Source organism: Pseudomonas sp. EL_65y_Pfl2_R96 (assembly GCF_963970905.1).
Lineage (GTDB): Bacteria > Pseudomonadota > Gammaproteobacteria > Pseudomonadales > Pseudomonadaceae > Aquipseudomonas.
The window spans coordinates 54,945-138,427 of the sequence record NZ_CAXAQH010000014.1 but is presented as its reverse complement, the minus strand read 5'-3'; the positions used below and the strand labels follow the sequence as shown (position 1 = coordinate 138,427).

Here is an 83,483-nt window from a genome sequence, read left to right as displayed (position 1 = left end):
GATGAACTGAAGCGTAACCGCTGCCGAAAACTGCGTAACTCATTGTTTACCAAGGAGTTTTCCGTTTCGACTGCGCCGGAAGTGGGGCGAATTATAGACGTCCAGAATCTGCCGTCAACCGTTAATTACGCTTTTCTATCAGGATGTTCAAAATCCCTGCTTATATATAGACGCGCCCGCAACGAATGCGCAGTATATTGCCCAACACGTAAAACAATACTCTCGCCTCCTACTTCGGACGATGCCACGCAATGAATGACCACCCCCGCAGCCTCGCCTCGACTCTGTTCTCGGTTGGCCTGCTCTTAATAGCCATGGCATCGATCCAGTCCGGAGCCTCTCTGGCCAAAAGCATGTTCCCGGTTATCGGTGCTCAAGGGACAACCACCCTGCGGCTGATCTTCGCCAGCGTGATCATGCTGCTGCTATTGCGACCATGGCGAGCGAAGCTCACCGCAAAATCCCTGCGCACCGTTATCGTCTACGGGATGGCGCTGGGCGGCATGAACTTCCTCTTCTATATGTCCTTGCGCACTGTCCCTCTGGGTATTGCGGTAGCCCTGGAGTTCACCGGCCCATTGGCGGTCGCTATTTATGCCTCACGCCGGGCGATCGACTTTCTGTGGATCGCTCTGGCGGCCGTGGGTTTACTGCTGTTGATTCCGACTGGCGCCACGAGTGCAGGTATTGATCTGGTTGGCGCAGGTTATGCCCTTGGCGCTGGTGCCTGCTGGGCGCTGTACATTCTGTTCGGCCAGAAGGCCGGTGCCGACAATGGCGTGCAAACCGCCGCATTGGGCGTGATGATTGCCGCACTGTTCGTAGCCCCCATCGGCATCGTCCATGCTGGCGCTGCGCTGCTGACACCCTCGTTGATTCCCATAGCCATCGGGGTCGCCATTCTGTCCACCGCCCTGCCCTACACCCTGGAAATGGTCGCCCTCACACGGATGCCCGCCCGGACCTTCGGCACATTGATGAGCATCGAGCCTGCGTTCGGCGCATTGTCCGGTCTGTTGTTCCTCCATGAATACCTCTCCCTGTCACAGTGGATGGCTATCCTGTGCATCATTCTGGCTTCCGTCGGCGCGACCATGACCATGGGGAGTGCCGCCAAACCTGCGGTCGCAGCGGATTGAAACGAGATTTGACGAAGGTCTGGTATTTGCCGCTCAATTAGGCCATGTTTAGGCCACGTAACTCAGTGTCAGACATGGATTTTTTCAGATAGGGATATCAGAACGCTTCAAGCAAAAGCGAATGCAGGCAGACCCGGGCGCAAGATCCGGGGCCTCTATAAGGACAGCAATGAAACGAATTTTGATACTGATCGCCGTACTGGCCGTTGCGGGCTGCGCGGCGACCTCGAAAACCCAGATCAAACACGGTAAGAAAGGGCTGCATATCAACTGTTCTGGGCTGTCGTCCTCGTGGGACAAGTGCTACAGCAGCGCCGCCAACTCGTGCGCACCCAAAGGTTACAAGGTGATCGCCAAGTCAGGGGACGCCGTGGAAGAACCCGGTGATTATCCGTTCGGCCTCAACCCGGCCGGTTATACCAGCCGCAGCATGATCGTCATTTGCAAGTAACCTTCCCCCTTCTATCGGGTTTGCGTAGCCCGATAGGCGCTTCGCCTGGATGCTGCTAACGTTCGTCAGTCAATGACCGTTCAGCAAAGGGCGACATCCATGACCACCGCTATCAATAACAAGAAAATCGTTCTGGTCGTCGGTGCAGGCGATGCCACCGGCGGCGCCATTGCCAAACGTTTTGCCCAGGAAGGTTTCGTCGCCTGCGTCACGCGTCGCAGCGCAGACAAACTCCAGCCATTGTAGATGCCATCACGGCGAGTGGCGGCGAGGCTCACGGCTTTGCCTGCGATGCGCACAAGGAAGAGGACGTGATTGCGCTCATCGAGCAGATCGAAACCGAGATCGGCCCCATCGAGGCGTTCGTCTTCAATATCGGCGCCAATGTCCCGTGCAGCATTCTCGAAGAAACCGCCCGCAAGTATTTCAAGATCTGGGAAATGGCCTGTTTCTCAGGGCTTCTCAACGCTCGTGAAGTAGCCAGGCGCATGGTCACCCGTCAACGGGGCACGATTCTGTTCACCGGGGCCACTGCCGGCTTGCGCGGCGCTGCAGGTTTCGCAGCCTTCGCCGGCGCCAAGCACGGGATTCGCGCCCTGGCCCAAAGCATGGCCCGCGAATTGGGGCCGATGAACATCCATGTCGCCCATGTCGTAGTCGATGGCGCCATCGACACCGACTTTATTCGCGACAGTTTTCCAGAAAAGTACGCGACCATAGATCAGGACGGCATCCTCACTCCCGAACACATCGCCGACAACTATTGGTACCTGCACAGCCAGCCACGGGACGCCTGGACCTTCGAACTGGATCTACGCCCCTGGAATGAACACTGGTAAGCCCTTCCCCACAACCATAAGAAGAGCGCATCGACCATGAGCAAAACCGTGGAGTTCTTTTTCGACCTTGGCAGCCCCGCCACCTACCTGGCTTATACCCAACTGCCGAAGATCTGCGAGCAGACCGATAGTCGGCTGATCTACAAACCGATGCTACTGGGCGGCGTCTTCAAAGCCACCGGCAATGCTTCCCCCGTGACCATACCGGCCAAGGGTCGCTACATGTTTCAGGACCTGGACCGCTATGCCAAACGCTACGGTGTGTCGCTGAAGTTCAACCCGCACTTCCCCATCAATACCCTGATGCTGATGCGCGCCGTCACGGGCATGCAACTGCGTCATCCCGAGCGCTTTCAGGCGTTTATCGATTGCCTGTTTCACGCCCTGTGGGTGGAAGGACGCAGCCTCGATGACCCAGCGACCGTTGCCGCCGTGCTGACGCAAAACGGTTTCGATCCGAATGAGGTGCTGGCGCTGACCGCCGATGAGGACGTCAAAGCCACGCTCAAGGAAAATACCGAGAACGCGGTACAACGCGGTGTATTTGGCGCGCCGAGCATGTTTGTCGGTGGTCAGATGTTCTTCGGTCAGGATCGGCTGGACTTCGTCCTTGAAGCCCTGCGTGCGCAATAGCTGGAGATGAGCCAGACGCCGGAAACAGCGCCTGGACTCAAGCCGCTCAAATAGCCGCAGTCCGGGCGTCCAACCACTCAAGGGCCGCGCCATCGAGCAACGGACTCAAACGCTCGCGCACCTCGGCGTGATAGGCGTTGAACCACTGTTTTTCGTCTTCGGTCAGCAGCGACGGTTCCAGGCAGCGGGTGTCGATCGGGCACAAAGTCAGGGTTTCGAATTTCAGGAATTCACCGAATTCGCTCTTGCCCGCTTCGCGGTTCAATACCAGGTTCTCAATTCGCACACCCCAGCGGCCCGGACGGTAAGTGCCCGGTTCGATGGACGTGATCATGCCCGGCTGCATCGCGGTTTGCGGTGCCGCAGCAGCCTGGTAGGCGATGACTTGCGGGCCTTCGTGAACGTTGAGGAAATAGCCGACGCCGTGACCGGTGCCATGACCGTAGTCGACGCTTTCGGCCCAGATCGGCGCGCGGGCAATAGAATCCAGCAACGGCGACAGAATGCCTTTCGGGAATTGCGCACGAGAGAGTGCAATCACGCCTTTGAGCACCCGAGTGCAATCGCGCTTCTGCTCGTCAGTCGGCGTACCCACCGGCACCATTCGCGTGATGTCGGTGGTGCCGCCCAGGTATTGGCCGCCGGAGTCGATCAGCAACAGACCGTCACCCTCGATCACCGTGTGTTCTTCTTCGGTGGCGTGGTAGTGCGGCATCGCACCGTTGGCGTTGAAGGCGGCAATGGTGTTGAAACTCAGCGACACATAATCCGGGCGGCGCATGCGGGCTGCGGTCAGCTGTTCGTCGATGGTCAGTTCGGTAACGCGCTCACGCCCCAATGCTGCGTCCAGCCAAGCGAAGAATTCGCACAGTGCGGCACCATCCTGCTCCATGGCCCGGCGAATGTGCTCGGCATCGGCCAGGCTCTTCTTCGACTTGGCCAGGGTGGTCGGGTTCAAGCCTTCGAGCAGTTTCACACCACTGTTCAGGTTATCCAGCAAACCGGCCGTGACCCGCGCCGGATCGACTTGCAGGCTCGCGCCACTCGGCACGGCGCGCAAGGCGGCGGCGACTTCGCTGTAATCGCGCAGGGTCACGCCGTCCTGTTCGAGAATGACGCGCAGCTCGGCGCTCACTTTGCTCAGGGCCACGAACAAGGTGGCCTGCTGCTGACTGATCAGGGCGAAGGACACGAACACCGGGTTGAACGACACATCGCCGCCGCGCAGGTTGAACAGCCAGGCGATGTCATCGAGGGTGGCAATGAAATGCCAGTCGGCACCGCGCTCTTTCAACACGTCTCGCAACTGGGTGATTTTTTCGCCACGGCTGACGGTCGCCTGAGGCGGTAAATGTTGATAGATCGGCTCGTTCGGCAGGCTCGGACGATCACTCCAGACTTCGCTCAGCACGTCGATGTCAGTGCGCAGGCATGCACCACGTTCTTCAAGTTTGCTGCTCAGGGTACGCGCCGCGGCCACGGCCATCACTGCGCCATCGACTGCAACGACACCGCCCTCAGGGGTTTGCTCGGCCAGCCAATCGAGCGGGCCGGGTTGGCCCGGTTGCAGCTTGACCAGTTCGATGCCGCTGCCCTTGAGTTCCTTGCTCGCTTGTTCCCAATAGCGGCTGTCGGCCCAGACGCCGGCAAAGTCCGGCGTGACAATCAGGGTGCCGACCGAGCCATGGAAACCCGACAGCCACTGGCGCCCTTGCCAATAGCCCGGCAGGTATTCCGACAGGTGCGGGTCGGCCGACGGCACCAATAGAGCATGAATGCCCTCCCGGCTCATCACCGCGCGGGTTTGCGCCAGGCGCCGGGGCACCGACCCATTGGTCAAAGGCTGCGTACTCATCGTGTCTCCTGCTAACCACTTCATCATTATTGTTCGGTGCCGATCAGAGTCGACGCTTAAGGACCCGTCGCCCAGAATGCCGGAGCACTGGCGGCTGCCGCTTTAATCAGTTGTGCCGCCTGGTCGATATCCTGCTCGGTGGTGAAACGCCCCAGGCTCAAACGAATGGTGCGACCGGCCGAGCGGGCGTTATGCCCCAACGCCAGCAGCACATGGGATGGCGCATTGCTGGCGGAGTTGCAGGCCGACGTCGCGGAAAACGCAATCGAAGCGCTCAACGCCGCGAAATTGAACTCACCTTCGTTGAAGGTCAGGCTCAGAGTATGGGGAATGCGCTGGGTCGGGCTGCCATTAAGGCGAACGCCGGGAATGCTCAACAGTTGCTCCAGCAGGCGTTCGCGCAGGCGGACGATGGTGGCTTTTTCCTCATCGAACGACGCGGCCACCAACGCGAAGGCCACGCCCATGGCCGCGATCTGGTGCGTCGCCAGGGTGCCGGAACGCAACCCGCCCTCGTGACCGCCACCGTGGATCTGCGCCTGCAAACGTTGTTGCGCACGAGGCCCGACATACAACGCGCCAACGCCTTTGGGACCGTAGACCTTGTGTGCCGAGAACGACATCAAATCCACCGGCCACCGGGCCAGATCGATTGCCACTTTGCCCGCGCCCTGCGCCGCATCGACGTGGAACAACGCATCACGATCACGCACCACCTGGCCGATGGCCGGGATGTCGTTGACGGTGCCCAGTTCGTTGTTGACCAGCATCAGCGACACCAGAAAGGTGTCCTCACGCATCGCTTCGCTGACCGCTTGCGGGGTAATCAGGCCTTCGGCATCGGGCACCAGATACGTCACGGCTATGCCCGCGTCCTGCAACTGTTTTGCCGTGTCGAGAATGGCCTTGTGTTCGATCTGGCTGGTGATGATGTGGCCGCCGGACACACCGCGGGCCTGGGCCACGCCCTTAAGGGCAAGGTTGTTGGATTCGGTGGCACCGGAGGTCCAGACGATCTGCTCCGCCTGGGCGCCCACCAGTTCGGCGACCTGGCGCCGTGCCTGCTCGACCGATTGCCGGGCCTGATGGCCGAAGGCGTGGGAGCTGGACGCTGGATTACCGAAGTTACCCGCGAACCCCAGACACTCGACCATGACCTTGATGACCCGCTCATCCACCGGCGTGGTGGCGGCGTAGTCGAAATACAACGGACGTTTATTCATAAAAGACTCGCAGAGCGTGTTCCAGGATCAGAAGGCTCGTTACTGGAAATGTCAAAGCGCCGCCTCATGAGCGACGCCGAACTTTCAGAACGACAGCAATACCTGATCGGAGGCCGTTAAAGAAGAACAACTTCATTTAAAAGTGCGTTGGAACGCTCCTGCAGTCGAGCTTAACAGGCATCGGGCAACCGGTTGAAGCAATGCATCAGCTAAAACTTTCGAGCAACAACGGACACAACGAAGCCACCAGCAGCAAGGCCATGCCCCAATTGAACAGCCGCAACCAGCGGCGATCGCGCAGCACATTGCGCAACAACGTGCCGCAACCGGCCCATACACCGACGCTTGGCAGGTTGATCAGAGCAAAGACCGCGGCAATCACAATCACATTGGTGAAATAGCCCTGCATCGGCGTGTAGGTGCTGATGGCACCGATGGCCATGATCCAGGCCTTGGGATTGACCCATTGAAACGCAGCCGCGCCCAAATAGCTGATCGGCTTGCCCTCGCCCTGTTCACCCTCGGCTACCGGCCCGGAGTGAGCAATCTTCCAGGCCAGATACAGCAAATACGCCGCGCCGACATAGCGCAACACGGTGTAAAGCACTGGATAGGTTTGAAACACCGCGCCCAGGCCGAAGCCGACGGCGACCACCAGCACGAAGAAGCCGCAGGTGATGCCCAGCATATGGGGAATGGTGCGGTTAAAGCCGAAATTCACGCCCGAGGCCAGCAGCAGGGTGTTGTTGGGGCCGGGGGTGATCGAGGTGACAAGGGCAAACAGGGCAAAGCCCAGCAGCAGATCGAGCGAGAGTGTCATGGAGGCAGTCCATCAGGGCCAGTCAGGTGTTGACCCTATCGCACGCCTTGAGGGAAACCCACGGACAGTTGCGTGAAAGTTCGAGCGGTACAGTCGCTGCTCAGCTTGGGCGAGCATGCAGCTGTACTGCGCGTTCGGCGTTCATCTCCCCTTGTTTGTCGAAACTGAACGATTTTGCCGGCTGGCCGAGCAATTCGGCTTTCTTCGCGTGGTACTCGTCAAAGGACAAGCCGCGACGATTCAGGGCCTCCAGCGCCAGCTCCCGGGTTTCTTCAGCGGTGTAGGGCCGCAGTTCCGGTGAGACATGGCTGGCACATCCGGCCAGAACGGAAACGGCGAGTAACAAGAAAGTGGCGAGTAGAGGCTTCATTTCGGGCGTCCGGATATCTGGTTCGGGGCAATGAACACAGGCAACCCGCGTGCCCTGAAGGGCAGAAATCAATGCTCTCGATAGTGGGTATCGGATCAAAGGATCGCAGCCTTCGGCAGCTCCTACGGCAATTCGCATATACCCAAATGACCTATAAATATTAATTTAATGTCTTTTACGGAATAACAGAGAGTCTCTATAAACAACTCCATCGCTTCGCACACTGTTGCCTACGCAACTGTTTGCCTGGCAACAGGCAATCAACAAACACCCCGTCAAATCGAACAGCGCCTGCCAACAAACGCGCTGAAAGCCACGTAAACCGGGGCTCCGAAGGATTGGTACAGCTCTTGCTCAACGCTGGTGACTACTCACTGCTCGCTGAGCAACTGTTGAAAAAGGAACTGATCATGTCGCGTCCATTGAAAGTCGTTGCCCTCTCCGGCGGTACCTGGCGTCCGTCCCGCACTTTGGTGCTGACCCAGGCGCTGTTGGCCGAGCTGGCCGGGCAGTTGCCGATCGAAAGCAAGCTGATCGAACTGGGCGATATCGCCCGACCACTGGGCGCGGCGTTGTCCCGGCAGGAACTGAGCGTCGACATCGAGGACGAGTTGCAAGCCATCGAAAGCGCCGACCTGCTGATCGTCGCCGCGCCGGTTTATCGCGGTTCCTACCCGGGCCTGCTCAAGCATCTGTTTGACCTGATCGACCTCAACGCGCTGATCGACACCCCGGTGCTGCTGGCCGCCACCGGTGGCAGCGAACGTCACGCGCTGGTGCTCGATCATCAGTTGCGGCCGCTGTTCAGCTTCTTCCAGGCCCTGACCCTGCCGATTGGCGTGTACGCCACCGAAGCCGACTTCTCCAATTACCAAATAACCAGTGAGCCCTTGAAGGCCCGCATTCGTCTTGCTGCAGAACGCGCGGCGCCGTTGTTCGGCGTACACCCAAAAAATCTGCTGAAAATCGCCTAAGGATCTCTTCATGGATGTTTTCTGGTTTCTGCCGACCCACGGCGACGGCCATTACCTGGGCACCACTCAAGGCGCGCGCCCGGTGACGCTCAACTACCTGAAACAAGTCGCTCAGGCCGCCGACAGTCTCGGCTACCACGGTGTGCTGATTCCCACCGGACGCTCCTGCGAGGACTCGTGGGTGATCGCCTCGGCCCTGGTGCCGCTGACCGAACGCCTGCGGTATCTGGTCGCGATCCGTCCGGGGATCATCTCGCCGACGGTCTCGGCGCGGATGGCCGCGACCCTGGATCGCCTGTCCAACGGCCGCTTGCTGATCAATGTGGTGACCGGCGGCGATCCGGATGAAAACCGTGGCGACGGCAGTTTTCTCGATCACAGCGAACGCTACGAAGTCACCGACGAATTCCTGAAGATCTGGCGTCGCGTGCTGCAAGGCGAAGCGGTGGATTTCGAAGGCAAACACCTGCGGGTGCAGAATGCCAAGGCCCTGTATCCACCGGTGCAGAAACCTTATCCGCCGCTGTATTTCGGTGGTTCGTCCGAGGCGGCTCATGACCTGGCTGCCGAACAGGTCGACGTCTACCTGACGTGGGGCGAACCACCCGCCGCCGTGGCTGAAAAGCTCGCCGACGTGCGTGAGCGCGCGGCGCGCAACGGTCGTACGGTGAAGTTCGGGATTCGCTTGCACGTGATCGTCCGCGAAACCGCCGAAGAGGCCTGGAAAGCCGCCGGTAAACTCATCGAGCACATCAGCGACGAGACCATCGCGGCGGCGCAGAACTCGTTCTCGCGCTTCGACTCCGAAGGCCAGCGGCGCATGGCCGCGCTGCATGACGGCCGTCGCGACAACCTGGAAATCGCCCCCAACCTCTGGGCCGGCGTCGGTCTGGTGCGTGGCGGTGCCGGGACGGCATTGGTGGGCGATCCGCAGCAAGTCGCCACACGGATCAAGGAATACGCGGACCTGGGGATCGACAGTTTCATCTTCTCCGGCTACCCGCATCTTGAAGAGGCTTATCGCTTTGCCGAACTGGTGTTTCCGCTGCTGCCCGAGCCGTATGCCAGCCTGGCCGGACGAGGCGTCACCAACCTTACCGGGCCGTTTGGCGAAATGATCGCCAATGATGTGCTGCCCGCCAAAGCCACGGCCCGCTCCCACAGGGGATTGCGCCGAACTCCATGAGGAACCCCGTGTGACTGCCAAGCCGCTGAGCGCCCTGTTGCCCCCTTTGCAGACCGCCCGCCAACTGGCCGGCGAGTTTGCCCTGACTGCTGTCGAGCGCGATGAACGCGGCGGAACGCCAAAAGCCGAACGCGACGCCTTGCGCCACAGCGGCCTGCTCGCATTAAGCATTCCCACCCAATACGGCGGCCTTGGCGCCAGCTGGAGCGAAACCCTGACCATCGTGCGCGAGTTCGCCAAGGTCGACAGTTCGATCGCCCATGTCTTCGGTTTTCATCACCTGATGCTCGCCACCGTGCGCCTGTTCGCCCGGCCCGAGCAGTGGCAGCCGTGGTTTGAACAGACGGCGCGCAAGAACTGGTTCTGGGGCAACGCGCTTAACCCGCTGGATACCCGCACCGTGGTAAAAAATCTCGGTGGCTGGCGCGAGTTTTCCGGCAAGAAAAGTTTCTGCTCCGGCGCCAGCGACTCGGAAATGCTGATCGCCTCGGCCGTCGACGAGAGTGCCGGCGGCAAGCTGTTGATCGCCGCGATTCCCAGCGGGCGCAGCGGCATCACGCTGCACAACGACTGGAGCAACATGGGTCAGCGTCAGACCGACAGCGGCAGCGCCACGTTCGAACGGGTGCGGGTCGAAGAGTCGGAACTGCTGCTCGACCCCGGCCCGTTGAGCACGCCGTTTGCCTGCTTGCGCCCATTGATCGCCCAGCTCACGTTCACCCATATGTTCCTCGGCATCGCCGAAGGTGCCTTTGAAGAAGCGCGGCAATACACCCTCACCGAAACCCGTCCGTGGCACAAATCCAGCGCTCCGGATGTGCGTCAGGATCCTTATGTGCTCGGCCATTACGGCGAGCTCTGGGTGGCTCTGGAAGGCGTTCGGCTGCTGGTGGCACGGGCCGCCGAATTGCTCGACAAGGCCTGGGCCAAGGGCCCGAACCTCAGCGCCGAGGAGCGCGGACATCTGGCCACCGCCATCGCCACCGCCAAGGTTGCCGCCACGCGTAATGGCCTGGAGCTGTGCAGCCGTTTGTTCGAAGTGACCGGCGCCCGCTCGACGCATACCTCACTGCGACTGGACCGTCACTGGCGCAACCTGCGCACGCAAACCCTGCACGATCCGCTGGATTACAAACTCCATGAACTGGGTGACTGGGCACTGAACCAGTCCCTGCCGACGCCGACCTTCTATTCATAGCTTTCAACTCATGGAGCCTGCCCCATGCAACTGCTGACCTTACCGCCCTCGCCCGCCCTGGCCACCTCGATCCGCGCCACGGCGCAGGTGTTCGAAGACCCGAAATCCCAAGCCCTGCTCGCGCACTTGCAGCAGGTCGCGCCAAGTGAAGCCAGCGTGCTGATCATCGGCGAAACCGGCACCGGCAAGGAGCTGGTGGCGCGGCATATCCACAACCTCAGCGCCCGCCGCAACCGGCCGTTCGTGGCGGTGAACTGCGGCGCGTTCTCCGAATCGCTGGTGGAGGCGGAGCTGTTCGGCCATGAGAAAGGCGCCTTCACCGGGGCATTGAGCGCCAAGGCCGGCTGGTTCGAAGAGGCCGATGGCGGCACTTTGTTCCTCGACGAAATCGGCGATCTGCCGATGGCGATTCAAGTGAAGTTGCTGCGGGTGCTACAGGAGCGCGAAGTGGTGCGACTGGGTTCGCGCAAGAGCATTCCCATCGATGTGCGGGTACTGGCGGCGACCAATGTGCAACTGGAAAAAGCCATCAACGCCGGGCACTTTCGCGAAGATCTGTATTACCGCCTCGACGTGGTCAGTCTGGAACTGAGCCCGTTGCGCGAGCGCCCCGGCGACATCCTGCCGCTGACCCGGCATTTCATCGAAGCCTACAGCCAGCGCCTGGGTTACGGCAGCATCACCATCAGCAAGGAAGCCGAACACAAACTGCGCAGTTACAGCTGGCCGGGCAACATCCGCGAACTGGAAAACGTCATTCATCACACCCTGCTGATCTGCCGCAACGGTGTGATCGAGCGCGATGACCTGCGCCTGTCGAACATGCGCATCGAACGTCAGGACGACCACCACGCCAGCGTCGACGACTCACCGGAAGCCTTGCTCGATCGGGCCTTTCAAAAGCTCTTCGAGGAACAGGCCGGCGCGCTGCACGAGAAAGTCGAAGATGCGTTGTTACGGGCGGCCTATCGCTTCAGCCACTACAACCAGGTGCACACCGCTGCCCTGCTGGGGTTGAGCCGCAATGTGACCCGCACACGGCTGATCAAGATCGGCGAACTGGCGGTGAACAAACGCCGCCCCACGGAAAACCTGCAGGGCGAGCGTTTGATGCAGTTGTCGATCTAGCCGATCAGCGTGCAGTGCAAGCGGGCTTGCTCGCGAAGGCGTCCTGTCAGCCAATGAGGTTTCAGAATCCCGGCGCTTTGTAGCGCTACTGCTCGTCGGGCACTCGGTTGCGGTGAAGGGGTTGACCTATAGTTGTTCGACCGGAAATCGGCGAAGGAACACCTTAATTCCACAACAATAAAGGGAGAACCGTCATGAACGTCAAACCCATTCCAGAGGGTTATCACAGCATCACCCCTTACCTGGGCATTCAGAAAGCTGCCGAAGCCATCGACTTCTACAAAAAGGCCTTTGGCGCCACCGAAGTCATGCGCCTGGCCATGCCCGATGGTGGCATCGGGCATGCCGAACTGCGCATCGGCGACTGCCCGATCATGCTGGGCACACCGTGCGATCAGGGGCCATTGAGCAACCCGGACACATCGCCGTCCGTGGGGCTGCATTTGTATGTGAACGATGTGGACAAGTCCTATAAACAGGCAATCGATGCCGGTGCCACGGTGGTGTCCGAGGTCAAGGATCAGTTTTACGGCGACCGTTCGGGGACCTTGAAGGATCCCTATGGGCATTTGTGGTTTCTGGCTACGCGCAAGGAGGATTTGACTCAGGAGCAGATCGAACAGCGGGCCAAGGAGATGTTTAAACAGGGTTAAGTTTTTCAGTGAGTGTTCGGGCTTGCTCGCGAAGGAGCCATCCCATTCAACATCAATGTTGACTGTCAGACCGCTTTCGCAAACAAGCCTCCTCCCACGCCAGGCAGAAACACGAAACATTTACTTTCATATCCCCTTTCGGGATTTTCGATGCTCATACGTCTTATTTAGATGCAGTCGGTCGCGTAGGCAAAAGCCACGATCGGACTTTTCGTGGACCGCAACGCTGGGAAGCCCACAGCAGCGGTCCTCTCATCGAAACAAGACCTTTAATCATGTCGAAGAAATCCCGCTCAAAACTCTGGTTTCTGGTCCATAGCTGGCTGGCGCTGCCCATCTGGTTTTTTGTATTGATCGTCTGTGTGACCGGCACCCTGGCGGTGGTCAGTCAGGAAATCGTCTGGCTGGCCAACCCGCAAATGCGCGCCAGCCCGCCTTCGGACGACGCGCCGCTGCTCAGCTATGACCAGATCATCGCCGCCATCAAAAAGGCCGAACCCCAAACGCTGGTCGAGCGTATCAACCGCCCCGACGAGTCGCATTTCGCCCTGGACGTGAAGGTCAGTTACCCGGACGGGCGCTCGGTGACGGTCTATGTGAACCCCTACAGCGGGGTGATTCAGGGCACTGCTCCCCAATTCAACTTTCAGGCCTTTACTCGCGCACTGCATGGCTGGTGGCTGGTGCCGTTCACCAACGGCTACAGCTGGGGCTGGTATCTGGTGTCGTTCCTCGGGCTGCCGATGCTGGCTTCGCTGGTGACCGGGCTTGTGGTCTACAAACGGTTCTGGAAAGGCTTCTTGCGACCGACCCTGCGCATTCGTCATGGCGCACGGATTTTCTGGGGCGACTTTCACCGGCTCAGCGGCATCTGGTCGATCTGGTTCATTGCGGTGATTTCCGTCACCAGCACCTGGTTCATGATTGAGGCGATCCTGTTCGATAACCATATTTCGATTTCTACCGCACCGGTCGCGCCCGTCGTCCCGCGTGAGAGCGTGCCGCTCACCGTCGATGGTGCACCGGCGCCGATGATCAGCCTGGAAAGCGCGATCCGCGAGGCCAAGGAACGCATTCCCGGTCTGGAAGACAGCTCTGTCAGCCTCCCCGCCAATGCCTATAGCCACCTTTCGGTGAGCGGACGCAGCGGGTACCCGTTGATCTACCAGAGCGCCGAGGTCAACCCGTACACCGGTGACATCTCCGCCACGCGCCTGCTGTCGGACCGTTCGGGTCTGGAGCTGGTGACCGAATCCATGCGCCCACTGCACACCGGCGATTTCGGCGGCATCTGGATCAAACTGATCTGGTTCTTCTTCGGCTTGATCCTGAGCATGATGGTCCTCAGCGGCCTGCTGATCTGGACCAAACGCACCGCCCTGGCCACGGCCAATGCCCTCAAGCGCAGCAACAAGCGTCCACGGATTGCGGTGGCCAGTCAGCCGGCCATGGGCCGCGAAGTCACGGAGGTCAGCCGATGAGCCAGGTCGCAGCAGAAAAACCGCGCTCGCCGCTAAGCCGTTTCTGGCACACCTGGCGCTTCCACATCAATGTGCTGCTGTTGCTGGTGCCGCTGGGGTTCATGCCCAAATACTTCGCCGACGCGGCACTGCTTCGCGGTGACACCGGCCTGGGTGAGCGGGACATCGGTGAGGTTCAGGTCGGCCCCTGGAGCCTGCGCCTGGCCGAGTTGCGCAGCGAAGCCCCCGTATCCGACGGCCCGGCCGGCTACCTGAAGTCCTTCAATGCGGCGCTCTGCGACAGTTGTCGCGATCAGGTCAAGGCGACCTACCTGCGCATTGGCAAACCGCGCAGCTTGCGCGCCGCCGGGGTGATTTTCTTCGGCACACCGTACCGCATGGGCGCCGCGCTGCCGGTAGCCGAAAAGACCAAAAACGACGCTGAGCTGTGGATCACCATGGAAGGCTGGGACGGCGCCATGCACCAAGCGTCCATCCCCCTGAGCCAGGCATCCCCGGCCACCGTCGCGTGGTTGAACACACAAGGTGGCAAACCATGACCAACGCTTTTCGCCTCGTTTTACTGGTGCTCGGCGCCGCCTTCAGCACCAGCGTTCTGGCCCATAACCCGATGTGCGAATGCAAGGCCATCGACGCCGAGCAGATCCGTTGCACTGGCGGTTTCTCCGACGGCAGCGGCGCGCCGGGCGTGACCCTGGATGTGATCGGCTACGACGAAACCATTCTGGTGCCGGGCAAACTCGGTGCCGATTCGACCCTGACGTTCAAGAAACCCGGCGCCGAGTTCTATGTGCTGTTCGACGCCGGTCCCGGCCACGTCGTCGAGATCGACCAAGCCGACATCGAGGCGCCCTGAGCATGACGACACCAACCACCCAAGTTGTTCGCCCGGCCGGTGCCGGCCATGAAACCCTCTACGTAATGCTGTTGTGCCTGATGATCCTGGCGGTTGCCGGCTCGGTGGTCGCCTGGCGCGGCGAGTCCCGGGAGGTGAGCAGCGTTGGCAGCCATCAACTGGATGCCCGTCGCGACCTGAGCGCATCCGAGCAAGGCATCTACGCCGACCTGCGGGTTACGCTGGATGAAATCCATCTGTTGCGTCAGGAACAGCAGGCGCTGCCCAGACCCGCCACGCTCGCCGATGAAGGTTTCGCGCCGTTTGCCCAGGATGCCAGCTCTGTCAGCCGTGGCGGTCATGCCTGGCAGTTACTGGACGCCAAGGCTTACTTCGGCCAAAGCCAGACTCCAACCGTGGCCGGCTCGTTTTTGTTGCGTTTGACCGCTGACGACGATGCTCCAGACGTCTGGCTCAATCGCGGCAAAGCCCTCACTACCCCGACTGATCTGACTGACGCCGCGCTCGAAAGCGCCGGCTGGCAGCAGATCGTCGCGCAATTCGATGCCGGCGTTACCCGCCAGCATCGGCATTGAACCCCCGCCTTCACCCGAGAGAAGACCGCTTCCCCATGCCTAGTTCATCTCAACGTCCTTTTTTGCACCTGCTGCTGGTCGGCCTGTTTGCCTGTTTGCTGACACCACAGGCCAGTGCCGATGAAGCCAAGCGCCTGCGCATCGGCATCACCCTGCACCCTTATTACAGCTACGTAGCCAACATCGTCGGCGACAAGGCCGAGGTGGTGCCGCTGATTCAGGCCGGTTTCAACCCGCATGCCTACGAGCCGCGAGCCGAGGACATCAAACGCATCAGCGGGCTGGACGTGATCGTGCTCAATGGCGTGGGGCATGACGACTTCGCCGACCGCATGATCGCCGCCAGCGAAACCCCGAACATCAAGGTCATCGAAGCCAACGAAAACGTGCCCTTGCTCGCCGCCACCGGCGTCGCTGCCCGGGGTGCCGGCAAGGTCGTCAATCCGCACACGTTCCTGTCGATCAGCGCCTCGATTGCCCAGGTCAACAACATCGCCCGGGAACTGGGCAAGCTCGACCCGGCCAATGCCAAAACCTACACCCAGAACGCCCGCGCCTATGGCAAACGCCTGCGGCAGATGCGCGCCGACGCCCTGGCCAAACTGACCCAGGCGCCGAACGCCGAGCTGCGCGTGGCCACGGTCCATGCCGCCTACGACTATTTGCTGCGCGAGTTCGGCCTGGAAGTGACCGCCGTGGTCGAGCCGGCCCACGGTATCGAACCGAGCCCCAGCCAGCTGAAAAAGACCATCGATCAACTGCGGGAACTGGACGTGAAAGTGATCTTCTCGGAGATGGATTTCCCGTCCACTTACGTCGAGACCATCCAGCGTGAATCCGGGGTGAAGCTGTATCCGCTGTCGCACATTTCCTATGGCGAGTACACCGCCGACAAGTACGAAAAGGAAATGACCGGCAACCTCAACACCGTGGTTCGGGCGATTCAGGAGTCAGGCGCATGACGGCTAAAGAGACCATCACTGAATCCCCTGTGGGAGCGAGCCTGCTCGCGAAAGCGTCCAGTCAGTCAACATCATCGTTAAATGACACACCGCATTCGCGAGCAGGCTCGCTCCCACAGGTTTCGGGGCCGACGCTGGATTTCGCCGAGGTCAGCCTGACGCTGGGCCGCACGACCATCCTCGACAAGGTAACCTTTCAGGTCCGGCCCGGCAGCGTGCATGCCCTGGTCGGCCCCAACGGTGGCGGCAAGAGTTCGCTGATCAAGACCCTGCTCGGGCAAATGCCGCATCAGGGTCGCCTGAGCCTGCGATGGCCCGGTGAACCGGGGACCATCGGCTACGTGCCCCAGGCGCTGGAGTTCGATCGAGGTTTGCCGATGACCGTCGATGATTTCATGGCCGCCATGTGTCAGCGGCGTCCGGCATTCCTCGGGTTGAGCAAGCATTACGCGACGGCCATCGGCGAGGCGCTGGAACGGGTCGGCATGCAGGACAAGCGCAAGCGGCGCATGGGTGCGTTGTCTGGCGGTGAGCGCCAGCGGGTTTTGTTGGCCCAAGGATTGATTCCGGCGCCACAGTTGCTGGTGCTCGACGAACCGATGTCGGCCCTCGATGAGGCCGGCATTCAAGTGTTCGAACGGCTGCTGGACGACTGGCGCCAGAGCGGCATCACCGTGCTGTGGATCGAGCATGATCTGGAAGCGGTCGGGCGTCTGGCGGACCGGGTCACCGGGCTCAATCGCCGGGTGCTGTTCGATGCCACGCCGAAACAGGCGCTGACCCCGGAGCGCCTGCTGACCTTGTTCTCGACCCATCCCCGGAGTGCTGCCTGATGAGTTACGAAGCCTTTCGTTTGATGGTCCAGAGTTGGGCCTCGTCGGGTTATCTGCCGGAAGCGCTGGCCTATGGATTTGTGGTCAACGCCCTGCTCGCCGGGTTGCTGATCGGCCCGGTGCTGGGCGGTTTGGGCACGCTGGTGGTGGTCAAGCGTTTCGCGTTTTTCTCCGAAGCGGTGGGTCACGCGGCGCTGACCGGCGTGGCCATCGGCATTCTGCTCGGCGAGCCCTACACCGGGCCTTATGGCAGCCTGTTCGGTTACTGCCTGCTGTTCGGCATCTTGCTCAACTATTTACGCAACCGCACAGGGCTGGCGCCGGATACGTTGATCGGCGTGTTCCTTTCCGTGTCGTTGGCCTTGGGCGCCAGCCTGTTGTTGATTCTGGCGGGCAAGATCAACGTGCACATTCTGGAAAACGTGCTGTTCGGTTCGGTGCTGACGGTCAACGGCAATGATCTGCTGGTGCTGGCCATCGTCGGCTCGCTGGTGATGGCATTGGCCCTGCCGCTGTACAACCGCATCATGCTCGCCAGCTTCAACCCACAACTGGCGGCGGTACGCGGTGTGGCGGTGAAGACCCTGGATTACCTGTTCGTGATCCTGGTGACCCTGATCACCGTGGCGGCGGTGAAAGTCATCGGCGCGATTCTGGTCGGCGCCCTGTTGGTGATTCCAGCGGCAGCCGCGCGTTTGCTCAGCCAGTCACTGAAGGGGTTCTTCTGGTGTTCGGTGCTGATCGCCACGGTGAGCACGCTGTGTGGAATTCTCGCGCCGATTGTCTTTGACCTGCCTATCCCGTCCGGTGCCGCGATCATTCTGGTGGCCGGTATCGCCTTCGCCCTGGCCGCCATCGCTCGCGGCATCGTCCCAAGTCTGAAAGGGAACCTCGGATAAATGTCTTTTTCTCTGCGTCAACTGACCCTGGCACTGACCTTCACATTGCCCCTGTGCGGTCTGGCCAATACTTGCTTTGCGGCGGACAGCGCCAAACCGTTGCGCGTACTGGCGTCCTTGCCGATCACCTATGGTCTGGGCGAAGTGTTGCTCAAAGGTACCGAGGTCAAACTGGAACGGGCCGCGCCGGACAATCTGCCGGGCAGCCGGCAGACCGCCTATTTCACTGGCCGTGGCGCTCCGGCGCTGGCCAAACTGGCGACCGACGCCGATGCAGTGATTGGCCTGCGCTCGCTGTGGGCGGATGACCCGCTGTACCCGATATCCCGGCGCAGCAATATCCGTATCGTCGAAGTCGACGCCGCCCGTCCGGTGGACGGCGCCCTGCCCGGCATCGCCGTGCAGCCCGGCAGCAAGGTCGATGGTTTGAACAGCCAGCCGTGGCTTTCCAGCAACAACATGGGGCGAATGGCGGATGTCATGGCGGCGGACCTGGTGCGCCTGGCGCCAGCGGCCAAACCGACGATCGACGCCAACCTGGCAGCGCTCAAACAGCGCCTGCTCAAGCTCAGCGCCGACAGTGAGTCACGGCTGGCCAATGCCGACAACCTGAGTGTGATGAGCCTGAGCGATCATTTCGGCTACCTGATCGGCGGCCTCAACCTGGAGCTGATCGGCCTCGACGCACGGCCGGATGCCGAGTGGACACCCGAAGCCCTGAAGCAATTGGGTGCGATGCTCAAGGACCATGACGTGGCGGTAGTGTTGCATCATCGACAGCCGTCGGATGCGGTGAAAGCGGTGATCTCGCTGGCTGGCAGTCGGTTGGTGGTGTTGAGTGTGGATGCGGCGGACCCGGTGGCCGAATTGGAAGGGAATGTGGATCAGGTGATCAAGGGGTTGAGCGGCGCGTAACGTCAGTTGGACCGCGTTATCGTTCATCGCGGGCAAGCCCGCTCCCACAGGGATTTGTGGTGTTCACTCTATTTATGCAACAACACCAATCCACTGTGGGAGCGGGCTTGCCCGCGATGACGGTCTGACAGGCGACATAAACCTCCAGACCTGAAAAAGCCCGCTGACCGTCACCGGTTCAGCGGGCTTTTCGTTCCCACGCTCTGCGTGGGAATGCAGCCAGAGACGCTCCGCGTCTCACTTGACAGCTCAGTGAGCCACGGCCGCCTGCTCTTCCATTTTCTGGCGCAGGCTCAGCGGACGCATGTCGGTCCAGACTTCTTCGATGTAGGCCAGGCATTCCTTTTTCAGGCCGCTCTTGCCTACGGTACGCCAGCCTTGCGGCACGGCCTTATAGTCGGGCCAGATCGAGTATTGCTCTTCGTGGTTGACCACGACCTGAAAGAGGATGTCCTCGCGGTCGAATACTGACGTCATGCTGTCTCTCCATCGCTGTAGGGGTGGGCTGCACGACGTGTGCAGCCGTTATATAGAAGGAACGTTCGAGGCGCCGAAAAATTTAGAGGCTGGCAGTGGCGGCGGCCATGGCCCTGCCGAAAATCTCGGCCACGCGATCGATTTCTGCGGCCGTGATCACCAGCGGCGGCAGGAAACGCACGACACCGCCATGACGCCCGCCCAGTTCGAGGATCAACCCACGCTTGAGGCACTCGCGTTGCACCAGCGGCGCCAGGCGAGCGAATATCGGTGGATGGCCTTGTGCATCCGGCGCACCAGTCGGGTCGACCAGTTCAACGCCCAGCATCAAGCCGCGTCCGCGAATGTCGCCCAGTTGCGGGAAGTCCCGTTGCAGGATGCGCAAGTGCTCACCCAAGCGCTCGCCCATGGCAGCAGCGTGCTCACAAACCTTGTGCTCGGTCAGGTAGCGCATCACCGCAGAGCCTGCGGCCATGGCCATTTGATTACCACGGAAGGTCCCGGCATGGGCACCTGGCAGCCAGGTGTCGAGCCAGTCGCGATAGACCACCACTGCCAGTGGCAGGCTGCCGCCGATGGCCTTGGACATGACCACCACGTCCGGAGTGATCCCGGCGTGCTCGAAGGCGAACATCTTGCCGGTACGGCCAAAACCGCTCTGGATTTCATCGACGATCAGCGCTACGCCGGCCTTCTCGGTGATACGCCGCAAACCACGCAACCAGTGAAGATCGGCTGGAATCACCCCGCCCTCGCCCTGCACCGCTTCGACGATCACGGCAGCGGGCAGTTGCACGCCGGCCTCTGGATCGCTCAGCAGGTTTTCCAGGTAATTCAGGTTGACCTGCACCCCCTGCGCGCCGCCGAGCCCGAACGGGCAACGATAATCGTAGGGATACGGCATGAATTGCACGCCACTGCTGAGCAAGGCACCCAACGGCTTTTTCGGCCCCAGACTGCCCATCAGGCTCAGCGCGCCCTGGCTCATGCCGTGGTAACCGCCCTGGAACGACAGCACGGTGCTGCGCCCGGTGGCGGTACGCACCAGTTTCAGCGCGGCTTCCACGGCGTCGGTGCCGGTCGGGCCACAGAACTGGATCTTCGCTTCAGCGGCCAATGCCGGCGGCAACAGACCGAACAGGTCCTGAACAAACTGATCCTTCACCGGCGTGGTCAGGTCGAGTGTGTGCAGCGGCAGTTCATCGGTCAGCACTTGCTGGATCGCTTCGATCACCACCGGATGGTTGTGCCCCAGGGCCAGAGTCCCCGCACCGGCCAGGCAATCGATGAAACTGCGGCCTTCGACATCCTCGACATAAATGCCCTTGGCGCGCTTGAGTGCCAGGGGAATACGCCTCGGGTAGCTGCGGGCGTTCGATTCCTGCTGGCTCTGACGGGCCAGCAATGGCGATTCGATAAACTGATAAAGCGTCTCGGCAGGCGTCGGGACGATCCGGGCCGGCTGATCTTCGATAAGGCTGGTAGCGACTGACATCTCTCGACCCCTCAATACGCTGCTGATAGTGACCAAAACTGCACACCGGGCAGGTGCGCGTTCCGGTCACGGGGCGCACTTGCAGGTTTTCCTGTTCTGGAAACGCATCAGGACCGCAGGGATTTAGGCCCTCGCCCCGCTTTCTATGAAGGTGACGACAGCGCCTTATGCATGGGAATGGCGTGGAGTCCCGCCACGGTGAAGGTTTCAGCACAAGCCCGATAACCCAGACGGTGGTAAAACGCCTCACCGGTCCGGGTGCTGTTGAGCCGCGCCTGAGGTAAACCGCGTGCGATCAACCAAGCCTCGAGATCGAGCACCAGCGCTTGCCCGGCGCCTCGTCGAAACCATTCCGGCTGCACGTAACAAAACGCGACCTTGCCGCTGATCGCCGCCATGGCGACGCCGATCGGTTTGTCCTGCAACAGGGCGATGTTCAGGTACAACCGCGGGTCAGCCAGCCAGGGCTGTATGTGTTCGATGGTTTTGTCGTGGGTCCAGGTGGCGACGGTTCGCGGATCGTTGCGGTGGTCGAGCGCGCAGCCGACGCGAATGGAGCGCTCGACGATCCGGCTGATGATGCCGGCGTCGGCAGACGTTGCCTTGCTGATGTGTATCGATGCATCCATGGCGCTGTTACCTCAATCCATTGAGTCAAAGCTGCCAGGGACGATAACGCTGTGGGGGGCCGGGTGGCTAATGGAGAGCCGTTACATTTGGTGTGCGACGCAGAACAAATGTGGGAGCAACTGTCTTGGTTTATCTGGGACACCGAGTCGCCACTATCGCGAGCAGGCTCGCTCCCACAGTGGTTTTGTGTTGATCACGGAACCTATGGCTACCCCGATCAAAATATGGGAGCGAGCCTGCTCGCGATGGTGGCGACACATTCAACAATGATGTGACTGACAGCCCGCTCCCAAACCATCACACCGGTTGCAACGGCATCGTCAATTCAACCCGCAAACCATCCGGCCGGCTGTCGAAATGCAGGGTGCAGCCGCAGCGCTGGACGATGGCCTGGACAATCGCCAGGCCGAGACCGCAACCGGTGCTCTGGCCGTTGCGCCAGAAGCGTTGGGTCAGGTATTGCAAGTCGTCTTCGGCAATCCCCGGACCGTGGTCGCGGACCAAAAAGCGCACGCGATTGTCGGTGGTTTCCAGGCTCAGCTCCACCGCCCCATCGCCTGGGGTATGACGCAGGGCGTTGTCGAGCAAGTTGCGCAACGCTGCAATCGACAACACCGAGGGCATATGCAGTGGCGCATCGGAGACTGTGGCCGGCAACTGAAACCTGATCCGCCGACGATCACCGCTGGCCGCATCCTGAATCGCCAGTTTCGCCACCTGTTCGGCGCTGCATTGCACACCATCATCGAACGACAGACTGCCCTCGACGCGTGCCAGCAGCAGCAATTGTTCAAGGGTGCGGTGCAGACGGTCGGCGCCCTCTTCGGCCCGGGCCAGGGACTGATCCCGAGCGCTGCCTTCGGTCATGCGCGCCACTTGCAGATGGGTTTTGATGGCAGTCAATGGGCTGCGCAACTCGTGCGCGGCATCACCGGTCAGGCGCCGTTCGCGTTCGATGGTCTTGCCAATGCGCAGGAACAGCTGATTCTGGGTTTCCAGCAGCGGTTGCAATTCGCTGGGCAGCGGCTGGATCTGCAACGGTTCCAGAGAATCGGCGCTGCGGCGCATCAACGCATCGCGCATACGATTGAGCGGTGCCAGCCCCTGGCCGATGCCGAGCCACAACAGGCACAGGCAACCGAGCAGCGCCACGCCGACCGGCACCGAAGCCGCCAGCAGGATAGACATGTTCAGCGCTTCGCGCTCGATCTGCCGGTCGGCGGTGGTAATACGCACATCGCCCCGCGCCAGGGTGAAGCTGCGCCACGAGGCGCCGTCGATCATCTGATCGCGGAAGCCCATTTTCTCGGCTTCCAGTGCTTGCTCGGGATTGCTGTGACTGCGAGCCAGAATCTCGCCGCGCAACGAGCTGACCTGACAGGCCATGCCGCCAGGGATGTTCAATTGTTCGGCGCTGAAATCGGTACCCTCGCCCTTGCTTGGCAACGCCGGCAATTGCTCCATCAGGCCGGCGACCATCCGCGCCGAGGCCACCAGCCGCTGGTCGAGGGAAAACATCATCTGGTTACGCAGATCACTGAGCATCCAGGCGGCGGCCAGGGCCCAGATCAGCGCAAACGCGGCGCCGAGGGTCAGGCTCAGGCGCAAACGCAGGCTCATCACTTCGATTGCTCTCCGCCATCGGCCGGCCCCAGGCGGTAACCCAGGCCGCGTACGGTTTCGACGATGCCGTTGCCGAGTTTACGCCGCAGGTGATGGATATGGACGTTAAGGGCATTGCTTTCCAGTTCGTCGTTGAAACCGTAGACGCTGTCTTTCAGTTGCTCGGTGGACAGTACCCGGCCACGGTTATGCAGCAAGGCTTGCAACAACGATTGCTCACGGCGCGACAAATCCACCGATTGGCCGCCGAGCAGGGTTTCGCGGCTGCTCGGGTCGTAGGTCAAACGACCGTGCTCGATCAGGTTGACACTGCGCCCCGCCACTCGTCGCAGCAAGGTGTGCAGGCGCGCGGCAAGTTCGCGCAGGTCGAACGGTTTGAGCAGGTAGTCGTCGGCGCCGGCTTGCAGGCCGTCGACCCGGTCGGTGACCGAGTCACGGGCCGTCAGAATCAGCACGGGGATCTCCAGACCCTGATGGCGCAACTGCTGCAACAGCTTGAGGCCGTCTTCATCGGGCAAGCCAAGATCCAGCACCATCACGTCGAACTCCGCGACCTTGAGCATCGCCCGCGCAGCGGACGCCGTGGCTACGTGCTCCACGGTCAAGCCTTGGGCCGTGAGACCGGCAACGATGCCGCTGGCAATCAGCTCATCGTCTTCGCAAACCAGTACGTGCATGGTGAGCCCCGTAGAAAAAAGGTGATTAAGCCGTTAGCCGATTAAGCGGACATTATGCCGCAAGCGCCATTGCCACAAGGCAGGGCACGGTTAATCATCGGTTAATCGCCGCTGCCCATTGTGCATCTCACTTGCACAGGGATAAGGCTTACCCATGCGTCGACTGTTTTTATTCTTTGTTCTGTTGATCTCGGGTGTAGCCCAGGCAGGAACGAATCCGTTCGAGACCCAACCCGATTTTCTCCCGGTGGAAAAAGCGTTCATCTTCACCTCCGAGCGCCTTGAGTCCGGCGAAACCCAGCTCTATTGGCAGATTGCCGACGGTTATTACCTGTATCAGCGACGCCTGAAATTCGATGACTTATCCTCTGAGCACATACCTGCATTGCCCGAAGGCGAGTCCCACAGCGATGAGTTTTTCGGCGAACAACAGGTCTATCGCCAGGGCCTGGAGCTGAAGATCCCGGCCGGTGCCGCCGGGCAGATCAAAGTGGGCTTCCAGGGCTGCGCCGATGCCGGTTTGTGTTATCCGCCGCAGACTCAAGTGGTCGACCTTGGCGCCAGTAACGTCCTGGCCGCGTTCAATGAACAAGCACCTGATCAGTCCCTGGCCAGTGACCTGCAACAACGGGCGCTGGGCTGGAGCCTGCTGGTGTTCTTCGGCCTGGGGCTGCTGCTGGCGTTCACCCCTTGCTCGCTGCCAATGTTGCCGATTCTGGCGGGTTTGATTGTCGGCAGTGGCGCCACGCCCAAACGCGGCTTTGCCCTGGCCAGCAGTTACGTGATCTGCATGGCGCTGGTGTATGCGGCGATGGGTGTGCTGGCTGCCCTGCTTGGCGCAAACCTTCAGGCACTGCTGCAGAATCCATGGCTGTTGGGCAGTTTTGCGGCGGTGTTCGTGCTGCTGGCCTTGCCGATGTTCGGGTTCTTCGAGCTTCAATTGCCGGTGGCCGTGCGAGATCGGCTGGAACACGTTTCGCGCAACCAACGCGGTGGCAACCTGATCGGCGCCGGTGTGCTGGGAGCCTTGTCCGGCCTGTTGGTGGGACCGTGCATGACCGCTCCATTGGCGGGTGCCCTGCTCTATATCGCCCAGAGCGGCAATGCACTGCACGGCGCGCTGATTCTGTTTGCCATGGGCATCGGCATCGGTGTACCGCTGTTGTTGCTGGTCACCGTCGGTAATCGCTTCCTGCCCAAACCTGGCGCGTGGATGAACCTGCTCAAGGGCGTGTTCGGTTTCCTGTTCCTCGCCACCGCGTTGCTGTTGCTGCGCCCGGTTCTGGATGAATCGCTCTGGCTCGGCTTATGCGGTGCCTTGCTGCTGATCGCCGCCTGCAGTGCCTGGAAGCAGTCGCAAGGTTTTGGCCGAGTTGCCCACCTGTTCGGCGCCAGTTCGCTGCTGTTGGGTCTGTGGGGCAGCCTGTTGGTGATCGGTGCGGCGGGGGGCAGTGACAATTCCTATCAGCCGTTGCAGGTGTACAGCGCCGGCCGTACCAGCGGCGCCGCACCGAATGCCCATGATGCATTCACCACGGTCAAGGATCCCGTCGCCCTGCAACGCGAACTCGACACGGCCCGCGCCCAGGGCCAATGGGTGCTGCTCGATTACTACGCCGACTGGTGTGTGTCGTGCAAAGTCATGGAAAAACAGGTCTTCGGCAAACCCCAAGTGCTGGAAGCGCTCAGCGATGTGCGCTTGCTACGGCTGGACGTCACCGCCGACAATGCCGCCAGCCGTGAACTGCTCGGCCGTTATAAAGTGCCGGGGCCGCCAAGCCTGTTGTGGATCGGCACCGACGGCATCGAGCGCCGCAGCCAGCGCATCACCGGTGAGGTCGATGCCGGCACTTTCCTGCAACGCTGGACCACCACCCGAGACGCTCGTTAATGCTGACCTTTACCCTCGGCACCTTTGCCATCGCGCTTAATCATCTGCTGCTGATCAGTGCCCTGGCGCTGGCGACTTTTGTCGGCTGGCGGGTGGCCAAGCGTGGCGGCGAGAACCCGGAGTCGGTGCTGTTCAGCCTGTTCCTGCTGGGTATGCTGGCAGCCCGAGTCGGTTTCGTGATCGCCTACTGGGCGCACTATCGCAACGATCCGTGGCAGATCATCGACGTGCGCGACGGGGGGTTCCTTGCCTGGCCGGGGGTGGTCGTGCTGTTGCTCGCCGCGTTGTATCGAGGCTGGCGTCGCCCGGGCCTGCGTCGGCCGTTGGGCTTTGGCGTGGGCAGCGGTCTGGCATTCTGGCTGCTGGCGACCTTCTCCCTGAGCATTTACGAACAAGGCACGCGCCTGCCGCAGATCACCCTGCGTAATGCCGCCGGCCAAACCGTGCAGCTCAGCGACTACCAGGGCGGTCCGCTGGTCATCAACCTTTGGGCCACCTGGTGCCCGCCGTGCCGCCGGGAAATGCCAGTGCTGGAAAACGCCCAGCAACAACGCCCGGACCTGACCTTCCTGTTCGTCAACCAGAGCGAAAGCATGCAGAGCGTCGCCACCTTCCTCGAAACCCAAGGCCTGAGCCTGACTAACGTGCTGTTCGATGGCAGCGGTCGATTGAGTCAGGCCGTGGGTTCCATGGCATTGCCGACTACGCTGTTCTATAACCCTGACGGGTACTTGTTGGGCAGCCATCTGGGCGAACTCTCTGAAGCGAGCCTGGCCCGCGCCCTGGAACACTTCGACACCCCGAACCCGGCCACCTCGGCCACGCCTTCAAGGAAATTGCCATGCTCCGCCTCCGCCACCTGCTGACACTTACCTTGGGTGCTGCCCTGCTGCACCTGCCGTCGGTACAGGCCGAAGAACTGCCTGAAGCAATCAAGAAGATCGAAGCCAAGGGCGCGAAAATCGTCGGCACCTTCGATGCGCCTGATGGTTTGCGCGGTTATGCGGCGCAGTACCAGAACCGTGGCATGGCGCTGTACCTGACCCCGGACGGCAAACATGTGCTGCTCGGCAATCTGTACGACGCCGATGGCAATGACCTGAGCAGCGCGCCTCTGCAGAAACTGGTGTACGCACCGATGGCCAAGGAAGTCTGGGGCAAGATGGAAGCGAGCAACTGGATCGCTGACGGCAACAAGGATGCACCGCGAATCGTCTATCTGTTCAGCGACCCGAATTGCCCGTACTGCAACATGTTCTGGGAACAGGCGCGGCCGTGGGTCAAGGCCGGCAAGGTGCAGTTGCGGCACATCATGGTCGGCATCATTCGCGAAGACAGCCCGGGCAAATCCGCCGCGCTGCTGGCCGCCAAGGACCCGCAAAAAGCCCTGGCAGACCACGAGAAATCCGGCAAGGAAAGTTCGCTCAAGGCGTTGAAAGACGTGCCACCTGCCATTCAGGCAAAACTGGCGGCGAACATGCAGTTGATGGAAGACCTGGAACTGGCCGCCACCCCGGCGATTTTCTACATGGACGACAAGGGCCAGCTGCAACAACAGCAAGGCGCGCCGTCGCCGGACAAGTTGATGAAGATTCTGGGGCCGAAGTAAGTAGTTTGGCCGTCGGATTTGTGGTGACAGCAGTAACGCCATCGCGGGCAAGCCCGCTCCCACCGGGTTATACGACCTCCTGTGGGAGCGGGCTTGCCCGCGATGGCGTCTGTATGACCGACTAATTTCTCTGGGCTAGAAATGCCAGCAAAGCCTCAGTCACAAACTGCGGATTCTCCAGATTGGAGATATGCCCCGCCTCCGGCACCAGCACATACGGACAACCGATCAACTCGGCCATCTCTTTGGTTTCCGACGGCGGCCGCGGTTTGTCCTGATCGCCGCACATCAACAGCGTGGTTTCAGGGTTCAGTTCACCCAGGCGCGGCAACAGATCATCACGACCAAAGGTAATCCGCCCCATCGGCACGATGCTTTCACGTAAGCGGTCGGCCGGCAGCGCAGCCAGTTTGGCGCGGAAATCCTGATACAGCGCCGATTGCGGATCAATGCCCGGACGGAAGAAGATCGGCACCACAATATCGAGCAGCTGCGGCGAGATCACACCGCTGTCTTCGATCTGCTTGAACAGCGAGAAATAGTATTGGCGGGTCGGTTCCGGTTCGACACCGACGTAGGTGTCCATCAGCACCAGACCGTTGAGCCGCTTCGGCGCCGACAGCGCCAGTCGAACACCCCACATGGCACCGACCGAAAGACCGACCAGCGTGACCTTGTGGATGTCCAGATGATCGAGCAATGCCAGAGCCTGGCGTGCTACGTCATCCAGTGACTCTGTGCATTCGGGCATCCGCCCGGATTCGCCATGGCCCCACAGGTCCAGGGCGATGACCCGATAGTGCCGCGACAGGGCCTTGATTTGCGGCGCCCACATGGCCTGGTCCCACAGGTAGCTGCCGGCCAGCAGAACCGCCGGGCCTGTGCCTTGATCTACGTAGTGAAGCGCTTGTCCATCAACCGTTACGAAGGGCATCGACTGTCTCCTTGGTGAAATAAGATCCATTAAAGAAGCACGGGAAGACTGAGCCGGTGGGGACTGGCAGTCAACCGGATTGAAGATCAAAAGATCGCAGGCTTCGCCAGCTCCTACAGGGTCTCGGCGTACACCTGTAGGAGCTGCCGCAGGCTGCGATCTTTTGACTTTAAAGCCCCTCCAGCTCCGCCATCAGGTCATTCAACCGATCCACCTTCTCTTCGGTGATGTCGCTCGCCGCCAACCCGTCGATGTACTCGGCCAACTCCGCGACCGTGCTGCACTCGAACATCGCCCGCAGCGGCACGTTGCGTTGCAGGGCTTTTTGCACCCGCGAGGCGATCTGGGTGGCCAGCAGAGAATGCCCGCCGAGCTCGAAGAAGTTATCGCGAACGCCGACCTTCTCGACCTTCAACACTTCAGCCCAGATATCCGCCAGGGTCTGTTCCAGCTCATTGCGCGGCGCCTGATAGTCCTGGCTCTGCAACTGGCCGATCTCCAGTGCTGGCAGGGTTTTTCGATCGAGTTTGCCGTTGGCGTTGAGCGGCATTTTGTCGAGCCACAACCAGTGCAGCGGCACCATGTACTCCGGCAGCTCGGCGCGCAGGCGCTGCTTGATGCGCTCCAGTCGTTCATTCGGGTTCAGCGGCGAATCCGCCGCGACCAGATAGCCGACCAAATGCTTGCCGTTGATGCCTTCTTGCACACCGACCGCTGCATCGCGAACTTCCGGCTGCTCGTGCAAACGCGCCTCGATTTCACCCAGTTCGATGCGGTAACCGCGAATCTTCACCTGATGGTCGATGCGTCCGACGTACTCCAGCACACCATCACTGCGACGACGCGCCAGGTCGCCGGTGCGATACAGGCGATCCCCTGGCGCGCCGAACGGGTTCGGCACAAACACCTGCGCAGTGCGCAACGGTTCGCTCACATAGCCGCGACCCACGCCGGTACCGGCCACGCACAACTCACCCACCGCCCCCAACGGCACCAGCTCCAGCGCGCCATCGAGCAGGTACAAACGGTTGTTGTCGGTCGGCGTGCCAATCGGCAGATAACTGCCACGGGTCGAAGCCAGGTCGATCCGGAAGAACGCCACATCGTCCGAGCATTCCGCCGGGCCATAAGCGTTCACCAAGCCGATGTCCGGGTAACGCAGCAACCATTGATGCGCCAGTTCCGGCGGCATCGCTTCACCGGTCGGCAGCATCCAGCGCAAGCCATCGAGGCTCATGCGGTCCTGGGCGAGCATGCCCTGAATCAGCGACGGCACGCTTTCCAGCACCGTGATGCCCTGGTTCTGGACGTGAGCCAGCAAGCCTTGCGGATCGTGGGCGATGCTGTTCGGCACAATGTCCACCCGAGCACCGAACAACGGCGCCGCGAGGAACTGCCAGACCGAAATGTCGAAGCTTTGCGAAGCGGTCTGGGCGATCACATCGGCGCCGCTCAATTTCAGGTACGGCACCTTGCTCAACTGGTTGTTGAGCATGCCACGCTGCTCGACCATCACGCCCTTCGGCAGGCCGGTGGAACCCGATGTATAGATCACATAGGCGAGGTTGTCCGGGCCGCTGTAAATGCCTGGATTGGCCACCGAAACTTCGCTCGCCTGCACGTCTTCCCAGACCAGCAATCGAGGTCGGTGGGCACAACCGAACTCTTCCAGCAGTGCGACGGCTTGTTCACGACACGCCTGAGTGCAGACCAGCAACGGTGTGCGGCTCAGGTCGATGATCCGGCTCAGACGCTGACTCGGCAGGCCCGGGTCCAGCGGCAAGTAACCGGCACCGGCCTTGAAGCTGCCAATGATCATGCCCAGCAGATCGAGGTTACGCTCGGCGAGCAGCGCCACCGGTTGATCCAGTCCGACTCCGGTGGCAATCAGCGCATAGCCTAGGCGGTTGCTGCGCTGGTTCAGCTCAACATAACTGTGTTGCTGATCCAGGCAACTGGCGGCAATCCGCTGTGGATGCTCGGCGACTTGCGCTTCGAACAGTTCGACGTAGCTCTGCTCCAGCGGGTACTCGTATTCACTCTGGTTGCAGCCATGGATCAGGAAGTCCTGTTCCTCGGTGCCCAGCAGCGGCAGGTCGGCCATGTCGCCATGGAAGCCTTCGACCAGTGCCAGCAACAGTCGCTTGAACTCACCGAGCATGCGCTCGACCGTGGATTCGTCGAAATAGCGTTGGTCGTAGGACAGGTGCAAACCCAGGTCATCCCCCGGATAGCAGACCGCCGTCAACGGGAAGTTGGTGTGAGTGCGGCCCGAATCCGAGGTGGCGTTGAGACTTTGCGCACGGTCCAGCACCGAAACTTCCACCGGCGCGTTTTCGAACACGAACAAGCTGTCGAACAGCGGCTGGCCTTTAGGCAACTCGCTGTTTTCCTGAATGCCCACCAACGGCAAGTATTCGTACTCGCGCAGCTGCATGTTGCTGTCGAGCAAACCGCTGAGCCACTGACGAACGCTGCAACGCTGATCGTCTTCGGGCATTTTCACCCGCAGGGCGATGCTGTTGATGAACAGCCCGACGGTGCGCTGCATCTGCGGCATCTCCACCGGACGCCCGGCCACCGTGACGCCGAACAGCACGTCGCGATCGCCGCTCAAACGGCGCAGCACCAGCGCCCACGCTGCCTGGGCGAAGGTGTTGATGGTCAGTTGATGGGCCTGCGCCAGTTCGCGCAGTTGCGCGCCATCGCGAGAATCGAGCCTTGTGTAGCGGTCGCCGACGATCATGCCGCCGCTGTCGCCGGCATGTTCACGCAGGAACGGCCGGTCGCTCGGAATCGGCGTGGTGCGCTCGAAACCTTGCAGGTTCTGCCGCCACCACTGCCGCGCTTCGGCCAGGCTCTGACGTTGCAGCCAGCCGATGTAATCGCGATAGCGTGGCGGCACCGCCAGCTGCGCTTCCCGGCCTTCGCCGAGGGCGGTGTAGATTTCGAAGAAGTCGTTCATCAGCAGCGAACGGCACCAGGCATCGATGAGGATATGGTGGTTGCTCATCACGAACCAGTAACGCGCCGCGCCCACGCGAATCAAGCGCAGGTGGAACGGTGCCTGATTGAGCAGATCGAACCCGGCCTCACGTTCGCTTTTCAGCAGCGATTGCAGTTTCGGCTCTTGCTCGGTTTCGGCAACCGCGCTCCAGTCCAGGTACTCGATCGGCGTGCTGCCCGGCTTGTGGATCACTTGCAGCATGTCTTCGCCGACGTTCCAGCAGAACGAGGCGCGCAAGGCTTCGTGTCGGGCGATCACCGCTTGCCAGGCCTGGGCGAAACGTTGCGGGTCGAGCTCGCTGTTGATGCGGTAGCGGTCCTGCATGTAGTAGAGGCCGGTGCCCGGTTCGAGCAAGGTGTGCAGCAGCATGCCTTCCTGCATCGGGGTCAGCGGGTAGACGTCTTCGATCATTGCCGCCGGCACTGGCAGTGCGTCGAGTTGCGGCTGAGTCAGTCTGGCCAGCGGGAAGTCCGACGGCGTCAGGCCGCCCGCGTTGTCGCTCAGGCAGTGCTGGATCAGGCTTTGCAACTCGCCCAGGTACGCCTCCGCCAGGTCGGTGATGGTTTGCAGATCGTGGCGTTCGGTGCTGAAGGTCCAGCGCAGCACCAACTCACCGCCGTATACCTGACTGTCGACGCTCAGTTCGTTGGGCAGCGGCGCATGCGGATCATGAGCCGCGCCGACCGGCTCATCGAGCGGACGGAACAACGCATCGCTGCCCAAGGTCTGGTCGAACTGGCCAAGGTAGTTGAAGGTGATCGGCGCCACCGGCAGCGCGGCCATGGTCTGCCGGCACACACCGTCGGCCAGGTAACGCAGTACGCCATACCCCAGGCCTTTATGCGGTACCGCCCGCAGTTGCTCCTTGATCGCCTTGATCGACGCGCCCTGTTCATTCATAGGTGTGAGGCGTAGCGGATAAGCGCTGGTGAACCAGCCGACGGTGCGGGTCAGGTCGATCTCGTCGAACAGGGTTTCGCGACCGTGGCCTTCGAGTTGAATCAACGCCGATTCACGACCGTTCCAGCGGCACAACACGCGGGCCAACGCGGTCAGCAGCAAATCGTTGACCTGGGTGCGATAGGCCGTTGGCGCCTGTTGCAGCAGTTGGCGAGTGCGCTCGCTGTCGAGGCGCACGCTGACGGTTTGTGCGTGGCGATTCTGCTGGCCGCCCTGAGGACGATCACACGGCAATTCAGCACTTGGGCCGGCCAGTTGCATCTGCCACCAGCTCAATTCTTCCCGCAGTGATTCGCTGCCGGCGTAAGCCTGCAACCGTGCGGCCCAGTCCTTGAAGGCACTGGTTTTCGCCGGCAGTTTTACTGACTGCTCTGCGTCCAGTTGACGATAAACCGTTTGCAGATCGTCCAGCAGCACCCGCCACGACACCCCGTCCACCACCAGGTGGTGAATAGCAATGAACAGCCGTTGTTGCCCCTCGGGATCATCGACCAGCAGCGCCCGCATCAGCGGCCCTTGCTCAAGGTCGAGGCCGCGCTGGGTATCGGCGAACAGTGCCGCGCCTTTGTCCAGGGTCGGCACGTGCACCTGCCACAGCACGGCAGCGTCGCAAACCCCTTGGTGCTCGGCCTGCCAATGGCCGGCGACTTCGGTAAAGCGCAAACGCAAGGCGTCGTGCTGTTCGATCACCGCCAGCAACGCCTGCTCCAGGCGATGCGGGTCCAGCGCCTCGGTCGGTTCCAGCAGTAATGCCTGGTTCCAGTGTTGACGCTGTGGAATATCGGTATCGAAGAACCAGTGCTGAATCGGCGTCAAACGCGACTCACCGCTCAGCAGACCTTGCTCGGCGGTGACCTGCCCGGTACGGGTCGCGACGGCGGCGAGGGTTTGTACAGTCTGGTGCTGGAACAGATCACGCGGGCTGAAGTGGATGCCCTGCTGCCGCGCACGGCTGACCACCTGGATCGACAGGATCGAATCGCCACCCAGTTCGAAGAAGTTGTCATTGAGGCCGACCTGCTGGACGTTCAGCACTTCGCACCAGATGCCGGCCAGGGTCAACTCAAGTTCGTTGCTCGGCGCCACGTACTGCTGACGGTTCAACTCCGGGTCCGGGGCCGGCAGCGCGCGGCGGTCGAGCTTGCCGTTGGCGGTCAGCGGCATGCTGGCCAGCAGGATCAGGTGGGTGGGCACCATGTAGTCCGGCAGCTGGGCCTTCAAGTGCGTCTTGAGCGCCTCGCGCAGTGCGGTTTGTTGCGCCTCGTCCTGCTCGGCCACGTCAGCGACCAGATAGCCAACCAGTTGTTTGCCGCTCGGTGCATCGAGCGCCAGAACGACAGCTTCACGGATCGATTCATGTTCCAGCAGACGGGTTTCGATTTCGCCCAGCTCGATACGGAAACCACGGATCTTCACTTGATGGTCGATGCGGCCGAGGTACTCGACCAGACCATCGGCACGCTGACGGACAAGGTCGCCGGTGCGGTACAAACGTCCGCCATTGGCGGCGAACGGATCAGCGACAAACCGTTCGGCGGTCATGCCCGGACGCTGGTGATAACCCTGCGCCAGACCGGCGCCGCCGACATACAACTCGCCCGTCGCGCCTTGCGGCACCAATGCCAGATCGGCGTCGAGAATGTACGCAACGCGAGCGCCAATCACGCTGCCGATCGGCACGCTGCCCAGCCCTTCTTCCAATTGCTCGGGTGCCAGGCTGGCGAGCGGCATGACCACGGTTTCGGTCGGGCCGTAAGCGTTGAAAAACAGGCTCGGCTTGAACGCCGCGCGAATCCGCTGCAAGTGTTCGCCGGTCAGGGCCTCGCCACCGGTGATACACATGCGTACCGGCAGGGTTTCGCCTTGAGTCGCCAGCCATTGCGCCAACTGGCTGCCGTAGCTTGGGGTGAAACCAAGAATGTTGATGTGGTGGCGACGAATCAGCCCGCAGATTTCTTGCGCATCCCACTGACCTTGCGCACGCAGGACAACCTGCGCACCACTCAGCAACGGCACCAGCAGACGCTCGGTCGCGGCATCGAAGTTGATCGAATAGAAGTGCAGCTCACAGTCATCCGGGCGCATACCGAAGCGCTCGATCACGGCGCGGCAATGCATGGCGATTTCACCGTGGGACACCACCACGCCTTTCGGTTTGCCGGTGGAGCCCGAGGTGTAAATCAGGTATGCCTGATGTTGCGGCAAGCTGATAAACGGCAGTTCGCTGGCCGGGTAATTGGCCAGGTCCGCGGCGTCGTCTTCCAGGCACCAGCGGCCAACAGTGGCCGGCAATTCACCGAGCGCCGCGAACATCGCCGCATCGCTGAGCAGCAAACCGATGCCGCTGTCTTCGATCATGTAGTGCAGACGATCCAGCGGGTATTCCGGGTCCAGCGGTACATAGGCGCCACCCGCCTTGAGGATCGCCAGCAAGCCGATGACCATTTCCAGCGAACGCTCCAGTGCCAGGCCGACCCGCACCTGCGGCCCGACACCCCGCTCGCGGAGCATCCAGGCCAGACGATTGGCGCGGCTGTCGAGCTCGGCGTAGCTCAAGGTTTGCCCGGCGAACGTCAAGGCCGGCGCATCCTTGCGCACCAGCGCCTGTTCGGCGAACAGATGATGGATGCATTGATCGAGGCGATGCTCGCCCGGCTCGATGCCGAGGCTGTCGAGCAGGTTTTGCTGTTCGCTGGCTTCCAGCAACGGCAGTTCACTCAAGCGCTGCTGCGGATCGGCCAGCAATGCTTCCAGCAGATTGCGCCAGTGCCCGGCCATGCGCGCAATGCGCGGCTCGTCGAACAAATCGGTGCTGTAGGTCAGGCAGCAACCCAGGCGATGGTCGAGGTCGGTGACTTCCAGATTGAGGTCGAACTTGGTCGCTCGCGCATCGTTGGCCAGGTACTCGACAGTCATCCCGGCCAGGGTGCGGCTCTGCTGGAATTCCCAGCGCTGCACGTTGCACATCACCTGGAACAGCGGGTTGTACGCCGCGCTGCGGGTTGGTTGCAAGGCTTCCACCAGATGATCGAACGGCAGGTCCTGATGGGACTGGCCTTCGATCACGGTGTGGCGAACCTGCTCGAACAACTCGCCGACGGACATCTGCCCGTCGAGCTGGCAACGCAGCACTTGAGTGTTGAGGAATGCGCCGATCAGCCCTTCGCTTTCCGGGCGAATGCGGTTGGCCACCGGCGCACCGATGCGCAGATCGGTCTGGCCGCTGTAACGGTAAAGCAGCACCGCCAGGGCGGTGGTCATGGTCATGAACAGGGTCAGACCGTTGTCTGCGTTGAAGGCACGAACTCGCGCCGCAAGGTCATCGCTCAGATCGAAGCGGAACAGCTCGCCCTGATGGCTTTGCACCGGCGGGCGCGGACGATCGGCCGGCAATTCCAGCAGCGGATGTTCGCGGCCCAGTTGCGTGGTCCAGTAATCGAGCTGGCGCTGACGTTCGCCGGATTCCAGCCACTGGCGCTGCCACACGCTGTAATCCAGGTACTGCACCGGCAGCGGTTGCAGCGGTGATTCGCGGTCATCGACGAACGCTTCGTAGAGCGCGCTCAACTCCCGGGCGAAGATGTCCATCGCCCAGCCTTCGGTGACGATGTGGTGCAAGGTCAGCACCAGGTAATGCTCCTGCTCGGCGGTCTTGACCAGGCAGGCGCGCAGCAACGGTCCGGTTTCCAGGTTAAAAGGCGTGTGCGCCTCGCTGTCGGCCAATTGCTGAACCCGTTGCTCGCCGGTGTCGACCGCCAACGCGGAAAAATCCTTCCAGTCCATGCGCAGGCCGGTGTCCGGGTGAACCTGTTGCCGGGCCACGCCGTCGACGCTCGGGAACGTCGTACGCAGGGTTTCGTGACGCATGATCAGCGCTTGCAGCGCCGCTTCGAAACGCCCGACATCCAATACGCCGCGCAACCGCGCCATGCCGCCGACGTTGTAGGCCGGGCTGTCCGGTTCCATCTGCCAGAGGAACCACATGCGTTGCTGGGAATAGGACAACGGCACCGGTTGGCTGCGGTCGACTTTCTCGATCGGTGGCTGCTTATTGGTTTTGCCGCTGGCCTGGATCAAGCGAACCTGTTCGGCAAACGCGCCCAGCTCACTGTTCTCGAACAGCGCCCGCAACGGCAACTCGACGTCGCAGGCCTGACGGGTGCGGGAGATGATTTGAGTGGCCAACAGCGAGTGGCCGCCGAGGGCGAAGAAGTCGTCGCGCAAACCGACCTGTGTTTGGCCCAGCACTTCACCCCAGATGCCGGCGATTTGTTGCTCCAGGGCAGTGACCGGTTCGACGTGTTCGCGGACTTGCCACTGGGGTTCCGGCAAGGCGCGACGGTCGAGTTTGCCGCTCGGGCTCAGGGGCATTTCGTCCAGACGCATGAGTTGCGCCGGGACCATGTATTCCGGCAACTCGGCGGCCAGCGCTGCTTTCAGACGTACGCTTTGGGTGTCGACGTCTTCAGTGGAGTCAGTGGCGGTGTAGTAACCGATCAGCTGACCGCCGGCCGCCGTTTCGCGCACCAGCACCACCGTTTGGGCGACGCCGGGCTGCGCCAACAACCGCGCTTCGATTTCTTCCGGCTCGACACGAAAACCACGCAATTTGACCTGCTGATCGAGACGACCGAGGTATTCGATCACGCCATCGGCGGCCCAGCGCGCACGGTCGCCGGTGCGGTACAGACGCGCGCCCTGCTCGCCCAGCGGATCGACCACAAAACGTTCGGCGGTCAGCCCCGGACGGCCCAGATAGCCCCGAGCCAGACCGACACCGCTGATGCACAGTTCACCCGGCACACCGGCCGGTACAGGATTGAGGTCACTGTCGAGCACGCGGCACAGCACGTTGCCCAATGGCCGGCCAATCGGCGAGCGTTCGCCATCAGCCGTTGTGCAATGCCAATGGGTGACGTTGATCGCGGTTTCGGTCGGGCCGTAGCGGTTGTGCAATTGCACCGCCGGCAGTTGCGCCAGCACGCGGTTGCGCAGTTCGGCGGGCAAGGCTTCGCCGCCACAGAACACCCGGCGCAGGCTGGTGCATTCGGCGGTCAGCGGTTCGTCGATGAACAATGCAAGCAGCGGCGGCACAAAGTGCAGCGTGGTCACGCCGTACTGCTGAACCAGTTGTGCAATGCGATGCGGATCGCGGTGCTCACCAGGACCGGCGATCAGCAAGCGGGCACCGGTGATCAACGGCCAGAAACACTCCCACACCGACACGTCGAAACTGATCGGCGCCTTTTGCATCAGCACATCGGTTTCGTTCAGGCGATAGGTGTTCTGCATCCATTGCAGACGTTCAGCGAGCGCCGTGTGAGTGTTGCCCACGCCCTTCGGCTGACCGGTGGAACCGGAGGTGTAAATCACGTAGGCCAGGTTGTCGCCATGCAGATGCAGGCCTGGCGCATGGCTTGGCCAGTTCTCCAGATGCAGGGCATCCATGGCGATCACGCTGACGCCATCGGTGGCCGGCAAGCGCTCGAGCAATTCGGTTTGAGTCAGCAGCAACTCGACGCCACTGTCGCTGAGCATGTAGGCCAGGCGCTCGGCCGGGTAATCCGGGTCCAGGGGCACATAAGCGCCGCCGGCCTTGATGATCGCCAGCAAGCCAATCAACAACTGCGGCGAACGCTCGGCGGCGATGGCCACGCACACGTCCGGGCCGACGCCTTTGTCGCGCAGGTAATGCGCCAGGCGGTTGGCCTGGGCGTGCAGTTCGGCGAAGTCCAGGCTACCGCCGTCCCACAGCAGCGCGGTACGCTCCGGGGTTTGGCGTACTTGTTCGTTGAGCAACTCCGGCAACCACTGCTGCGCCGGGTTGCAGGGAGCAACGCTCCAGTCATTTTGCTGATCGTGTTCGGCGGTGGTCAGCAGTTGCAGGTCGCCGATCGCTTGTTGCGGACGTTCGCAGACAGCTCGCAGCAGGTTGGCGAAATGCCCGGCCAGACGCTCTATAGTCGCCGCGTCAAACAACTCGCTGGCGTAGTCGAAAGACAGGCTCAGACGACCATTACGGTCTTCTTCGCTGTGCAGTTGCAGGTCGAACTTGGCTTCGCGGCTGTGCCACGGCAGCTCTTCGGCGAGCAGCCCCGGCAAACGACGCAGGGCGCTGAGATCCCGTTGCTGATGGTTGAACATGACTTGGAACAAGCCTTGTTCGCGGGCCTGCGGGAAGGCTTCGAGCAGTTGCTCGAACGGCAGGTCCTGATGCGCTTGCGCCCCCAAGGCTGCTTGACGGGTTTGCGCCAGCAACGCCATGAACGGCAGTCGTGAATCCACCTCGGCACGCAGCACCTGGGTGTTGATGAAGAAGCCGATCAGCCCCTGGGTTTCCAGGCGCGGACGGTTGGCATTCGGCACGCCGATGCGAATGTCCCGTTGGCCGCTGTAGCGATATAGCAAGCTCTGGAATGCCGCGAGCAGCAGCATGAACGGCGTCGACTCATGGGCCTGGGCGGTGTGGCGAATGGCATCGCTCAGGCTCGCGTCCAAACGCAACGTGTGGCGGGCGGCGCTGTGCGTGTGTTGTGCCCAGCGCGGATGGTCGGTGGCCAGGCTCAGGGTCGGATGATCAACGCCCAGCTGCTGTTTCCAGTAAGCGAGTTGACGCTCGCCCTCCCCTTGCGCCAGCCACTGGCGCTGCCAACTGCCGTAGTCGGCGTATTGCGTCGGCAAGGCGGGAAGGCTGGCGGTCTGGCCTTGAGAGGCGGCCGCATACAACCGTGAGAATTCGTCGATCAGCACGTTCATCGACCAGCCGTCGGCGATGATGTGGTGCATGGTCACCAGCAGTTGATGGTCGTCATCGTCGAGGCGTACCAGGGTCACCCACAGCAGCGGACCTTTCTCCAGATCGAACCGGGTGCGGGCTTCGTCCTCGCGGATGTGCTGCGCGCGGGCTTCACGCTCGATGGCTGGCAGGTCGCTGATGTCGATCACTTGCAGGTTGAATTCGCCGACAGCAATGACCTGTTGCAGGGCCACACCGTCCCGTTCGAAAAACCGTGTGCGCAGGGATTCGTGACGTCCGATCAGTTGCTGGAAACTGGCGCGCAAGGCGTCTTCGTCCAGTTCGCCGCGCAGGCGCAGGGCACCGGGAATGTTGTAGGCACTGCTCTGCGGGTCGAGTTGCCAGGTGATCCACAGACGGTTTTGCGCCAGGGATTGCGGCATGGCTTCGCTGCGCGACAGCGTGGTGATCGCGCCTTGGGCCAGGCCGCCATCCTGTTGTTGCCGGGCGACTGCGGCGGCGAATGCGCCAAGGGTCGGCGCTTCGAACAACAGGCGCAGATTCAGCTCCAGAGCCAATTCTTCACGCAGACGCGCGACCACTTGAGTGGCGGCGATGGAGTTGCCGCCGAGCAGGAAGAAATGGTCATCGGCACTGACCTGTTTGATGCTGAGCTGTTCGCACCAGATTTTACCGATCAAGGCTTGCAGCTCAGAGCCCGACTCAGTTTCAGACGTGCTGGCGATCTCTGCGGGCGGAAATAGTGCAAAGCTGTCGAGGCTGCCTTCGGTCAGGCGATGGCGGCAGGCCGAGCGTTGCAACTTGCCGCTGGACGTCTTGGGCAGCGCCCCCGGATTGAGCAACACCACCACGCTCGGCGCTTCCTGATACGCCTCGGCCACCGCCTGGCGGATGGCTTTGATCAGCGCCTCGGGTGGCAGGATTTTCTGCACGCTGCGGCTGATTTCCGCAGCGATGCCGATGCCTTCCTGCCCCTCGATGTTGACTGCGAACGCCGCCACGCGACCTTTGCGCACCACCTCCACTTCACGCTCGATGGTCTGCTCGATGTCCTGCGGATAGAGGTTGTGACCGCGCACGATCAGCATGTCTTTCAGGCGCCCGGTGATGAACAATTCACCGTCGCGCAAGAAGCCCAGGTCGCCGGTGCGCAGCCAGGTACGGCCGGCGTGCTGGACGAAGGTCCTGGCCGTGGCTTCGGGGTTGCGCCAGTAGCCATGGGCAATGCTCGGCCCGGCGGCCCAGACTTCACCGACCGCATTGTCGGCGAGTTCTTCGAGCGACACGGAATCGACAATCAACACCGCGTGATCCGGCTGGCTGATGCCGCAACTCATAATCGAGCTGCCATCACCCGGTTCGGCACGGTTTTGCGCCAAGGCCTGATCATCCACGCGCAACACTGGAATGCCTTGGCCACGCGGGCTACCGGCAACGAACAGTGTGGCTTCCGCCAAGCCGTACGAGGCCATGAAGCTGTCCGGCGTAAAGCCGCAAGTCGCGAACTTCTCGGCAAAACGCTCCAGGCTGTCGAGGCGAATCGGTTCGGAACCGGAATACGCCACGCGCCAGCCACTCAGGTCGAGGCGTTCCAGGGCTGATTCGCTGACCCGTTCGCTGCACAACCGATAGGCGAAGTCCGGCCCGCCGCTGATGGTGCCGCCGTATTCGCTGATCGCTTCCAGCCAGCGCAACGGGCGACCGAGGAAGTACGCCGGCGACATCAACACACACGGCACACCGCTGAAAATCGGCTGCAACAGGCCGCCGATCAGCCCCATGTCGTGGTACAGCGGCAGCCAGCTGACGATCACATCGTCAGGGTTGAGGTCGATGCCAAAGCCGTGACGAATCAATAGTTCGTTGGCCACCAGGTTGCCATGGCTGACTTGCACACCTTTGGGTAACGCGGTGGAGCCGGAGGTGTATTGCAGGAAAGCGATGTGCTCGCCTTGCAGGTCCGGCGCAACCCAGCGTTCGGCCAGGGCGTTGTCGAGGGTGTCGACACACAGCAGCGGCGGCGCCCCGTTGATTTGCAGCAGGGCGTCGCGCTGGTCCGCGCGGGTCAACAGCAAGCGCGGCTCGGCATCGCTAATGATCGACAACAGACGTTCCTGGTGATGACGACGGGTCGACTCCGGCGGATAGGCCGGCACCGCGATCACCCCCGCGTACAGGCAACCGAAAAACGCCGCGACGTAATCCGGGCCGCTGGGAAACAGCAGCACCGCGCGATCGCCGAATGACGCCTCAGCCTGCAACGCGCCGGCAATGGTTCGCGCCCGTTGATCCAGCTCACGATAACTGAGCACCACAGCCTGATCCTGGGTTTCGGCGAGAAAACGCAAGGCCACCCGGTCCGGCGTCAGGGCCGCGCGGCGCTGAAGGGCTTGGACCAGTGTGCTGGGGAGTTCGAACGCGTCGGTCATGAGGTTTCCTGCCTGAATTCGGCTTGCAAGTGGAATCGGTTTTCGTACGTCACGCCCGTTCACGGGCATGCAGGACGCGGTCTTCGCCGACCGCGCAAGGCATTGGGAATGCTGTTTTGGCCTGGGCTTGCGCCCGCAGCCAGTCACCAATGAGAACGGATGAGGTCTTGAAATAATTAGTCGCCGGGCTTGAGCGCCAGCAGGCTTGCGGTTAGCGGATGAGTCAACGTGTCACGGTTCTCACTCCACACCTTGGTGGAGCATTAATTCTCTTTCTCAATTGACAATCATTATCATTAAGAATAATTTGTCGCTCGATATGTAGGACGGCCCCCGACTCCCCTGTCGTCCCACTAACCTATTTGCAGCAAGGTGATTTCCAATGACGGAACAAGTATCCACAAGCAGGTGCGATTCACCGCTACTTCAGGCCTTCGTCGACAACCGACTGATTCTGGTCAAGATTGCTGCCCGTATTACCGGCTGCCGATCCCGTGCCGAAGACGTGGTGCAAGATGCGTTCTTCCGGCTGCAATCGGCGCCGCAGATCACGTCATCCATCAAGGCACAGCTCAGCTACCTGTTCCAGATCGTGCGCAACCTGGCCATCGACCACTACCGCAAGCAGGCGCTGGAACAGAAGTATTCCGGCCCGGAAGAGGAAGGTCTGAACGTGGTGATTCAGGGCGCTTCACCGGAAACCTCACATATCAATTTCTCGACTTTGGAAAACATTGCCGATGCACTGACGGAGCTGCCCAGCCGCACCCGTTACGCCTTCGAGATGTACCGCCTGCACGGCGTGCCGCAAAAAGACATCGCCAAGGAACTCGGCGTCTCGCCAACCCTGGTGAACTTCATGATTCGTGATGCGCTGGTGCATTGCCGCAAGGTGTCGGGCAATCGTGCGGATACCTTTGCGCGCCGTTAATATCTGAAATCTCGGAGCCCCCATCGCGAGCAGGCTCGCTCCCACATTCGATCTTTGGTGTTCACAAATTGCGTGTTCACAGGAGATTCAATGTGGGAGCGAGCCTGCTCGCGATGGCTGACTCAAGACCAAAGCAAGCCTTGAGCCTTACGCATCAAGCCAACGAACACCGATCAAAAAACCGCTCACGCCCCAGCATCATCAGCGCCGCGCGTTTGTGCGGGAAGTCGAACTCTTTTTCGCAGTGGAAACACTGATTGTGCATATGCCCGATCATCTTCGCGTTGTTGGCGCGAGGCTCGGCAACCACCCGCTGTGTGCGTGGATCATCCAGAAACAGGTAATGCACCAACGCCGATAACCAGCTGGCCACCTTGTGTGGGCCGCGGTGATGCTCTTCGCCAACGAGCATGTGAATTCCGCGGTCGTAATCGCCGGCGTCATAGAACGGCGCAATGCGATCTTCCTTGGCCCAATAGGCTTCAAAGTAAGCAAATGGCTGATCATCGAAGCAACCGATCAGCGTCAAGGTATGCGGGTCGGCTTCAAGCTTGCTCAGGTATTCCCGATGCTGCTCGAGACTGCCCTCCTCCTGCCAGAAACTCGCAACCCGCGGGCTGTTCTGCCAGCGGTTGAAACGCGCCAGGTCATGCTCGATCTCTACCGTGCGCAGGGAGACCCAAGCACCGAGCCGCGCATCGAAGCGTCGATAGACCTCACCACGGGGTTTCACCGCACGCAATGGATGGCGCTTGCCGCCACTGATGACCATTTGCTGTGGATAACTGCCGGTCCGCGACTCACCCAGCCAAGGCTGAGGCAGTTGCCAGAACAGCGTGCGCTCGCAGTGATATTGACCGGTGACGTCGGCGGGGATCAGCAACCCGCTGAGCAAGGCTTCGGAGGGCGCGTCATCGAGGTGCCAGGTCAGACGCAGACACTGCGCATCACGGGCAAACAGCCAATAACAGGCCGCCCAGAACGCCTGACCGACAGGACGGCCGAAGCGCTCTTCCAGACGCAGATGCAACTCGGGCTCGCGGGTCAGCCGCAGTTCGATCAACGGTTGCCCTTCCAGACTAAGGCTCAGGCGGCTTGCGGTTTCATCGGCTACAAGACGGTTGCCTGATGGCAAGGCCAGGGCAGTCAGGTCATTCAGATTGGACATGGGTCGGGCTCACGGTAATCGTCGACAGTTCAACGATGTGACGTGAGCCGGGGCGGAAAATTTAAGCGCCGTCGCCAAATACGCGACCCATGGCACGCTTCAGTGCTTGCCCACCGGCACCAGGGCAATTTTATAAGGATCGAAAATCTTCAGCATCTGGCCGTTGTTTCGCAGGCCTTGCAGCAACTTGCCGAATGCTTCGCCTGTAATCGGCGCCTGCGGGCGAATCAGCGCGTAGTGGTGATAGACCTGATCGATGCGTTGCGACACCAGCAACTGCTCGCCGACTTTCTCGTTGCGCAGCAGGTAATCGCTCAGGTAGGAGCGCGTTACCAAGGCAATGTCCGCTCGTGCGCGTAACACCATCAGCAGGTTGCTGTCGTGGGAATAGGTCAGCGTGGCGTTGTAGGTGTCGGCCAGATACTTGGGATCGGCGTTGAAATTGGCAAACTCGTAGTGATAGCCGCTGTACAGCGCCAGGCGCTTGCCCGTCAGGTCCTTGAAGTAATTCTCATCGCGGTCGGGTTTCTTCTGCGCGACAAAGATTTCTGCATCTTCCAGGCCCATATCGACGTCGGTATGCGCAATGTCCTTCCAGCCCCAGTCCGGGTTCTCGAAAATCGCCATATCGACCCGGCCTTCCTTGAAGTCGTTGAAACGCCTGGGAATGGAGGTGGGCACCAGCACAAACTGATAATCGGTTTGCAACTGATTCAGCGCTTCCACCAGCTGTGGCAGCAGACCGGTGTCGGCACCGGACTCCGGGCGCACGGTATAGGGTGGAAAATGGGCGGCACCGACCCGCACCAGTTGCGCGGCCTGAGACGGTAACACCCAGCACACCGCAAGCGCCGCCAGCAAAAGCCGCGACGCCACTCGAATTGGCGAAGACATCAAACAGCCACTCCCCGAAAAAAAAGCTCATCAATGCATTCAAGCTAGGCGGTTTCGCCGACTTAGCCAGTTTCTTACCCAGATAGACGGTTCACTGCCGTTCTTCAAGTACCAGAATCAACGCCTCATCGGCCAATTGATCGAGGCTCATGCTGCCATCGGCACGAAACCAGGTAGTGGTCCAGGACAACGCGCCCGTCAGGAAACGGCGGGTGATGAACACATCGCCACGGATAAAACCGGCGTCCCTGGCTTCACCCAGCACCTGCAGCCAGATGGCTTCATAAATATCGCGCAGCGCCAGAACCTGCGCCTGGCCTTCCTCGGACAGCGAACGCCACTCATACACCAGCACCGCCATCGCCTCGCCACTGCCGCCCATGATCGACTGCAATTCGCAACGAATCAGCGCCAGCACCCGCTCGCGCACGCTGCCGGCCTCGGCCAGGGCTGCGCGCATCAACGCGGTGTTGTAGCGAATGGTCTCCTCCATCACTGCCCGCAGGATCTCGTCCTTGCTTTTGAAGTGATGAAAAATACTGCCTGACTGAATGCCCACCGCACTGGCCAGATCACGCACGGTGGTACGTTCATAACCTTTGTTGCGAAACAGGTGAGCGGCCACTTGCAGCAGTTTGCCGCGAGCGCTGTCCGGGTCGGTCAATTGGCCGCTGTCGACCAATTCGCGCATCACCCTCAGGGCTTTTTGCTCGTCCACCCGTTCTCTCCTACAGTCGATCAATCAGTTGCGCCGCTGCCCGCTAAAACAGTGGGGTTGCGCGAGCAATTTAAGCTGGCGAGGGCGACCAAGCAAGCGCTTGGGCAGAAGATAGTTCAGTCGTTTACAAACCAAGCGCTTGCTTGGTAGCCTCTAAACACTTCTGTCGCAGGTGCCATGGAGTTGACTGTGTCTAAAACAATCCGCATCGGTTGCGCCAGCGCATTCTGGGGCGACACCTCGACCGCCGCCGCGCAACTGGTGGAAGGCGGGCGGCTGGACTATCTGGTGTTCGATTATCTGGCCGAAATCACCCTGTCGATCATGGCCGGGGCGCGGATGAAAGATCCCGCAACCGGCTACGCCAGCGACTTCATCGAAGTCCTCAGCCCCCTCCTCAATCAGCTCGCGGAACAGAAGATCCGCGTCATCAGCAACGCCGGCGGCGTCAATCCACAGGCTTGCGCTGCTGCTTTGCAAGCGGCCTGCGATAAGGCCGGGGTAGCGCTGAAGATCGCCGTGCTGTCGGGTGACGACCTTCAACCCCGGTTCAAACACCTGAGCAGCCTTGGCCTGCATGAGATGTTCAGTGGCGCGCCCCTGCCGCCGATGTGCGTGTCGACCAACGCCTACCTCGGCGCGCCGGGCATCGTCGAAGCCCTGCGCCTGGGCGCCGACATCGTGATTACCGGGCGCGTGGTCGACAGCGCCGTGGTCAGCGCCGCGCTGGTGCATGAGTTTGGCTGGTCGTGGCACGACTACGACAAACTCGCCCAAGCCGCATTGGCCGGGCACCTCATCGAATGTGGCGCCCAGTGCACCGGCGGCAATTTCACCGATTGGCGCGAGGTGCCCGACTATGAACACATCGGTTTTCCGATCGTCGAAGTCGGTGCCGACGGCCAATTTATCGTCAGTAAACCCGACGGCTCCGGCGGCTTGGTCACGCCCCTGACGGTGGGCGAGCAGATGCTCTATGAAATCGGCGACCCGCAGGCCTATCTGTTGCCCGACGTGGTATGCGACTTCAGTCAGGTCAAACTCGTGCAACAAGGCAAGAACGCGGTGCAGGTGCATGGCGCAACAGGCTTGCCGCCGACCGCCCAGTACAAGGTCAGCGCCACGTATCCGGACGGTTTCCGCTGCACCGCCAGTTGCCTGATCGCCGGGATCGATGCGGTGGCCAAGGCCCGACGAGTCAGCCAGGCGATCATCAACAAGACCTCGGAAATCTTCAGCCAGCGCGGCTGGGCGCCCTACAGCGAAGTGAACATCGAACTGCTGGGCAGCGAGGCCACTTACGGCCCCCACGGCCAGCGCCAGGACAGCCGTGAAGTGGTGATCAAACTCGCCGTGCGCCATGCGAGCAAACAGGCCTTGATTCTGTTCTCCCGGGAAATCGCCCAGGCTGCCACCGGCATGGCACCGGGGCTGACCGGAATCGTCGGCGGACGGCCGACGGTGTACCCGTTGATCCGGCTGTTTTCGTTCCTGATCGATAAAACCGCCTGCACCCTGGAAATCGACCTCGCCGGTAAGCGCCATCCGTGCCCCCTGCCCGCCCTTGATGCGCTCAATAGCGCTGACCTGCCCCTACCCTTCGATCCGCCCAAAACCACAGAACGCGCCGACGCCAGCGTGGCCCTGATCAAACTCGCCGTGGCGCGCTCCGGCGACAAGGGTAATCACAGCAATATCGGCGTCATGGCCCGCCACCCCGACTACCTGCCGTGGATCGCCGAAGCGCTGACACCCGAGGTGATGGTCGACTGGATGAGCCATGTCCTCGACCCGATCCACGGGCGTGTCGAACGCTGGTATTTACCCGGCACTCAGAGCTTTAATTTTCTTCTGGAGAACGCACTCGGCGGCGGTGGCGTGGCCAGCCTGCGGATCGATCCACAAGGCAAGGCATTCGCCCAACAACTGCTGGAGATCCAGATTCCGGTGCCGCAGCGCATCGCCGATCAACTAGAGGACCGTCGCCATGGCTTATGACTCGATTTTCAAACCCGACCTGTTCGCCGGCCAAAACATCATCGTTACCGGTGGCGGCAGCGGCATCGGTCGTTGCACCGCCCATGAGCTAGCGGCCCTCGGCGCACACGTGCTGCTGGTGGGGCGCAATGCCGAGAAACTGAAAAAGGTCGCTGCTGAAATCACCGAAGACGGCGGTAAAGCCAGTTGGCAGGTCTGCGATATCCGCGATGAAGACGCCGTCACGCGACTGGTCAGCGAGCTGATCCGCAAACACGGGCCGATCCATGGGCTGGTCAACAATGCCGGCGGGCAGTACCCCTCGCCGCTGGCGTCGATCAATCAGAAAGGTTTCGAAACCATATTGCGCACCAACCTGGTGGGCGGTTTTCTGATGGCCAGGGAGGTGTTCAATCAGTCCATGAGCAAGCACGGTGGTGCCATCGTCAACATGCTCGCCGACATGTGGGGCGGCATGCCCGGCATGGGTCACTCGGGCGCGGCACGCTCGGGCATGGACAACTTCACCAAGACTGCCGCGTTCGAATTGGGGCTATGCCGGCGTGCGGGTCAACGCCGTCGCGCCGGGCTGGGTCGCCTCCAGCGGCATGGACACCTACGAAGGCGCGTTCCGGGCCGTGATCCCGACCTTGTGCGAACACGTACCGCTCAAACGCATCGGCACCGAATCGGAAATCAGCGCGGCGATTGTTTTCCTGCTCAGCCCGGCAGCGGGGTTTGTCAGCGGCAGTACATTGCGCATCGACGGTGCCGCCAGCCTCGGCGGGCGGGCCTGGCCGATGCACAAGGCGCAGAACAGTCACTCGTACAACGGCTTTCACCGCGCCTATCTACCCGAGGTACTCCGACCTGACGTGCTCAAACCAGACGTCTCCGAACCAGACGAGCTCAAGGACAAGGAATAACCCATGCCGGTGATCCAGTCCCAAGTCGACCCGTTCAGCGAACCGTTCGCCCGCAACCGAGCGGCCATGCTGGCCGGCATCGAGCAGGTCCGCCAGCTTGAGAAAAATCTGCTGAATAAAGCCGCCGAAGCCAAGCCCAGATTCGACAAGCGCGGGCAACTGCTGCCTCGTGAACGCCTTAATCTATTGCTCGATCCCGGCGCGCCATTCCTCGAACTGGCCAGCCTGGCCGGCTACAAGCTTCACGATGACAAGGACGGCAGCTCGGCGGGCGGCGGTTTGATCGCCGGGATCGGTTACGTGTCCGGCGCACGGGTGCTAGTGGTGGCGAACAACAGCGCGATCAAGGGTGGAACCATTTCCCCCAGCGGTTTGAAAAAGTCTCTGCGCCTGCAACAGATCGCCATGGAAAACAAATTACCGGTAATCACCCTCGCGGAAAGCGGAGGTGCCAACCTCAATTACGCGGCGGAGATTTTCGTCGAAGGCGCGCGCAGCTTTGCCAATCAGGCGCGGATGTCGGCCATGGGCTTGCCGCAAATCACCGTGGTCCATGGCTCGGCCACGGCGGGAGGTGCTTATCAGCCGGGGTTGTCGGATTACGTGGTGGTGGTGCGCGGCAAGGCCAAGCTGTTTCTCGCCGGGCCGCCGCTGCTCAAGGCTGCCACCGGTGAAGTCGCCACCGACGAAGAACTGGGCGGCGCCGAAATGCACGCGCAAACCGCCGGCACCGCCGAATACCTGGCCGAGAACGATGCCGACGGCGTGCGCCAGGTGCGCGAGATCATGAGCCTGCTACCGTGGAACGATCAGTTGCCACGGTTACCCGAACGTCGGTGGGAAGAACCGCTCTTCCCCATCGACGAACTGCTGGGTCTGATCCCGGATGACCCGAAAAAGCCTTACGACGTGCGCGAAATAATCGCCCGGATTGCCGACGCGTCGAACTTCCTCGAATTCAAGGGCGAGTTCGACCAGCAAACAATCTGCGGGCATTTGCAGATTCAGGGTCGAGCCTGCGGTTTCATCGGCAACAACGGCCCCATCACGCCCAAAGGCGCGAGCAAGGCCGCGCAGTTCATTCAGCTCTGCGACCAGAGCCAGACGCCGCTGCTGTTTTTCCACAACACCACCGGCTTCATGGTTGGCACCGAGTCGGAACAGCAAGGCGTGATCAAGCACGGCGCGAAAATGATTCAAGCGGTGGCCAATGCCCGAGTGCCCAAACTGACGATCGTCGTCGGCGGTTCCTACGGTGCCGGCAACTACGCGATGTGCGGCCGCGGCCTCGACCCACGCTTCATCTTCGCCTGGCCCAACAGCCGCACCGCGGTGATGGGCGGTGCCCAGGCCGGCAAAGTGCTGCGGATCGTCACCGAAGCCAAACAGCTGAAGGACGGGTTGGTGCCCGACCCGAAAATGCTCGACATGCTGGAACAGGTCACTGCGCAGAAACTCGACAGCCAGTCCACCGCGCTGTATGGCAGCGCCAATCTGTGGGACGACGGGCTGATCGATCCGCGGGATACCCGCACGCTGCTCGGGTACTTGCTGGACATCTGCCACGAGGCCGAGGTTCGTGGACTGCAACCCAACAGTTTTGGTGTAGCCCGCTTCTAAGGGCGATCAGGAGAACAATAAAAATGATCTTCACCCAGGAACACGAAGCACTGCGCCGCACCGTCCGCCAATTCGTCGATCACGAGATCAATCCTCACGTCGATGAATGGGAAAAGGCCGGGCGTTTTCCGATCCATGAGATCTTCCGCAAGGCCGGTGAGCTCGGTCTGCTGGGAATTTCCAAACCGGAAAGATTTGGCGGCATGGGGCTCGATTACAGCTATTCGATTGTGGCGGCCGAGGAGTTCGGCACCATTCATTGTGGCGGCATTCCGATGTCCATCGGCGTGCAGACCGACATGTGCACCCCGGCGCTGGCACGTTTTGGCTCCGATGAACTGCGCGAAGAATTCCTCCGCCCCGCGATCACCGGCGAGCAGGTCGGCTGCATTGGCGTCTCCGAAGTCGGTGCCGGCTCCGACGTGGCAGGTTTGAAAACCACCGCCCGCAAGGACGGCAATGACTACGTGATCAACGGCAGCAAGATGTGGATCACCAATTCGCCGAGCGCCGATTTCATCTGTCTGCTGGCCAACACCTCGGACGACAAACCGCACATCAACAAGTCGCTGATCATGGTGCCGATGAACAGCCCCGGCATCAGCCTCAGTTCACACCTGGACAAGCTCGGCATGCGCAGTTCGGAAACCGCCCAGGTGTTTTTCGACAACGTGCGCGTGCCGCAACGCAACCGCATCGGCCATGAAGGCGCGGGGTTCATGATGCAGATGCTGCAGTTCCAGGAAGAACGGCTGTTCGGCGCGGCGAACATGATCAAAGGCCTGGAGTACTGCGTCGACAGCACCATCGAGTACTGCAAGGAGCGCAAAACCTTCGGCAATGCGCTGATCGACAACCAGGTCATCCACTTTCGCCTGGCCGAACTGCAAACCGAAATCGAATGCCTGCGGGCACTGGTCTATCAGGCCACCGAGCAATACATCACGGGCCAGGACGTTACCCGCCTGGCGTCCATGGCCAAACTCAAGGCCGGGCGACTGGGCCGGGAGGTCAGCGACAGTTGCCTGCAATATTGGGGCGGCATGGGCTTCATGTGGGACAACCCGGTGGCCCGGGCTTACCGCGACGTGCGGTTGGTATCGATCGGCGGCGGTGCCGACGAAATCATGCTGGGGATCATCTGCAAACTCATGGGCATCCTGCCGGGGAAAAAGAAATGAGCACCCTCCCCGCTTGTCAGACCCTGTTGCTCGAGCTGCATAACAGTGTCCTGCACATCACCCTCAATCGTCCCGACAGCCGTAATGCCATGAGCTTGCAGATGGTCGCTGAACTGCGGGCGGTGCTGGCGGCGGTGCGGGATGACCGGCAGGTTCGCGCGCTGGTGATCGGCGGTGCTGGCGGGCATTTTTGTGCCGGTGCCGACATCAAGGACATGGCCAACGCCCGCGCTCAAGGCAAGACGGCCTACCGCGAATTGAATCGCGTGTTTGGCGCCTTGCTGGAAGAAACCCAGCACGCGCCGCAAGTGGTCATCACCGTGCTGCAAGGCGCGGTGCTTGGCGGCGGCTTCGGTCTGGCCTGCGTCAGCGATATCGCGATGGCCGATCATCAGGCGCAATTCGGCCTGCCGGAAACCAGCCTCGGCCTGTTGCCCGCGCAGATTGCGCCGTTCGTGGTGCAGCGCATCGGTCTGACCCAGGCCCGTCGACTGGCCCTGACGGCGGCGCGTTTCGATGGCACCCAGGCGCGGCGCATGGGGCTGGTGCATTTTGTCGAGCATGACCCGCAAGCCTTGGCCGAGCGCCTCGATGAAGTGCTGGCCCATGTGTTGTGTTGCGCGCCGGGGGCGAATGCGGCGACCAAAAAACTCTTGCTGGCAAGTGCCGGACAACCCTCCGATGGCCTGCTGGATCAGGCGGCCGAGTGGTTCAGCGAAGCGCTGACCGGGGCCGAAGGCATCGAGGGGACCATGGCCTTTGTGCAAAAGCGTAAACCGGGTTGGGCGCCTTAAAAGCATCGCGAGCAGGCTCGCTCCCACAGGGGAATGCATTTCAAATGTGGGAGCGAGCCTGCTCGCGATGGGGCCATCACATTCATAGCAATACAAAGGGAATATCCCATGCCCGCCTTCAGCAAAATCCTGATCGCCAACCGCGGTGAAATCGCCTGTCGCGTCCAGCGCACCGCGCAAAACCTGGGCTACCGCACCGTCGCGGTGTTCAGCGATGCCGACGCCGATGCGCTGCACGTGCAGATGGCCGACGAAGCCGTGAACATCGGCCCGGCGCCGGTGCAGCAGTCTTATCTGAACATCCCGGCCATCATCGACGCCGCCCGGCGCACCGGTGCCGATGCGATCCACCCCGGTTATGGCTTCCTCTCGGAAAACGCCGGTTTCGCCCTCGCCTGCCAACAGGCCGGTATCATCTTCATCGGTCCCAGCCCCGAAGCCATTGAGCTGATGGGCAGCAAGCGCCTGTCGAAACTCGCCATGATCAAAGCGGACGTGCCCTGCATAAAAGGCTATCAGGGCAGCAAACAGGACGACTCGACCCTGAGCCGCGAAGCCGAACGCATCGGCTACCCGCTGATGATCAAGGCCAGCGCCGGCGGTGGCGGTCGCGGCATGCGCCTGGTGCACAGCGCTGCCGAGTTGCTGGAGCAGATCCGCACCGCGCGCTCCGAAGCCCTGCACGGGTTTGGCAGCGACGAATTGATCCTCGAACAAGCGTTGATCGATCCGCGTCACGTCGAGGTTCAGGTGTTTGGCGACCAGCACGGCAACCTGATCTACCTCGGCGAGCGCGATTGTTCGATCCAGCGCCGCCACCAGAAAATCATCGAAGAAGCCCCCTGCCCGGTAATGACCACCGAGTTGCGCCAGGCCATGGGCGAAGCGGCGCTCAAGGCGGGTCGTGCGGTGAATTACGTGGGGGCTGGCACTGTGGAGTTCCTGCTCGACGCTCGCGGGCAGTTCTACTTCCTGGAGATGAACACTCGGTTGCAAGTGGAACACCCGGTGACCGAGCTGATCACCGGCCTCGATCTGGTGGCCTGGCAGTTACACATCGCCGAAGGGCAACCGCTGCCGCTGCGACAGGAACAGGTGCAGCTCAACGGGCACGCCATGGAGGTGCGCCTGTATGCCGAAGATCCGGTCCAGGGATTTGTGCCGCAAACCGGGCGAATCGTGGCCTGGGAACCTGCGTTGCAGTCCGGCACGCGGATCGATCATGGCCTGATCGAGGGTCAGTCTGTCAGCCCGTTCTATGACCCGATGCTGGGCAAGCTCATCGCCCACGGCGCCACCCGTGAAGAAGCCCGGCGCAAATTACTGCGGGCGGTGCAGGACAGCGTACTGCTGGGCGTGCAGAGCAATCAGCGCTTGCTCGCCAGTCTGCTGGAGCATCCGCAGTTCATCAGCGGCGAGTTCAGCACCGGGTTCATCCCCACGTACTTCGCCGACCATCCCTGCCTGCACCCCCATGTGCCAAGCGCCGAGGAACTGGCCATCGCGGCGACGCTGTTTTATCAAGCTTCAGCCCAGGCTCACCGTGCCCCGCTGGCCGGTTGGCGCAATAACGCCAGCGTACCTTTGCACTACCGAATCGGCCTGGAGGATCAGGATTGGCCGGTAGAACTGCACGCGGAACCTGGCGAGCCCTTCCGTGTCCAGGTTGGCGCCCGTGCCCTTGAGCTGAAGATCATCGGGTGCGACGGACGCTGGGCCACCCTGGAAATCGACGGCATCCGCCAACGCCATGCCTACCGCCTCGAAGCCGGGCAACTCTGGTTGCTCACGCGCCCCGGCAGCCTGCGGCTGGTCGATCGGACCCAGGCGCTGGTCAGCGGCCAGGTCAGTGTCAGTTCCGGCACGCTCAAGGCGCCGATGGACGGGGCGATTATCGATGTATTGGTCAATGAGGGCAGCCCGGTCAGCAAAGGTCAGCTGCTGGTGGTGCTTGAAGCGATGAAAATGGAGCATCCGCTCAAATCGGGTATCGACGGGGTGCTCAAACGCTTGCAGGTCAGGGTCGGCGATCAGGTGAAAAATCGTCAGATTTTGTTGGAGGTCGAATAAGCCGCTAGGCGGATCCGCCGGGTTTGGCTACCCTCAAGCCCTATCAGGACGCGGATACCAGGAACCCTGCGATGCCTCACTGGTTGGTCATTGATCTGGAAGCCACCACCGATGAGGGCGGCTGGCCAGTAACGGAAATGGAAATCATCGAAATCGGCGCCACCCTCGTGGACCGCAAGGGCCGGGAACTGGATCACTTCCAGGGCTTCGTGCGCCCGTTGCGTCGTCCGTTGCTGACGCCGTTTTGCCGGGAACTGACCCACATCACCCAGGCCAACGTCGATGCCGCACAGCCGCTCACCGACGTCTGGCCGTTGTTCGAATGCTGGCTCGGCCAACATCACGCGCGCCTGGAAGGCTGGGCCAGTTGGGGCGATTACGACCGCAAACAACTGCTTCAGGACTGGCAGCGCCTGCAACTCGACAGCGCCCTGAGCCGGGTGCCGCACATGAACCTCAAGCAACGCTTCGCCAAGGCCCGTCGCCTGGAGCGCCCGCTGGGGCTTAATGGAGCCCTGCAACTGGCGGGCCTGCAATTCAATGGTCAACAGCATCGGGCTCTTGAGGACGCGCGCAATACGGCGCGCTTGTTACCTCTGATTTTCCCGGCTATTCCTTGAGTGCAGGAGGTGACGCCTATCGACACCTTGTGCATACTGGCCGGCCCTTTTTAACCATTTTTAGCCCTTTTCGAGGAATCGCCCATGTTTAAAGTCAACGAGTACTTCGACGGCACCGTCAAGTCGATCGCCTTTGGTACCGCTGAAGGTCCGGCGACCATCGGCGTCATGGCACCGGGCGAATACGAATTCGGCACCAGCCAGCGTGAAATCATGCACGTGGTGTCCGGCGCCCTGACTGTCAAACTGCCTGAGAGCAGCGACTGGGAAACTTTCGCCGCCGGCAGCCAGTTCAACGTGCCCGCCAACAGCAAGTTCCAGCTGAAAGTAGCCGTCGACACCGCTTACCTGTGCGAATACCGCGGCTAAAATCCTGGGTTTTCACAGCGACAAAAAATGCCCGTGTCCTTGGACACGGGCATTTTTCATTTTGAAGGGCTTTTATTCGAGGATCGTCACCGGCATGCCGACTTCGAGCCGGCCATTGCCATCATTGACCAGATTCTGACCAAACATCGCGCCGTCTTCCTGGGCCCGGTATTTCTGTAAGGTCGCCAGCGGTTCACGGTCGTCACTGCGTTCACCGGTCTGCGGGTCGATAGTGGTCAGAATGCAGCGTGAGCAGGACTTGACCACGCGAAACTCGACTTCACCAATACGGATGCGCTTCCAGCTATCTTCGGCATATGCCTCGCTGCCCTCGATCACCAGATTGGGCCGAAAACGCAACATCTCCAGCGGCCGCCCGACCTTGCTCGACAAGTCTTCCAGCGACGCCTGACCAATCAGCAACAACGGAAAGCCGTCGGCAAAAGCCACCTGATCATCGTCCTTGCCATAGCCGGCCTGAGTGGTCCGAGCGCGATCAATCGGCACTTGCACCAGACGCGTCGGCTTGCCGACGAACTCACTGACCCAGGCAGCGGCAGCAAAGCCGGCATCAGGAACGCGCAAGGTGTCGCGCCAGATGGTCACACCGCGCAGCTCTGCGTCGCCAGCAGGCAACGCAATATCGATCGGTGAATGGCCCGGGGCACTGAGGGTCAAGCCGCCATCGGCATTCCATAACGCCGACAGCTGACTCATTTTCGCGACCGCGCGCTGGGTCAGAAAGCGCCCGCTGGCCTCGTCCACCAACATCCAGCGTCGATCGCCGTCCAGTCCCAGTTTGTCCAGGCTGACCTGATTGAGGGTCTCGCCCTTGCCGGATTTCAACGGAAAACGATAAAGCGCGCTCAGACGCATGGCCAGCTCCCTGATGTGTAAAGAACGCCACCCTATACGAGCTTGATTACCGAATCAAAGGGCCCGTGTCGAGGGCTTGCCCCCGTTGGGCTGCGCAGCAGCCCCAAACCCTGCCACCGCGCTCTTCCAGATCGCTATCAGGCAGGCACTTCGTCGAGCATCAGGCGCTGACGCACCACGTCGACGAGTTTGTCGGGCTGGAACTTGGAAAGGAAGTTGTCGCAGCCGACCTTCTTGACCATCGAGTCGTTGAAGCTACCCGACAGCGAGGTGTGCAGGACCACATAAAGGCCGCGCAAACGGGGGTCGTTACGGATTTCGGTGGTCAGGCGGTAGCCGTCCATCTCCGGCATTTCCGCATCGGTGAAAATCATCAGCAGCTTGTCGGTCATGTTCACGCCGGTATCAGCCCAGGCCTTGAGCATGTTCAGAGCCTTCAAGCCATCGCTGGCGATGTGCATCTTCACGCCCAACTGCCCCAGGGTGTCGCGCAATTGCGACAGGGCGACGTTCGAGTCATCCACCAACAGCACTTCACGACCACGAGCGCGCTCCAGAACCGGATCGTCGAGTTTGTCGCGCGATACCTTGGCGTTGTACGGAACGATTTCGGCCAGGACTTTTTCGACATCGATGATTTCCACCAACTGATCGTCGACCTTGCTGATGGCGGTCAGGTAATGCTGGCGGCCGGCGCTGGTCGGCGGCGGCAGAATGGCTTCCCAGTTCATGTTGACGATGCGGTCCACGCCACCGACCAGGAACGCCTGCACCGAGCGATTGTACTCGGTGACGATGATCGTACTGGTAGGGCTCGGCACCAGCGGACGCATGCCGATGGCCTGGGACAGGTCGATCACTGGCAGCGTCTGGCCACGCAGGTTGACCACACCGCAGACAAAGGGATGGCGCTGCGGCATCAGGGTCAGCTTCGGCAGCTGCAGTACTTCCTGGACCTTGAAGACGTTGATCGCGAACAATTGCCGTCCGGCCAGCCGGAACATGAGAATTTCCAGGCGATTCTCACCCACCAGTTGCGTGCGTTGGTCTACCGTGTCGAGAATGCCGGCCATTAATGACTCCTGGGCTTGTTCTGATGAATTCACTAAAGGGAGTTATCGGCTGTTCTTGCCGGATCTTGACCCCCAGACAAAATGCCACGATCAAGCATTGATGTCACATTAACATCATGCTTTACTGGCTTCGTGATTACATCTGCTTCATCCCCGGCGACGCGACCTAGGTCTGCACGTTAGGTTCCCCTGCGTAAGGGATTCCCCTATGCACAATCAGGCCCAACCTGATATTCGCAATATCCAATAGCCATTAATGTGACGCCATTCTCATTGCATGAACGGAGTCAGGCTTTTGTGTGCGATCGAAGGTCAGTGGCCATCCACCCTCTCAAGTTCCCCAGCCAATGCCCAAGCCTGCCGGAGCGTGATCTCACGAAGGCTTTGCAGCACCGGACACGTAACGTTTTCGTCGACACACACGACATTCCCTCATCTGACATGACGTTGTGGAGATAAGCATGCCGATTGACCCTAAAGAGTGGGCTGAGCAATTTCCAGAGTTTCTCGTCGAGGCTGAAACACTCCTGGCCAAATCCGAGGAATGCCTGAGTCATTTGCAGTTGATCAGCAATGACAAGGACGCTATCGATTGCATGCTCAGCAGCCTTCTCAAACTGGCCAGCAAGGCCGAGGCACTGGCACTGGCAGCGGTTTCGGAATTCTCGCTGCATATTCATGGATTGCTGAGCCACGCCCAGAACCAGATGGACCTGCACGATGAGGCCCTGGATGCGCTCAAGGATTGCTTCACATTAATGGCCTGGCAACTCGAACTCATCGACCAAACTACCGGCCAACTCAGCCTTGATGACAGTGAACAGACCTCCCTGATTGAAGCGTTTGCATTTCAAGTGGGACAAAGCCAGTTTCAGCCGCTCTGCCACTTCAAGCCGTTCAGGCTCGTTTCGTTCTCGGAACGGCAAGCTTAAACTCACCAGCTCGCGGGTATTTTTATTACCATAATGCCGCCCTTTAACTTGAGGGTGTTCAGGCCGCCATTGAATATTTCATCCCTGTCGACGGCTGCTCGAAACAAATAGTTACCCCAGCCTCGACTTCAGATAGTGCCTGTCAATAAAAACAAAACACCTGGCACACTCGATATCTTTCGAAGGTAAGAAACAAAAGTCTTTCCATTATGGAACCACCGTCCAAAAACGTTATTTCCCGACTGTGCAGACCTATATACCGAACGCGACCAACGGTATCTTAAGTGGTATTATGCCGCCCATTCATTGACGTCAATTAATGGCAGACTGGCTCCAGACGAAAACAGCCCGATAACGTTGAAGGCTGTATTTCGAGCACTGCTTCGCGGCCATTGAAGGCGACTCATACAACAGATTTCCACACAGAGACCCGTCAGCCCTTATGGCCGGTCTGCCCGCAGCGAACATCCATTGGCTCCATCCGCTATGTACGCCAGCCTCAAGTCAATCACACTGTGGCCACCCTCCCGGAAAAACGCGCGCCGGTTCACGCTTTTAGTGTGTACCTGCTCGGCGCTTGGCAGCCTGCTGGTCTACAGCTTGTCCATTCCTCTACCGGTGAGTCTGCTGGTGCTCAATTGTGCGGCACTGGCCTGCGTCTGGGTAAGGCATCGCCTCTCGCGCAAATCGATAAAGTTTCAGCCTCAAGAACTCGCTGACCGTCTGCTGGAAGTTCAGGAAAACGAACGCCACCGGCTCAGTCGGGAACTGCATGATGACATCGGCCAGTTGCTGACCGCCGCAAAACTTCAAAGCGAATGGCTCAAACGTCGATTGCCCGAAGAACTACAGGATCAGTGTTCGGTACTCTGCGATACGCTGGACGAAACCCTGACCAAGGTTCGTGATGTGTCGGCCATCCTGAATCCACGGCAGCTGACCAGTCTCGGGCTGGAAGCCAGTCTGCGCGCGCATTTACTCAGGACCCTGGCCAATACGTCATTGCACTGGAGCCTGGAATGCCATCAACGCTTGACAGGCATACCAGAGGAAATGGCGGTGGCAGCCTTTCGAATCACTCAAGAAGCGGTTACCAATATACTGCGCCATGCCGAAGCCAGAAATCTGTTGGTCCGCCTGCAACGCCTGCCCCAGGGCCTGGCACTGTTGATCAGCGACGATGGCCTGGGTTTCGCGCCAGCGGCAGACCCCGGTCGTGAGGGGCAACGCGGAATGGCCGGGATGTCAGAACGGATCGATCAGTTAGGCGGCACACTGACCGTGACCAGCGAGCTGGGCAAAGGCACTCAAATCGAAGCACTCTTCCCCTGGGCGCCCCGTTCGCTTGAACGGGCCAGTACCAATAAGGTTATGCATTGACTTGTAACTTACTTCTGGTGGACGACCACTCACTTATCAGGGCTGGCGTACGCGCTCTGGTGCTGGATATTCCCGGCTATGCGGTCATCGGCGAGGCCAATGACGGCTCGCAGTTAGTCGAGATGGTCGAGCAACTGTCCCCAGATATCATCCTGCTGGATATTTCCATGAAGGAAACTGGCGGCCTTGAAGCCTTGCAGCGGCTCAAACGAGTACGCCCGCAGTGCAAAGTGCTCATCCTGTCGATGCACACCGACCCTGCGCTGATCATGCAGGCATTGGAATCAGGGGCTCATGGCTACCTGCTCAAAGACACCACGGCCACCGAGCTCGAACATGCCCTGGAAGCCTTGCGCAACAACGAACGCTACCTGAGCCCGGCCATCGCCCACACTGTCATCAACCAGGCGCTGACCCGAACCCAGAAAAATCAGGTGCCAACCCAGGACTCGCACAACCTGACGGCACGTCAGCTGGAAATCCTGCGACTGATTGTTCGCGGAAAATCCACCCGGGAAATCGCCAATGGCCTGGGCCTGAGCATCAAGACTGTTGAAACCCACCGTTCGCAGATCATGAAGCGCTTGCAGATCTACGATGTGGCCGGCCTGGTGTTGTTCGCCGTGCGTGAGCAGATCATCAGTCTCGACGACTAGCCGTTTGCGAAGTGCTCAGCAGTGGCGAGTTCTCTGGCAAATGCACACGCAATGCCGCCGCACGCGCAGAGAAGCGCAGGCTATCGCCCTCCAGGGGCTCGCCATCAAGGTTGATATAGAGGCCCTCCGAGACTTTGATCTCGACCCATGGCAAACGGGCTCTCACAAACATGTTGTCGATTCCGAAGCCATCGGTCAGCAGATCTTTCAAAGTACCGACCACTTCCTGGGGGGCGGGCAAAATACTGATATCCAGCAGACCATCGTCAGCCAGTGCCTGCGGGCACAACACATGACCACCGCCAGCCTGTCGACCGTTACCGATGCCCAATGCCAACAGCTCGCCGCGCCAGTGAAAATCCGGTCCCTGCAGCTCGCCCCAGGCAGCATGCAACTCACTGAAACGCGACAAACCCGTGAATAGATAAGCCGCACCCCCAAGGATTCTTTTCAGATCCTCGGAAGTGTTGGCCGTGACCTGACTGCCAAAACCGCCCGTGGCCATGTTCAGGAAAACCTGCCCACCGACCTCCCCCAGATCAATGAGTTGCGGGGCAGTCTCCAACAGTTCCAGCGCCTGAGCGGGCTCCAGTGGCACACCGGCGGCGCGAGCAAAATCGTTGGCGGTGCCCAAAGGTAGAAGCACCAGACTGGCCTGCGTCGGGTGCGCCGCCATGGCTTCGGCGATATCACGCAAGGTGCCGTCACCGCCACCGGCAATCAGCTGCGTATAGCCTGCCGTCAGCGCTTCTTCCACCAGCCGCTGTGCGTCACCTGCCTCCCAGGTCAGTCGAACAGCCAGTTCCCAGCCCTGCTGACGCTTGCCTTCAACGGCTGCACGGACCTGCTCATTGAGTGCCTGCTTGCCATGCAGAATCAACAGCGCCTTGCGCTCGCTCATTTTTGCCACTCCCCTATCTGGAATCCGTATGCGATATGTTGACCTCACAGCCCTTCATAAAAGTCGCAAGGATTTCAATTATTTCCGGGGGAAGGAAACTTGAGTCCTACAGGGCGGTATTTTTTCTTACAAAACATGAGGAATCGGCTCAATTGACCCACCAAGGCGATTGGTACACCGTTGTGTCAGCGGTTATCAGTCATCACCAAGGAATTACACAAGGACGTGCAAACAATGAATGGAAAACCCTTAAGGGCCTCGGAAAGCGCAAGTAACAACGGCATCGGCCACTTGAATGGTTTTAACGCAAGGAGCCATTCACTCCATGCAAAGCCATGACATCAGACTACCGGTCACTCCGGTCGCGCCGTTCACAGACAATCGCGCCAATCATCAGGCTGAACTCAAAAACAGCGCAAAGCCCACCGGAGAAGTCGATATGGAACCTCGCATCATTGAACTGGAGACACACCTCAAATACATCCGAAGAGACATGGATGAAGTCCGCGGAGACGTCAAAGCCATCAAACACAGGCTCGCCTATTCAGCTGGCGGAACAGCCGTTGTCCTGGGACTTTTGGCCTGGGTCGCCAACAGTCGCTTCGACCAGGTGGTGACACTTCTGGCTCATTAAGGAGTAGCGATGCACGCAAGCCCCCCTCGATCAACCGGACTTGCGTGGCAAAACCAAGGCAGGTATCAGCTCAAGACTTCGCTCAGCGGGATGAAGTTCACCCAATCGCCCTCGATCAGCGTACGGCCCTCCAGCACTTCAACCAGACCGTCAGCCCAGGCAGCACTACGCAGTACGCCAGAGCTCTGATTCTTGTAGATGATTGCCCGGCCATTCTCCAGACGTCCGCGCAAATACTCACGTCGGTTACCAGCCTTTGGCCAGACAAAACCCGCAGGTACCTGAAACTTCAGAGGCTCAACCTCTTTTACGCCTTGGCGACGCAAGAGGTAGGGCCTTGCCAACAGAGCAAAAGTCACCAGGGTCGACGCCGGATTGCCGGGCAAACCAATCACAGGCACGCCGCGAAAATGCCCGAACGTCAGCGGTTTGCCTGGTTTGATGGCCAGCTTCCACAGGGTCAGCTCGCCCTCTTCCCGCAATGCAATGCCCAGAAAGTCGGCTTCTCCCACCGATACCCCCCCTGTCGAGAGAATCAGGTCGACTTCCTTCAGCTCACCAAGGCGGGCACGAGTGGTCGCCAAATCATCGGGAAGAATGCCAGCATCGATCACCTCACAGCCCAAGCGCTGCAACCAGTTGCAGAGCAACACTCGATTGCTGTTGTAGATCTGTCCTGGCCCAAGGGCCTGACCCGGCTCAACCAATTCATCCCCGGTAGACAGGACTGCAACACGAACCTTGCGAACCACGTCCAGTTCAGCGCACCCCAGTGATGCCGCCAGCCCCTGTTCGATGGGCCCCAGGCGCGTTCCTGCGGGCAAGATCAGCTCACCGACGGTAGTTTCCTGACCTTGTGGGCGGATGTTCTGCCCTGGGGTCATGGTTTCGGTGAAACGTACCCGCTCATCCGCCTGAACCTCGGCGTTCTCCTGCATCTCGACACAGTCGGCACCCGCGGGCACAGGCGCGCCGGTGAAAATCCGCGCACAGGTACCCGGCTTCAAGGGCTCCGGAGCCTGGCCTGCAAAAATCTTCTGACTGACCACCAACGGCTCTTCTGTCCAGTCAGCCAGGCGCAAGGCATAACCGTCCATGGCACTGTTGGGCCAGGGTGGTAAATCAAGTGTCGAGACCAGATCAGCGGCCAGTACGCGCCCCTGAATCCGTGCCAACGGCAAGCGTTCGTGCTCGCGCACCCTCGATGCATCGGCCAACTCCAGCAAACGCGCCAGTGCCACCTCGACAGCCATCAGACTGCCCGTCTTGCCTGGCTTACCCGCGGGATTCACAGGGTGCCGCCTGTTTCAGATGGGCCACGAAATTGCACGGACGGTGCCGGGAATCCAGTTGCTCGGCGAGAATGCCATCCCAGCCGGTACGCACAGCATTGGTCGAGCCCGGCAAGCAGCAAACCAGCGTGCCATTGGCCAGACCAGCCAAAGCCCGGGACTGAACCGTCGAGGTGCCGATATCCGCCACCGATATCTGCCGAAACAACTCACCAAAACCATCGACCTGCTTATCCAGCAGGCAACTCACGGCTTCGGGCGTGCTGTCGCGACCGGTGAACCCGGTACCACCGGTGATCAACACCACTTGCACGACCTCATCGGCAATCCAGTTGGCGACTTGCGCGCGAATTTTGTAGAGGTCATCTTTGAGCAGTACCCGGGCCGCCAGGTAATGACCGGCAGCGCTCAAGCGGTCGACGAAGACCTGGCCTGAGGTATCGGTTTCCAGGGTACGGGTATCGCTGACCGTCAGCACCGCAATGTTGAGCGGTGCGAAAGGTACATCAGCCTTGGCTTTCATAGGCTCGTCCAGTTGTAGGAGAAACAGCCCGGTGTTATATCACAGCACCTCATTTTTTCGCCGCCCCCATGGAGAAGTGCGATGACCTCGAATACACCTCTACCGCCTTGTTCCATTCTGCTCCTGGCCGGCGGGCGAGGCCAACGCATGGGCGGTCAGGACAAGGGTTTGCTGGAATGGCACGGCGAGCCGCTGATTGCACATTTGCACCTCAAGACGCGCTCGCTGAGTGATGACCTGATCATCTCCTGCAACAGAAACCTGGAGAAATATGCGCTTTATGCGGATCAGTTGGTCCATGACGACGAAGGCGATTTTCCCGGGCCATTGGCGGGTATTCGCGCAGGTCTGAAGGCTGCCCGCCACACTCACCTGCTGGTACTGCCCTGCGATGTGCCACGCATCGATGCCGCACTGCTCCAGAGCATGCGTGAAACCGCCGCGCAGCATCCGGACAAACCACTGATGCTGCGCCATGGCGAACACTGGGAACCCTTGCTGTGCATAATTCCCGTCGCTCTTTCAGCGGCTTTCGAGACCGCCTGGAGCGAAGGCGAGCGCAGCCCGGGCCGCCTTATGCGCAAATTGGGCGCCACAGCCCTGCTGTGCCCCGACAATGACCCACGCCTGGCCAACCTCAACACGCCGGAACTGTTAAGCACACACCGCACTGTGTCAGACTGACACTCGAAGGAACTTGCGCGCGTTGTATACGTCTCAAGCTCGGTAACCAAAAGAATTTCCATTCGGAGACACACCCATGACCCAACGGACCCTCGCCACTTTCATGCTTGCACTGGGCCTTGCAACCCTCGCCGGTTGCGCATCGCCTGCAGTGATCACCTTGAATGACGGTCGAGAAATCCAGGCCGTCGACGCGCCGAAGTACGATAAAGAGTCGGGCTTTTACGAGTTCGAACAGCTGGATGGCAAACACACCCGCGTCAATAAGGATCAGGTTCGTACCGTTAAAGAGTTGTAATCTTTGCGACGACAACCGGATACCGGATACAGAAAAGCCCGCTTATAAAAGCGGGCTTTTTCGTGGCTGAAGAAAAGCAGGATCGCCAGCTCCTGTGATCACCACTGCAAGGTGATGGTGCTCTCGAATTCTCTTTCCTGCCCAGTGACCGGATCGACAAATCGCAATCCCTGAGCCAGCAGCTTCAAGGGGTTGGCATAGTCGTCTGCTACATCCTTGAGCACTTGCGGATAGAACGGGTCATTGCAGATGCCGGCACCCAGGGCAGCCATGTGCACTCGCAACTGATGTTTCTTGCCCGTCACCGGGTAAAGCGCATAACGCCAGAGCTCACCGTTTTTTTCCCTGACCTCGACGGCAGTCTCGGTATTGCTCGCTCCCGGACCTTCCTGCATGCGAAAGAACGGCTCGCCATCGATGAGTCGACTTTTATGGACCAATGGAAAGGAAAGTTCAGGCAACGCCCGGGCAATTGCTTCGTAGCGTTTTTCAATCTGCCGTGTAGGGAACAATGACTGATACGCCGAACGACTCTGGGGGTTGGCTGAAAACAGCACCAGCCCCGCCGTATGCCGGTCAATGCGATGCAAAGGCACCAGATGCGGGTTATCCAGACGACGGATCAGTCGTCGCAGCAATGTCTGCTCCACGTATTCCCCTGCCGGAGTCACCGGCAGAAAGTGCGGCTTGTCCGCCACCACCAGATGCTCATCGGCGTAGAGAATCGACTCCACCACCGGGATCGGTTTTTCGTCCGGTACCTCACGGAAATAATGAATCCGCAGACCTTCCTTGTAAGCCAGGTCCAGACCGATCGGCAAACCTTGCCCATCGAGGACGCGGCCGCGAGCGATTCTGTCCAGCCATTGTTCACGACCGATGGCGCTGAAATGTTCGCACAGGCAATCGAATACGGTCTGCCACGGACCGGGTGGCAGATAGAGCGTACTGGCCTGGTTGTGCGCAGCCGAAAAAGATGAAGTGGACATACGAAAAGCTCTAACCCTCAATGCAGGGCGGCATTATCCAACAGTGGCCGGAACGAACCTAGAAGAGAATCTTCAGGCCGGTATCGACTGCGTCCGGGCAGCCGCTTCGGTGAACTCCTTGAGCCAGCGCAGCACATCGACCGCTTCCCAGCGCCCCGGATCATAAAGCGCATACAGCAACCCCTGATAGCCCACGACATCCAGTTGTCGGTGATAACCCGCACGCTGGAACAAGGCTTCGATTTCGGCGAAACAGGTATTGAAATGCAGTTTGTTGAAGGGCGTTTTTCCTTCCGTGACCAGACCATCCAGACGTAATTCGAGGACAGCCTCGCGTACCACGTCCGCCGACATCCGGTTCACGCTGTTCTTCAATTGTTCGACATTGACCAAGGTTCATCCCTCTGACTTCCGGGATCGGCTGCCAAACCCGAAACAGAGAAAAGCATGGCAGGCAATCCGAGCTACTGTATGAACATACAGTAACCGAATAACCAACCTTTCGCCAATGGATGAAACAAGACCGCGACGGGTGGGGCATCGCCAGCAGCGTCAGGGTTAGCGCAGGAACGCCACCACCTGGTCGGCATCGAACGGCCAGCCCAACTCAGCGCCGGTATCGACCCGCCGTAACACCGGAATACGCAGACTGTAAGCTTCGAACCACGTTTCGTCGCCAGCGATATCCACCAGCTCCACCAGCAAACCGTTTTCGACAAAGGGCATCAGAAGTGCTTCGGCGACTTCACAAAGATGGCAACCAAGGGTGCCGAACAGACGACATTCAGGAAGCATGACGACAAGACCAAACGAAGTAAGCGCTCATTCTAGGCCCGCGATCAAAAGCCGTCGAGTCGATGGCCCAAGTGTCTGAGCAATGGCTGATTTCAAGAGATTTTGGCAAACTCCTGACGCACATCATTCACCTCGACTGTCATTTACACGATGCTCGCGTCTTTTTTGCCTCTACGCTTGAGTGGCCAGAACCCTCACCGGAGTTTTTTGTGTTTGCCAACCTGTTGATCATCCTCGCCTCCTCCCTGGTAGTGATTGCACTGTTCCAGCGCCTGCGATTGCCACCGGTGTTGGGCTATCTGTGCGTGGGACTGATGATCGGGCCGACAGCCTTCAACTGGGTAAATGAAAGCGAAGAGTTGCCCGACCTGGCCGAATTGGGCGTGGTGTTCTTGCTGTTCTCCCTGGGGCTTGAGTTTTCCCTGTCGAAAATGCTCGCACTGCGCCAGGTGGTATTTGGCCTGGGCAGCCTGCAAGTGCTGGGTTCCGGGATCGTGCTGGGGGCTTTGCTGATGCTGTTCGGCATGCCCACCACGCCGGCCCTGTTACTCGGCGCCGGTCTGGCGCTGTCGTCTACCGCCATTGTCAGCAAGGAGTTGAGCAGCCTGGGCGAGATTTTCAGCCGTCACGGCCAGAATGCCATTGCCGTGCTGTTGTTCCAGGACGTGGTCGCGGTGCTGCTGTTGACCCTGGTTCCGGTGTTCGCCGGCAGCAGCGACCAGGCCTGGTATTGGGCTCTGCCATTGACGCTGGGCAAGACGATAGTGCTATTCGCCGGTCTGCTGCTGGTCAGTCGCTGGTGCCTGCCACGGCTGTTCCATGAAGTCGCCGCGGCCCGGTCCGCGGAATTGTTCGTGCTGTTGGCGCTGGTGATCGTTCTGCTGACAGCCTGGCTGACTCACCTGCTCGGCCTCTCCCCTGCCCTGGGCGCCTTTCTCGCCGGCATGCTGCTGGGGGAAAGCCACTATCGGCATCAGATCGAGGCGGACATCCGTCCGTTCCGCGACATCCTGCTCGGGGTATTCTTCGTCAGTATCGGCATGCTGATCGACTTGCAGTTGTTTGCCAGCCACGGCCTGCTGATTCTCGGTCTGACGCTGGGGTTGCTGCTGATCAAAGGCACCCTGGTCGCGCTGCTGGTCAAATGGCGCGGCAGCGATCTCGAAACCGCCTGGCGCAGCGGCCTGGCATTGGCTCAGGGCGGCGAATTCTGCTTTGCCCTGATGGCGCAGATGCAGCAGAACAAACTGATGCCCGCCGACCTCGGCGGCCTGCTACTGGCCGCCACTTTCTGCTCGATGCTGATAACGCCTTTACTCCTGCGCGCCGCTCCCTACGTCGCCGCCCGCCTGCACCGCAAGCCCAACGAAGAAGCCGAACTCGAAGAAGTCAGCGCGCTCAACGCCGGCTTGCACAATCACGTAGTGATCTGTGGTTACGGTCGCGTAGGTCAGTCCATCGGGCGCTTCCTGCGTCATGTCCATCAACCTTACATTGCGCTGGACACCGACCCGGTGCGGGTTCAGGAAGCTGCCGTCAATGAAAGCGGTGTTCATTACGGCGACTCACGCCGCGGCGAATTGCTGATCGCAATAGGGTTGGAGCGCGCCAGATTGCTGGTGGTCGCCGTGGACAAGACGGACATTGCCCTGCTGATACTCAAGGAAGCACGCCGGTTCAACCCGACCGTGCCGATCCTGGTGCGCACCCGGGACGACAGTCAGTTGGCCGAGTTGAAGGCGGCCGGCGCCAGCGAAGTCGTGCCCGAGTTGCTGGAGTCGAGCCTGATGCTCGCCTCCCATGCGCTGATCATGCTGGGCATACCCGGCCAGCAGGTGCAAGACCGGGTCGATCAGGTACGGCATGACCGCTATCGCCTGCTGCACGGTTTTTACCCCGGCGCCGACGATGAAGAACGGTGACTCAATCCTGACTCACGGCACCGATCTTGTGCACCGACAAGTCCGCGCCGTAGTACTCCTCTTCCTGGCTCAGGCGCAGACCATGGAGCGCCTTGATCGCGCCGTATACCGCGAAGCCGCCGGCCAGCGCCACGACTACCCCCAAAGAGGTGCCGATCAACTGGCTGGTCAGGCTCACGCCCCCCAAACCACCCAAAGCGGTTTGACCGAAAATGCCGCAAGCGATCCCGCCCCAGACGCCACACAGACCATGCAAAGGCCAGACACCCAGCACATCGTCGATATGCCATTTGCCTTGAGCCGCGGTAAAACACCAGACAAACAGTGCCCCGGCGATGGCACCGGTCACCAACGCGCCCACCGGGTGCATCAGATCGGAGCCGGCGCAGATCGCCACCAACCCGGCCAACGGGCCGTTATGCAGGAAGCCCGGGTCATTACGCCCGACGATGAGAGCCGCCACCGTGCCGCCGACCATGGCCATCAACGAATTCACCGCCACCAGCCCGCTGACCCCTTGCAGGGTCTGGGCGCTCATTACGTTGAAGCCGAACCAGCCGACGATCAGGATCCACGACCCCAACGCCAGAAAGGGAATGCTCGACGGTGCGAATGCCACCAGTCGTCCGTCGCGATAACGACCTTGCCTCGGCCCGAGCAACAGCACCGCCGCGAGTGCCAGCCAGCCACCCATGGCGTGAACCACCACGGAGCCGGCGAAGTCATGGAAACTGGCGCCGAAGCGCTCCAGCAACCAGGCTTGCAGACCGAAGTTGCCGTTCCAGACCACGCCTTCGAAGAAGGGATAGATGAACGCCACGATCAGCGCCGTCGCACACAACTGCGGGACAAACCGGGCGCGCTCGGCGATGCCTCCGGAAATGATCGCCGGTATCGCCGCCGCAAAAGTCAGCAGAAAGAAGAACTTCACCAGCCCATAGCCATGGTCGGCAGTGATCACCGCCGCCGGTTGCATGAAACTGACCCCGTAGGAAATCCAATAGCCTATAAAGAAGTAGGCCAGGGTCGAAATGGCGAAGTCGCTGAGGATCTTCGACAAGGCGTTGACCTGGTTCTTTTGTCGAACCGTACCGACCTCGAGAAAAGCGAAACCGGCGTGCATGGCCAGAACCATGACCGCGCCGATAAGGACGAACAACGTGTTGGAGCTATGGACCAGACTGTCCACAGCACTTTGCAGATTTTCCATGGATTGGCAGACCTGAAGGCTGAAAAAAGCACCAAAGCAGTTCGCACAAATGGCCGACGCACCAAGTTGCAGCTCAACCAGATCGCAGTGCTGATCCGAATGAACCGCTTTGGCGCACAAGACCGCCGCCTCTGCGCGAGTTTTGATTGTTTGAGTTAGGGTTTTCCTGAAATCATGCCCGGCAACAGCGCAACGGCGCCGGCTGACGCACCACGACGTAGCAAAAGATGTACCAGTCATTTGTACTGAACCTTCGCGCAAGGCTCATACTCGAACGCTTCAGAAGCCACTTACGGAGATCACCAATGGCACGCATCAAGGCAAAGACTGCTCAAGAAATTCTGATGGAAGATTTTCAGACACTGGTCAACGACACCGAGCGGTTGCTGGAACACACCGCCTCACTGGCCGGTGATCAGGCCGATGAGCTGCGTGAGCAGATCCGCGACAGCCTGTTGCGTGCCAGGGAAACCCTGAAGCTGACCGAAGACTCCCTGCGCGAGCGCGGCAAAGCGGCTGTCACCGCCACGGAAGATTATGTCCAGGCCAACCCATGGCAATCGGTCGGAATCGCGGCCGGCGTGGGTTTCCTGATTGGTCTGCTGGCCACTCGGCGCTGATATGGCGATCGATGAATCCGGCTCGTCCGCGACGGGCACCCGCTCTTCATCGCGGCGTCTGGGTGCCGCGTTTCTTGGATTGCTGCACAGCCATGTCGAACTGTTCGGCATCGAACTGCAGGAGCAGAAAGCACGCACCGTAAGCCTGTTGCTGTTTGCAGGCCTGACGCTGGTCTTTACCTTGTTGTTGCTGGTGGGCTTGTCAACGCTGGTGTTGATCCTGTTTTGGGACACCTATCGCCTGGCAGCAATTATCGGGCTCTGTGTGTTCTATACCCTCGCAGCGTTGTTCTGTGCGATGCGTTTGAGAGCAGCGATTTTCGATGAGTCCTCGCCCTTCCATGGCACCCTGGAAGAGTTGGCCAATGATCGGGAGCGCCTGTTGCCATGAGCCTGCCAGAACTCCCCCGCAACAGTTCACGCACGGAAATGCGCAAGGCGCTGATCCGCCTGCGCATGGAAATGCATCGCCAGGAAATTCGCCACGAATCCCAACAACTGCTGCAGCCCCTGCAACGGGTGCGTGACATGACGCAGAACCTGCAAGACGGCTTCGGCATCAAACACGCTCCGCTCTGGGGCATCGCGGCCGTAATCGGGTTGGGCTTTCTGACCGGCAAGGGTGCCAAGGGCGGCGGTATCGGCAGCCTGACTCGGCTGGTTCGCCTGGGCGCCACGCTGGGGCCTCTGATCAAGCTGATCATGCAGAGTTCTTCGCGCAAAGACTAAATCAGCCCTGTCTGGCTGCATTCTTGCAATACCACCGGGATTAACCTCTTTATCGAGAGGTTGATCCTGCGTGCCTACCGGGTGACCAGGTTTATCCAGAATAAGACCTTACTAAGGAGGCCTCGTGATCGACGGGCAACCGCTCGCCTGCTTTCAGCCGTTCATCGATACCGCCACAGGCCGAATCGCTGGCGTCGAAGCGTTGGGTCGACTGCGTCAGGCCGACGGTCAACTGACCTCGGTGGGGCCGCTGTTCGCTGACCCGCGAACTCCCGCCATCGCCCTGCGTCGTCTCGATCGCCAGATACGCGATAACGCCCTGAGCCGTCTGCATGAAGCGCCCTCGGACTGGTTTCTGAGCCTGAACATCTCCCCGCGCTGGATCAGCCGCTTGCGCCGGGACCAGGCACTGCCGAGCCTCAAGCAACTGAGCAGGCATGGCGTCGACGTGCAGCGAATCGTCTTCGAGATCACCGAACTGGGCGGCGACAGCCAGCGGCTGGCCGAAGTCGTGGCCCGCTATCGCCAAGCCGGGGCGCGGATCGCCATCGATGATTTCGGCGCAGGTTACTCTCAGCTCGATCGCGTACTGGCTCTGCAACCGGACATCCTCAAGCTCGACATGCGGCTGTTCCAGGCCGCCGCGTTGGGCGGTCCCAGCAGCGAGGTGGTGAAGGCGCTGGCGCAAATGGCGGAAAAAACCGGTTGCTGGATCATCGCCGAAGGCGTGGAAACCGAAGCTCAACTGAATTTTGCCCTGGAGTGTGGTTCACGCTACGTACAGGGTTTTCTGTTCGCCCGGGCGCAAGCGGACTTCTTCGCCACAGACGCCTTTGTCGAGCGCTTCGCGCAACTGCGCCAACGTTATGTTCAGCAAAAACTGGCTGAGCGCGCTCGCCTGATGATCATGCGCCAGCAACTCAGTGAACTGATGGCCATCCTGCAAGCCTGGGCTCAGGCCAGCGCGCCCCTCAGTGCCTTGCCGCAACTGGAGGCGTTTCCCTGGCTGTTGCGATTTTATCAATGCGACCGCCACGGCACGCAGTTGACCCCCAACCTGGAATGGCGCAACAACGGCTGGGAAGCCGATAGCCGCTACCTGGGCCATAACTGGTCGTGGCGCCCGTATTTTTATCACTTGCTGGCCGAGGGTTGGGATGAGCGTCGCCTGACGCTTTCCAACACCTACCGCGACGCCACCAGCAATCAGTACTGCCTCACTGCTGGGCAGTTTTTCGATAACGGCGAACGGCTGCTGCTCATCGATATCGACGCCGCAGGGCTCTAGGGGGGCGTTGCCTCGGTGTGGAAACTAATTGAGAACGCCCCCCTGGTTCTCCTTGCAGGTACTGGCGCGAACCGGGAAGCTAGAAGATCAGTCACCTGACGGAGAAACCAGCCTTGGATTGGCACACCCTGCTTACCCGCGAACGCCTCGGAAAACCTGTGCACAGCCCGCAAGAGCTCGGCCGCAGTCCTTTCCATAAAGACCACGACCGGATCATTTTCTCGGGCGCGTTTCGCCGTCTCGGGCGCAAGACCCAGGTCCATCCGGTCTCCAGCAACGATCACATCCACACGCGCCTGACCCACTCGCTGGAAGTCAGCTGCGTCGGTCGTTCGCTGGGTATGCGCGTCGGTGAAACCATCCGCGGCGCCCTGCCCGACTGGTGCGAGCCGAGCGACCTGGGGATGGTGGTGCAATCGGCTTGCCTGGCCCACGACATCGGCAATCCACCCTTCGGCCACTCCGGCGAAGACGCTATCCGCCATTGGTTCCAGCAGGCCGCAGGCCGTGGCTGGCTAGACGCAATGAGCGAAGCCGAACGCAATGACTTCCTGAATTTCGAAGGTAATGCCCAAGGTTTCCGGGTGCTCACCCAGCTTGAATACCATCAGTTCGAAGGGGGTACCCGGCTGACCTACGCCACCCTGGGCACCTACCTGAAATACCCGTGGACTGCTCGGCACGCCGACTCACTGGGGTACAAGAAGCACAAGTTCGGCTGTTATCAGAGCGAATTGCCGCTGCTGGAACAGATCGCTCAAAAACTCGGCCTGCCCCAACTGGAGGAACAGCGCTGGGCGCGCCATCCGCTGGTGTATCTGATGGAGGCCGCCGACGACATCTGCTACGCGCTGATCGATCTGGAAGACGGCCTGGAGATGGAGTTGCTGGAGTACGCCGAAGTCGAGTCCCTGCTGCTGGATCTGGTGGGTGACGATCTCCCGGAAACCTATCGCCAGCTCGGTCCAAAGGATTCGCGTCGGCGCAAACTGGCGATCCTGCGAGGCAAAGCCATCGAACACCTGACCAACGCAGCGGCCCGAGCCTTCGTCGAGCAACAGGATGCGCTGCTGGCCGGCACGCTGCCGGGCGACCTTGTGGAACACATGCATGGCCCCGCCAAACGCTGCGTCTTGAATGCCAAGGACATGGCGCGCAAAAAAATCTTCCAGGACAAACGCAAGACGCTCCACGAAATCGGCGCCTACACCACCCTGGAAATCCTGCTCAACGCCTTTTGCGGTGCAGCACTTGAGCAGCACAACGGTCGTACGCCATCCTTCAAGAACCGCCGCATACTCGACCTGCTGGGCAACAATGCGCCCGATCCCCATGGCCCTTTACATACCTCGTTCTTACGCATGATTGATTTCATCGCCGGCATGACCGACAGCTATGCCAGTGAAATGGCGCTGGAAATGACCGGTCGTTCAAGCCACGGATAACAGTGCATCGATCAGCCGCGTCAGCGACGTCTGAACGGCTGATCGAATGTCTCGACATTCATCTGTATTTCAACATCGACAGAATCGCCCTACACCTTGTGCAGAGCTGACTGATCGATTGTTCGGCCGTCTCGCGAAACAATTGCACACCCACTGCTCGACAGATGAAGCATGAAAACTCCTACGTTCAAACACGATTGGCACATATTGCTGGTGGAAGATCATCCATTTCAGCTGAGAGCGACTCAATACCTGCTCGAGAGTTACGGCTTCACCCAACTGACCACCACTGACAGTGCCGAAGGCGCCTTGCAACAAATGCTCAAGGCTGCGCAGCCGTTCGATATTCTTCTGTGCGACCAATGCCTGCCCGACCTTCCAGGCCTTGACTTGATCGAGTTCGCCAGTCACCGGGGAATGATCAGACAGGCCATACTTTTGAGCAGCCTGACATCCGTTGAGCTGGACAAACTTAAAACCATGGCCAACGAACATGGATTGCCCTTGCTGGGTTACTTGATCAAGCCATTGAAACAATCAGACTTTAGAAACTTGTTGACCTTGGCCTCATGATAAAAACACCAAAACTCACACACACTAAAACCATGACCAGCATACAGATTAAAACTTATAGCCCAACGCTTCCTGCCTCTTGACTGCCTCTAGCAAACTTTCACCCTTCCTCATGCAAAACCTAGTTGACACGTAGCCCCATTCTTCTTCGGATGTAGGATTTTTCCTATATTGCTGCTACAGGCCTGTCAGCTCATGCGGCCCCTCAACTACTGAGCTAAGGTGCGCGCTTTATTTGTGCACGTATGGGATTTGATTATGAACTCCGTTTTTATTGTCGACGATCACCCTGTCATCCGCCTTGCCGTTCGAATGCTGCTGGAACATGAAGGTTACAAAGTCGTGGGCGAAACTGACAATGGCGTCGATGCCATGCAGATGGTGCGCGAATGCATGCCCGACCTGATCATCCTCGACATCAGTATCCCCAAACTGGATGGGCTGGAAGTGCTCTCCCGTTTCAACGCAATGAGTACACCATTAAAAACACTGATATTAACCGCACAATGCCCAAAACTTTTCGGTATTCGCTGCATGCAATCCGGTGCGTCGGGGTATGTATGCAAACAGGAAGAACTCAGTGAACTGGTGAGTGCGATCAAAGCGGTCTTATCAGGTTACAACTATTTCCCCAGCCAGGCCTTGAACCCTGTTCGTAGTGACGACGCAAGGTGGGCTGACCTGGAACTATTCAAATCCGTTAACGATCGAGAGCTGATGGTATTACAACTTTTTGCCCAAGGTCGTACCAACAAGGAAATTGCCAAGGGCATGTTTCTCAGCAACAAGACTGTCAGCACCTATAAAAAACGACTCATGCAGAAACTCAAAGCCAAATCCCTGGTTGAACTCATCGACATGGCAAAACGTAACGCGTTAGTGTGAGAAACAGGATGCCCAGTCGTTTGAAGGATTATCTAAAACTCACGGTCGCGGGTTTATGCCTGAGCACCTCGGTGCTCGCGGCGCAGACGACCAGCGAAAACTACACCTTGCTCAGTCGCTCAACGGCCGGGCACATGGAAGTCCAACTGGATATTTCACAACGACAATGGGTTAAAGACAAACGTGAATTGATCCTGGGTACGTCGGCCCCGGATTATCCTCCTTTCGACCTGACCCTCAGTGGCCAAGACTACGAAGGTTTCACCGCCGATTACGCAGGCATCCTCGGCAACGTTACGGGGTTGCCCATTAAAGTTCAGCGCTTCGCGTCCCGAGGGGCCGCGATCGAGGCGCTGGAAAAAGGCCAGGTCGACATGCTCGGCACCGCCAATGGGTTCGAGGCCGACAATGCCGACATTGCGCTGTCCATACCTTATGCGGCGGATCAACCCGTACTGGTGACACGAGAAGGAGAAACCAGGTCGCTGACCGATGGTCTTGCCGGCCTGCGGCTTAGCATGGTGTATCACTACCTGCCTCTGGATGAGGTCAGGGCGCTGTATCCGAAGGCAATCATCACGTCCTACCCGTCCTACCAGAATGCAATCAACGCGGTTGCCTTCGACCAGGCCGACGTTTTTCTCGGTGACACCATTTCCACCCATTACATGATCAACAAGGGGTATCTGAACAACATCCGCATGGCCAACTTCGGTAAACACGAAGCCCATGGCTTCAGCTTTGCCGTGCAAAAGGACAACCCGGATCTGCTCGGGATCATCAACGCGGTACTCAAGGCCATCCCCACCAGCGAGCGAGAAAACATCGCCAAACGCTGGAGTGCCGGCAGCGACATTCTTCTCACCGATCACAAACTGCAACTCAGCCACCGCGAAGAACGCTGGCTGGCGCAACATCCGGTCGTGCGGGTGGTGGTCAATGAAGCGTTTGCGCCCCTGACGTTTTTCGACAGTGACGGCAACTTTCGGGGTGTCACGGCCGACCTGCTCGAGCTGATCAGGTTGCGTACCGGTTTACGCTTCGAGATCCAGCGCAGCCGAAGCGATGACGAGATGATCGAGCAGATCGGCAACCATCAGGCCGACCTGATCGCCGCCCTGCTCCCCAGCGCACAGCGTGAAACGATGTTGAACTTCAGCCGCCCTTATCTGGAAAACTCCTTTGTCCTGCTGACACGCAAAGCGGCCGACAGCCCGACAAACCTCACGCAACTACAAGACAAACGTCTGGCCATTGCCCAGGGCAATCCACTGGTGGATTACCTGCGCAGCGAGTTTCCGCGAATCCACCTGATTGAAACCCCGGACACGTTCAGTGCCGTGGAGTTGCTCGTCGAAGGACAGGCAGAAGGTGCGGTGAACTCACTGGTGATCGCCAACTACTTCATCTCATCGCGAATCTTCGAGCAGGCACTTCAGATCAGCACCACCATCGGCACCCAACAGGCGGCGTTTTCCCTGGCTACCGGGCGCGACGCCAAAGAACTGAATGCCATCCTCGACAAGGCACTGCTGAGCATCGCACCGGAAGAGCTGGGCATCATCAACAACCGCTGGCGTGGTTATTCGGCGGCCTCGCAAAGTACCTGGCGCAACTATCACCGAGTGTTCTATCAGATCGTTACCGGTGCCGGCGTGTTATTGCTGATATCCGTTGCCTGGAACGCCTGTATGAGACGCCAGATAAAACAGCGGCAGGCGGCGAAAGAGCGTGCCGATGAAGCCAACCGAGCCAAGAGTACCTTTCTGGCGACCATGAGTCATGAGATCCGCACGCCGATGAATGCAATCATCGGCATGCTCGAACTGACACTCAAACGGATTGATCATAGCCATGCGGATCGACCGGCCATCGAGGTCGCGTACAACTCGGCGAAAGATCTGCTGGAGCTGATCGGGGACATTCTCGACATTGCGCGTATCGAATCCGGGCGTCTGAGCCTGAGCCCGGAACGCGTCAATCTGGCTGAAAGCGTAGCCTCGGTGGTGCGGATCTTCGACGGACTGGCCCGGCAGAAAAATCTCGAACTGCGACTGGAATTCAACCCAGCCAAACCGGCGACCGATGTCCTGTTGGACCCGATGCGCTTCAAGCAGGTGCTGTCCAACCTGGTCAGCAATGCCATCAAGTTTACGCAACAGGGTCAGGTCAGGATCAGCGTCGAGCTGCAACCGACCGACGAGCCCGACCGGGTTCTGTTGCAGTTGCAGGTTGAGGACAGTGGCGCGGGGATCGGCGAGCAGGATCAACAACGGCTGTTCGAGCCTTTCGCTCAGGCCGAAAACGCCGGACAGTTACCCAGAGGCGGTACGGGGTTGGGCCTGGTGATCAGCCGTAATCTGTGCGAAATGATGGGCGGTAGCCTGCAATTGAGCAGCCAGCCGGGAGTCGGCACGCAGGTCCGGGTTTCGCTGAATCTGGCAACCCTGCCACCTGAACGGATGCCGGAAATTGCCGAGCCGCACATTCACCCCAGCACTGCCCCCTTGAACGTTCTGGTGGTCGATGATCACCCGGCCAATCGCTTGCTCATGTGCCAGCAACTGGAATTTCTGGGGCATCGGTTCAACGTCGCAGCGGATGGTCAGGCGGGGCTCGAGGCATGGAAGGCTCAGCCATTCGACCTGGTGATTGCCGATTGCAACATGCCGATCATGAATGGATATGACATGGCCCGTGCCATTCGCCAACACGAACAGCACATGCAGCGCCCTCCCTGTACCGTTCTGGGTTTTACCGCCAACGCGCAGCCAGAGGAAAAACAACGCTGCAAACAAGCCGGGATGGACGATTGCCTGTTCAAACCCCTCAGCCTGACAACCTTGAACCAATGGATCGAAGGCATTGCGCCGACGGTCCGCAACCCGGCCTTCAGTCTGGAAGGGCTGCACCTGTTGACCGGAGGCAACCCGACACTGAACCGACGATTGTTGACCGAGCTGCTGAGCAGCAACCGCCTGGACCGGCAAACTCTGCTGGCGTTGTCCCAATCAAAGGACCGGCAGTCACTCCTGGACATCGCCCACAAAATCAAAGGTGCAGCCAGAATCGTCCAGGCCTCCCGACTGATCGACAGCTGCGAGGCACTCGAAAAGGCTTGCAATAACAGGCTCCACTACGACGAAGTGGCCGATTGCAGCAAGTCCATGGTGCGTGCCATGCTCGAACTGGAGCAAGCATTGCACCAACAGATGGGGCACCACGACAAAAGCACAATGACAGAGCGTTAACTATGCTTGAAGGCTGAGCAGTGTGTTCATCATCATGGAGAAAGCTGCAATGCCCAACCCACTGCGCCCGGATCAACGCCGGTTTCCCCTGCACATCCATATCAGTGTGATGTTCACCTTCCTGTTGTTGCTGACCGGGGTGGTGTTGGGCATTTTCAATTATCGGCAAACCACCCAGATCATTCTTTCCAGCAGCGAAAAGCTCTTCAACCGCATCGAGCAGGATGTCCGTCTGGACCTGCATCGCACCTATGAGCCAATTCGTCATCTGCTGAGCTTGCTGGCGGACAATCCGGCGACCCAGGCGCCCGACCTTGAGCAGCGCCTGGTGTTGCTCAAGCCCTTCAGCCAATCGCTCCAGGACAACCCCGATCTGGCCTCGCTGTACCTGGGCTACGGCAATGGTGACTTTTTCATGGTGCGTCCCCTGCGCACCGACGCCCTGAAAACGCAAGTCAAGGCACCGGACACCGCGGCGTATCAGGTATGGAGCATCGAGCACCCAAGCAGCGGTCAGGCCCACTCCCAATCATTGTTTTTCGATCAGAACCTGGCCCTCATCAGCCGCCAGGACAACCCCGACGAAACCTACGATCCCCGTAGCCGCGCCTGGTTCTCCAGCGCCCGCGGCGAGCGTGATCAGATCACCACCGAACCCTATCTTTTTTTCTCCACCCACAACGTCGGCACCACTCTGGCCCGGCGCAGTGGCGAGCATGCAGTGATGGGGGCCGACCTTACGCTGGCTGAACTGTCGGCGACCTTGGCCAAACATGTGGTGACCCCCAGTACCGAAATTGTTCTGTTCGACGCCGAGGGAGATGCCATTGCCTACCCCGACAGCAGCAAACTGATCGTCGACGACCAGACTGCCCGGCTGATCAAAGCCGCTGACCTGAGCCCCAGCCTCGCGGCCCTGCTCAGCAGCCCCCCCGAGGTCAATCGCCTGAACGCCGTGAGTCGTCAATGGATCGTGGCGCGCAGCAGCATGCAGGAGGGTGGCCCGCAGGGACTGCAGCTGGCGCTACTGGTGCCGGAGGACGAATTGCTCGTCGACGCCTACCGCATGCGTTGGCAAGGCGCGCTGATTACCCTGGCGACACTGCTGTTGTGCCTGCCCATGGGTTGGCTGACCTCGAGAATCCTTGTCAAACCCTTGCATGCCCTGGTGCAGGAAGCCGATGCGATTCGCAGTTTCGATTTCAATTTTCCGGCCACCCGTCGCTCGCCGGTGCTTGAAGTCGACCAACTGAGCGTGTCGATGGCGCGCATGAAAGACACCCTGGCGAGCTTTTTCCGGATCACCGACAGCCTGAGCGCCGAGACCCGTTTCGCCCCCTTGCTGCAACGGGTGTTGTTTGAAACCGTGCAGATCGCCCAGGCCCAGGCCGGTCTGCTCTACCTGCGTGAAAATGATGACGATCGTGTGGAGCCTCATGCTCTGGTTATCAACGGTAGCTCACAGGCATTGCCGTCATTCGACCTTCAAGGACACAGTCCTCAGGAGCCGCAGAGCCCTCAATGGATGCAGACGCTGTCAACCGCCGACAATGTTGTCACCACTCTGGGTTTCGAACAGGCGGGGGATTTGCAGAAGGTTTTGCTCGCGCTGGAGTGCCCACGGGTTCATCTGATCGGTATTCGACTGCACAATCGTCATAACGAAACCGTGGGCCTGCTGGTCCTGCTGCTGACCGACAGCGGCACGCAGGATGACCTGGATAAACTTCGCCCCGATCGCATCGCGTTTCTCCAGGCGGTTTCCGGCGCAGCCGCCGTGAGCATCGAAAGTCAGCGTCTGCAAGCCAGACAGAAACAACTGCTGGACTCCTTCATTCAATTGCTGGCCGGCGCAATCGATGCCAAGAGTCCCTATACCGGCGGGCACTGCCAGCGGGTGCCGGCACTGACGCTGATGTTGGCGCAGGCTGCCGCGGCCAGTCAGGACCCGGCTTTCAGTAGCTATCAGCCCACCGAAGATGAGTGGGAAGCCCTGCATATCGCCGCCTGGCTTCACGACTGCGGCAAAGTCACTACCCCTGAATACGTGGTCGACAAAGCCACGAAGCTTGAGACCCTGAACGACCGCATCCATGAAATTCGCACCCGCTTCGAAGTCCTCAAGCGTGACGCCTGGATCAACTATTGGCAGGCCATCGCCCTGGGGGGGGACGAGCCGCATCTGGGGCAATTGCGCAATGCGAACCTGGCGGCGCTGGACGATGATTTCGCGTTCGTAGCCCGCTGCAACCAGGGCAGCGAGGCCATGGCCGAGGCCGATCTGCAACGGCTGAACACCATCGCCCAACGCACCTGGACCCGAACCCTGGATGATCGGCTTGGTGTTTCGTGGGAAGAGAACCGGCGCCAGGCCCGGACCCCGGCGGCGCCCCTGCCGGTCAGCGAGCCGCTGTTGGCGGATAAACCCGAGCATCTGCTTGAGCGCGCCGACAGCGAACTGATCCCGGCCGACAACCCTTGGGGGTTCAAGCTCGACGTGCCGCGCTACAAGTACAACCGGGGCGAACTCTATAACCTGAGCATCACCCGAGGCACCCTGACCCGCGAGGAGCGTTACGTCATCAATCACCACATGGTGCAGACGATCCTGATGCTCAGCCACCTGCCCTTCCCCGGCCACCTCAACAACGTTTCGGAGATCGCCGGTGGCCACCACGAAAAAATGGACGGTTCCGGTTATCCGAAACGGTTGAAGCGCGAAGACATGAGCCTGCCAGCGCGGATGATGGCGATTGCCGATATTTTCGAAGCGTTGACCGCCGCCGATCGCCCCTACAAAAAGGCCAAGTCCTTGAGCGAAGCGCTGAGCATCATGGCCACCATGTGCCGCGACGCTCACATCGACCCCGAGTTGTTCGGGCTGTTCATCAACGACGAAGTTTACTTGCAGTACGCCAGTCGCTTCCTCGATCCACGACAGATCGATGCCGTCGACCCGTCAAGCCTGCTGATCAAGGCCGGCTTGACGGCCTGATCAGCAATCGGTCAGGCGCAGGAAAATCGCCGCCAGCTGCTCGATCCCGGCCTGATCGTCAGCGGTAAAACGCGCGAGTTTCGGGCTATCGAGGTCCAGCACGCCGATCAGTCGACCGCCCTTGACCAGCGGCACCACCAGCTCGCTGTTCGAGGCGCTGTCGCAGGCGATGTGCCCGGGAAATGCGTGTACGTCTTCGACCCGTTGAGTCTGCAAGGTGGCCGCCGCCGCCCCGCACACGCCGCGACCGAACGGAATCCGTACGCAGGCGATCTGCCCCTGAAACGGGCCAAGCACCAGTTCTTCGTTGCGATTAAGGTAGAAACCAGCCCAGTTCAGGTCATCGAGCTGGTTGAACAGAAACGCCGAAAATTGCGCGGCGTTGGCGATAAAATCACGCTCGTCCGCCAGCAACGATTCCAGCTGCGCACACAGCATGCCATAGCCCTCAAGGCCCTGGCCGCTCTTTTGCAAATCGATCATGCCTTATGCTCCAACAACTTTAGCCCGACCCAATAGCGGGCAAATTGATACGCGCAACGTCCGTTGCGATTACCCCGGCCCGTGGCCCAGCGCACCGCGAGGATGTCCAGCGCTTCGTCACGCTGCCACTCAAGGCCGGCCTTGTCGGCCAGTTGGCCGATCCAGTGCTCGACAACGTTGAGGAAATGCTCCTGAGTAAACGGATAGAACGACAGCCACAGACCAAAACGGTCCGACAGTGCAATCTTGTCCTCCACCGCCTCATTGGGATGGAGCTCGCCATCGACCCTTTTCCAGTTTTCGTTATCGCTTTCCTTTTCCGGCACCAGATGGCGGCGGTTGGAAGTGGCGTACAGCAGAACGTTGTCCGGTGCCTGCTCGAGGGAGCCATCGAGTACGCTTTTGAGCACGCGATAATCGCCCTCGCCCGACTCGAACGACAGATCATCACAGAACAGCACGAAACGCTGGGGCAGCCTGGCGATCTGCTCGACCACGCGCGGCAAGTCCGCCAGGTGATCGCGCTCGATCTCGATCAGCCGCAGGCCGCTCTTGGCGTGTTCCGACAGCAAGGCGCGCACCAGCGACGATTTACCGGTGCCTCGCGCGCCCCAGAGCAAAGCGTGGTTGGCGGGCATGCCATCGAGAAACTGTTGAGTGTTTCGGCCCAGTTGCTCAAGTTGCCGGTCAACGCCAATCAGGTCGGACAGGCGCATATCGAGGCTGACTTGCAACGGCAACAGAAAACCGTTGCGCCCCTCGCGTTGCCAGCGCGCGGCCAGGCAGTGCGTCCAGTCGATGGCCTGCCGCGGCGCGGGCAGCAGCGGTTCGATACGGGCCAGAACGGCATCGGCGCGTTCAAGAAAAGCATTCAATCGGGAATCCACGTCTTCTCCTCGGGCACGTTCACAGTAATGATGGCGGTACAGCGACGAAACGCAGGGGCCGATGCCCGGCCTGCACCCCGTACAGGTATTTCGCGAGAACATCGGTATCCAGTGATGATCGACTATGCTTGAGCAGCGAAGGGAAACGGAAGTGGTTCAACATCCCATGGATATCAAGTTCAGCCACCGGCTGTCGTACAAGCAAGCCCGGCTTACGGTGCTGGTCGGTTTCATACTGGGCACGCTGCTCAGCCTGGTGCAAATTGGCATCGATTATGCCAGCGAAGACGCCTCCATCAACCGCGAAATACTGTCTTTGCTGGAAATCAGCCATAACCCCGCGTCCCGCATCGCCTACAACATCGACGCCGAACTCGCCCAGGAGCTGACCATGGGGCTACTGCGCTCTCCGGCGATCATCAGCGTGCAATTGACCGACAACAACAATACCGTGCTGGCCAGCGTCAAACGCCCGGGCCTGGAAAACAATTACAGGATGCTCAGCGACTTCCTGTTCGGCGCCAACCGACAGTTCGAAGACCGCCTGTACCTCGACCACTTGCCGGACGAATCCCTCGGGACCTTGCACCTGGAAGTCGATACCTACACCTTCGGCAGCCGCTTCCTGCGCCGGGCTGAAGTGACCCTGCTCAATGGCTTCGCACGCAGCCTGATCCTCACGGGCATTTTGCTGGCGCTGTTTTACGTAATGCTGACCAAACCGCTGGTGCGGGTCATCCGCGAGCTCAGTGGCCGTGACCCGCGCAGCGCGGAACCGACGTGGCTGGAGTGTCCGACGGGGCATGAAAACGATGAAATCGGGGTCCTGGTCAAGGTCGCCAATCAGCAATTTGAAAACATCGCCACCGAAATCCAGCAACGGCGCAACGCTGAAAATCGCCTGACCGACTACCTCTCGCAACTGGAAAACATCGTCTCGGCTCGCACTGCGGAACTCAAGGCGATCAACACTCGACTCAGCCAGTCCAACGATGAACTGGAAGTCGCCCGCAGGACCGCCCTGGACATGGCCGAAGCACGCTCGGTGTTCCTGGCCAACATGAGCCATGAAATCCGCACGCCCCTCAACGGTCTGCTGGGGATGATCGCGCTCTCGCTGGACGGCCCGCTCAATGCCGAACAGCAGCAACAGCTGTCCATCGCCCACGACTCGGGCAAAGTGCTGGTGGAACTGCTCAACGATATTCTCGACCTGTCGAAGTTCGATGCTGGCCAGCTCGAACTCGAACACATTCCATTCGACCTCGGCTCGCTGATCGAAGACACCGCCAACCTGCTGTCCCAGAACGCCGCGCCCAGCGTCGAACTGGCGTGCCTGATCGATCCGAAGTTTCCTGCACTGGTGCTCGGTGATCCGACCCGGGTCCGCCAGATCGTCAGCAACCTGTTGTCCA

70 protein-coding genes and 2 pseudogenes (1 of these 72 only partly in view) are annotated in these 83,483 nt (G+C 60.3%); 47 read left to right on the top strand and 25 right to left on the bottom strand.

Annotated elements, in window-relative coordinates; translation table 11 throughout:
* The 5 genes and pseudogenes from AACY49_RS16305 to AACY49_RS16285 form a co-directional block, all read left to right on the top strand.
* Positions 1 to 255 (top strand): hypothetical protein (locus AACY49_RS16305; protein ID WP_339525053.1); only part of this gene is annotated, 255 nt, incomplete at its 5' end.
* Positions 252 to 1,139 (top strand): threonine/homoserine exporter RhtA, encoded by an 888-nt coding sequence (rhtA, locus tag AACY49_RS16300; protein ID WP_258699880.1) that lies wholly within the window; start codon positions 252 to 254, stop codon positions 1,137 to 1,139. The genes AACY49_RS16305 and rhtA, both read left to right, overlap by 4 nt.
* Positions 1,140 to 1,308: 169 nt before the next feature.
* Positions 1,309 to 1,590: a hypothetical protein gene (locus tag AACY49_RS16295; protein ID WP_258699879.1), complete on the top strand. Its 282-nt coding sequence runs from the start codon at positions 1,309 to 1,311 to the stop codon at positions 1,588 to 1,590.
* A 99-nt stretch (positions 1,591 to 1,689) separates the two neighbouring features.
* Positions 1,690 to 2,429, top strand: a pseudogene (locus AACY49_RS16290) (SDR family oxidoreductase).
* Between the two features lie 36 nt (positions 2,430 to 2,465).
* Positions 2,466 to 3,062, top strand: coding sequence for a 2-hydroxychromene-2-carboxylate isomerase (locus AACY49_RS16285; protein ID WP_258699877.1), 597 nt, complete (start codon positions 2,466 to 2,468; stop codon positions 3,060 to 3,062).
* Between the two features lie 46 nt (positions 3,063 to 3,108).
* Here AACY49_RS16285 and AACY49_RS16280 read toward each other — a convergent pair whose 3' ends face one another.
* The 4 genes from AACY49_RS16280 to AACY49_RS16265 all read right to left on the bottom strand — a co-directional run bounded on the left by AACY49_RS16280 (position 3,109) and on the right by AACY49_RS16265 (position 7,330).
* Positions 3,109 to 4,917, bottom strand: coding sequence for an aminopeptidase P family protein (locus tag AACY49_RS16280; protein ID WP_339525050.1), 1,809 nt, complete (start codon positions 4,915 to 4,917; stop codon positions 3,109 to 3,111).
* Between the two features lie 56 nt (positions 4,918 to 4,973).
* Positions 4,974 to 6,140: a cysteine desulfurase family protein gene (locus tag AACY49_RS16275; protein ID WP_339525048.1), complete on the bottom strand. Its 1,167-nt coding sequence runs from the start codon at positions 6,138 to 6,140 to the stop codon at positions 4,974 to 4,976.
* Positions 6,141 to 6,345: 205 nt separating this feature from the next.
* On the bottom strand, positions 6,346 to 6,960 hold the full coding sequence (locus tag AACY49_RS16270; protein WP_339525046.1) for a LysE family translocator: 615 nt from the start codon (positions 6,958 to 6,960) through the stop codon (positions 6,346 to 6,348).
* 100 nt (positions 6,961 to 7,060) lie between these two features.
* On the bottom strand, positions 7,061 to 7,330 hold the full coding sequence (locus AACY49_RS16265) for a hypothetical protein (protein ID WP_320393848.1): 270 nt from the start codon (positions 7,328 to 7,330) through the stop codon (positions 7,061 to 7,063).
* A 410-nt stretch (positions 7,331 to 7,740) separates the two neighbouring features.
* On the opposite strand from AACY49_RS16265, the gene msuE reads away from it, so the two are divergent.
* The 13 genes from msuE to AACY49_RS16200 all read left to right on the top strand — a co-directional run bounded on the left by msuE (position 7,741) and on the right by AACY49_RS16200 (position 18,990).
* Entirely contained in the window at positions 7,741 to 8,304 is a 564-nt protein-coding gene (msuE, locus tag AACY49_RS16260; protein WP_320393847.1) for an FMN reductase, read from the top strand.
* A 10-nt stretch (positions 8,305 to 8,314) separates the two neighbouring features.
* Entirely contained in the window at positions 8,315 to 9,490 is a 1,176-nt protein-coding gene (ssuD, locus tag AACY49_RS16255; RefSeq protein WP_339525043.1) for an FMNH2-dependent alkanesulfonate monooxygenase, read from the top strand.
* A gap of 10 nt (positions 9,491 to 9,500) precedes the next feature.
* A complete protein-coding gene (locus AACY49_RS16250) occupies positions 9,501 to 10,688 on the top strand; it encodes an acyl-CoA dehydrogenase family protein (RefSeq protein WP_339525041.1) in 1,188 nt (395 codons plus the stop codon).
* A gap of 24 nt (positions 10,689 to 10,712) precedes the next feature.
* Complete coding sequence (locus AACY49_RS16245) at positions 10,713 to 11,816, top strand: sigma-54 interaction domain-containing protein (RefSeq protein ID WP_007934229.1); 1,104 nt, start codon at positions 10,713 to 10,715, stop codon at positions 11,814 to 11,816.
* 194 nt (positions 11,817 to 12,010) lie between these two features.
* Positions 12,011 to 12,469: a VOC family protein gene (locus AACY49_RS16240; RefSeq protein WP_339525038.1), complete on the top strand. Its 459-nt coding sequence runs from the start codon at positions 12,011 to 12,013 to the stop codon at positions 12,467 to 12,469.
* 275 nt (positions 12,470 to 12,744) lie between these two features.
* On the top strand, positions 12,745 to 13,950 hold the full coding sequence (locus AACY49_RS16235) for a PepSY-associated TM helix domain-containing protein (protein WP_339525037.1): 1,206 nt from the start codon (positions 12,745 to 12,747) through the stop codon (positions 13,948 to 13,950).
* Positions 13,947 to 14,489 (top strand): thiamine pyrophosphate-binding protein, encoded by a 543-nt coding sequence (locus AACY49_RS16230; RefSeq protein ID WP_339525035.1) that lies wholly within the window; start codon positions 13,947 to 13,949, stop codon positions 14,487 to 14,489. The genes AACY49_RS16235 and AACY49_RS16230 overlap by 4 nt, the downstream gene beginning before the upstream one ends.
* Positions 14,486 to 14,806: a hypothetical protein gene (locus AACY49_RS16225; RefSeq protein WP_339525033.1), complete on the top strand. Its 321-nt coding sequence runs from the start codon at positions 14,486 to 14,488 to the stop codon at positions 14,804 to 14,806. Before AACY49_RS16230 ends, AACY49_RS16225 begins: the two co-directional genes overlap by 4 nt.
* Before the next feature lie 2 nt (positions 14,807 to 14,808).
* A complete protein-coding gene (locus tag AACY49_RS16220) occupies positions 14,809 to 15,381 on the top strand; it encodes a DUF6162 family protein (RefSeq protein ID WP_339525031.1) in 573 nt (190 codons plus the stop codon).
* A gap of 35 nt (positions 15,382 to 15,416) precedes the next feature.
* On the top strand, positions 15,417 to 16,343 hold the full coding sequence (locus AACY49_RS16215) for a metal ABC transporter substrate-binding protein (protein ID WP_339525029.1): 927 nt from the start codon (positions 15,417 to 15,419) through the stop codon (positions 16,341 to 16,343).
* The gene (locus tag AACY49_RS16210) at positions 16,340 to 17,176 is read left to right on the top strand and encodes a metal ABC transporter ATP-binding protein (RefSeq protein WP_258699863.1); all 837 of its coding nucleotides are present in this window, start codon (positions 16,340 to 16,342) and stop codon (positions 17,174 to 17,176) included. Before AACY49_RS16215 ends, AACY49_RS16210 begins: the two co-directional genes overlap by 4 nt.
* Positions 17,176 to 18,075, top strand: a complete 900-nt coding sequence (locus AACY49_RS16205) for a metal ABC transporter permease (RefSeq protein WP_320393838.1) — start codon at positions 17,176 to 17,178, stop codon at positions 18,073 to 18,075. The genes AACY49_RS16210 and AACY49_RS16205 overlap by 1 nt, the downstream gene beginning before the upstream one ends.
* Positions 18,076 to 18,990, top strand: a complete 915-nt coding sequence (locus AACY49_RS16200; RefSeq protein ID WP_339525026.1) for a metal ABC transporter substrate-binding protein — start codon at positions 18,076 to 18,078, stop codon at positions 18,988 to 18,990.
* 249 nt (positions 18,991 to 19,239) lie between these two features.
* Here AACY49_RS16200 and AACY49_RS16195 read toward each other — a convergent pair whose 3' ends face one another.
* The 5 genes from AACY49_RS16195 to AACY49_RS16175 all read right to left on the bottom strand — a co-directional run bounded on the left by AACY49_RS16195 (position 19,240) and on the right by AACY49_RS16175 (position 23,892).
* Positions 19,240 to 19,467 (bottom strand): MbtH family protein, encoded by a 228-nt coding sequence (locus AACY49_RS16195; RefSeq protein WP_007934245.1) that lies wholly within the window; start codon positions 19,465 to 19,467, stop codon positions 19,240 to 19,242.
* Positions 19,468 to 19,549: 82 nt separating this feature from the next.
* On the bottom strand, positions 19,550 to 20,962 hold the full coding sequence (locus tag AACY49_RS16190; protein ID WP_339525023.1) for an aspartate aminotransferase family protein: 1,413 nt from the start codon (positions 20,960 to 20,962) through the stop codon (positions 19,550 to 19,552).
* A gap of 143 nt (positions 20,963 to 21,105) precedes the next feature.
* Positions 21,106 to 21,591 (bottom strand): GNAT family N-acetyltransferase, encoded by a 486-nt coding sequence (locus AACY49_RS16185; RefSeq protein ID WP_339525022.1) that lies wholly within the window; start codon positions 21,589 to 21,591, stop codon positions 21,106 to 21,108.
* 298 nt (positions 21,592 to 21,889) lie between these two features.
* Entirely contained in the window at positions 21,890 to 23,215 is a 1,326-nt protein-coding gene (locus AACY49_RS16180) for an ATP-binding protein (RefSeq protein ID WP_258699859.1), read from the bottom strand.
* Positions 23,212 to 23,892, bottom strand: coding sequence for a response regulator (locus AACY49_RS16175; RefSeq protein ID WP_258699858.1), 681 nt, complete (start codon positions 23,890 to 23,892; stop codon positions 23,212 to 23,214). Before AACY49_RS16175 ends, AACY49_RS16180 begins: the two co-directional genes overlap by 4 nt.
* Before the next feature lie 154 nt (positions 23,893 to 24,046).
* Between AACY49_RS16175 and dsbD the strand changes: the two genes are divergently transcribed.
* The 3 genes from dsbD to dsbG are packed head-to-tail and all read left to right on the top strand — an operon-like array spanning position 24,047 to position 27,392.
* Positions 24,047 to 25,783, top strand: coding sequence for a protein-disulfide reductase DsbD (dsbD, locus tag AACY49_RS16170; RefSeq protein ID WP_339525021.1), 1,737 nt, complete (start codon positions 24,047 to 24,049; stop codon positions 25,781 to 25,783).
* Complete coding sequence (locus AACY49_RS16165) at positions 25,783 to 26,649, top strand: TlpA disulfide reductase family protein (RefSeq protein ID WP_258699856.1); 867 nt, start codon at positions 25,783 to 25,785, stop codon at positions 26,647 to 26,649. Before dsbD ends, AACY49_RS16165 begins: the two co-directional genes overlap by 1 nt.
* Positions 26,625 to 27,392: a thiol:disulfide interchange protein DsbG gene (gene dsbG, locus AACY49_RS16160; RefSeq protein ID WP_339525020.1), complete on the top strand. Its 768-nt coding sequence runs from the start codon at positions 26,625 to 26,627 to the stop codon at positions 27,390 to 27,392. Before AACY49_RS16165 ends, dsbG begins: the two co-directional genes overlap by 25 nt.
* Before the next feature lie 121 nt (positions 27,393 to 27,513).
* Here dsbG and AACY49_RS16155 read toward each other — a convergent pair whose 3' ends face one another.
* Together AACY49_RS16155 and AACY49_RS16150 are read right to left on the bottom strand one after the other, a co-directional pair.
* Positions 27,514 to 28,326 (bottom strand): alpha/beta fold hydrolase, encoded by an 813-nt coding sequence (locus tag AACY49_RS16155; protein WP_339525018.1) that lies wholly within the window; start codon positions 28,324 to 28,326, stop codon positions 27,514 to 27,516.
* Between the two features lie 169 nt (positions 28,327 to 28,495).
* A complete protein-coding gene (locus AACY49_RS16150) occupies positions 28,496 to 41,479 on the bottom strand; it encodes a non-ribosomal peptide synthetase (RefSeq protein WP_339525016.1) in 12,984 nt (4,327 codons plus the stop codon).
* Positions 41,480 to 41,861: 382 nt separating this feature from the next.
* Between AACY49_RS16150 and AACY49_RS16145 the strand changes: the two genes are divergently transcribed.
* Positions 41,862 to 42,410 carry an RNA polymerase factor sigma-70 gene (locus AACY49_RS16145; protein WP_007940073.1) on the top strand — a complete coding sequence of 183 codons (549 nt, stop codon included), beginning with the start codon at positions 41,862 to 41,864 and terminating at the stop codon, positions 42,408 to 42,410.
* A 154-nt stretch (positions 42,411 to 42,564) separates the two neighbouring features.
* Here the strand turns inward: AACY49_RS16145 and AACY49_RS16140 are convergent, their stop codons facing one another.
* The 3 genes from AACY49_RS16140 to AACY49_RS16130 form a co-directional block, all read right to left on the bottom strand.
* Positions 42,565 to 43,578 (bottom strand): GNAT family N-acetyltransferase, encoded by a 1,014-nt coding sequence (locus tag AACY49_RS16140; RefSeq protein WP_339525012.1) that lies wholly within the window; start codon positions 43,576 to 43,578, stop codon positions 42,565 to 42,567.
* 99 nt (positions 43,579 to 43,677) lie between these two features.
* Entirely contained in the window at positions 43,678 to 44,472 is a 795-nt protein-coding gene (locus AACY49_RS16135; RefSeq protein ID WP_320393825.1) for a substrate-binding periplasmic protein, read from the bottom strand.
* Positions 44,473 to 44,563: 91 nt separating this feature from the next.
* A complete protein-coding gene (locus AACY49_RS16130) occupies positions 44,564 to 45,190 on the bottom strand; it encodes a TetR/AcrR family transcriptional regulator (protein ID WP_258699850.1) in 627 nt (208 codons plus the stop codon).
* Positions 45,191 to 45,379: 189 nt separating this feature from the next.
* On the opposite strand from AACY49_RS16130, the gene AACY49_RS16125 reads away from it, so the two are divergent.
* The 8 genes and pseudogenes from AACY49_RS16125 to ppnP all read left to right on the top strand — a co-directional run bounded on the left by AACY49_RS16125 (position 45,380) and on the right by ppnP (position 54,747).
* Positions 45,380 to 47,188, top strand: coding sequence for an acyclic terpene utilization AtuA family protein (locus AACY49_RS16125; protein WP_339525009.1), 1,809 nt, complete (start codon positions 45,380 to 45,382; stop codon positions 47,186 to 47,188).
* A pseudogene (locus AACY49_RS16120) lies at positions 47,178 to 48,093 on the top strand (SDR family oxidoreductase). The gene AACY49_RS16125 and the pseudogene AACY49_RS16120 overlap by 11 nt, the downstream one beginning before the upstream one ends.
* Before the next feature lie 3 nt (positions 48,094 to 48,096).
* A complete protein-coding gene (gene atuC, locus AACY49_RS16115; protein ID WP_339525007.1) occupies positions 48,097 to 49,713 on the top strand; it encodes a geranyl-CoA carboxylase subunit beta in 1,617 nt (538 codons plus the stop codon).
* Positions 49,714 to 49,736: 23 nt separating this feature from the next.
* Positions 49,737 to 50,894 carry a citronellyl-CoA dehydrogenase gene (gene atuD, locus AACY49_RS16110; RefSeq protein ID WP_339525005.1) on the top strand — a complete coding sequence of 386 codons (1,158 nt, stop codon included), beginning with the start codon at positions 49,737 to 49,739 and terminating at the stop codon, positions 50,892 to 50,894.
* A complete protein-coding gene (locus AACY49_RS16105; RefSeq protein ID WP_339525003.1) occupies positions 50,891 to 51,688 on the top strand; it encodes an enoyl-CoA hydratase/isomerase family protein in 798 nt (265 codons plus the stop codon). Before atuD ends, AACY49_RS16105 begins: the two co-directional genes overlap by 4 nt.
* A 108-nt stretch (positions 51,689 to 51,796) precedes the next feature.
* A complete protein-coding gene (locus tag AACY49_RS16100) occupies positions 51,797 to 53,758 on the top strand; it encodes an acetyl/propionyl/methylcrotonyl-CoA carboxylase subunit alpha (protein ID WP_339525001.1) in 1,962 nt (653 codons plus the stop codon).
* Between the two features lie 71 nt (positions 53,759 to 53,829).
* A complete protein-coding gene (locus AACY49_RS16095) occupies positions 53,830 to 54,378 on the top strand; it encodes an exonuclease domain-containing protein (RefSeq protein ID WP_339524999.1) in 549 nt (182 codons plus the stop codon).
* 84 nt (positions 54,379 to 54,462) lie between these two features.
* Positions 54,463 to 54,747, top strand: coding sequence for a pyrimidine/purine nucleoside phosphorylase (gene ppnP, locus AACY49_RS16090; RefSeq protein WP_258699842.1), 285 nt, complete (start codon positions 54,463 to 54,465; stop codon positions 54,745 to 54,747).
* 72 nt (positions 54,748 to 54,819) lie between these two features.
* Here ppnP and AACY49_RS16085 read toward each other — a convergent pair whose 3' ends face one another.
* Both AACY49_RS16085 and AACY49_RS16080 read right to left on the bottom strand, forming a co-directional pair.
* Complete coding sequence (locus tag AACY49_RS16085; RefSeq protein ID WP_258699841.1) at positions 54,820 to 55,623, bottom strand: MOSC domain-containing protein; 804 nt, start codon at positions 55,621 to 55,623, stop codon at positions 54,820 to 54,822.
* Between the two features lie 137 nt (positions 55,624 to 55,760).
* Positions 55,761 to 56,696 (bottom strand): chemotaxis protein CheV, encoded by a 936-nt coding sequence (locus AACY49_RS16080; RefSeq protein WP_018929995.1) that lies wholly within the window; start codon positions 56,694 to 56,696, stop codon positions 55,761 to 55,763.
* Between the two features lie 461 nt (positions 56,697 to 57,157).
* On the opposite strand from AACY49_RS16080, the gene AACY49_RS16075 reads away from it, so the two are divergent.
* The 3 genes from AACY49_RS16075 to AACY49_RS16065 all read left to right on the top strand — a co-directional run bounded on the left by AACY49_RS16075 (position 57,158) and on the right by AACY49_RS16065 (position 59,664).
* On the top strand, positions 57,158 to 57,628 hold the full coding sequence (locus tag AACY49_RS16075; RefSeq protein WP_258699840.1) for a hypothetical protein: 471 nt from the start codon (positions 57,158 to 57,160) through the stop codon (positions 57,626 to 57,628).
* Positions 57,629 to 58,114: 486 nt separating this feature from the next.
* Positions 58,115 to 59,008: a sensor histidine kinase gene (locus tag AACY49_RS16070; protein WP_339525056.1), complete on the top strand. Its 894-nt coding sequence runs from the start codon at positions 58,115 to 58,117 to the stop codon at positions 59,006 to 59,008.
* Entirely contained in the window at positions 59,005 to 59,664 is a 660-nt protein-coding gene (locus AACY49_RS16065; protein WP_258699839.1) for a response regulator, read from the top strand. Before AACY49_RS16070 ends, AACY49_RS16065 begins: the two co-directional genes overlap by 4 nt.
* Here the strand turns inward: AACY49_RS16065 and yegS are convergent.
* Positions 59,648 to 60,565: a lipid kinase YegS gene (yegS, locus tag AACY49_RS16060; protein ID WP_258699838.1), complete on the bottom strand. Its 918-nt coding sequence runs from the start codon at positions 60,563 to 60,565 to the stop codon at positions 59,648 to 59,650. The genes AACY49_RS16065 and yegS overlap by 17 nt on opposite strands.
* A gap of 325 nt (positions 60,566 to 60,890) precedes the next feature.
* Here yegS and AACY49_RS16055 point away from each other — a divergent pair, with 325 nt between their 5' ends.
* Complete coding sequence (locus AACY49_RS16055; protein ID WP_258699837.1) at positions 60,891 to 61,199, top strand: hypothetical protein; 309 nt, start codon at positions 60,891 to 60,893, stop codon at positions 61,197 to 61,199.
* Positions 61,200 to 61,264: 65 nt separating this feature from the next.
* Here AACY49_RS16055 and AACY49_RS16050 read toward each other — a convergent pair whose 3' ends face one another.
* Both AACY49_RS16050 and moaB read right to left on the bottom strand, forming a co-directional pair.
* Entirely contained in the window at positions 61,265 to 62,491 is a 1,227-nt protein-coding gene (locus AACY49_RS16050; RefSeq protein ID WP_339524992.1) for a molybdopterin molybdotransferase MoeA, read from the bottom strand.
* Positions 62,475 to 63,014: a molybdenum cofactor biosynthesis protein B gene (moaB, locus tag AACY49_RS16045; protein WP_258699835.1), complete on the bottom strand. Its 540-nt coding sequence runs from the start codon at positions 63,012 to 63,014 to the stop codon at positions 62,475 to 62,477. Before moaB ends, AACY49_RS16050 begins: the two co-directional genes overlap by 17 nt.
* An 81-nt stretch (positions 63,015 to 63,095) precedes the next feature.
* Between moaB and mobA the strand changes: the two genes are divergently transcribed.
* The gene (mobA, locus tag AACY49_RS16040) at positions 63,096 to 63,698 is read left to right on the top strand and encodes a molybdenum cofactor guanylyltransferase MobA (protein WP_258699834.1); all 603 of its coding nucleotides are present in this window, start codon (positions 63,096 to 63,098) and stop codon (positions 63,696 to 63,698) included.
* Positions 63,699 to 63,774: 76 nt separating this feature from the next.
* Complete coding sequence (locus AACY49_RS16035; protein WP_258699833.1) at positions 63,775 to 63,996, top strand: YgdI/YgdR family lipoprotein; 222 nt, start codon at positions 63,775 to 63,777, stop codon at positions 63,994 to 63,996.
* A gap of 98 nt (positions 63,997 to 64,094) precedes the next feature.
* On the opposite strand, the gene AACY49_RS16030 is transcribed toward AACY49_RS16035, so the two are convergent.
* From AACY49_RS16030 to AACY49_RS16020, 3 genes are all read right to left on the bottom strand, one after another.
* A complete protein-coding gene (locus tag AACY49_RS16030; RefSeq protein ID WP_258699832.1) occupies positions 64,095 to 64,985 on the bottom strand; it encodes a pseudouridine synthase in 891 nt (296 codons plus the stop codon).
* Between the two features lie 72 nt (positions 64,986 to 65,057).
* On the bottom strand, positions 65,058 to 65,378 hold the full coding sequence (locus AACY49_RS16025; protein WP_007895054.1) for a hypothetical protein: 321 nt from the start codon (positions 65,376 to 65,378) through the stop codon (positions 65,058 to 65,060).
* A 165-nt stretch (positions 65,379 to 65,543) separates the two neighbouring features.
* The gene (locus AACY49_RS16020) at positions 65,544 to 65,780 is read right to left on the bottom strand and encodes a glutaredoxin family protein (protein ID WP_258699831.1); all 237 of its coding nucleotides are present in this window, start codon (positions 65,778 to 65,780) and stop codon (positions 65,544 to 65,546) included.
* 209 nt (positions 65,781 to 65,989) lie between these two features.
* Between AACY49_RS16020 and AACY49_RS16015 the strand changes: the two genes are divergently transcribed.
* Positions 65,990 to 67,702: a cation:proton antiporter gene (locus AACY49_RS16015; RefSeq protein WP_258699830.1), complete on the top strand. Its 1,713-nt coding sequence runs from the start codon at positions 65,990 to 65,992 to the stop codon at positions 67,700 to 67,702.
* A gap of 1 nt (position 67,703) precedes the next feature.
* Here AACY49_RS16015 and AACY49_RS16010 read toward each other — a convergent pair whose 3' ends face one another.
* Positions 67,704 to 68,912, bottom strand: coding sequence for an ammonium transporter (locus AACY49_RS16010; protein ID WP_339524985.1), 1,209 nt, complete (start codon positions 68,910 to 68,912; stop codon positions 67,704 to 67,706).
* 305 nt (positions 68,913 to 69,217) lie between these two features.
* Between AACY49_RS16010 and AACY49_RS16005 the strand changes: the two genes are divergently transcribed.
* From AACY49_RS16005 to AACY49_RS15965, 9 genes are all read left to right on the top strand, one after another.
* Positions 69,218 to 69,532, top strand: a complete 315-nt coding sequence (locus AACY49_RS16005; RefSeq protein WP_258699828.1) for a DUF883 family protein — start codon at positions 69,218 to 69,220, stop codon at positions 69,530 to 69,532.
* Position 69,533: 1 nt separating this feature from the next.
* Entirely contained in the window at positions 69,534 to 69,923 is a 390-nt protein-coding gene (locus AACY49_RS16000) for a phage holin family protein (protein WP_258699827.1), read from the top strand.
* Positions 69,920 to 70,261 carry a hypothetical protein gene (locus AACY49_RS15995; RefSeq protein ID WP_258699826.1) on the top strand — a complete coding sequence of 114 codons (342 nt, stop codon included), beginning with the start codon at positions 69,920 to 69,922 and terminating at the stop codon, positions 70,259 to 70,261. The genes AACY49_RS16000 and AACY49_RS15995 overlap by 4 nt, the downstream gene beginning before the upstream one ends.
* A gap of 124 nt (positions 70,262 to 70,385) precedes the next feature.
* Complete coding sequence (locus AACY49_RS15990; RefSeq protein WP_258699825.1) at positions 70,386 to 71,549, top strand: EAL domain-containing protein; 1,164 nt, start codon at positions 70,386 to 70,388, stop codon at positions 71,547 to 71,549.
* 113 nt (positions 71,550 to 71,662) lie between these two features.
* The gene (locus AACY49_RS15985) at positions 71,663 to 72,994 is read left to right on the top strand and encodes a deoxyguanosinetriphosphate triphosphohydrolase (RefSeq protein WP_339524980.1); all 1,332 of its coding nucleotides are present in this window, start codon (positions 71,663 to 71,665) and stop codon (positions 72,992 to 72,994) included.
* Between the two features lie 171 nt (positions 72,995 to 73,165).
* Complete coding sequence (locus AACY49_RS15980) at positions 73,166 to 73,567, top strand: response regulator (protein ID WP_258699823.1); 402 nt, start codon at positions 73,166 to 73,168, stop codon at positions 73,565 to 73,567.
* Positions 73,568 to 73,825: 258 nt separating this feature from the next.
* On the top strand, positions 73,826 to 74,452 hold the full coding sequence (locus AACY49_RS15975; protein ID WP_258699822.1) for a response regulator transcription factor: 627 nt from the start codon (positions 73,826 to 73,828) through the stop codon (positions 74,450 to 74,452).
* 8 nt (positions 74,453 to 74,460) lie between these two features.
* Positions 74,461 to 77,703, top strand: coding sequence for a transporter substrate-binding domain-containing protein (locus AACY49_RS15970; RefSeq protein ID WP_258699821.1), 3,243 nt, complete (start codon positions 74,461 to 74,463; stop codon positions 77,701 to 77,703).
* Positions 77,704 to 77,752: 49 nt separating this feature from the next.
* A complete protein-coding gene (locus tag AACY49_RS15965) occupies positions 77,753 to 80,698 on the top strand; it encodes an HD domain-containing phosphohydrolase (protein ID WP_339524977.1) in 2,946 nt (981 codons plus the stop codon).
* On the opposite strand, the gene AACY49_RS15960 is transcribed toward AACY49_RS15965, so the two are convergent.
* Complete coding sequence (locus AACY49_RS15960; RefSeq protein ID WP_339524975.1) at positions 80,699 to 81,181, bottom strand: GAF domain-containing protein; 483 nt, start codon at positions 81,179 to 81,181, stop codon at positions 80,699 to 80,701.
* Positions 81,178 to 82,068, bottom strand: coding sequence for an ATP-binding protein (locus AACY49_RS15955; RefSeq protein ID WP_258699818.1), 891 nt, complete (start codon positions 82,066 to 82,068; stop codon positions 81,178 to 81,180). Before AACY49_RS15955 ends, AACY49_RS15960 begins: the two co-directional genes overlap by 4 nt.
* 166 nt (positions 82,069 to 82,234) lie before the next feature.
* On the opposite strand from AACY49_RS15955, the gene AACY49_RS15950 reads away from it, so the two are divergent.
* A protein-coding gene (locus tag AACY49_RS15950) for a hybrid sensor histidine kinase/response regulator (protein ID WP_339524972.1) crosses the window boundary here: on the top strand, positions 82,235 to 83,483 show its 5' portion. Its footprint extends 1,073 nt past the window's final position; the window shows 1,249 of its 2,322 coding nt (coding positions 1-1,249); its start codon is at positions 82,235 to 82,237; the stop codon falls past the right edge of the window.

Coding starts and splice junctions, on each gene's coding strand:
- AACY49_RS16020 (WP_258699831.1), bottom strand. CDS start 65,780: ATGCTTCCTGAATGTCGTCTGTTCGGCACCCTTGGTTGCCATCTTTGT.
- AACY49_RS16220 (WP_339525031.1), top strand. CDS start 14,809: ATGACGACACCAACCACCCAAGTTGTTCGCCCGGCCGGTGCCGGCCAT.
- AACY49_RS16270 (WP_339525046.1), bottom strand. CDS start 6,960: ATGACACTCTCGCTCGATCTGCTGCTGGGCTTTGCCCTGTTTGCCCTT.
- ppnP (WP_258699842.1), top strand. CDS start 54,463: ATGTTTAAAGTCAACGAGTACTTCGACGGCACCGTCAAGTCGATCGCC.
- AACY49_RS16195 (WP_007934245.1), bottom strand. CDS start 19,467: ATGACGTCAGTATTCGACCGCGAGGACATCCTCTTTCAGGTCGTGGTC.
- AACY49_RS16145 (WP_007940073.1), top strand. CDS start 41,862: ATGACGGAACAAGTATCCACAAGCAGGTGCGATTCACCGCTACTTCAG.
- atuD (WP_339525005.1), top strand. CDS start 49,737: ATGATCTTCACCCAGGAACACGAAGCACTGCGCCGCACCGTCCGCCAA.
- AACY49_RS16000 (WP_258699827.1), top strand. CDS start 69,534: ATGGCGATCGATGAATCCGGCTCGTCCGCGACGGGCACCCGCTCTTCA.
- AACY49_RS16080 (WP_018929995.1), bottom strand. CDS start 56,696: ATGGCCGGCATTCTCGACACGGTAGACCAACGCACGCAACTGGTGGGT.
- AACY49_RS16215 (WP_339525029.1), top strand. CDS start 15,417: ATGCCTAGTTCATCTCAACGTCCTTTTTTGCACCTGCTGCTGGTCGGC.
- ssuD (WP_339525043.1), top strand. CDS start 8,315: ATGGATGTTTTCTGGTTTCTGCCGACCCACGGCGACGGCCATTACCTG.
- AACY49_RS15960 (WP_339524975.1), bottom strand. CDS start 81,181: ATGATCGATTTGCAAAAGAGCGGCCAGGGCCTTGAGGGCTATGGCATG.
- AACY49_RS16070 (WP_339525056.1), top strand. CDS start 58,115: ATGTACGCCAGCCTCAAGTCAATCACACTGTGGCCACCCTCCCGGAAA.
- AACY49_RS16285 (WP_258699877.1), top strand. CDS start 2,466: ATGAGCAAAACCGTGGAGTTCTTTTTCGACCTTGGCAGCCCCGCCACC.
- msuE (WP_320393847.1), top strand. CDS start 7,741: ATGTCGCGTCCATTGAAAGTCGTTGCCCTCTCCGGCGGTACCTGGCGT.
- dsbG (WP_339525020.1), top strand. CDS start 26,625: ATGCTCCGCCTCCGCCACCTGCTGACACTTACCTTGGGTGCTGCCCTG.
- AACY49_RS16280 (WP_339525050.1), bottom strand. CDS start 4,917: ATGAGTACGCAGCCTTTGACCAATGGGTCGGTGCCCCGGCGCCTGGCG.
- AACY49_RS16150 (WP_339525016.1), bottom strand. CDS start 41,479: ATGACCGACGCGTTCGAACTCCCCAGCACACTGGTCCAAGCCCTTCAG.
- AACY49_RS15965 (WP_339524977.1), top strand. CDS start 77,753: ATGCCCAACCCACTGCGCCCGGATCAACGCCGGTTTCCCCTGCACATC.
- AACY49_RS16225 (WP_339525033.1), top strand. CDS start 14,486: ATGACCAACGCTTTTCGCCTCGTTTTACTGGTGCTCGGCGCCGCCTTC.
- yegS (WP_258699838.1), bottom strand. CDS start 60,565: ATGAGCGAGCGCAAGGCGCTGTTGATTCTGCATGGCAAGCAGGCACTC.
- AACY49_RS16295 (WP_258699879.1), top strand. CDS start 1,309: ATGAAACGAATTTTGATACTGATCGCCGTACTGGCCGTTGCGGGCTGC.
- AACY49_RS16155 (WP_339525018.1), bottom strand. CDS start 28,326: ATGCCCTTCGTAACGGTTGATGGACAAGCGCTTCACTACGTAGATCAA.
- AACY49_RS16200 (WP_339525026.1), top strand. CDS start 18,076: ATGTCTTTTTCTCTGCGTCAACTGACCCTGGCACTGACCTTCACATTG.
- AACY49_RS16055 (WP_258699837.1), top strand. CDS start 60,891: ATGCAAAGCCATGACATCAGACTACCGGTCACTCCGGTCGCGCCGTTC.
- mobA (WP_258699834.1), top strand. CDS start 63,096: ATGACCTCGAATACACCTCTACCGCCTTGTTCCATTCTGCTCCTGGCC.
- AACY49_RS16100 (WP_339525001.1), top strand. CDS start 51,797: ATGCCCGCCTTCAGCAAAATCCTGATCGCCAACCGCGGTGAAATCGCC.
- AACY49_RS16265 (WP_320393848.1), bottom strand. CDS start 7,330: ATGAAGCCTCTACTCGCCACTTTCTTGTTACTCGCCGTTTCCGTTCTG.
- AACY49_RS16185 (WP_339525022.1), bottom strand. CDS start 21,591: ATGGATGCATCGATACACATCAGCAAGGCAACGTCTGCCGACGCCGGC.
- AACY49_RS15975 (WP_258699822.1), top strand. CDS start 73,826: ATGAACTCCGTTTTTATTGTCGACGATCACCCTGTCATCCGCCTTGCC.
- AACY49_RS16275 (WP_339525048.1), bottom strand. CDS start 6,140: ATGAATAAACGTCCGTTGTATTTCGACTACGCCGCCACCACGCCGGTG.
- AACY49_RS16075 (WP_258699840.1), top strand. CDS start 57,158: ATGCCGATTGACCCTAAAGAGTGGGCTGAGCAATTTCCAGAGTTTCTC.
- AACY49_RS16165 (WP_258699856.1), top strand. CDS start 25,783: ATGCTGACCTTTACCCTCGGCACCTTTGCCATCGCGCTTAATCATCTG.
- AACY49_RS16095 (WP_339524999.1), top strand. CDS start 53,830: ATGCCTCACTGGTTGGTCATTGATCTGGAAGCCACCACCGATGAGGGC.
- AACY49_RS16085 (WP_258699841.1), bottom strand. CDS start 55,623: ATGCGTCTGAGCGCGCTTTATCGTTTTCCGTTGAAATCCGGCAAGGGC.
- AACY49_RS16210 (WP_258699863.1), top strand. CDS start 16,340: ATGACGGCTAAAGAGACCATCACTGAATCCCCTGTGGGAGCGAGCCTG.
- AACY49_RS16005 (WP_258699828.1), top strand. CDS start 69,218: ATGGCACGCATCAAGGCAAAGACTGCTCAAGAAATTCTGATGGAAGAT.
- moaB (WP_258699835.1), bottom strand. CDS start 63,014: ATGAAAGCCAAGGCTGATGTACCTTTCGCACCGCTCAACATTGCGGTG.
- AACY49_RS16205 (WP_320393838.1), top strand. CDS start 17,176: ATGAGTTACGAAGCCTTTCGTTTGATGGTCCAGAGTTGGGCCTCGTCG.
- AACY49_RS16135 (WP_320393825.1), bottom strand. CDS start 44,472: ATGTCTTCGCCAATTCGAGTGGCGTCGCGGCTTTTGCTGGCGGCGCTT.
- AACY49_RS16230 (WP_339525035.1), top strand. CDS start 13,947: ATGAGCCAGGTCGCAGCAGAAAAACCGCGCTCGCCGCTAAGCCGTTTC.
- dsbD (WP_339525021.1), top strand. CDS start 24,047: ATGCGTCGACTGTTTTTATTCTTTGTTCTGTTGATCTCGGGTGTAGCC.
- AACY49_RS16240 (WP_339525038.1), top strand. CDS start 12,011: ATGAACGTCAAACCCATTCCAGAGGGTTATCACAGCATCACCCCTTAC.
- AACY49_RS15980 (WP_258699823.1), top strand. CDS start 73,166: ATGAAAACTCCTACGTTCAAACACGATTGGCACATATTGCTGGTGGAA.
- rhtA (WP_258699880.1), top strand. CDS start 252: ATGAATGACCACCCCCGCAGCCTCGCCTCGACTCTGTTCTCGGTTGGC.
- AACY49_RS15970 (WP_258699821.1), top strand. CDS start 74,461: ATGCCCAGTCGTTTGAAGGATTATCTAAAACTCACGGTCGCGGGTTTA.
- AACY49_RS16140 (WP_339525012.1), bottom strand. CDS start 43,578: ATGTCCAATCTGAATGACCTGACTGCCCTGGCCTTGCCATCAGGCAAC.
- AACY49_RS16175 (WP_258699858.1), bottom strand. CDS start 23,892: ATGCACGTACTGGTTTGCGAAGACGATGAGCTGATTGCCAGCGGCATC.
- AACY49_RS16010 (WP_339524985.1), bottom strand. CDS start 68,912: ATGGAAAATCTGCAAAGTGCTGTGGACAGTCTGGTCCATAGCTCCAAC.
- AACY49_RS16035 (WP_258699833.1), top strand. CDS start 63,775: ATGACCCAACGGACCCTCGCCACTTTCATGCTTGCACTGGGCCTTGCA.
- AACY49_RS16245 (WP_007934229.1), top strand. CDS start 10,713: ATGCAACTGCTGACCTTACCGCCCTCGCCCGCCCTGGCCACCTCGATC.
- AACY49_RS16105 (WP_339525003.1), top strand. CDS start 50,891: ATGAGCACCCTCCCCGCTTGTCAGACCCTGTTGCTCGAGCTGCATAAC.
- AACY49_RS16030 (WP_258699832.1), bottom strand. CDS start 64,985: ATGTCCACTTCATCTTTTTCGGCTGCGCACAACCAGGCCAGTACGCTC.
- atuC (WP_339525007.1), top strand. CDS start 48,097: ATGCCGGTGATCCAGTCCCAAGTCGACCCGTTCAGCGAACCGTTCGCC.
- AACY49_RS15995 (WP_258699826.1), top strand. CDS start 69,920: ATGAGCCTGCCAGAACTCCCCCGCAACAGTTCACGCACGGAAATGCGC.
- AACY49_RS16190 (WP_339525023.1), bottom strand. CDS start 20,962: ATGTCAGTCGCTACCAGCCTTATCGAAGATCAGCCGGCCCGGATCGTC.
- AACY49_RS16235 (WP_339525037.1), top strand. CDS start 12,745: ATGTCGAAGAAATCCCGCTCAAAACTCTGGTTTCTGGTCCATAGCTGG.